This is a genomic window from Cyanobium sp. Aljojuca 7D2 (assembly GCF_024346415.1).
GTDB lineage: Bacteria > Cyanobacteriota > Cyanobacteriia > PCC-6307 > Cyanobiaceae > Cyanobium_A.
The window spans coordinates 109,660-220,183 of record NZ_JAGQCX010000003.1 but is presented as its reverse complement, the minus strand read 5'-3'; the positions used below and the strand labels follow the sequence as shown (position 1 = coordinate 220,183).

At 69.1% G+C, this 110,524-nt stretch carries 115 protein-coding genes and 2 tRNA genes (1 of these 117 cut by a window edge); 70 read left to right on the top strand and 47 right to left on the bottom strand.

Going from position 1 to position 110,524, the window contains the following annotated elements; genetic code table 11:
* Positions 1-167: 167 nt before the first annotated feature.
* Positions 168-1,661: a 4-alpha-glucanotransferase gene (malQ, locus tag KBY57_RS05435; protein WP_254994859.1), complete on the bottom strand. Its 1,494-nt coding sequence runs from the start codon at positions 1,659-1,661 to the stop codon at positions 168-170.
* Positions 1,658-2,899 (bottom strand): Coenzyme F420 hydrogenase/dehydrogenase, beta subunit C-terminal domain, encoded by a 1,242-nt coding sequence (locus KBY57_RS05430; RefSeq protein ID WP_254994858.1) that lies wholly within the window; start codon positions 2,897-2,899, stop codon positions 1,658-1,660. Before KBY57_RS05430 ends, malQ begins: the two co-directional genes overlap by 4 nt.
* Before the next feature lie 75 nt (positions 2,900-2,974).
* On the opposite strand from KBY57_RS05430, the gene KBY57_RS05425 reads away from it, so the two are divergent.
* Positions 2,975-3,937 carry an LCP family protein gene (locus tag KBY57_RS05425; protein ID WP_254994857.1) on the top strand — a complete coding sequence of 321 codons (963 nt, stop codon included), beginning with the start codon at positions 2,975-2,977 and terminating at the stop codon, positions 3,935-3,937.
* Positions 3,938-3,990: 53 nt separating this feature from the next.
* Here KBY57_RS05425 and KBY57_RS05420 read toward each other — a convergent pair whose 3' ends face one another.
* A complete protein-coding gene (locus KBY57_RS05420; protein ID WP_254994856.1) occupies positions 3,991-4,506 on the bottom strand; it encodes a hypothetical protein in 516 nt (171 codons plus the stop codon).
* 68 nt (positions 4,507-4,574) lie between these two features.
* Between KBY57_RS05420 and KBY57_RS05415 the strand changes: the two genes are divergently transcribed.
* Complete coding sequence (locus KBY57_RS05415; protein ID WP_254994854.1) at positions 4,575-5,582, top strand: ribose-phosphate pyrophosphokinase; 1,008 nt, start codon at positions 4,575-4,577, stop codon at positions 5,580-5,582.
* Positions 5,583-5,626: 44 nt separating this feature from the next.
* Positions 5,627-6,814, top strand: coding sequence for a glycoside hydrolase family 10 protein (locus KBY57_RS05410; RefSeq protein ID WP_409996408.1), 1,188 nt, complete (start codon positions 5,627-5,629; stop codon positions 6,812-6,814).
* Here the strand turns inward: KBY57_RS05410 and pepN are convergent.
* The 3 genes from pepN to KBY57_RS05395 are packed head-to-tail and all read right to left on the bottom strand — an operon-like array spanning position 6,798 to position 10,561.
* Positions 6,798-9,500: an aminopeptidase N gene (pepN, locus tag KBY57_RS05405; RefSeq protein WP_254994853.1), complete on the bottom strand. Its 2,703-nt coding sequence runs from the start codon at positions 9,498-9,500 to the stop codon at positions 6,798-6,800. The genes KBY57_RS05410 and pepN overlap by 17 nt on opposite strands.
* Before the next feature lie 6 nt (positions 9,501-9,506).
* Positions 9,507-9,959, bottom strand: coding sequence for a cAMP phosphodiesterase (locus KBY57_RS05400; RefSeq protein WP_254994852.1), 453 nt, complete (start codon positions 9,957-9,959; stop codon positions 9,507-9,509).
* A 44-nt stretch (positions 9,960-10,003) separates the two neighbouring features.
* Positions 10,004-10,561: a hypothetical protein gene (locus tag KBY57_RS05395; RefSeq protein WP_254994851.1), complete on the bottom strand. Its 558-nt coding sequence runs from the start codon at positions 10,559-10,561 to the stop codon at positions 10,004-10,006.
* A gap of 80 nt (positions 10,562-10,641) precedes the next feature.
* Here KBY57_RS05395 and KBY57_RS05390 point away from each other — a divergent pair, with 80 nt between their 5' ends.
* A complete protein-coding gene (locus tag KBY57_RS05390) occupies positions 10,642-11,862 on the top strand; it encodes a histidine kinase (RefSeq protein WP_409996407.1) in 1,221 nt (406 codons plus the stop codon).
* A 37-nt stretch (positions 11,863-11,899) separates the two neighbouring features.
* Positions 11,900-11,972: transfer RNA gene (locus KBY57_RS05385), tRNA-Glu, on the top strand.
* A gap of 202 nt (positions 11,973-12,174) precedes the next feature.
* Here KBY57_RS05385 and KBY57_RS05380 read toward each other — a convergent pair.
* A complete protein-coding gene (locus KBY57_RS05380; protein WP_254994881.1) occupies positions 12,175-12,645 on the bottom strand; it encodes an SRPBCC family protein in 471 nt (156 codons plus the stop codon).
* Positions 12,646-12,858: 213 nt separating this feature from the next.
* On the opposite strand from KBY57_RS05380, the gene KBY57_RS05375 reads away from it, so the two are divergent.
* From KBY57_RS05375 to KBY57_RS05345, 7 genes are all read left to right on the top strand, one after another.
* Positions 12,859-14,037, top strand: a complete 1,179-nt coding sequence (locus KBY57_RS05375) for a phycobilisome linker polypeptide (protein WP_254994850.1) — start codon at positions 12,859-12,861, stop codon at positions 14,035-14,037.
* 162 nt (positions 14,038-14,199) lie between these two features.
* Positions 14,200-15,723 carry a glucose-6-phosphate dehydrogenase gene (gene zwf, locus KBY57_RS05370; RefSeq protein WP_254994880.1) on the top strand — a complete coding sequence of 508 codons (1,524 nt, stop codon included), beginning with the start codon at positions 14,200-14,202 and terminating at the stop codon, positions 15,721-15,723.
* 20 nt (positions 15,724-15,743) lie between these two features.
* Entirely contained in the window at positions 15,744-17,039 is a 1,296-nt protein-coding gene (locus KBY57_RS05365) for a glucose-6-phosphate dehydrogenase assembly protein OpcA (protein ID WP_254994849.1), read from the top strand.
* A gap of 36 nt (positions 17,040-17,075) precedes the next feature.
* Positions 17,076-18,524, top strand: a complete 1,449-nt coding sequence (locus KBY57_RS05360; protein WP_254994848.1) for a cobyrinate a,c-diamide synthase — start codon at positions 17,076-17,078, stop codon at positions 18,522-18,524.
* Positions 18,473-18,775, top strand: coding sequence for an acylphosphatase (locus KBY57_RS05355; protein WP_254994879.1), 303 nt, complete (start codon positions 18,473-18,475; stop codon positions 18,773-18,775). The genes KBY57_RS05360 and KBY57_RS05355 overlap by 52 nt, the downstream gene beginning before the upstream one ends.
* Positions 18,776-18,850: 75 nt before the next feature.
* Entirely contained in the window at positions 18,851-19,495 is a 645-nt protein-coding gene (locus tag KBY57_RS05350; protein ID WP_254994847.1) for a histidine phosphatase family protein, read from the top strand.
* Positions 19,496-19,517: 22 nt separating this feature from the next.
* The gene (locus KBY57_RS05345) at positions 19,518-20,231 is read left to right on the top strand and encodes a GAP family protein (RefSeq protein ID WP_254994846.1); all 714 of its coding nucleotides are present in this window, start codon (positions 19,518-19,520) and stop codon (positions 20,229-20,231) included.
* Positions 20,232-20,247: 16 nt separating this feature from the next.
* On the opposite strand, the gene KBY57_RS05340 is transcribed toward KBY57_RS05345, so the two are convergent.
* The 4 genes from KBY57_RS05340 to folD all read right to left on the bottom strand — a co-directional run bounded on the left by KBY57_RS05340 (position 20,248) and on the right by folD (position 24,222).
* Entirely contained in the window at positions 20,248-21,738 is a 1,491-nt protein-coding gene (locus tag KBY57_RS05340) for an ATP-dependent RecD-like DNA helicase (protein WP_254994845.1), read from the bottom strand.
* A gap of 5 nt (positions 21,739-21,743) precedes the next feature.
* The gene (locus tag KBY57_RS05335; protein WP_254994844.1) at positions 21,744-22,265 is read right to left on the bottom strand and encodes a divergent PAP2 family protein; all 522 of its coding nucleotides are present in this window, start codon (positions 22,263-22,265) and stop codon (positions 21,744-21,746) included.
* Complete coding sequence (gene crtE / locus KBY57_RS05330) at positions 22,262-23,164, bottom strand: geranylgeranyl diphosphate synthase CrtE (RefSeq protein WP_254994843.1); 903 nt, start codon at positions 23,162-23,164, stop codon at positions 22,262-22,264. Before crtE ends, KBY57_RS05335 begins: the two co-directional genes overlap by 4 nt.
* Before the next feature lie 179 nt (positions 23,165-23,343).
* Entirely contained in the window at positions 23,344-24,222 is an 879-nt protein-coding gene (gene folD / locus KBY57_RS05325; RefSeq protein WP_254994842.1) for a bifunctional methylenetetrahydrofolate dehydrogenase/methenyltetrahydrofolate cyclohydrolase FolD, read from the bottom strand.
* 69 nt (positions 24,223-24,291) lie between these two features.
* Between folD and KBY57_RS05320 the strand changes: the two genes are divergently transcribed.
* Entirely contained in the window at positions 24,292-26,349 is a 2,058-nt protein-coding gene (locus tag KBY57_RS05320) for an HDIG domain-containing metalloprotein (protein WP_254994841.1), read from the top strand.
* Here the strand turns inward: KBY57_RS05320 and KBY57_RS05315 are convergent.
* Entirely contained in the window at positions 26,339-26,614 is a 276-nt protein-coding gene (locus tag KBY57_RS05315; RefSeq protein ID WP_254986944.1) for a SemiSWEET family sugar transporter, read from the bottom strand. The genes KBY57_RS05320 and KBY57_RS05315 overlap by 11 nt on opposite strands.
* 60 nt (positions 26,615-26,674) lie before the next feature.
* Here KBY57_RS05315 and KBY57_RS05310 point away from each other — a divergent pair, with 60 nt between their 5' ends.
* The 4 genes from KBY57_RS05310 to KBY57_RS05295 all read left to right on the top strand — a co-directional run bounded on the left by KBY57_RS05310 (position 26,675) and on the right by KBY57_RS05295 (position 29,925).
* Positions 26,675-28,186, top strand: coding sequence for a peptide ligase PGM1-related protein (locus KBY57_RS05310; RefSeq protein ID WP_254994840.1), 1,512 nt, complete (start codon positions 26,675-26,677; stop codon positions 28,184-28,186).
* Positions 28,187-28,259: 73 nt separating this feature from the next.
* A complete protein-coding gene (locus tag KBY57_RS05305) occupies positions 28,260-28,826 on the top strand; it encodes a hypothetical protein (RefSeq protein WP_254994839.1) in 567 nt (188 codons plus the stop codon).
* 65 nt (positions 28,827-28,891) lie between these two features.
* The gene (locus tag KBY57_RS05300) at positions 28,892-29,350 is read left to right on the top strand and encodes a hypothetical protein (RefSeq protein ID WP_254994838.1); all 459 of its coding nucleotides are present in this window, start codon (positions 28,892-28,894) and stop codon (positions 29,348-29,350) included.
* A gap of 146 nt (positions 29,351-29,496) precedes the next feature.
* Positions 29,497-29,925, top strand: coding sequence for a hypothetical protein (locus tag KBY57_RS05295; protein ID WP_254994837.1), 429 nt, complete (start codon positions 29,497-29,499; stop codon positions 29,923-29,925).
* A 24-nt stretch (positions 29,926-29,949) separates the two neighbouring features.
* Here KBY57_RS05295 and KBY57_RS05290 read toward each other — a convergent pair whose 3' ends face one another.
* Both KBY57_RS05290 and KBY57_RS05285 read right to left on the bottom strand, forming a co-directional pair.
* The gene (locus tag KBY57_RS05290) at positions 29,950-30,714 is read right to left on the bottom strand and encodes a carbohydrate ABC transporter permease (protein ID WP_254994878.1); all 765 of its coding nucleotides are present in this window, start codon (positions 30,712-30,714) and stop codon (positions 29,950-29,952) included.
* A gap of 59 nt (positions 30,715-30,773) precedes the next feature.
* Positions 30,774-32,417, bottom strand: a complete 1,644-nt coding sequence (locus KBY57_RS05285) for a 2-isopropylmalate synthase (protein ID WP_254994836.1) — start codon at positions 32,415-32,417, stop codon at positions 30,774-30,776.
* A gap of 107 nt (positions 32,418-32,524) precedes the next feature.
* On the opposite strand from KBY57_RS05285, the gene KBY57_RS05280 reads away from it, so the two are divergent.
* On the top strand, positions 32,525-34,105 hold the full coding sequence (locus KBY57_RS05280) for a glycoside hydrolase family 57 protein (protein WP_254994835.1): 1,581 nt from the start codon (positions 32,525-32,527) through the stop codon (positions 34,103-34,105).
* Here the strand turns inward: KBY57_RS05280 and crtL are convergent.
* Positions 34,059-35,399, bottom strand: a complete 1,341-nt coding sequence (gene crtL, locus KBY57_RS05275; RefSeq protein ID WP_254994833.1) for a lycopene beta cyclase — start codon at positions 35,397-35,399, stop codon at positions 34,059-34,061. The two genes, KBY57_RS05280 and crtL, sit on opposite strands and share 47 nt — an antisense overlap.
* Before the next feature lie 7 nt (positions 35,400-35,406).
* On the bottom strand, positions 35,407-38,073 hold the full coding sequence (gene gyrA, locus KBY57_RS05270) for a DNA gyrase subunit A (protein WP_254994832.1): 2,667 nt from the start codon (positions 38,071-38,073) through the stop codon (positions 35,407-35,409).
* A gap of 73 nt (positions 38,074-38,146) precedes the next feature.
* Between gyrA and KBY57_RS05265 the strand changes: the two genes are divergently transcribed.
* The 7 genes from KBY57_RS05265 (at position 38,147) to rsmD (ending at position 44,152) form a co-directional block, all read left to right on the top strand.
* Positions 38,147-39,304, top strand: a complete 1,158-nt coding sequence (locus KBY57_RS05265; protein ID WP_254994831.1) for a homocysteine biosynthesis protein — start codon at positions 38,147-38,149, stop codon at positions 39,302-39,304.
* Between the two features lie 83 nt (positions 39,305-39,387).
* Positions 39,388-40,074, top strand: coding sequence for a CAAD domain-containing protein (locus KBY57_RS05260; RefSeq protein ID WP_254994829.1), 687 nt, complete (start codon positions 39,388-39,390; stop codon positions 40,072-40,074).
* A 90-nt stretch (positions 40,075-40,164) separates the two neighbouring features.
* The gene (locus KBY57_RS05255; protein WP_254994827.1) at positions 40,165-41,328 is read left to right on the top strand and encodes a GuaB3 family IMP dehydrogenase-related protein; all 1,164 of its coding nucleotides are present in this window, start codon (positions 40,165-40,167) and stop codon (positions 41,326-41,328) included.
* A 198-nt stretch (positions 41,329-41,526) separates the two neighbouring features.
* Positions 41,527-41,850 (top strand): thioredoxin, encoded by a 324-nt coding sequence (gene trxA / locus KBY57_RS05250; RefSeq protein WP_094559760.1) that lies wholly within the window; start codon positions 41,527-41,529, stop codon positions 41,848-41,850.
* 123 nt (positions 41,851-41,973) lie between these two features.
* The gene (locus tag KBY57_RS05245) at positions 41,974-42,963 is read left to right on the top strand and encodes a TIGR00730 family Rossman fold protein (RefSeq protein ID WP_254994826.1); all 990 of its coding nucleotides are present in this window, start codon (positions 41,974-41,976) and stop codon (positions 42,961-42,963) included.
* Positions 42,960-43,583 carry an imidazole glycerol phosphate synthase subunit HisH gene (gene hisH, locus KBY57_RS05240; protein ID WP_254994824.1) on the top strand — a complete coding sequence of 208 codons (624 nt, stop codon included), beginning with the start codon at positions 42,960-42,962 and terminating at the stop codon, positions 43,581-43,583. Before KBY57_RS05245 ends, hisH begins: the two co-directional genes overlap by 4 nt.
* Positions 43,580-44,152 (top strand): 16S rRNA (guanine(966)-N(2))-methyltransferase RsmD, encoded by a 573-nt coding sequence (gene rsmD, locus KBY57_RS05235; protein WP_254994823.1) that lies wholly within the window; start codon positions 43,580-43,582, stop codon positions 44,150-44,152. The genes hisH and rsmD overlap by 4 nt, the downstream gene beginning before the upstream one ends.
* Before the next feature lie 24 nt (positions 44,153-44,176).
* Here the strand turns inward: rsmD and petG are convergent, their stop codons facing one another.
* Entirely contained in the window at positions 44,177-44,287 is a 111-nt protein-coding gene (petG, locus tag KBY57_RS05230; protein WP_094559756.1) for a cytochrome b6-f complex subunit V, read from the bottom strand.
* 177 nt (positions 44,288-44,464) lie between these two features.
* Here petG and KBY57_RS05225 point away from each other — a divergent pair, with 177 nt between their 5' ends.
* The 18 genes from KBY57_RS05225 to KBY57_RS05140 all read left to right on the top strand — a co-directional run bounded on the left by KBY57_RS05225 (position 44,465) and on the right by KBY57_RS05140 (position 57,542).
* Positions 44,465-44,782, top strand: a complete 318-nt coding sequence (locus KBY57_RS05225) for a c-type cytochrome (RefSeq protein ID WP_094559844.1) — start codon at positions 44,465-44,467, stop codon at positions 44,780-44,782.
* A complete protein-coding gene (locus KBY57_RS05220) occupies positions 44,779-45,537 on the top strand; it encodes an RNA methyltransferase (RefSeq protein ID WP_254994822.1) in 759 nt (252 codons plus the stop codon). Before KBY57_RS05225 ends, KBY57_RS05220 begins: the two co-directional genes overlap by 4 nt.
* Positions 45,538-45,565: 28 nt before the next feature.
* The gene (locus tag KBY57_RS05215) at positions 45,566-46,624 is read left to right on the top strand and encodes a serine hydrolase (protein ID WP_254994820.1); all 1,059 of its coding nucleotides are present in this window, start codon (positions 45,566-45,568) and stop codon (positions 46,622-46,624) included.
* Positions 46,621-48,099 carry a DUF3370 domain-containing protein gene (locus KBY57_RS05210; RefSeq protein ID WP_254994819.1) on the top strand — a complete coding sequence of 493 codons (1,479 nt, stop codon included), beginning with the start codon at positions 46,621-46,623 and terminating at the stop codon, positions 48,097-48,099. Before KBY57_RS05215 ends, KBY57_RS05210 begins: the two co-directional genes overlap by 4 nt.
* Positions 48,096-49,187: a magnesium chelatase ATPase subunit I gene (gene bchI, locus KBY57_RS05205; RefSeq protein ID WP_254987486.1), complete on the top strand. Its 1,092-nt coding sequence runs from the start codon at positions 48,096-48,098 to the stop codon at positions 49,185-49,187. Before KBY57_RS05210 ends, bchI begins: the two co-directional genes overlap by 4 nt.
* Before the next feature lie 97 nt (positions 49,188-49,284).
* Positions 49,285-49,503, top strand: a complete 219-nt coding sequence (locus tag KBY57_RS05200) for a CopG family transcriptional regulator (protein WP_254994818.1) — start codon at positions 49,285-49,287, stop codon at positions 49,501-49,503.
* A 1-nt stretch (position 49,504) separates the two neighbouring features.
* Positions 49,505-49,903, top strand: a complete 399-nt coding sequence (locus KBY57_RS05195) for a type II toxin-antitoxin system VapC family toxin (protein ID WP_254994816.1) — start codon at positions 49,505-49,507, stop codon at positions 49,901-49,903.
* Positions 49,904-49,906: 3 nt separating this feature from the next.
* Positions 49,907-50,386: a crossover junction endodeoxyribonuclease RuvC gene (gene ruvC / locus KBY57_RS05190; RefSeq protein ID WP_094559752.1), complete on the top strand. Its 480-nt coding sequence runs from the start codon at positions 49,907-49,909 to the stop codon at positions 50,384-50,386.
* The gene (locus KBY57_RS05185; RefSeq protein ID WP_254994815.1) at positions 50,383-51,012 is read left to right on the top strand and encodes a 5-formyltetrahydrofolate cyclo-ligase; all 630 of its coding nucleotides are present in this window, start codon (positions 50,383-50,385) and stop codon (positions 51,010-51,012) included. Before ruvC ends, KBY57_RS05185 begins: the two co-directional genes overlap by 4 nt.
* A 104-nt stretch (positions 51,013-51,116) precedes the next feature.
* Positions 51,117-51,293: a hypothetical protein gene (locus KBY57_RS05180; protein ID WP_254994814.1), complete on the top strand. Its 177-nt coding sequence runs from the start codon at positions 51,117-51,119 to the stop codon at positions 51,291-51,293.
* A gap of 7 nt (positions 51,294-51,300) precedes the next feature.
* A complete protein-coding gene (locus KBY57_RS05175) occupies positions 51,301-51,801 on the top strand; it encodes a hypothetical protein (RefSeq protein ID WP_254994813.1) in 501 nt (166 codons plus the stop codon).
* The gene (locus KBY57_RS05170) at positions 51,801-52,226 is read left to right on the top strand and encodes a SufE family protein (RefSeq protein ID WP_254994812.1); all 426 of its coding nucleotides are present in this window, start codon (positions 51,801-51,803) and stop codon (positions 52,224-52,226) included. Before KBY57_RS05175 ends, KBY57_RS05170 begins: the two co-directional genes overlap by 1 nt.
* A gap of 54 nt (positions 52,227-52,280) precedes the next feature.
* Positions 52,281-53,609, top strand: a complete 1,329-nt coding sequence (locus tag KBY57_RS05165; protein ID WP_254994811.1) for a homoserine dehydrogenase — start codon at positions 52,281-52,283, stop codon at positions 53,607-53,609.
* A 56-nt stretch (positions 53,610-53,665) separates the two neighbouring features.
* Positions 53,666-53,911 (top strand): FitA-like ribbon-helix-helix domain-containing protein, encoded by a 246-nt coding sequence (locus KBY57_RS05160; protein ID WP_254994877.1) that lies wholly within the window; start codon positions 53,666-53,668, stop codon positions 53,909-53,911.
* Between the two features lie 15 nt (positions 53,912-53,926).
* Positions 53,927-54,346, top strand: coding sequence for a type II toxin-antitoxin system VapC family toxin (locus tag KBY57_RS05155; protein ID WP_254994810.1), 420 nt, complete (start codon positions 53,927-53,929; stop codon positions 54,344-54,346).
* A gap of 289 nt (positions 54,347-54,635) precedes the next feature.
* Positions 54,636-54,848 (top strand): hypothetical protein, encoded by a 213-nt coding sequence (locus KBY57_RS05150; protein WP_094559746.1) that lies wholly within the window; start codon positions 54,636-54,638, stop codon positions 54,846-54,848.
* Positions 54,849-54,873: 25 nt separating this feature from the next.
* On the top strand, positions 54,874-56,514 hold the full coding sequence (locus KBY57_RS05145) for an ABC transporter substrate-binding protein (RefSeq protein ID WP_254994808.1): 1,641 nt from the start codon (positions 54,874-54,876) through the stop codon (positions 56,512-56,514).
* Entirely contained in the window at positions 56,511-57,542 is a 1,032-nt protein-coding gene (locus tag KBY57_RS05140; RefSeq protein WP_254994806.1) for an ABC transporter permease, read from the top strand. Before KBY57_RS05145 ends, KBY57_RS05140 begins: the two co-directional genes overlap by 4 nt.
* 4 nt (positions 57,543-57,546) lie before the next feature.
* Here KBY57_RS05140 and KBY57_RS05135 read toward each other — a convergent pair whose 3' ends face one another.
* The gene (locus tag KBY57_RS05135; RefSeq protein ID WP_254994805.1) at positions 57,547-59,202 is read right to left on the bottom strand and encodes an alpha/beta hydrolase; all 1,656 of its coding nucleotides are present in this window, start codon (positions 59,200-59,202) and stop codon (positions 57,547-57,549) included.
* A 66-nt stretch (positions 59,203-59,268) separates the two neighbouring features.
* On the opposite strand from KBY57_RS05135, the gene KBY57_RS05130 reads away from it, so the two are divergent.
* Positions 59,269-60,531: an MFS transporter gene (locus KBY57_RS05130; protein WP_261356664.1), complete on the top strand. Its 1,263-nt coding sequence runs from the start codon at positions 59,269-59,271 to the stop codon at positions 60,529-60,531.
* On the opposite strand, the gene KBY57_RS05125 is transcribed toward KBY57_RS05130, so the two are convergent.
* Complete coding sequence (locus KBY57_RS05125) at positions 60,485-60,694, bottom strand: hypothetical protein (RefSeq protein ID WP_254994803.1); 210 nt, start codon at positions 60,692-60,694, stop codon at positions 60,485-60,487. The two genes, KBY57_RS05130 and KBY57_RS05125, sit on opposite strands and share 47 nt — an antisense overlap.
* A gap of 168 nt (positions 60,695-60,862) precedes the next feature.
* Positions 60,863-61,954, bottom strand: coding sequence for a redox-regulated ATPase YchF (ychF, locus tag KBY57_RS05120; protein WP_254994802.1), 1,092 nt, complete (start codon positions 61,952-61,954; stop codon positions 60,863-60,865).
* 96 nt (positions 61,955-62,050) lie between these two features.
* Here ychF and KBY57_RS05115 point away from each other — a divergent pair, with 96 nt between their 5' ends.
* The gene (locus KBY57_RS05115) at positions 62,051-63,211 is read left to right on the top strand and encodes an efflux RND transporter periplasmic adaptor subunit (protein ID WP_254994801.1); all 1,161 of its coding nucleotides are present in this window, start codon (positions 62,051-62,053) and stop codon (positions 63,209-63,211) included.
* On the opposite strand, the gene wecB is transcribed toward KBY57_RS05115, so the two are convergent.
* The gene (wecB, locus tag KBY57_RS05110; protein ID WP_254994799.1) at positions 63,208-64,317 is read right to left on the bottom strand and encodes a non-hydrolyzing UDP-N-acetylglucosamine 2-epimerase; all 1,110 of its coding nucleotides are present in this window, start codon (positions 64,315-64,317) and stop codon (positions 63,208-63,210) included. The two genes, KBY57_RS05115 and wecB, sit on opposite strands and share 4 nt — an antisense overlap.
* Before the next feature lie 101 nt (positions 64,318-64,418).
* Here wecB and KBY57_RS05105 point away from each other — a divergent pair, with 101 nt between their 5' ends.
* Positions 64,419-65,588, top strand: a complete 1,170-nt coding sequence (locus KBY57_RS05105; protein WP_254994798.1) for a type IV pilus twitching motility protein PilT — start codon at positions 64,419-64,421, stop codon at positions 65,586-65,588.
* 12 nt (positions 65,589-65,600) lie between these two features.
* Here KBY57_RS05105 and KBY57_RS14250 read toward each other — a convergent pair whose 3' ends face one another.
* Together KBY57_RS14250 and tsaD are read right to left on the bottom strand one after the other, a co-directional pair.
* Complete coding sequence (locus tag KBY57_RS14250) at positions 65,601-65,840, bottom strand: high light inducible protein (RefSeq protein WP_254994885.1); 240 nt, start codon at positions 65,838-65,840, stop codon at positions 65,601-65,603.
* A 40-nt stretch (positions 65,841-65,880) separates the two neighbouring features.
* Positions 65,881-66,960: a tRNA (adenosine(37)-N6)-threonylcarbamoyltransferase complex transferase subunit TsaD gene (gene tsaD, locus KBY57_RS05095; RefSeq protein ID WP_254994797.1), complete on the bottom strand. Its 1,080-nt coding sequence runs from the start codon at positions 66,958-66,960 to the stop codon at positions 65,881-65,883.
* 61 nt (positions 66,961-67,021) lie between these two features.
* Between tsaD and KBY57_RS05090 the strand changes: the two genes are divergently transcribed.
* Both KBY57_RS05090 and psaJ read left to right on the top strand, forming a co-directional pair.
* Positions 67,022-67,516: a Photosystem I reaction center subunit III gene (locus KBY57_RS05090; protein ID WP_254994796.1), complete on the top strand. Its 495-nt coding sequence runs from the start codon at positions 67,022-67,024 to the stop codon at positions 67,514-67,516.
* Positions 67,517-67,586: 70 nt separating this feature from the next.
* Positions 67,587-67,703 carry a photosystem I reaction center subunit IX gene (gene psaJ, locus KBY57_RS05085; RefSeq protein ID WP_094559737.1) on the top strand — a complete coding sequence of 39 codons (117 nt, stop codon included), beginning with the start codon at positions 67,587-67,589 and terminating at the stop codon, positions 67,701-67,703.
* Positions 67,704-67,772: 69 nt separating this feature from the next.
* Here the strand turns inward: psaJ and gmk are convergent, their stop codons facing one another.
* The gene (gene gmk / locus KBY57_RS05080; protein WP_254994795.1) at positions 67,773-68,336 is read right to left on the bottom strand and encodes a guanylate kinase; all 564 of its coding nucleotides are present in this window, start codon (positions 68,334-68,336) and stop codon (positions 67,773-67,775) included.
* 96 nt (positions 68,337-68,432) lie between these two features.
* On the opposite strand from gmk, the gene KBY57_RS05075 reads away from it, so the two are divergent.
* Positions 68,433-70,100: an NFACT family protein gene (locus tag KBY57_RS05075; RefSeq protein WP_315859771.1), complete on the top strand. Its 1,668-nt coding sequence runs from the start codon at positions 68,433-68,435 to the stop codon at positions 70,098-70,100.
* Positions 70,097-70,933, top strand: a complete 837-nt coding sequence (gene tatC, locus KBY57_RS05070; protein ID WP_254994793.1) for a twin-arginine translocase subunit TatC — start codon at positions 70,097-70,099, stop codon at positions 70,931-70,933. Before KBY57_RS05075 ends, tatC begins: the two co-directional genes overlap by 4 nt.
* 10 nt (positions 70,934-70,943) lie before the next feature.
* Here tatC and KBY57_RS05065 read toward each other — a convergent pair whose 3' ends face one another.
* Positions 70,944-71,300: a DUF3067 family protein gene (locus KBY57_RS05065; protein ID WP_233128511.1), complete on the bottom strand. Its 357-nt coding sequence runs from the start codon at positions 71,298-71,300 to the stop codon at positions 70,944-70,946.
* Between the two features lie 130 nt (positions 71,301-71,430).
* On the opposite strand from KBY57_RS05065, the gene petC reads away from it, so the two are divergent.
* From petC to cobM, 4 genes are read left to right on the top strand one after another with little or no spacing between them, the layout of a single operon-like run.
* A complete protein-coding gene (gene petC / locus KBY57_RS05060; RefSeq protein ID WP_094559732.1) occupies positions 71,431-71,979 on the top strand; it encodes a cytochrome b6-f complex iron-sulfur subunit in 549 nt (182 codons plus the stop codon).
* Between the two features lie 52 nt (positions 71,980-72,031).
* Positions 72,032-72,979: a cytochrome f gene (gene petA, locus KBY57_RS05055; protein WP_254994792.1), complete on the top strand. Its 948-nt coding sequence runs from the start codon at positions 72,032-72,034 to the stop codon at positions 72,977-72,979.
* Complete coding sequence (gene lgt, locus KBY57_RS05050; protein ID WP_254994875.1) at positions 72,976-73,836, top strand: prolipoprotein diacylglyceryl transferase; 861 nt, start codon at positions 72,976-72,978, stop codon at positions 73,834-73,836. The genes petA and lgt overlap by 4 nt, the downstream gene beginning before the upstream one ends.
* A complete protein-coding gene (gene cobM / locus KBY57_RS05045; protein ID WP_254987506.1) occupies positions 73,833-74,621 on the top strand; it encodes a precorrin-4 C(11)-methyltransferase in 789 nt (262 codons plus the stop codon). Before lgt ends, cobM begins: the two co-directional genes overlap by 4 nt.
* Here cobM and KBY57_RS05040 read toward each other — a convergent pair.
* Positions 74,583-76,082: an FAD-dependent oxidoreductase gene (locus tag KBY57_RS05040; RefSeq protein WP_254994791.1), complete on the bottom strand. Its 1,500-nt coding sequence runs from the start codon at positions 76,080-76,082 to the stop codon at positions 74,583-74,585. The genes cobM and KBY57_RS05040 overlap by 39 nt on opposite strands.
* Positions 76,083-76,151: 69 nt before the next feature.
* Here KBY57_RS05040 and KBY57_RS05035 point away from each other — a divergent pair.
* Both KBY57_RS05035 and KBY57_RS05030 read left to right on the top strand, forming a co-directional pair.
* Positions 76,152-76,223 (top strand) — tRNA-Val (locus KBY57_RS05035).
* Between the two features lie 136 nt (positions 76,224-76,359).
* Positions 76,360-77,112, top strand: coding sequence for a helix-turn-helix domain-containing protein (locus KBY57_RS05030; RefSeq protein ID WP_254994790.1), 753 nt, complete (start codon positions 76,360-76,362; stop codon positions 77,110-77,112).
* Here KBY57_RS05030 and KBY57_RS05025 read toward each other — a convergent pair.
* Positions 77,093-78,703: a Ppx/GppA phosphatase family protein gene (locus KBY57_RS05025; RefSeq protein WP_254994874.1), complete on the bottom strand. Its 1,611-nt coding sequence runs from the start codon at positions 78,701-78,703 to the stop codon at positions 77,093-77,095. The genes KBY57_RS05030 and KBY57_RS05025 overlap by 20 nt on opposite strands.
* Positions 78,704-78,793: 90 nt before the next feature.
* On the opposite strand from KBY57_RS05025, the gene KBY57_RS05020 reads away from it, so the two are divergent.
* Entirely contained in the window at positions 78,794-79,729 is a 936-nt protein-coding gene (locus KBY57_RS05020; RefSeq protein ID WP_254994787.1) for a 4-hydroxybenzoate polyprenyltransferase, read from the top strand.
* Positions 79,726-80,790, top strand: a complete 1,065-nt coding sequence (locus KBY57_RS05015) for an LD-carboxypeptidase (RefSeq protein ID WP_254994785.1) — start codon at positions 79,726-79,728, stop codon at positions 80,788-80,790. The genes KBY57_RS05020 and KBY57_RS05015 overlap by 4 nt, the downstream gene beginning before the upstream one ends.
* 20 nt (positions 80,791-80,810) lie before the next feature.
* Here the strand turns inward: KBY57_RS05015 and ispD are convergent, their stop codons facing one another.
* Entirely contained in the window at positions 80,811-81,491 is a 681-nt protein-coding gene (gene ispD, locus KBY57_RS05010; protein ID WP_254994784.1) for a 2-C-methyl-D-erythritol 4-phosphate cytidylyltransferase, read from the bottom strand.
* 71 nt (positions 81,492-81,562) lie between these two features.
* Between ispD and KBY57_RS05005 the strand changes: the two genes are divergently transcribed.
* Both KBY57_RS05005 and fabG read left to right on the top strand, forming a co-directional pair.
* Positions 81,563-82,408: a glycosyltransferase family 9 protein gene (locus KBY57_RS05005; RefSeq protein ID WP_254994782.1), complete on the top strand. Its 846-nt coding sequence runs from the start codon at positions 81,563-81,565 to the stop codon at positions 82,406-82,408.
* Between the two features lie 55 nt (positions 82,409-82,463).
* Entirely contained in the window at positions 82,464-83,216 is a 753-nt protein-coding gene (gene fabG / locus KBY57_RS05000; protein WP_254994781.1) for a 3-oxoacyl-[acyl-carrier-protein] reductase, read from the top strand.
* 19 nt (positions 83,217-83,235) lie between these two features.
* Here the strand turns inward: fabG and KBY57_RS04995 are convergent, their stop codons facing one another.
* Complete coding sequence (locus tag KBY57_RS04995; RefSeq protein ID WP_254994884.1) at positions 83,236-83,475, bottom strand: hypothetical protein; 240 nt, start codon at positions 83,473-83,475, stop codon at positions 83,236-83,238.
* A 134-nt stretch (positions 83,476-83,609) separates the two neighbouring features.
* On the opposite strand from KBY57_RS04995, the gene groL reads away from it, so the two are divergent.
* Positions 83,610-85,271, top strand: a complete 1,662-nt coding sequence (gene groL, locus KBY57_RS04990) for a chaperonin GroEL (RefSeq protein WP_254994780.1) — start codon at positions 83,610-83,612, stop codon at positions 85,269-85,271.
* A 22-nt stretch (positions 85,272-85,293) separates the two neighbouring features.
* Here groL and KBY57_RS04985 read toward each other — a convergent pair whose 3' ends face one another.
* The 6 genes from KBY57_RS04985 to KBY57_RS04960 are packed head-to-tail and all read right to left on the bottom strand — an operon-like array spanning position 85,294 to position 90,400.
* Positions 85,294-85,959 carry an N-acetylmannosamine-6-phosphate 2-epimerase gene (locus tag KBY57_RS04985; RefSeq protein WP_254994778.1) on the bottom strand — a complete coding sequence of 222 codons (666 nt, stop codon included), beginning with the start codon at positions 85,957-85,959 and terminating at the stop codon, positions 85,294-85,296.
* Positions 85,960-86,505 carry a hypothetical protein gene (locus KBY57_RS04980; protein ID WP_254994777.1) on the bottom strand — a complete coding sequence of 182 codons (546 nt, stop codon included), beginning with the start codon at positions 86,503-86,505 and terminating at the stop codon, positions 85,960-85,962.
* Between the two features lie 11 nt (positions 86,506-86,516).
* Positions 86,517-87,392: an ABC transporter permease gene (locus tag KBY57_RS04975; RefSeq protein ID WP_254994775.1), complete on the bottom strand. Its 876-nt coding sequence runs from the start codon at positions 87,390-87,392 to the stop codon at positions 86,517-86,519.
* A complete protein-coding gene (locus tag KBY57_RS04970) occupies positions 87,392-88,429 on the bottom strand; it encodes an ATP-binding cassette domain-containing protein (protein ID WP_409996406.1) in 1,038 nt (345 codons plus the stop codon). The genes KBY57_RS04975 and KBY57_RS04970 overlap by 1 nt, the downstream gene beginning before the upstream one ends.
* 17 nt (positions 88,430-88,446) lie before the next feature.
* Positions 88,447-89,454 (bottom strand): heme o synthase, encoded by a 1,008-nt coding sequence (locus tag KBY57_RS04965; protein WP_261356662.1) that lies wholly within the window; start codon positions 89,452-89,454, stop codon positions 88,447-88,449.
* Complete coding sequence (locus KBY57_RS04960) at positions 89,447-90,400, bottom strand: COX15/CtaA family protein (protein WP_254994773.1); 954 nt, start codon at positions 90,398-90,400, stop codon at positions 89,447-89,449. Before KBY57_RS04960 ends, KBY57_RS04965 begins: the two co-directional genes overlap by 8 nt.
* 194 nt (positions 90,401-90,594) lie before the next feature.
* Here KBY57_RS04960 and KBY57_RS04955 point away from each other — a divergent pair, with 194 nt between their 5' ends.
* The 4 genes from KBY57_RS04955 to KBY57_RS04940 all read left to right on the top strand — a co-directional run bounded on the left by KBY57_RS04955 (position 90,595) and on the right by KBY57_RS04940 (position 94,211).
* Entirely contained in the window at positions 90,595-91,443 is an 849-nt protein-coding gene (locus tag KBY57_RS04955) for a cytochrome c oxidase subunit II (protein WP_409996405.1), read from the top strand.
* A gap of 6 nt (positions 91,444-91,449) precedes the next feature.
* Entirely contained in the window at positions 91,450-93,084 is a 1,635-nt protein-coding gene (ctaD, locus tag KBY57_RS04950; RefSeq protein ID WP_094559717.1) for a cytochrome c oxidase subunit I, read from the top strand.
* Positions 93,081-93,707, top strand: a complete 627-nt coding sequence (locus tag KBY57_RS04945) for a heme-copper oxidase subunit III (protein ID WP_254994772.1) — start codon at positions 93,081-93,083, stop codon at positions 93,705-93,707. Before ctaD ends, KBY57_RS04945 begins: the two co-directional genes overlap by 4 nt.
* 138 nt (positions 93,708-93,845) lie before the next feature.
* A complete protein-coding gene (locus KBY57_RS04940) occupies positions 93,846-94,211 on the top strand; it encodes an AbrB family transcriptional regulator (RefSeq protein WP_254994871.1) in 366 nt (121 codons plus the stop codon).
* A 33-nt stretch (positions 94,212-94,244) separates the two neighbouring features.
* Here KBY57_RS04940 and KBY57_RS04935 read toward each other — a convergent pair whose 3' ends face one another.
* On the bottom strand, positions 94,245-94,820 hold the full coding sequence (locus tag KBY57_RS04935; RefSeq protein ID WP_254987525.1) for an HdeD family acid-resistance protein: 576 nt from the start codon (positions 94,818-94,820) through the stop codon (positions 94,245-94,247).
* Positions 94,821-94,881: 61 nt separating this feature from the next.
* On the bottom strand, positions 94,882-95,628 hold the full coding sequence (locus tag KBY57_RS04930; protein ID WP_254994771.1) for a riboflavin synthase: 747 nt from the start codon (positions 95,626-95,628) through the stop codon (positions 94,882-94,884).
* 64 nt (positions 95,629-95,692) lie between these two features.
* Between KBY57_RS04930 and KBY57_RS04925 the strand changes: the two genes are divergently transcribed.
* Both KBY57_RS04925 and KBY57_RS04920 read left to right on the top strand, forming a co-directional pair.
* The gene (locus tag KBY57_RS04925) at positions 95,693-96,304 is read left to right on the top strand and encodes a bifunctional nuclease family protein (protein ID WP_254994770.1); all 612 of its coding nucleotides are present in this window, start codon (positions 95,693-95,695) and stop codon (positions 96,302-96,304) included.
* Positions 96,305-96,366: 62 nt separating this feature from the next.
* Positions 96,367-97,440 (top strand): aldo/keto reductase, encoded by a 1,074-nt coding sequence (locus tag KBY57_RS04920; RefSeq protein ID WP_409996412.1) that lies wholly within the window; start codon positions 96,367-96,369, stop codon positions 97,438-97,440.
* A 3-nt stretch (positions 97,441-97,443) separates the two neighbouring features.
* On the opposite strand, the gene KBY57_RS04915 is transcribed toward KBY57_RS04920, so the two are convergent.
* Genes KBY57_RS04915 through topA form a run of 5 tightly spaced genes read right to left on the bottom strand, consistent with a single transcriptional unit; the run spans position 97,444 to position 103,528 of the window.
* The gene (locus KBY57_RS04915) at positions 97,444-98,520 is read right to left on the bottom strand and encodes a twin-arginine translocation pathway signal (protein ID WP_254994768.1); all 1,077 of its coding nucleotides are present in this window, start codon (positions 98,518-98,520) and stop codon (positions 97,444-97,446) included.
* Positions 98,521-98,530: 10 nt separating this feature from the next.
* Positions 98,531-99,649: a nicotinate mononucleotide-dependent phosphoribosyltransferase CobT gene (cobT, locus tag KBY57_RS04910; RefSeq protein ID WP_254994767.1), complete on the bottom strand. Its 1,119-nt coding sequence runs from the start codon at positions 99,647-99,649 to the stop codon at positions 98,531-98,533.
* A gap of 8 nt (positions 99,650-99,657) precedes the next feature.
* Positions 99,658-100,320 (bottom strand): DUF2232 domain-containing protein, encoded by a 663-nt coding sequence (locus KBY57_RS04905; RefSeq protein WP_254994766.1) that lies wholly within the window; start codon positions 100,318-100,320, stop codon positions 99,658-99,660.
* Complete coding sequence (locus KBY57_RS04900) at positions 100,320-100,781, bottom strand: hypothetical protein (protein ID WP_254994765.1); 462 nt, start codon at positions 100,779-100,781, stop codon at positions 100,320-100,322. The genes KBY57_RS04905 and KBY57_RS04900 overlap by 1 nt, the downstream gene beginning before the upstream one ends.
* Positions 100,782-100,789: 8 nt before the next feature.
* Positions 100,790-103,528 carry a type I DNA topoisomerase gene (gene topA, locus KBY57_RS04895; protein ID WP_254994870.1) on the bottom strand — a complete coding sequence of 913 codons (2,739 nt, stop codon included), beginning with the start codon at positions 103,526-103,528 and terminating at the stop codon, positions 100,790-100,792.
* 110 nt (positions 103,529-103,638) lie between these two features.
* On the opposite strand from topA, the gene KBY57_RS04890 reads away from it, so the two are divergent.
* Positions 103,639-105,198: an NAD(P)H-quinone oxidoreductase subunit N gene (locus KBY57_RS04890; protein WP_254994763.1), complete on the top strand. Its 1,560-nt coding sequence runs from the start codon at positions 103,639-103,641 to the stop codon at positions 105,196-105,198.
* Between the two features lie 21 nt (positions 105,199-105,219).
* On the top strand, positions 105,220-105,894 hold the full coding sequence (locus KBY57_RS04885; RefSeq protein ID WP_254994762.1) for an ABC transporter ATP-binding protein: 675 nt from the start codon (positions 105,220-105,222) through the stop codon (positions 105,892-105,894).
* A 126-nt stretch (positions 105,895-106,020) separates the two neighbouring features.
* On the opposite strand, the gene KBY57_RS04880 is transcribed toward KBY57_RS04885, so the two are convergent.
* The 5 genes from KBY57_RS04880 to KBY57_RS04860 form a co-directional block, all read right to left on the bottom strand.
* On the bottom strand, positions 106,021-107,118 hold the full coding sequence (locus tag KBY57_RS04880; RefSeq protein ID WP_254994760.1) for a M23 family metallopeptidase: 1,098 nt from the start codon (positions 107,116-107,118) through the stop codon (positions 106,021-106,023).
* A gap of 83 nt (positions 107,119-107,201) precedes the next feature.
* Positions 107,202-107,912 carry a biotin--[acetyl-CoA-carboxylase] ligase gene (locus tag KBY57_RS04875; RefSeq protein ID WP_254994869.1) on the bottom strand — a complete coding sequence of 237 codons (711 nt, stop codon included), beginning with the start codon at positions 107,910-107,912 and terminating at the stop codon, positions 107,202-107,204.
* A 2-nt stretch (positions 107,913-107,914) separates the two neighbouring features.
* Complete coding sequence (locus KBY57_RS04870; protein WP_254994759.1) at positions 107,915-109,108, bottom strand: aminotransferase class I/II-fold pyridoxal phosphate-dependent enzyme; 1,194 nt, start codon at positions 109,106-109,108, stop codon at positions 107,915-107,917.
* Positions 109,095-109,415, bottom strand: coding sequence for a thioredoxin family protein (locus KBY57_RS04865; RefSeq protein ID WP_254994758.1), 321 nt, complete (start codon positions 109,413-109,415; stop codon positions 109,095-109,097). The genes KBY57_RS04870 and KBY57_RS04865 overlap by 14 nt, the downstream gene beginning before the upstream one ends.
* 96 nt (positions 109,416-109,511) lie before the next feature.
* The gene (locus KBY57_RS04860; RefSeq protein WP_254994757.1) at positions 109,512-110,258 is read right to left on the bottom strand and encodes a PspA/IM30 family protein; all 747 of its coding nucleotides are present in this window, start codon (positions 110,256-110,258) and stop codon (positions 109,512-109,514) included.
* A gap of 86 nt (positions 110,259-110,344) precedes the next feature.
* On the opposite strand from KBY57_RS04860, the gene KBY57_RS04855 reads away from it, so the two are divergent.
* On the top strand, positions 110,345-110,524 hold the beginning of the coding sequence (locus KBY57_RS04855; RefSeq protein WP_254994756.1) for a DUF721 domain-containing protein. Its footprint extends 351 nt past the window's final position; the window shows 180 of its 531 coding nt (coding positions 1-180); the start codon lies at positions 110,345-110,347; the stop codon falls past the right edge of the window.

Here is a 110,524-nt window from a genome sequence, read left to right as displayed (position 1 = left end):
CAGGTCGGCGGAATTGCCCCCTCCTTGTGCTGGAAAGCGCCTCCGCTTCAACCGGCGCTTTTCGATGGATGCGATGACTGAACGCATCGCCAATGCGGTCTGCTGCTGCATGCCTTGCACCGAGAGGGATCTCAGGGTTGCGGAGGCTCATGGGTAATCAAGAATGATTATGTCCGCCCGTAGCGGCCAGCCATGGCCCCATAGCCCTGCAGGGCGCCGCCCAGGGCGGCAACGGGCTGGTCGAGGCGCCAGGTCCAGTTGCCGGAGCTGGTGCCGGGGGTGTTGAAGCGGGCCCGATCGTCCAGCTCCAGCAGATCCTGAAGGGGCACCACCGCCAGATCGGCGGAGCTGGCCAGGGCCAGCTCCAGAAGCTGCCAGGCCGGCGCCGTGATCGGCACCCCCACCGCCTCGGCCACGCGCCGCCGGCCGCCCTCGTCGAGGCTCTGCCACCACCCGACGCTGGTGGCGTTGTCGTGGGTGCCGGTGTACACCACCCAGCGGCGGCCGCGGATGTTGGCGGGCAGGTAGGGGTTGCCAGGGTCGCCATCAAAGGCGAACTGCAGGATCTTCATGCCCGGCAGCCCGAAGCCATCGCGCAGGGCTTCCACCGCCGGGGTGATCACGCCCAAGTCTTCAGCGATCAGGGGTAGGTGCAGGCCGCGCCGCAGCCACAGCAGCGCCAACAACGGCCAGCCCGGAAACCAGCGCCAGCGGCCATGTTCAGCGGTCGCGGCATCGCCGGGCACGCTCCAGAAGGCCTGCAGGGCTCGGAAGTGGTCGAGCCGCAGCCGATCAAACAGCTCCAATTGACGCTGCAGGCGAGCCAGCCACCAGCGGAAGCCGCTGAGCAGGTGCACGGGCCAGCGGTAGACCGGCGTGCCCCAGAGCTGACCGGTGGCGGAGAAGTAGTCGGGCGGCACGCCGCTCTGGGCGGTGAGGCTGCCATCGGCGCGCAGTGAAAACAGGGCGCGGTGGGCCCACACGTCGGCGCTGTCGTGGGCCACGTAGAAGGGCAGATCCCCCAGCAGCTGCACACCGTTCCGCTCGGCCTGCTGGCGCAGCAGCTGCCACTGGCGCTGCAGCTGCCACTGCAGCAGCTCCTCCTCCAGGAGCCAGCGGGCCTGCTCCCGGGCGATGCGGCGCAGGGCGGAGCGGCTGCGGCGGGCCAGCGGAGCCGGCCACTGCCACCAGGGCTGACCGCCCTGGAGCCGGCGGATCACCATGAACAGGGCGTGGTCTGGCAGCCAGCCGCGCTCGCGGCGGCGCCAGCGACGAAAGGCGCGCTGCTGCTGCACCGGCTGAACCGGCCAGCGATGAGCCAGGGCCTCACCCAGCGCCCGGCTGCGGGCCGGCATCATCGCCAGATCCAGCGGGCCGGAGCGGGCGGCGGCGCCGGGGAGCGTCTCGAGATCCGAGCGCTGCAAAAAGCCTGCCTGCACCAGGTCTTCGGCGTCGAGCAGCCAGGGGTTGAGGGCCGAACCGCTGGGGGAGCTGTAGGGCGAACCCGTGGTGTCGGTGGGGGCCAGGGGCAGCAGCTGCCACACACCAATGCCATGGCGGCCAAGCAGCGCCAGCCAGTCGTGGGCAGGCTGGCCAAAGCCGCCGCAGCCCCCAGGCCCCGGCAGGGACGTGGGATGGAGCAAAACGCCGGAGAGCCTCACGCTTCAGGCAGCCGGTAGCGGCTGATGATTGCCTGGGCAAAGGCGGGGATGTGAGCCGCCACCTTCTCGGGGTGATTGCGGCGCAGCCACAGGGCGTTGCGAGTGAAGTGGGAATCGATCGAGAAGCGGCCGTATTCCAGGCCCTTCGGCCCCAGGCGCCCCACCACACAGCCAATCAGGTTGGCCAACCAGAGGGGCAGCTTCACGGCCTTGTCGTAGGCCTCGATGCCCTGCTGCACCGCCGCCTGGCGGCTGCCGCTGCTGGTCACCGGTGCCACATCGAGCTCGCTCTCGACCAGATCCAGCAGCACCTGGCCCTTCGGGTTGCGCACCGTGAGCCATTGGCGCCCAAACGTCGCCCCCATGTAGCCCACCACCAGATCGGCGCCGGCGTTGGTGTAGTCGAAGCAGCTCAGACAGCTCGGCGCGAAGACGTCCTTGAGCTTGGGCGTGTCAAGCCCGAAGAAGGGCACCGTTTCCTCGCGGCCGTCGCTGTGGCGGAAGTGGATGCGGAAGTCCTGCATGAACTCGTAGTGCACCACCGTGTCGGGGGAGCTGACGGTGCTCTCCAGAAAGGTTTGCAACCCGGCGCGCGAGACGTTGTCGACGCAGGGGAGCCCGAGCACGTAGAGCTCATCGAGGGGCAGGGTGGACTGCACGGCGCGCAGGGCCTGGATCTGGCAGCCCACGCCGATCGCCAACAGCCGGCGGATGCCGCTGCCCGGCAGCTGCTCGAGCACCTCCAGATTGGAGGAGAGGGTGGGCTTGTTCACCCGGGCGCTGAGCACCTCCTCCGGTGTGCGGGCCAGCCGCGGCACGGGCGTGAAGCGATCCTCGTCGCTCTGGCCCACGCACAACACCGCATCCACCAGGCCCGTCTCCAGGGCGCGCACGCCGATGCGACTGACAATCCCGGTCCACTGGGCGCCGTCGATCGGCTGGGCCAGGCGGGCGGTGAGCATGCGCTGCTGCACACCGAAATACAGCTCGTCGTCGTTATCGAGGTCGCGGCTGCGGCCATGGGCCTGCTCCTCCATCGCCTCAAAGCGCTGCTCCAGGAAGGCGCAGCTGTCCTTCACGTAGGCCACCCAGCGGCTATCGCAGAGGCCGCACTGGCTGCAGAGATCCTTGGCGGGGTAGACGCTGCCCTTGGCCAGGGGGCGGGCCCGCTCGTGGGGGGGCGGCGCGGTGGACGAGCCGCTTTGCGAAGAGCCGCTTACCGAAAACAGTGCTGCCATCAGCGGGTTCCCTCGCCCCATCAGCCAGGGCACAACCTATCGGGTTAGGCCAAAGTGGGTTGCCGCCGAGCCCAGATGCCCCGTCATCCCGCCCAGCCCAAGCCTCGCCTGGGGCCCACCCTGCTGCGGCTGGGGGCGGCTGCCGCCGGAATGGCCGCTGGCTTGGGGCTGCTCGGCCTGGTCTGGCCCGAGCCCGATCGCTCCACCGAACCGGTGCGGCAGCTCAGTCCGGCCGACCTGGGCAAGGCGCCGAGCCGCAACATCACCCTGCTGGTGATCGGCCTCGACAGCGAGCAGCCAGGCGATCCGCTCAACCAAGCCGCCCCCCGCGGACCGGCCAATGCCGATGCCCTGCTGCTGGTGCGGGTGAATCCCCAGGGGCCGCTCCAGGTGCTCACCCTGCCGCCCAACCTGGCGGTGCAGCTCCCCGGCCAGAAACGGCCCCAGAGCCTCGGAAGCCTCTACCGCCTTGGCGGCGCCGCCCTCACGGCCGATGCCGTGCGCAGCCTGGTGGGGCTCGACTCCGGCGAGCCGGATCGCTACCTGGTGCTCGGCCGCGCCAGCCTGCGCAGCCTGGTGGATGGTCTCGGCAGCATCGCCGCCAACCCCACCCGGGCCCTGCGATACAACGACAAGAGTCAGCGCTTCACAGTGGATCTGCAGGGTGGGCTGCAGCGGCTGAAGGGAAACGAGGTGGAACAACTGGTGCGCTACCGCGATCCCGCCCGTCCGGAGGACAGCCGCCAGGACAACCACCAGCTGGTGGTGCGCAGCCTGCTACGGGAAATGGCACTGCCGGAGCAACTGGGCCGGCTCTCCTCACTGCTCCAATCTCTCCAGAACAAGGGCGTCGTCACCAACCTCAGCCAAGCGGAAACCCTGAGCCTGCTGGCTGCCGGCCTGAGCCACGGAGAAACGGTGCAGTTCACCAGCGTGCCGCTGGCTCCCAGCAAAGCTGGCCAGCCCCTGCGCCAGATCGCCAGCAGCGCGCCGAATCCCCTCTGGCAGGCCCCAGACCTTTCAGCGGCAGCCCCGTAGCAAGGCAGGCTCCAGGAGGCTGAGTCGGGGCGCAGTCCGGACTCAGTCGGGACTCAATCAGAGGCGATCTGACGCCAGCGCAGCGCCAGGGCAGCCGCCAGGGTTCCGGCCTCACCGGTTGCAGGATCCAGCCCACCCAGCCAGGGCAGACCATCGCCGCGGCGGGCCTCCGGATCCCAGGCCCCATCGCCCTGCACCAGTCCCACCAGCGGCACCTGCCACTGGTGCAGCAGGGCCACCATCGCCGCCGGCAGCCCGGTCTCCAGTTGCTCGCCCGCCAGCAGCAGCAGCACCGGCTGGCGCCAGGCCCCCAGGGCCTCGGCCCAATGGCCGGTGCCATTGAGGGGCAACCCGGGATCCACCGGCAGGGGCACCAGGCCCGGCCCCTGCTCGGCCAGGCCAGCCAGGGCGCGCTGGGGCTCCTGAGGATCCAAGGGGGCACTCCAGGCCATGCCAAGGGCCATGGCCAGCTGGGGCCCCAGCTGGTGCTGCAGCGCGACAACGGCTGCCGCGGGCCCAGCGGCCAGCAGCACCAGCGACTGCGGCAAACCAGGCTTGGAAAGCGTCATGGATGTTTGCACTAGGGGGGCGGCCACGCTTCTACGATCGGGTTTCAGCCGACGCGTCCGCGCCCGCCGTGACCAGTTTCTTGACCGCTGATCGCGTGGCGCCCCAAGGCAACGCGTCCCAGTCGACTCACGACACCCGCCGGCTACGCCTGTTCAGCGGCACCGCCAACCAGGCCCTCGCCCGTGAAATCGGCGCCTACCTGGGCGTTCCCGACGGCCCGCGGGTGATCAAGCGCTTCGCCGATGGCGAGCTCTACATCCAGATCCAGGAATCGATTCGCGGCTGCGACGTGTTCCTGATCCAGCCCACCTGCGCTCCGGTGAACGATCACCTGATGGAGCTGCTGATCATGGTGGATGCCTGCAAACGGGCGTCCGCCCGTCAGATCACCGCCGTGATCCCCTACTACGGCTACGCCCGCGCCGACCGCAAGACGGCGGGTCGCGAGTCGATCACCGCAAAGCTGGTGGCCAACCTGTTGGCCAAGAGCGGGGTGGACCGGGTGCTGGCCATGGACCTGCACTCGGCCCAGATCCAGGGCTACTTCGACATCCCCTGCGACCACATCTACGGATCGCCGGTGCTGGTGGATTACCTGCGCGCCCGCGACCTCGGCGAGGTGGTGGTGGTGTCTCCCGATGTGGGCGGCGTGGCGAGGGCCCGGGCCTTCGCCAAGCAGATGAACGATGCGCCCCTGGCGATCATCGACAAGCGCCGCTCGGGCCACAACGTGGCCGAAAGCCTCACGGTGATCGGCGATGTGGCCGGCAAGACGGCGATCCTGATCGACGACATGATCGATACCGGCGGCACCATCTGCGCCGGCGCGAGGCTGCTGCGCGATCGGGGCGCCATCCGGGTGCTGGCTGGCGCCACCCATGCCGTGTTTTCACCCCCGGCGATCGAGCGGATGTCGGAGCCGGGCCTGTTTGAAGAGGTGCTCGTGACCAACAGCATCCCCCAGAACCACGATGGCCGCTTCCCCCAGCTGCAGGTGCTGTCGGTGGCCAACATGCTGGGCGAAGCCATCTGGCGCATCCACGATGAGAGCTCGGTGAGCTCGATGTTCCGCTGAAACCCATTCCGCTGAAACCCGGCCCGCTGAAACCACAACCCCGGTTGCGCCGCTTCGCCCGGCTCAAGGCCCTGCTGCCTGCAGCGGTGAGCGTGCTGCTCACCATTCCCTGGGCCGCAGCCCAGCCGCTGCAGGCCCAACCGCTGCAGACCCCTCAGCGCCGGATCGGCGTGTGGCTCACCAACAGCCCCAGCCCCCTCTATTACGACCCTGCCCGCATCGACCGAGCGGTGAGCGAGCTGGCCAACGCCGGCTTCAACACCCTCTACCCGAATGTGTGGAGCCGGGGGGCGACCTTCCACCGCTCCCGCCATGCGCCGCTGGAGCCGGCCCTGGAGAAGGCCAACCCCAACCTCGATCCGATCTGCCGCTTCACCCGGGCCGCCCACCGTCGCGGGCTGCAGGTGATCCCCTGGTTTGAGTACGGCCTGATGGAGCCGGCCGATGCCGCGGTGGTGCGCCAGAACCCCGAGTGGGTGCTGCAACGCCGCGATGGCAGCAGCGAAATGGCCATGCACGGCAAGCCGATGGTGTGGCTCAACCCCGCCCACCCCGGCGTGCGCGAGCGCTTCCTCGGCCTGATCACCGAGATCGTGCAGCGCTGCAGCGTCGACGGCATCCAGCTCGACGACCACTTCGCCTGGCCCGTGGAGCTTGGCTACGACCCCTTCAGCCGCGCTCTGTTTCGCAAAGACACCGGCCGCGAGCCCCCCGACAACCACACCGACCGGGCCTGGATGCGCTGGCGGCGCCAGCAGCTCACCGGGCTGCTGCGGGAGCTGCGGGGGCGACTGAAAACCCTGGATGCCCCGGCGGGCTCCGTGCCCAAGCGCACGATCATCAGCCTGTCGCCCGGCCCCTTCCGCTTCGCCTACAACCACTGGCTCCAGGACTGGGAACTCTGGGCCCTCGGCGAGCTGATCGACGACCTGGTGGTGCAGAACTACGCCTACTCGGTGAAGGGCTTCGAGAAGGACCTCAACCAGCCCGCCCTGGTGAAGGCGCGCAGCTGGGGCATGCCCGTGGAGATCGGCATCCTGGCCGGCTTCGGCGGCCGCACCCCCGACATGACCACCCTGGCCCAGAAGACCCAGCTGGCCACCAGCCGCGGCCACGGCGTGATCTATTTCTATTGGGAAGGCCTGTGGGGGCTGCACGCCGGAGCGGAAGGGGCGACCTACCGCCAGGCCTCCTTCCGCAAGCTGCACCAGAGCCTCAACGGCCGGCCTTAGCCCCCAGGCACTGCTGCACCACTTCGCCGGTGTTGGGCGAGAGGGGGGCGGCGGCGAGCTTCTCGAGGGCGGCATGCATGGCGGCCGCGCGAGCCGGGCCGTAGCTCTGCCAGCGGCTGAACACCTTGGCCAGGCGCGAAGCCGTGATCGGGTTGCGCTGGTCGAGCTCGGCGATGCGCGCCGCCATGAAGCGGTAGCCGGCGCCATCAGCGGCATGGAACACCGGTGCGTTGCCGGCCAAGCCGCCCAGCACGGCCCGCACCGAATTGGGCGCGGCCGGATCGAAGCGCGGGTGCTCCAGCAGCCGCGCCACCCGCTCCAGGCCATCGGCAAAGGGGGCCGAAGCCTCCAGGGCAAACCAGGCATCGAGGATCACGGGCTTGTCCTGCCAGCGCTGGTAGAAGGCTTCCACCGCCTGCTGCCGCTCTGGGATGGGGTGGCACTGCAAGGCCCGCAGACCGGCGCGGGCCAGGGTCATCGAGGGGCCCCGCACCGCCGCCGCCGCTGCCGCGCAGACGGCCGAGTCGCCAGCCGCCACCCGCCAGCTCCACACCGTGCCGGTGAGCAGCCGGTCGCCGTTGCCCTCGGGCCAGGCCAGGCCCCATTGGGGGGTGCAGCGCTGCAGGGCCATCGCCAAGGGCTCAGCCAGGGCGGCACCAAAGCGCTGCTGCAGGGCCATCAGGGCCGCAAACAGGGCCGGCGGATCGGGCTCGCCACCTGCTGCAGCAGCGGCATCCTCGAGCTCGGGCAGACCTGGCAGCGCCATCAGCACGCTGCGGCTGGCCTCCGACAACGACGGGTCGGCCAGGATCCGGCCGAAAGCGTCGATCAGTTCCTCCTCCAGCAGGGCGTCGGCCGCGCCGGCGGCGCGGGCCAGCACCGCCTGACGCAGCAGCACCTGGCCCGCATCCCAGCGGGCGAAGGGGTCGGTATCGGCGGCGAGCAGATGCACCAGCTCGGCGGTGGGGCGCCCCATCTCCAGGATCACCGGCGCCGAAAACCGGCGCAGCAGCGACAGGGCCGGCGGATGGTGCTGCCGCGGCAACCCCACCAACCGCAGGGTCTGCTGGGGCCGATCGATCACCACCAGGCGGGTGCCATCGCCGGCGTGCACGGCGGGCTTCGCCTCCCCCTCCAGTTGCACAGGCAGGGGCTCCCCGGCCTGGTCGAGCAGGCCGAGGGCCAGGGGAATCACCAAGGGCTGCTTATCGCTTTGGCCGGGGGTGGGCGGGGTGTGCTGCTCCACCTGCAGCTCCAGCACGCCGGCCTCCCCATCCCAGTGGCGCTGGATGTGCAAGCGGGGGGTGCCGGCCTGGTGATACCAGCGGCGGAACTGGGCGAAGTCGAAGGAGGCAGCTCCGCCAGCGGCGTCCTGCATCGCCTGCACGAAGTCTTCGCAGGTGGCGGCGGTGCCGTCATGACGGCTCACATACAGCGCCATTCCCCGCATGAACGTCTCTTCCCCCAGCAGGGTGTGCAACATACGAATAAGTTCCGATCCCTTTTCGTAGATCGTGGTGGTGTAAAAGTTGTCGATCGCCTGGTAGGCGTCGGGCTGCACCGGATGGGCCGTTGGGCCCGCATCTTCGCGGAACTGGGTGTTGCGCAGCATCGCCACGTTCTCGATGCGGTTGAGGGCCGCGCCGTGCAGATCCTCCGTGAAGCTCTGGTCACGGAACACCGTCAGCCCTTCCTTGAGCGACAGCTGGAACCAGTCGCGGCAGGTAATGCGGTTGCCGGTCCAGTTGTGGAAATACTCGTGGGCGATCACGCTCTCGATACGCTCGAGCTCGCCATCGGTGGCGGTTTCGGCGTCGGCGAGCACGAGCTTGGAGTTGAAGATGTTGAGGCTTTTGTTCTCCATTGCGCCCATGTTGAAATGGCGCACCGCCACGATGTTGAACTCATCGAGGTCGTATTCGAGACCATAACGCTGCTCATCCCAGGCCATCGAGCGCTGCAGCGAGGCCATGGCGTGGGCGGTGTAGGGCGCATCGCCGGGCTCCACATGGATGCGCAGGGCCACCGCACGGCCGCTGGCGGTGGTGAAGCTGCCGCGCACCTCCTCCAGCTGGCCTGCCACCAGGGCGAACAGGTACGAGGGCTTGGGGAAGGGATCGTCCCAGATCGCATAGTGGCGCGCCGCCCCCGTGGCCGGATCGGGGGGCAGCGCTCCTGTGTCGATGCAATTGCCGTTGGAGAGCAGCACCGGGCAGCTGGCGCGATCCGCCTCGATCCGCACCCGGAAGCGGCTGAGCAGATCGGGGCGGTCGGGATGGAAAGTGATGCGGCGGAAGCCCTCGGCTTCGCACTGGGTGGTGAACAGGCCGCCGCTCACGTAGAGGCCTTCCAGGGTGCTGTTGGTTTCCGGATGGATGCGCACCCGGCTCTCCAGCACAAATGGGCCCTGGGGCGGTTGGACGATCCGCAGCTGTTCGGCCGTGAGCTCGTACGCCTCCGCGGCCAGGGGCACGCCATCGAGGCGCAACTCCAGCAACTCCAGATCCACACCCTGCAGCACCAGGGGCTCGGGAGACGGGGCCTCTGGGGAGGGGGCACCGGGGTTGGGCACAAAGGCCAGCCGGGCCACCACCTCGGTGTGGTCAGCGTGCAGCTGCACCGTCAGGTCGGTGCGCTCCAGCAGGAATGGCGCCGGGCGGTAATCGGCGAGGCGCACCAGGGCCATGGGGAGTTACTTGTTGGGGGAGGGCTTGCCAGGGGCGGGCTTCGAAGGGGAGGGGTTGGCGGCGGGGGCGGGCTTAAGGGCCTCCTGCACCTTCGCCATCACATCGGCCGGCACCTCCTTTGGGCAGATCTCAGCAGCCCCGAGCACGGCGGAATTGATCGAGCCCTTGCGCAGGTCGTCGAGGCTGAGCGGCTTGGCTCCCACCTGGGTGATCACGCCGTCGTGCTGACCCTGAATCACCTGGGCGATGGTTTCGCCGGCGATGCCCACCGCCTTGTCAAAGGGCACGCCGGCCCCACGGGCAATGCAGACATTCACCGCCGCAATGCGGGTGTAGAGGTTCATGTCCGCCTCCGTGGCGGGGGCCGCCTGGGCCGCCGCCGGCGCCAGCAGCAGGGGCAGCACCAACAGCGGAGCCACCAGCCAGGAGGCAGCCAAGGGAGCGGAACGGCGGGGCATCACAGCAGGAAACGGGTGTCTTGAGATGCAGCCATGCTGCTGCATCAGGCCAGGGAGTCGTGCGGGAGCGCAGCCCCGGCCTCCTCCACCCGGATTTCGTGGTGGGTTTCGGCCAGCTCCAGCGCGCCGTCCTTCCAGGAGTAGATCGAGCGGGCGCGGTAGCGGTCCTGGTCGACCAGGCGAACGTGTTCAAGGATGTCCCACTCCTGGTAGTGCGACTCAAAAATCAGCTCGTGCTCGTCCACCTGACGGATCTGGGTTTTGGTGGGCGTGCCACAGATGTAACCGCGGCTGCGCCACAGCTGATGCCCGCACAGGTAGGCCTCCATCGTTCCCGTCGGCACGAAACGGGGTTTCTTGTCGAAAAACTCGAACTCCTGCTCCGGCCACCAGGTGAAGCGATAGGCCGCATCGCCCTCCACCGGCTCGCTGAAGGTTTCCACCCGCAGCATCATGTCGACGCGCAGCGACTCGCCGTCGTCAAAGAAATACAACCGTCTCGAGCGCCACAAACCGAGGTTGCGGGCAAACCAACGACGCAGGTTGCTGTCGAGCTGAATCCGCGGCCGCGCTGGGGTGGGGAGATCCGAAAGCATGCTCATGACATCCCGGCCCTTGGGCGCACGGCATTGGTTGCCCATGTCATAGCGAGGTTGGGCGGGTCTGGCCAAATCCCCATAGGGTGAACCACGTGAAGGCCGAGCAACCCACCACCGAAGCCGTGGCTAACGCTGCCGTCGCAGGCAGCGCCGCAGCAGGCAGTGCCGCAGCAGACAGCGCGTCGGAGCGTCAGGCCTTGAAGTTGCTGCTGGTTGCTGCCCAGCACCACCTGGCCAGCCCGGATCTGCGCAACCTGATTCAGTTCCTCAAAAGCGAGGAGTGCCGCTTCACGGTGAGCTTGGAGCTGGCCGACCCAGCCCGCCAACCGGAACTGCTGGAGCTGCATCGGCTGGTGGCCACGCCGGCCCTGGTGAAGCTCGGCCCTCTGCCAAAACAGGTGATCGCCGGCAATGCGATCACCCAGAAGCTGCGCAGCTGGCTGCCGCGCTGGCAGCAGATGGAGGTGGTCACCAGCCTGGGCATGAGCCTGCGGCCCGCCGAGATCGATGGCAGCCGTACCCGACGGGAGCTGCAGCTGGAAGACCAGCTCCTGGTGCTACGCCAGGAGAACGAAACCCTGATCGAGCGGCTGGGGGTGCAGGAACGGCTGCTGCGGATGGTGGCCCACGAACTGCGCACCCCGCTGACCGCCGCCAAGCTCGCCCTGCAAAGCCACACCCTTGGCCAAATCGATGAGCCACGCTTCCGCGACGTGCTCACCCGCCGCCTCGACGACATCCAGGAACTCTCCAAGGATCTGCTGGAGGTGGGCACGACCCGCTGGGAGGCCTTGTTCAACCCCCAGCGTCTGTCGCTCGGCAAGGTGGCCGCAGAGGCGATCCTCGAGCTCGAAAAGCTGTGGGTGGGCCGCGACCTGGAGCTGATCACCGATATCCCCGCCGACCTGCCCGATGTGTTCGCCGACCAACGGCGCATGCGCCAGGTGCTGCTCAACCTGCTGGAGAACGCCCTGAAGTTCACCCCCAATCGGGGCCGGGTGCACCTGACCCTGCTGCACCGCACCGACCAATGGGTGCAGGTGAGCGTCTGCGACAGCGGACCGGGGATCCCCAAGACCGAGCAGCAGCGGATCTTCCTGGATCGGGTGCGTCTACCGCAAACCTCAGGCACCACCTCCGGCTACGGCGTGGGGCTGTCGGTGTGCCGCCGCATCGCGGAGGTGCACGGCGGCCGCATCTGGGTGGTGTCCGAGCCCGGTGAGGGGGCCTGTTTCCACGTCAGCGTCCCGGTCTGGAGCGGTCAGGCCCAACCCGCCTTGACGAAGGGTGCCCCTGACCCGTAGCTTCCAACACAGCAACGCCGAACAGCGTTGTGGCCTCGCCCCCATCGTCTAGAGGCCTAGGACACCTCCCTTTCACGGAGGCGACAGGGGTTCGAATCCCCTTGGGGGTATTAACAACCAAACAACGGCCCAAAGAGTTGCTTTTCGCAACGCTCAAGCCGGATCTCTTGACGAGCGATCGTGCTTCTCAAAGAGACATTTTTTTGCCGGTGTCGCGCTTGCCGACATCCACCCCAATCAAGCTGTTGAACAGGTTGTTCAACAAACAGAAATCCGCACAACCAACAGCACCTCCTGCCCAGCAGGGATGCTTCAGGACAAGGCGGCGCGGCGTTCGGCTTCGCTCTGCACACCACGCAGGTTGTTGGCCAGGTCTTCCCGCAGGCGCTGCTCGATCAGACCGATCGGCATGCCGGGACGGCCCTGCACCGTGAGCTCGTAGAAGAGATGGGTCACCCCGCCGGAGCGGCCGATCTGCCAAATGCCCTCGAACCGACGGAAGTCGCCGCGGCACATGCAAAACCGCAACTCGCCAGCCTCGGGATCTTCTTCGAGCTCGAGCTCCACCCGGGCACTGAAACGCAGCCCGCAGAACTGCTGGGTCCCCACCTGTTCGAGGCCAACCTTGTTGCCCCGACGCCAGAGCTCGCGGGAGGAGGCCAGGTTGGGGATGTAGAGGTTGAGATTGGCGTAGTCGGTGAGCACGGCCCAAAGCCACTCTGGGTCGAGGGGCAGCCGCAGCTGCACCGCCAACCGCCGGGCTCCCTGGGGCAGCCGCTCCATCACCTGCTGGATGGTGTCGAGGCTGCAGGCGTCGCTCACGACGGCCGAAGACGGGTCGCTGGGGGGCGGGTCGGAAGGGCGGGCCTGGGCGAGGAGCTGGGCCAAAGGAGCACTGTCGAAGTGTGCTGGCGCACAAACCTAGCGGCGTCTCCTGGAAAACCGCAGCGGAAAGGTTCCGTATGATCAGCGCGCTTTTGAGGGGGCTGAGTCTGCATGCGTGTTTCCACCGGTCGCGCCATCCAGTCGGACAGCCGCATGTTCACCGTCGTGGTGGAGGGCTTCGGCATCGGTCGCCAGCGCCAGGCTGAACGTCGCTTCACCGTGCCGTACAACCAGCTCCAGGGCTTGATGCAGTCCATCGCCCAGCAGGGCGGTCGGATCCGTGCCGTGCTGGGTGCCGACGGCGCCGGTGGCGACACGCCTGCCGCTGCACCAGCCCCGGCCGCACCCGCCCCCAAAGCCAAAGCCAAAGCCGCTCCTACGAAACCCGCTGCCGTGTCCCACGCCGACGTCCCCGTCAACCTCTACAAGCCGAAGGACCCGTTCATCGGCACCGTCACTGAGAACTACAGCCTGCTGGCGGATGGGGCGATTGGTCGGGTCAACCACATCACCTTCGATCTCAAGGGCGGCGATCCCCAGCTGCACTACGTCGAGGGCCAGAGCATCGGCATCATTCCCGACGGCACCGATGCCAACGGCAAGCCCAACAAACTGCGCCTCTACTCGATCGCCAGCACCCGCCACGGCGACAACTTGGCCGGTGACACCGTCTCCCTGTGCGTGCGCCAGCTCCAGTACGAGAAGGACGGCGAAACGATCAACGGCGTCTGCTCCACCTTCCTCTGCGACATCGAACCCGGCGCCAAGGTGAAGATCACCGGTCCGGTGGGCAAAGAGATGCTCCTGCCTGCCGACGAAGACGCCAACGTGATCATGCTGGCCACGGGCACCGGCATCGCCCCGATGCGCACTTACCTGCGGCGCATGTTCGAGCCGTCCGAACGCGAAAAGAACGGCTGGACCTTCAAGGGCAAGGCCTGGCTGTTCATGGGCTCACCCACCACGGCCAACCTGCTCTACGACGACGACTTCAACCGTTATCAAGCGGAGTTCCCCGACAACTTCCGCTACACCAAAGCCATCAGCCGCGAGCAACAGAACGCCAGCGGTGGCCGGATGTACATCCAAGACCGCGTCAGCGAGAACGCCGAAGAGATCTTCTCCTGGATCGAAAACCCCAAGACCCACGTCTACATGTGCGGTCTGCGGGGCATGGAACCCGGCATCGATGAAGCCATGGCCACCGCCGCGGCCGCCAAGGGTCTGAACTGGGCCGAGCTGCGTCCCCAGCTCAAGAAAGCCGAGCGCTGGCACGTCGAAACCTATTGACATCGGGCTGGACATCCGGCAAAGGACATCACCACCAGCCTTCAGCCCGCCTCTCCGGCGGGCTTTTTTTTGGCCAATCCCACACAGAAACCATCACAAAGTGGGCTAGGCGGTGGGCAGCGCCGCCAGGCCGGTTAAACCATGGGCACCGCGAAGGCATCCATGGGCAGCGTGCTCACCAATCCACTGCGGGTCGGCCTCCGCCAGGAGCGGGTAATTCCGCCCCAATGCCTGGTGATCTTCGGGGCCAGTGGCGACCTCACCCACCGCAAGCTTGTGCCGGCGCTGTTTGAGCTGTTCCGCCAGCGGCGCCTGCCCAGTGAATTCGCTGTGCTGGGCTGCGCCCGCCGGCCCTGGAGCGACGAGGAATTTCGCCAGAAGATGGCCGAAGCGATGGCCAGCGAGGTGGCCGAGCACCGCATGGCCTGGGAGCAGTTTGCGGCGGGCCTCTTCTACGAGCCGGTGGATCTGCAGGATCCGCCCACGGTCGTGCGGCTCGGCCAGCGGCTGGACATGCTCGACCGGCAGCGGGCCACCCGCGGCAACCGCACCTTCTACCTGTCGGTGTCGCCGAATTTCTACGGCAGTGGCTGCCGGGCCCTGGCGGCCGCCGGCCTGCTCAGCGATCCGGCCCGCAGCCGGGTGGTGATCGAGAAGCCCTTCGGCCGCGACTACGGCAGCGCCCAGGAGCTCAACCGGGTGGTGCAGGCCAGCGCCCAGGAAAACCAGATCTTCCGGATCGACCACTACCTGGGCAAGGAGACGGTCCAGAACATCCTGGTGCTGCGCTTTGCCAACACCATTTTCGAGCCGATCTGGAACCGCAACTACATCTCCAGCGTGCAGATCACGGCCGCCGAAACGGTGGGAGTTGAGGAGCGGGCCGGCTACTACGAGAGCTCGGGAGCCCTAAGGGACATGGTGCAGAACCACCTCACCCAGATGCTCGCCCTCACCACGATGGAGGCGCCGGGACGCTTCGATCCGGAGTCGATGCGCAACGAGAAGGCCAAGGTGCTGCAGGCCGCCCGGCTGGCCAACGAGGACGAGCCCTGGAAGTGCTGCGTGCGGGGCCAGTACGGAGCGGGGGGATCGAGCACCCGGCCGATCGCCGGCTACCGCCAGGAGCCGGGGGTGAACCCCGAGAGCACCACGGAGACCTACGTGGCGATGAAGCTGTTCATCAACAACTGGCGCTGGCAGGGGGTGCCCTTCTACCTGCGCACCGGCAAACGGCTGCCCAAACGGCTCTCTGAAGTGGTGCTCACCTTCCGGGAGGCGCCGGTGCACCTGTTCGATGCCGCCGGTGGCGCCCCCACCCCCAACCAGCTGATCCTGCGGATCCAGCCGGACGAGGGCGCCGAGTTCAAGTTTGAGGTGAAGGCCCCGGGCTCCGGCATGCGCAGCCGGCCGGTGGACATGGCCTTCTCCTACGACGAGAGCTTCGGCGAACCCAGCGATGAGGGCTACGTGCGCCTGCTGGCCGACGCCATGCTGGGCGACCCCACCCTCTACACCCGCAGCGACGAAGTGGAAGCCGCCTGGCGGTTGTACACCCCGCTACTGGAGCTGATCGAAGACGCCCCGAACCAGCTGCCGGTGCACCCCTACGAGGCCCGCACCTGGGGCCCCGGCGCCGCCGACAGTCTGCTGGCCGAGGACGGCCTGGCCTGGCGTCGCCCCTAAGTTTTTCACCCCCTGCCCCCATGTCGACCCAGCTCACCCTCCAGGCCCCACTTGCCCTGCCCCCCGCCGAGGTGCCCAGCTACCTGGAGCGCCTGTGGAGCCAGGAACTGGGCAGTTCCCACGGAGCCGCCACCTTCACCCTGGTGGTGTGGGAGGGCTCCTGGCTGGAGCAGCAGCTGGTGCGCTGCGGCCGGCTCAAAGGCCCGATCACCGGCCTGCTCAACGAGACGGTGCTGGAGGCTGCCCGGGCCGCCGCGATCAGCTGTGGGCTGCCGCTGAGCACCGCGCCGATGGATCCCCAGCTGGCCTGGGCGATCGGCAAGCTGGGCGGCGACCACCACGCCGAAGACCTGCGGGGGCAGTTTGTGGAGGGGGCGATCAGCGCCCACATGCCGCGGCGGCTGATCACCCTGGCCCCCACCCTCGATGGCGGCCATCCCCTGGAAACCCTGGTGGCTGCCTATTGCCCCCTGCCGGAGGAAGGCAGCGGCGGCGACGCCTGCGGCGATGTGGTGGTGCTGCGTGGCGGCACCGGCGCCCTGAGCCAGAGCCTGGAGTTGGTGCAGCCGCTGATCAGCCCCGACCTGCCCTGCTGGGTGTGGTGGAACAGCAGCCTCGATGAGGCCCCGGAGGTGATGGCAACCCTGGCCAGCGGCCATCGGCGCCTGGTGGTGGATTCGTCGTTGGGGGATCCACGCCGCTGCCTCGACCTGCTGGTGGATCGCATCGATGCCGGCCAACCCATCAACGACCTCAACTGGCTGCGGCTGCGCAGCTGGCGGGAGTCGCTGGCGATGGTGTTTGACCCCCCGTCGCGGCGGGATGCCCTCAACCACGTGGTGCAGCTCGACCTCGACGTGGAGGGCAGCAACCCGGTGAAGGGCCTGCTGCTGGCGGCTTGGCTGGCCGACCGGCTGGGCTGGCACCTGATCTCCACCTACCCCGTGGACGGCAACGGCATGGGCCAGGGCATCGGCGCCGAATTCGAGCGCACCGACGGCGAAACCGTGCGCTTCCGCCAGATGCCGGTGCCGGTGGGCGTGCCCAAGACCCACCCCGGGGCGATGGTGGGCTTGCGGCTGATCTGCCAGAGCAGCCAGGGCTCGCCCCTGTGCGTGATCCTCTGCTCCGAGTCGGGCGGCTGCATGCGGCTCGAATCGGGCGGCATGGCGAGCATGGAACTGGCCGAGGAGGTGGTGCCGCTGCCGATGGAAAGCGAGGAGATGGAGATGGCCCGCCTGCTCTCCGGCGGCCACGACTCCACCAACCCGCTGCTGGCCGCCGCCGCGCCGATCGCCGCCAAACTGCTGCCCTGAGACTGCTCCCCAAGCCTGCTCCCTGAGCACCCCTGAATGGCCTGTCTGATCGCCGCGCCCAGCAGTGGCAGCGGCAAGACCCTGCTGTCGCTGTGCCTGGCTGCCTGGGCCCGGCGATCGGGCCGGCGCCTGCAGCCCTTCAAGGTTGGGCCCGACTACCTCGACCCCCAGTTGCTCAGCCGGGTGAGCGGCCACACCTGCCGCAACCTCGATCCGCTGCTGTGCGGCCGGGAGTGGGTGGAGCGCTGCTTCCACTGGCACGGCAGCCGGGCCGACCTGGCCCTGGTGGAGGGGGTGATGGGCCTGTTCGATGGCCGCGGCCCCAGCAGTGAGGGCAGTTCGGCGGCGGTGGCGGCCCAGCTGGAGCTGCCGGTGGTGCTGGTGGTGGAAGCCTCAAGGCAGGCGGGCTCCCTGGCGGCGCTGGTGCGGGGCTTCCGCGACCATGGCCCACCGCCGGTGAACCTGGCCGGCGTGGTGCTCAACCGGGTGGGCAGCGAACGCCACCACGCCCTGCTGAGCGAAGCGCTGGAGAGCATCGCCGTGCCGCTGCTGGGGGTGCTGCCCCACCACCCGAGCCTGGAGCTGCCGTCGCGCCACCTGGGGCTGCTGCCGCCAGGGGAGCTTCACGATCTGGAGCAGCGCCAGGAGCAATGGGCGGAGCTGGCCGCCCGCCACCTCGATCTCGCGCGCCTGGAGCCCCTGCTGGCGCCCCCCGCCCCCCAGGCCGGCGCCGAGGATCCGATCCACTGGTGCCTGGGCCAGCACCGCCCCAGCCCACCCGAGCAGGCGCCGCTGCCGGTGGCGATCGCCAGCGACGCGGCCTTCCACTTCCGCTACCCCGAAGCCGGCGAGCTGCTGGCGGCGGTGGGGCTGGAGCCGGTGGCCTGGAGCCCCCTGGCCGATGAAGCCCTGCCGGTGGGCTGCCGGGCGGTGCTGCTGCCCGGGGGCTATCCGGAGTTGCATGCCGCCCAGCTGGCGGCCAGCCGCCGCAGCCTGGGCGAGCTGACCCGGGCGGCGGCGGCGGGATTGCCGCTGGTGGCCGAATGCGGCGGCCTGCTGCTGCTGGGCGAGCAGCTGGCCGATGGCGACGGGACGCTGCAGCCGATGGCAGGGGTGCTGCCCTTCCGCGCCCAGAAAGGCGCGCTGAGCCTGGGCTACCGCGAGGCCACGGCCACGACGCGCGGGCTGCTGGTGCGGCCGGGCGAACGCTTCTGCGGCCATGAATTCCACCGCTGGCAGCTCGAATCTGTGGCCGGTGGCGGCGGGCTGTGGCAGCTTGATGGCTGGGGGACTCCAACCCGCAGCGAAGGATGGACAGCGCCGAACGTGCACGCCAGCTGGCTGCATCTCCACTGGGCTGGATGCCCGGTGATTCCCTCTCGCCTGGCCGCCGCAGCCGGGCGCGCCGCGCCGCTGCCGACGAGCGCCGCTTCATCCAACCCCACGAGCCCCAGCCCCAGATTCAGCAGGAGCGCTGGCGTCTGATCGTGCGCGGCCAGGTGCAGGGGGTGGGCTACCGCGCCGCCTGCTGCACCAGGGCCACGGATCTGGGTTTGAGCGGCTGGGTGCGCAACCGCCCCGATGGCTCGGTGGAGATCGAGGCGGAGGGCCCGCCCCAGGAGCTCACCGAACTGCGCATCTGGTGCGAGAAGGGTCCGGCGCTGGCAGCGGTCAACAGCGTGGCCAGCACCCAGGTGGCAGCCACCGGCGCCGACTGGTTTGAGGTGCGGCGCTGAAGCGTGGGGGCGAGGGGTGCCAAACGCGTGAATGACTGTGTTGAACAACCTGTTGCACAACCTGAGATCACCGGCATGAGCACCCCTCCCCAGCTCGAGCTGTGGCTGCTGCGCCACGGGGCCACCGAATGGGCCCTCAGTGGGCGCCACACCGGCCGCACCGACCTGCCCCTGCTGCCGGAAGGGGAGACGGAAGCCCGGGCCCTGGCACCGGTGCTGGCCCGGCAGCGCTTTGCCGCCGTGCTGGTGAGCCCGCTGCAGCGGGCGCGGCGCACCGCCGAGCTGGCCGGCCTGGGGGCGCAAGCGCAGGTCTGCCCCGACCTGCAGGAGTGGGACTACGGCCGCTACGAGGGCATCACCACCGCCACGATCCGCGAGCAGGTGCCCGGCTGGACCGTGTGGAGCCACGGCTGCCCCGACGGCGAAAGCTGCCCCCAGGTGGAGGAGCGCTGCCAACGGGTGATCGCCTTAGCTGAATCCCTGACTGAATCCCTGACTGAATCACTGACTGAATCCCTCGCCGCCCCCCAGGCCCCGGCGGTGGCCCTGGTGGCTCATGGCCATATTCTGCGCAGCCTGGCGGGCACCTGGCTGGGGCTCGGGGCAGCCGGCGGGGCGCTGCTGAATCTGAACACCGCCACCCTCTCGGTGCTCGGCCATGAACGGGAGCGGCGCACGGTGGTGCGCTGGAATGCCCCGGTCGAGCCCGCCGCGTCATGACTGATCGAAATGACTGATCCACATGGCTGATCCCCAGACCGCTGCCAACGGCCTGAGCGCCCTGCTGGGAGAACTCGCGGCCTTTGGGCTGGCGATCGGCTTCTCGCCACTGCACATCGGCCTGCTGCTGCTGCTGCTGCTCGGCCCCAAACCCCTGCAGCGCGGCGGCTGGTTTGTTACGGGCTGGCTGGTCACGGCGGCCCTGGCGGTGACGCTGCTACTCACCGTGGGCCACGGTCTGCTGCTGACGATGGACAAGGGCACCAGCCACCGCACCGGCCTCGACCTGCTGGCGGCCGGCGCCCTGCTGGGGCTCGGCCTCAAGGAGCTGCTGACCAAGGAGGAGGAGGGTTCGGCGCCGCCCGGCTGGACCCGCAAGTTGGATCAGTTCTGCGCCATGCCCCTGCCGCTGCTGCTGGCAATCAGCGCGGCCCTTGAGGTGGCCAGCCCGGATGATCTGTTTCTGTTTGCCAAAACCGCCGGCAGCCTGCTGGCGGCAAACCTGGGCCGGGGCACGGAGGTGCTGGCCACCGGCGTGTTCAGCCTGGTGAGCGCCAGCCTGCTGCTGGCGCCGCTGCTGGCCCTGCTGCTGGCCGGCCCGGAGCGGATCCTGCCGCTGCTGGAGCGGGGCAAGCAGTGGCTGTTTGCCAAGGGCGACCTGCTGGTGGGCCTGGTGAGCGTGGCCCTGGCCGTGTACCTGGGCTGGCAGGGCATCGAGGGCCTGATGCTGGCGTAGCCCGAAGCTGGCCTGATCAGGGATCGGCCTGGAGCCACTGGCTCCAGAGCTGCTGGTCGGCAAGGACGCCGGGGCCTGCGGCCTGAGGCCCTGCCTGGAGCGTCACGGCCTGGCTGGCGCGGCTCACCGCCACATACACCAGCTGGCGGCGCAGCACCGGGTCGCTGGGCCAGAACACATCGGCATCGACGAACACCTCAGCAAAAGTGCTGCCCTGGCTGCGGTGCACGGTGAGAACGGCGGCCGGACCGAGGGAGGCGAAGGCGTCCCGCACCAGGAAAAAGCGGCGCCACAGGCCCTTGCCCTCCTGCTTGCCGGCGTCCCTGGCGCGTTGACGCAGGCGGGCCAACACCGCCTCGAGGGCGCTCCGGGCCGCCGAGCCCAGGGGCGGCAGCAGCCTCAGGCTCAGCTGGCTCTCGCCGGACTCCACCCGGGCCGTGAGGGTGTCGATCACCGGCGGACACAAATCACCGCCCAGATCCGCCGTGGCGACGCCGAAATCGGCCAGGTCGCAGCGCTCGGGGATGACATCGCGCACCACCAGCTCCCGGTTGGAGCCCAGCAGCATGTCGGGCTCCTCGGCGGCGTCCTCGCCCTCGCGGCAGGCGGGGGCCATCACGGCGGCACGGGTGATCAGCACCTCGCCGGGCAGCACCGGCAGCTGGTCGGCCATCTCGCCGTGCAGGGCGCGGCGGGCGATCGGCACCAGCTGCTCGAGGGAGCGGTTGGTGTAGCAGAGGATGCGGGCCAGGTCGGGGTTGTCGGTGTCGGCGCTGCGGCGCAGGGCGGCCTGGGCGGCCTCGAGCCACTCACGCCGCTCCAGCAGGGCCACCTGACCGGCGGCGGTGCGGATCGGCGGCAGCGGCGGCGGCCGGCGGCAGGGCAGATCCCCCTGGCGCAGACCCGAGGCCAGGCGCAGCACCGGCCCCTGGTGGCGCACCACCTGGTGCAGTTCGGCCCGGCAGGCCCGGCCCAGGCTGAACACCGGGCTCTCGGGCTCTCCCACGGGCGGCAGCTGGGCCGGATCGCCCACAAACACCAGCCGGGTGCGGAAGGGGTGGGCGCAGCGCAGGCTGATCTCCAGCAGGGTGGAATCCACCATCGAGGCCTCATCGATCAGCACCAGACCCAGGTGCTCGAGGGCCATGGCGGTCTGCTCGGTCTCCTCACAGCGCTCGATGTCGCGCTGGCGCTTGAGCTTGAGGCGCAGCAGCCGGTGGATGGTGGAGGGAAACCAGGTGGGCGCGAGGCTCGCCAGGGCCAGGTGGGAGCGCAACACGCCCACGGCCTTGTGGGTGGGGGCGACGACGGTCCAGCAGAGGCCGGTGGCCTCCACCTGGGCCAGAAAGCGCATCGACAGGAAGGTTTTGCCGGTGCCGGCGTAGCCGCTCAACACAAACGGCGTGCCGTCAACCGGGGCGGCCAGCCAGTCGGCAAAGGCAGCGGCCGCGGCCTGCTGATCGGCGGTGAGTGCCGCGGAGGGGCCGGAAGCTGCGGCGTCAGCCAACCGCGTCAACCAACCGCAGTGAACCAGCCCAGCCCCTGGGCCAGATGCAGCGGAGAACCCAGCAGCACCAGCCCGGGCAGGGCCACCAGCGGCCCCATGAGCGCACCGATCAGCACCTCCAGGCGGGTGTGGCCGAGGTTTTCCTTGAGGGGCTTGGGGGCTGAATCGCCTGGGGCCATCACGGTGTCACCCATTGCGGTGTCGCCCATCGCATTCACCCGGGCGGCGGTGAGGCCGGCGGCTCGGCGCACGCCGGAGGCGTCGTAGAGCACCACGAAACAGAGCACGGCCGCCAGGGCAAACAGCGGTCCGTCAAACCCCTGCACCCAGCCAAGGGCGGCGGTGGTGCCGGTGAGCAGGGCCGAGTGGCTCGACGGCATGCCGCCGGTTTCCACCAGCACCTTTGGGTTCCAGCGGCGGTGCACCACCAGCTCGATCACCAGCTTGGAGAGCTGGGCCACGCCGCAGGCCGCCAGCCCCCACCACATCACGCCGTTGTCGAAGATCCCAGCAACGGCCGTGCTCATCGGTCGCGGCTCGTGATGTAGTCGGCCAGGGCGAGCAGGGGCGCGGCACTGGCGTGCCAGGGGGCCAGGGCCGCCTTGGCTTCGGTCACCAGGGCATCGGCCCGCTGGCGCGATTCCTCCAGGCCGAGGAGCTTGGGGTAGGTGGTCTTGTCGGCGGTGAGGTCCTTGCCGGCGGTTTTGCCCAACACCTCGCTGCTAGCGGTGACATCCAGGATGTCGTCGATGATCTGGAAGGCCAGGCCGATGCCGCGGGCGTAGGTGCGCAGGGCCGCCAGCAGGTCGTCGGAAGCGCCGGCGATCAGGGCACCGGTGAGCACGCAGGCGCGCAACAGGGCACCGGTTTTGTGCAGGTGGATGTACTCGAGGGTGTCGAGGTCGACGCTCTTGCCCTCGCACTCCAGATCCACCACCTGGCCGCCCACCAGACCGGGGGCACCGGAGGCCAGGCTCAGCTCACCCACCACCGCCAGCAACCGCTCAGCCGGCACGCCGGGGCTGCGCAACGCCACCATCTCGAAGGCGCGAGTGAGCAGGGCGTCGCCAGCCAGGATCGCGTTGGCCTCGCCGTACACCTTGTGGTTGGTGGGGCTGCCGCGGCGCAGATCGTCGTTGTCCATGGCGGGCAGGTCGTCGTGGATCAACGACATGGTGTGCACCATCTCCAGCGCCACCGCCGTGGGCATCGCCAGATCGCTCTCTCCGCCCGCCAGCTCACAGGCCGCCAGGCAGAGGATCGGCCGCAGCCGCTTGCCGCCGGCCAGCAGCGAGTAGCGCATCGCCTCCCGCAGCGATTCGGGGCGCTCCGGCCCGAGGGAGCCGTCCAGGGCCGCCTCCACCCGCAGGCGGCTCGCCTCCAGATAGGCGGCGAAATCAAAGGAGGTGGATACCGCCGCGGTCATGGGGGCTGGGCCTCTGGCCATTCCTGGCGGCGATTCTCTCAGGCGAACCGCCGGCCCAGCGCTGGCGGGTGTTGGTTGCAGAGCGATTTGGATGTGTGAAACAGAACGTTCAACAACGCGCGAGGCACCATCGCGCAACGACCCGGCGGCCCGTCAGGACATCAGCTCAGGGCACCAGATCAGGGCACCAGATCACCGAGGCCGTGGTCGACGCCGGCGCGGCGGCACCAGGCCACCACGGTGTTCACCAACAGCATGGTGACGGTCATTGGGCCAACACCGCCGGGCACCGGGCTGATGGCGCTGGCGATCGGCTCCACCTCCTCGAAGCGCACATCGCCGCAGAGGCCGCTCTCGGTGCGGTGGATGCCCACATCCACCACCACGGTCCCGGGCTTCACGTGCTCAGCGCCGATCATGCGCGGCCGGCCGGCGGCCACCACCAACACATCAGCCTGGCGAGTGAGGGCAGCCAGATCGGCGGTGCGGGAGTGGGCCACCGAAACGGTGGCATCGGCGGCCTGGAGCATCAGCGCCATCGGCTGGCCCACCAGGATGCTGCGGCCCACCACCACCGCGCGCTGGCCGGCGAGCACCACCCCCTGGCGGGCCAACAGGGCCATCACGCCGGCGGGGGTGCAGCTGCGCGGGCCGGGTTCGCCCTTGAGCAAGCGGCCCAGGTTGAGGGTGTGCAGCCCATCGGCGTCCTTCTCCGGATCGATCGCCAGGAGCAGCGGCGCCTCATCGAGGCCGTCCGGCAAGGGCAGCTGCAGCAGGATGCCGTCGCAGGCGGGGTCGGCGTTGAGCCGCTGCACGGCCGCCAACACCTCTGCTGCCGGCGTGCCGGCCGGCAGATGGGCGCCGAGGCTGGTGATGCCCACCCGGGCGCAGGCCTTCTCTTTGTTGGCCACGTAGACGCCGCTGGCGGGGTCGTCGCCCACCCGCAGCACCGCCAGGCCTGGCGGGCGCCCCACCACGGGGAGATGCTCGGCGATCACCGCCTGGAGCCGGGCTTCAATCTCGCCGGCCAGCTGGCGGCCATCCAGACGGAAGGCCATGGAGCAAATCAAGGTTGCGCCCCACCAGCTTGCAATCCCGCCCGCAGGCAGGCCCGCTAGCGTTTTGGAATGGTGTTAAGGCAGCTGCGATCCCTGTGGCGGAAGCTGCTGCGGCTGGAACGCCCGCGGCAGCCCCCCGGCATCTGGCGCAGCCGCGACACGGCCTCGGTGCTGCTGGTGTGCGCCCTGGTGGCGCTGTTGGCGAGTTGGCCCTGGCTGGTGGAGCCCAACCTGCGCCCCGGCATGAGCGCTCCCTTCACCGCGCGAGCACCCAAGGCAGCCCGGGTGGTGGACAGCACGGCCCTCGAGGAGCGGCGTCAGGAGATGGTGCCGCGCACCACCGTGCAGGTGGTGGACCAGCAGACCAACCAGCTGCTCCAGCAACAACTGGAGAAGGGCCTGCAGGCGGTGGAACAGCATGCCAACGCGGAGCAGCCGCGGGTGGAGCCAGTGGCGATCACCGCCGAGGAGCGGGCCTGGCTGAAAACCGTCGGACCGGCTGAGCTCACCGCCTGGGGGCGGGAGGTGCGTCAGGCCCAGCTACGCATGCTCAGCCAGGGGGTGGCCCCCGGCGTAGCCGAAGGGCAACTGCTGCAAGCCGCCACCCTGCAGCTGGAGCCGCTGGCGTCGGTGCCGCGGGGCCTGGGGGCCCGGTTGCTGACCAATGCGCTGCAGGGGCACTCCAACCTGCGCAGTGATCCGGGGCTGAGCCAACGGCGCATTGAGGCGCTGATCACTCAGCAGGGCATCCCCACGATCGTTGTGGAGCAGGGCGATCTGATCACCCGCCAAGGGGAGACGATCAGCCCCCAGTCCTTAGACGTGCTCGATTACTTCGGCCTGGTGAACCGCAGGCCAAGGCCACTCACCTGGCTGGGCCATTTCCTCGAGGCTCTGGCGGTGGCGGGGGTGCTGGTGCTGGTGCTGCGGCGCTGGCGGGCCTGCCTGGAGCCGCGGCAGGCACTGCTGGCCCTCGGTGCCCTGCTGGTGATGCAGGGCTTCACCTTGTGGCTGGGGCCACTGGCCAGCCCCCTGGTGCTGCTGGTGCCGCCGGCCCTGCTGCTTGCCCAGGGACTGGGCACCCCCTGCGGCCTGGCCTGGCTGGCGGCGGGCACCTTGCTGTGGCCCCTGCCGGTGACGGCCCTAACGGCCGTGCGGCTGCTGGTGGCGGCGGCGGTGGGCAGCGTGGCGGCAGTGGCGGCCGGACGGCAGCGCAGCCGGGCCGAACTGCTGCAGCTGGCGGTGCTGCTGCCGGGAGCGGGCCTGGCCGTGCAGTGGCTGCTGCTGCAATCCGTCCTGCGACCCAGTCAGGTGGATCTGCTCAGCGAAGCGCTGCTGCTGGGCGGGCTGCTGATGGCCGGACTGCTGTTGGCGCCGCTGGTGGAAACCTTCTTCGGTCTGGTGACCCGGGCGCGACTGATGGAACTGGCCGATCTGCAGCGGCCGCTGCTGCGGCGGCTGTCGGTGGAGGCGCCGGGCACCTTCGAGCACACCCTGATGATCGCCGGCCTGGCCGAGGAGGGCGCCCGGGCGATCCAGGCCGACATCGACCTGGTGCGCACCGGGGCGCTGTATCACGACGTGGGCAAGCTGCACGGCCCCCAGTGGTTCATCGAGAACCAGGGCGAGGGCAGCAACCCCCACAATGCCCTCGACGACCCCTTCGCCAGTGCCGCCATCCTCCAGGCCCACGTGGATGAGGGGCTGAAACTGGCCCGCCGCTACCGGCTGCCGCGGCCCCTGGCCGACTTCATCCCCGAGCACCAGGGCACCTTGAAGATGGGCTACTTCCTGCACCAGGCGCGGGAACGCAATCCCGCCATCGCCGAAGAGCAGTTTCGCTACCGGGGGCCGACGCCCCGCAGCCGCGAGACGGCGATCCTGATGCTGGCCGACGGCTGTGAAGCGGCCCTGCGCTCCCTGCCGCCGGGCACCAGCGAAACGGAGGCCCAGCAGATGGTGCGCCGCATCGTGGAGGCTCGCCAGAACGATGGACAACTGGCCGAAAGCGGCATCGGCCGGGCCGAGCTGGAGCTGCTGGTCCGGGCCTTTGTGCGGGTGTGGAAGCGGATGCGTCACCGCCGCATCCCCTACCCGATCCCAGCCCGCAAAGCTTTTAGCGCCTAGCGCGCAGCTTGCGCTCCAGCACGATGCCGGCGGGCACCAAGGTGATCAGGTTGGCAGCGATCAGGGGGCCATCGCCGGTGCAGACGCCGTAGACGGCCCACAGGGCGATGCCGGCGGTGAACAGGCCATACATGCGCAGGGAGATGCCGCTGGTGTCGCCGCTGCGCAGGGTTTTGAGGGCCTGGGGAAAGAAGCTCACGGTGGTGAGCAGGGCCGCGACATAGCCCAGGGCGCGCACGGCAGGAGGCACCAGGGGGGCGGCCATGGGCTGCAGCGCAGAGTGTGGCCAGCATGGTGGACAGGCCCCGATCCTGCACCTGCCGCCATGACGCCGCTCAGCTTCCGCGAGCTCCAGGCCCAGCTGCAGCCGGAGTGGAGCCGGGTCAACCAGGCCCAGGGGCCCGATGTGGACGTGCTGATGGTGCCGTCCCTGTCGATGGACCAGAGCCAGATCGACCTGGTGACGGGCGCCCACCACTACGAGGAGCGGCAGCTGTTTTCGCTGATCCGGCTGCGGGATCCAGGGGTGCGGATGGTGTACGCCACCAGCAAGCCCCTGGCGGAGCTGGTGGTAGATGCGGTGCTGGAGCTGCTGCCGGGGGTGCCCACCTCCCATGCGCGGCGGCGGCTGCACCTGGTCGACACCGACGACGCCTCCAACCGGCCGCTCACCGCCAAGCTGCTGGAGCGGCCGGCGCTGCTGGAGCGGATCGCCGAGTTGCTGCGGCCGGGGCGCAGCTTCATCAATTGCTTCGTGGTGAGCGACCTGGAAAAGCAGCTCTCCGAGCGGCTGCAGGTGCCGCTGCTGGGCACCGATCCGGCCCTGGGCTACTGGGGCAGCAAGGCCGGCAGCCGCGAGCTGTTTGCCCGCTGCAGCGTGCCCCACCCGCCCGGCTCGCCCCTTACCCACAGCCTCGATGACCTCACCGAAGCCACCGCCGCACTCTGGGAAGCCCATCCCGAGCTGCGCCAATGCGTGGTGAAGCTCAATGAGGGTTTCAGCGGCGAAGGCAACGCGCCGCTGGCGCTGGAGCCCCTGCAGCTGGCCGAACTCAGCGCGGCGGAGCGCCGGCGGCGGTTGCGCCAGGCGCTGGAGGTGCTGCCGATGCCATCACCCGGATGGAAAGAGCAGCTGGGGCCCCAGGGAGCGCTGGTGGAAGCCTGGCTGGAGGGGGGAGAGGCCCTGCGCTCCCCGAGCGTGCAGGGCACGATTCACCCCGGCACGGCCGGCCAGCCGGGGCAAGTGGAGGTGCTCTCCAGCCATGAGCAGGTGCTGGGCGGCGCCAGCGGCCAGACCTACCTGGGCTGCAGCTTCCCGGCGGCAGAGCCCTACCGGCTGGCGCTGATGCGCCACGGCCAAGCAGTGGGGGAGGCCCTGGCGAAGGAGGGGGCGCTGGAGCGCTACGCGGTGGATTTCATCGCCCGTCGCTTCGGCGACCGCTGGGACCTGCAGGCGATCGAGGTGAACCTGCGCCAAGGGGGCACCACCCACCCCTACATGGCCCTCAGCGCCATCACGAGCGGCACCCTGGATCCGGCCAGCGGGCTCTACCGCGCCCCCAGCGGCCAAGCCCTGCATTACAAGGCCACCGACAATCTCACCGCCCCCCACCTGCGCGGGCTGCTGCCGGTGGACCTGATTGACATCGTGGCCGAGGCGGGGCTGCACTTCGACCCGGCCCAGCTGCGCGGCAGCGTGTTTCACCTGCTGGGCTGCCTGTCGGAATACGGCAAGCTCGGCATGACCTGCATCGGCCGCAGCGCCGAGGAAGCCGAAGCGGTGTATGCCGCCACCGAAGCCGAACTGCTGCAGGCGGCCCGGCAGCTGGGCCAGTGATCCGGCTGGGCCAGTGATTTTGCTTGACAGGCGTCGCGCCATCCAGTTGGTTGGAAGCGGTTGTCGATCCCCCATGCAGCGGACGGAGGCCAGCTCCATCCTTCGCCAGAGCAGCCAGGCCAGCAGCCTGTTGGTGTGCGCTGCGGCGGCCCTGCTGCTGCTGGGCTGCAACGGGTTCGGGCGGGGAGAGGCTGAGCGCCAGCGGGCTGCGGAAGCCGAGCGGCAGCGGCAACTGGATGCCCTGGTGAGCCGCTGCCGCCGCCAGCAACCGGCGGTGAAACAGCAGCTGCAGAGCCTGAATGGCAGCAACGCCGCGCTCAACCAGCTCAACCAGCAGGGCTACGCGCCGTTGCCCCAGCCCCCAGCCCCCGATCCGGCCTTGCTGGCGCGTTTCACCCGCGACGACCAGGAGCTGGAGCTCGAGCGCCACGTCAAGGCACTGGCCCGCTGGCGCCAACAGGATGGGGCGGAGCGTCGCCGCTGGGACCTGGAACAGGAGCGGCGGCGCCAGCAGCTCGCGGCGCAGCAGCTGCTGGCCCGCACCGCCCTCAACAAGCTCGGTGTGGCGTCCACGCCAGAGGCCCAGACAGCCTGGAGCAGCTGCGATCGGGCGCAATTGGGGGCACTGGCACAGCGCTGAAGGCACCCGTGCGGCAACCTGCAGCAGCGGCGCCACGTTTTGATCAACAACCCCTGCCCCCTGGAATGACCGAAAGCCCCGTCAACCCTGCGAGCGATGCGCCACGGCGCTCGCGGCGGCTGCAACGGCGCCAGCTGTTCTGCCCGGCCCACCCGGAACAGCGGATCGAGGGCAACGGCAGGAAGTATTTCCTGCACCTGCTCACTCCCGAGCAGCTCAAAGCCCGCGGCATGGCTGACAAAAAGGCGAAGCTGGTGATCCAGGCCTATCCAGTGCTGGTGCTGAGCAACGAATGGCTCGAAGAGCTGTTCTGTCCGGCCTGCGGCAGCAGCCGCTGGTGCCACGTGACCAAGCACGACCGGGTGGCGCACACGGTGCGCTGGGCGCCGCGGGATCTGTGGGAGCAGGTGGCCCACGTGGATCCGGTGGTGGCCAACCCGACGGTGAGCGAATTCAGCCGGAGGGAAGCGCGGCGCCATCGCCAGAAACGCGCCGACGGCAAGCGGCTGTTTGACCCTGGCTGATCCTTCCCGGACCCTGTTCTGTGCGGAGCGCTGGAGCGCGCTTGGGGTTGCAGCCCAGCCCTCCCCACCTCACAAATCCACCGCCTCCCCCCTGACAAACGCGGGCCCGCCCGCCAGGATCGGAGTAGTTCAGGCCCCGTGCCTTGATGACTCCAACCCCCGAGCAGCCGCAAGCCAGCACCTCGCCCGCGCCCCTGGCCTGGGTGCCCTGGCTGCAGGCCGGCGTGACCGCCATGCTCGTGGTGCTGTTTCTGGTGATCGTTGGCAAAGCCCGCCAGCAGAGCGCCACGATCCGCCAGCTGCAGGAGCGGGTGGAAGGCCTGGAAAACAGCCGCACCCTCGAGCGCAGCACCGGCCTCGAACAGCAGGTGCGCTCGGCCGTGGAACGGCTCCAGGCGGTGGAACGCAACAGCGCTCGCATCGACATCCTGAGCCGTGAAACCGCAAGCCTGCGGGCTGAGCTGGCCCGGTTGCGGAGCCCCTCTGGCACACCCAACGGCGTCCCGCCCCGCGGCGATCAGCCACCCCTGCTGCCGCCGTTACCGCCGCTGAAAACCCCGCCTCCTGGAAACTGAGCCAGGCCCGCCAAAACCGATCCCTCAGCCCTTCACCGCATCGCCACTGGCGCTGGGCAGGATGTAGCGCTGCAGACCGATGAACAGCACCAGCACCGGCAGGATCGAAATCACCGAACCCGCCGCCACAAGGCGCCAGTCGAGTGAGAAGCTGCTGGCCAGCTGCTGCAGGCCCAGGGGCAGGGTGTAGAGCTGGGGCTCATCGAGGATCACCAGCGGCCAGAGGAAGTCGCTCCAGGTGCCGATGAACACGAACATCGCCAGGGTGATCAGGTCGGCCCGAGCCGCCGGGATCATCACGTTCCACCACTCCCCCAGCGGCGTGCAGCCGTCGCAGCGGGCCGCTTCCTCCAGTTCCACCGGCACCCCCAGAAAGCTCTGGCGCAGCAGGAAGATGCCGAAGGCTGTGGCCGCCTGGGGAATGATCAGGGCCCAGAGGGTGTTGCGCAGACCGATCTGCACCATCAGCAGATACAGCGGGATCATCACCACCTGGAAGGGGATCAGGATCGTGGCCACCACCAGGGCCAGCACCAGGCCCCGCCCCTTGAAGCGCATCCGCGCCAGCGGGTAGGCCGCCAGCGAGCAGAACAGCAGATTGGCCAGCACCGCTAGGCCACTGACGATCGTGCTGTTGAACAGGTAGGTGGCAATCGGGTTGTCAGTGAACAGCCGCGTGTAGGCCTCTAGGCTCGGCTGGCTGGGCCACAGCGACGGCGGGCTGGTGAAGATGTCTTCCGCCGGGCCCTTGAGCGAGGTGCTCACCAGCCACAGCAGCGGCACCAGCATTGCCAGCGCCACCAGCAGCAGCAAGATCAGCTGGGCAGCAGCGACCAGGGAAGCGCGCTTCACACCCGCGGCCGCTCGGCCAGGGGCAGGTCGCCCACCACCGGCAACGGCGCCTTCTGGGGGTGCAGGGGCACGCTGCGGTTACCGGCCAGCAGCCGGTTGAGGGCATTCACAAACGCCTGGGCCGCAGCCACCACGATGTCGGTGTCAGCGGAGTGGCCCGAATAGAGCACGCCGTTCTGGCGCAGCCGGATCGTCACATCGCCCATGGCGTCAATGCCCTCGGTGACGCTCTTCACCGAAAACTCCACCAGCTCATTGGGCACGTTGGCCAGGCGGTTGAGCGCCTGACACACTGCGTCCACCGGACCGGTGCCGATCGCCGCCTCGGTGAGCTCGGCGCCGTCGGCATCCACCAGGGTGACGGTGGCGGTGGGCTGCAGACCCGTGCCACAGCTGACCTGCACGCTCTTGAGCGTGAAGCTGCCGTCGTCCTGCTGCTGCACCTGCTCGCTCACGATCGCTTCGAGATCCCGATCGCTGATCTCCCGCTTGCGGTCGGCCAGCTCCTTGAAACGGGCGAAGGCGTCGTCGAGATCCTCGCGCTCGAGGGTGTAGCCGAGCTCCTCGAGCCGGGCCCGGAAGGCGCTGCGGCCGCTCAACTTGCCCAGGGAGATGCGGTTGTCGGCCAGGCCGACGGTGCGGGCGTCGATGATTTCATAGGTGAGGCGGTTTTTGAGCACGCCGTCCTGGTGGATGCCGCTCTCGTGAGCAAAGGCGTTGGCGCCCACGATCGCCTTGTTGGGCTGCACCGCCATGCCGGTGAGGTTGCTCACCAGCCGTGAGGTTTTGGTGATCTCCTCGGTGCGCACGCCGGTGAGCGGCTCGGTGCTCTCGGCCGGCCGGCCTAGGAACGGATTGAAGTAGCTGCGCCGCACGTGCAGCGCCATCACCAGCTCCTCGAGGGAGGCGTTGCCGGCCCGCTCACCGATGCCGTTGATCGTGCACTCCAGCTGGCGAGCGCCGTTCTTGACGGCCTCGAGGAAGTTGGCCACCGCCAGGCCCAGGTCGTTGTGGCCGTGCACCGAGATCACCGCCTGGTTGATGTTGGGCACGCTGGTGTTGATTCCGGCGATCAGGGCGCCGAATTCCGCCGGGGTGGCGTAGCCCACCGTGTCGGGAATGTTGATCGTGGTGGCACCGGCGTTGATCGCCGCCTCGATCACCTGATGCATGAACTCCGGATCGCTACGCCCAGCGTCTTCGCAGGAAAACTCGACGTCGTCGACGAGCGAGCGGGCGTAGGCCACCATCTCGGCGGTGATCTCCAGCACCTCGGCGCGGCTCTTGCGCAGCTTGTGCTCAAGGTGGATGTCGCTGGTGGCGATGAAGGTGTGGATGCGCTTGTGGGCGGCCGGCGCTACCGCATCGGCGCAGGCCTTGATGTCGCCGGCTGCAGCCCGTGCCAGGCCGCAGATGGTGGGGCCATCCGGCGTGCCGACGGTTTCGGCGATGCGCTGCACGGCGTTGAAATCGCCGGGGCTGGCGAAGGGAAAGCCGGCCTCGATGATGTCGACGCCCAGGCGCGCCAGCTGCTGGGCGATCGCCAGCTTCTCTTCCAAGTTGAGGCTGGCGCCGGGCGACTGCTCGCCGTCGCGCAACGTGGTGTCGAAGATCAGAACGCGGCCGGGATCGCGGGCCATCAGGACTCCTGGGGCGAACCAGTCCTTAAGCGGACTGGCTATGAGTTAGCCCCATTGTAGGGGGCGCCCGAACGTTGCGCCTACAGTGCACATACAGCGGGAAGGTCATGGCCGCAGGCGATCTGGCCCTCGTCCTCCACGCGCACCTGCCCTACGTGCGCTCGAGCGAACACGGATCGCTGGAGGAAGACTGGTATTTCCAGGCGCTGCAGGAGTGCTACCTGCCCCTACTGGCTGTGCTGGAGGCCGCCGCAGCCGACCGGCGCCAGCACGCCCGGCTCACCCTCGGCCTCTCGCCCACCCTGCTGTCGCTGCTGGCCGACCGCCCCCTCAACGCCCGCTTCCTGCCCTGGATCGCCAAGCGCCAGGAGCTGCTGCAGCAGGCGCCGCAGGAGCTCGGCGAGGCTGCCACCCACCTGGCCAGCCAGCTCGAGGCGGTGGTGGAGCAGTGGATCCAGATCGAGGGGGCCCTGATCCCCCGCTTCCGGCGCCTGCAGCAGCAGGGTGTGCTCGACCTGATCACCTGCGGCGCCACCCACGGCTACCTGCCCCTGCTGCGCCAGGTGCCCGAGGCGGTGCGTGGCCAGCTGGTCACCGCGGTGCGGGAGCACGAGCGGCTGCTGGGCGAGAGGCCCCTCGGCATCTGGCTGCCGGAGTGCGCCTACTACGAGGGGCTCGACCAGCAGCTGGTGGCCGCCGGCCTGCGCTACTCGCTGCTCGACGCCCACGGTCTGCTGCACGCCCTGCCCCGGCCCCGCTACGGGGTGTTTGCGCCGATCTGCTCTCCGGCGGGGGCCGCCTTCTTCGGCCGCGACAGCAGCGCCACCCTGCCGGTGTGGAGTGCCCGCGAGGGCTACCCCGGCGATGGCGCCTACCGGGAATTCCACCGCGACATGGGCTGGGACCTGCCCGAAAGCGAACTCACCGCCCGCGGCATCCACAGCCGCCGGCCCCTGGGCCTGAAACTGCACCGGGTCACGGCCCAGGGCTGCCCGCTCGACCAGAAACAGCCCTATGCGCCCGCCGTCGCCGCTGAGCGCATCGAGCAGCACGCCGTGGCCTACCTGGACGGCCGGGCTGAAGAGCTGGCCGGCCTGGCCGGCTCGATGGAGCGGCGGCCGCTGCTGGTGGCGCCCTTCGATGCCGAGCTGTTCGGCCACTGGTGGTTTGAGGGCCCCCAGTTCCTGGCGGCCCTGTTCCGCCAGGCCAGCGAGGCCGGCGTGCGCCTGGTGACCCTGCGCGAGAGCCTGGCGGGCGGCGATCCCCTGCAGGTGTGCCGCCCCTCCCCCAGCAGCTGGGGCCAGGGGGGCTACCACGACTACTGGCTCAACGAGACCAATGCCTGGGTGGTGGCCGAGTGGCAGCGGGCCTCCCAGGCGATGGTGGGGCGGGTGCAGCGCGGCGTGGCCAGCGAGGCCCAGCGCAGCCTGCTCACCCAGGCGGGCCGGGAGCTGCTGCTGGCCCAAAGCTCCGACTGGAGCTTCATCCTGCGGGCCGGCACCACCACCGAACTGGCCAAGGAGCGGATTGAGCGCCACCTCGATCGCTTCTGGCGCCTGCTGGATGCCATCGACCACGGCACCGAGCTGCCGGCCGAATGGCTCAAGGCCGTGGCCATTGAAGACGGCCTGTTCCCGTTGCTCAACGCGGCGGACTGGGTGCCCCTGCCGGGTCAGCCGCCGGGCTAGGGCCAGCAGGCCAGATCAGCCCGAGACCCAGCTGAAGTTCGCGCCCCTGCATGCCCATCAGGCCAGCTTTGACGCTCCAGGGGGCGGTGGCAAACAGCTGCACCATCGCCGCCAGCAGCTCCGGCACGCTGGCGGTGTTGGCCAGGAACCCATACCACTGGGCGCTGGGCAGGGAGAAGAAGGTGGAGAAGTGAGCGCGCAGCTGGGGCTCGGAGAAGCGCATCAGCTTCTCGAGCCCAAACTGGTAGAGCGCGTGTTTGCGGCGCAGCTCCTGTGGCCACAGCGCCTGCCAACCGGCCCGGGCTAGCGCCGCCGAGGGAGCCTCCGGATCGGCGTCCAGCGCCGCCGCCACCGCTGAGGCCACCGCCGGGGCCCGCCGCAGCAGCGCCCCCACCATGTAGCCCGAGGCCGGATGCACCATCGCCGCGGCCCCACCGAAGCCCAGCACCGGCTGATCGAGATCCGGCAGGGGCAGGTTCATCGGAAACAGACAGAACTCCTCGTGCTCCACCTGCTCGATCGCCACACCGCGATGGGCCAGGCGCCGCTCCAGCCGCTGCTGCAGCTCCGCATAGGGCACCGGCGGCGCCAGGGCGAGGGAGGTTTCCTCCACGAAAAAGCGGCCGCCGCCCAGATCCATCGCATACAGAAACGTGGGGGGCTCCTGCCGCTCCGCGGCGCTGAGATGGTCGGCGCGGTAATCCATCAGCACGAACTGCCCGGGCTCCACCGGCGGCGCCGAAAACCGCCCCACCACGCCGTAGGCCGCCTGCCCCGCCACCGGCCCCCGGTCGGGCCGCTGCACAAACACCGCGTTGTGGCCGCTGGCATCCACCACCAGCCGCGCCTCGATCACCGCTGGATCGGCGCCACGGGGCTCAGCAGCATCGGCGTAGCGCACCTGGCTGCGGCCATCGGCGAGGGCCAGCTCCTGCGCCACCCCCCGGAGCCACTGCACGCCAGCCACCTCGCAGCGCTCCAGCCAGAACTGCTGCAGCAGGGTTTTGTCGAACAGGCCGTAGTCGCGGCCGTGGCGGGTGGGGCTATTGGCCGAATCGGCAGGATCGCTGCTGCCGGAGCCGAAGTAGCTGCAGGTGTGGCTCCAGCGGTGCTCCAACAGATGGCCCAGGCCGAGGGCATCCACCTCGTCGCCCCAGATGCCGTAGGTGTTGGGCCAGGGATCGCGAGGATCAGCCGCCGCCAGCACGGCCACGGCCAGCTGGCGCTCCGCCAGCTCAGCGGCGATAGCCAGGGCCGCTGGGCCTGCGCCCACAACCAGCACATCTGTGGGCATCAGGCGCTCAGGCCTCTGGCGAATCAGCGTTGCTCGCGTCTGCCTGGGGATCGGCAACCACCTCCAGGGCGGGCACCTCCAGAGCAGGAGCCTCCTCCTCTTCCGGCGCGGGCGGCACCAGCACCACTTCGGTGAGGCGGTCGCCGCTGTCCAGGCGCTGCAGGCGCACGCCGGTGGCAGCGCGGGACTGCTGGGGAATGGCGTCGGCCTGGGTGCGCACGATCACCCCCTTCTCACTCACCAGCAGCAGCTCCTCGCCGGCACCGAGCACCTTGAGGCCCACCAGCACGTCGCCGTCGCGGCGGAACTTCATGCAACGCAGGCCCATGCCGGCCCGCTTCTGCAGCCGGAACTGATTCACCGGCACCCGCTTGCCCAGGCCGCTGGCACTGGCCACCAGCACCCAGGGGCCCTCGCTCGGCGCCACCTCATCGCCCTCCTCAGCATCTTCAGCGTCGTCACCGGCGCTGCTGGCCACCTGGTCGGCGAGCTCGGCCGGGATCACATCCATGCTCACCAGCTGATCGCCGGCGCGCAGGTTCATGGCGCGCACACCCCGGGCGGTGCGACCCAGGGGGCGCAACTCCTCATCGCTGAGCCGGAAGTGGATGGTCATGGCGTTGCGCGAGCCGATCAGCACGCTGTCGCCGGGCTGGGCCAGCCGCACCCAGGTGAGGGCGTCGCCGTCCTCCAGGGAGATGGCGATCAGGCCGTTGGAGCGGATGTTGGCGAAGGCCGAGAGCCGGGTGCGCTTCACATAGCCACCACTGGTGAGCATCACCAGCACGGCATCTTCGGCGAATTCACTCACCGCCAGCAACGAGGTGATCTGCTCCTCGCGGGGAATCGGCAGCATCTGCACGATCGGCGTGCCCTTGGCGGCCCGGCTGCAGATCGGCACCCGGTAGGCCGGCACGGTGTACACCACGCCCCGATCCGAGAAGAGCAGCAGGTTGTCGTGGTCGTTGCAGCTGATGAACAGCTTCACGGCCTCCTCACCCTGGCTCTTGGTGCCGGCCTTGCCACGGGTACCGCGGCTGGTGGCCTCGAATTCGCTCACCGGCATCCGCTTGAGGTAGCCGTTCTCGGTGAGCAGCACCACCGAGCGCTCGTTGGCGATCAGGTCGATGTCTTCGAGGCCGCCTTCGAGATCGAGGATCTCGGTGCGGCGGGGCGAGAGGTAGCGGCTGCGGATCACACCGAGCTCCTCGGTGATGATCGTGAGCACCCGCTCGCGGTTGGCCAGGATGTCCTTGTAGTCGGCGATCTTGGCCACGAGGTCTTCGTGCTCGAGCCGGATCTTGTCGGCCTCCAGGGCAGTGAGGCGCCGCAGCTGCATCTGCAGGATGGCGTCGGCCTGGATCTCGCTGAGGCCGTGGCGCTCCTGCAGCTGCTGGCGGGCCGTGGCCGCATCCGAGGCGGCCCGGATCAGGGCGATGATCGGATCGAGCTGGTCGAGGGCCAGCAGCAGACCGAGCAGGATGTGGTCGCGCTCCTCCGCCTTGCGCAGGAAGTAGCGGGTGCGGCGCTCGATCGTCTCGACGCGGAAGTCGAGGAACACCTGCAGCATCTTGCGCAGGGTGAGCAGCACCGGCTCGCTCTTCACCAACGCCAGCATGTAGGCGCTGAAGTTGTTCTGCAGCGGGGTGAGCTTGAACAAGTTGTTCAGCACCACCTGGGGGTAGGCGTCGCGGCGCAGCTCGATCACGATCCGCATGCCGTCGCGGTCGGATTCGTCGCGGATGTCGGCGATGCCCTCGAGCTTCTTGTCGTTCACCAACTCGGCGATCCGCTCGATCAGCGAGGCCTTATTGGTTTGGAACGGCAGCTCGGTGATGATCACCGCATCGCGATCGGGGCGGCCCTTCACCTCCACCGTTTCGATCGAGGCCACACCGCGCATCGTCACCGAACCGCGACCGGTGGTGTAGGTCTCGCGGATGCCGCGGCGGCCCAGGATCTGGCCCCCCGTGGGAAAGTCGGGCCCCGGGATGATCGCCATCAATTGGAGATCGTCGATCTCGGGGTTGGCGATCAGCGCCAACATCCCGTCGATCAGCTCGGTGAGGTTGTGGGGCGGGATGTTGGTCGCCATCCCCACGGCGATGCCGGTGGAGCCGTTGAGCAGCAGCTGCGGAATCCGCGCTGGCATCACGGTGGGCTCCTGCTGGGAGCCGTCAAAGTTGTCGGCGAAGTCGACCGTCTCGGCTTCGATGTCCTCGAGCAGGCTGTCGGTGGTGAGCGCCTGCAGCCGCGACTCGGTGTAGCGCATGGCGGCCGGGGGGTCGCCGTCCACCGAGCCGAAGTTGCCATGCCCATTCACCAGGGGCATGCGCATGTTGAAGTCCTGGGCCATCCGCACCAGGGCGTCGTACACCGCCGTGTCGCCATGGGGGTGGTACTTACCGAGCACCTCACCCACCACACGGGCGCATTTGCGGTAAGGCCGGTCGCTGGTCAGGCCCAGCTCGTACATCGCATACAGGATGCGCCGGTGCACCGGCTTGAGGCCGTCGCGGGCATCGGGCAGGGCCCGACCCACGATCACGCTCATCGCATACTCCAGATAGGAGCGCGACATCTCGTTGCGCAGATCGGTCTGGATGATCCGCGAATCGCCGTTGCCGCCGGACTCCCCCGGTGAGCCAGCACCGGGTCCGCTGGGGTCCGCCATGGATGACCGTCTTGAGCAAGGGTCAGTTTATCGAAGCCCCCCGGGAAATGCCCAAATCAGCGCCAAGCTCGCGATGAGTAGCCGTGAACTGCCGCCACGCCAGGAGGCGGAGCTGCGCCGCAAACAGGAGCGGAGCCAGCTGCAGGTGCGCGCCGCCGCCGAGTTTCGGAGCCTGGTGCAGCAAGCCGGGCTGGCCGAGGCCTACGCCGCCACCGATGTGGTGGTGGCCGCCGATGCGGGCTTCACCGACCAGGCCAGCCTGCTCCTGAGCCTCGGGCCCACGGATCCACCCATTCGCCTGCGCGCTGGACAGCTGGCCGGCGTGCAGGGGCTGGCGGGCTGCGGCAGCGGCGAGCTGGTGCTGCCGATTGGCGGCGGGCTTGGCGATGCCCCTGGCGGCGCTGAGCTGCTGGCCGCCCTGCTGCAGGGGCAGGCGCTGCCATTCGACGCCAGTGGCGAGGCCACCGCCCTGCACCCCCGCCGCGAGCTGCACACCGAGCTGGGCCTGGAGCAGATCGGCACCGGCCGCCTGCTGCTGCACCGGGCCATCAGTGAAAACGGGGTGGTGGCCCTCAGCCAGGCCGAAGGCCCCTGCCCCAGCCCCTACGGCACCCTGCTGGGGCCGGCCGCCAACGCCCTCTATTCCTGCGGCGGCGCCGGCAGCATCGGCCTCACCATGCCGGGGCTGTCGCTGCTGGGCCCGGGCTCACCGGTGCTGGTGGGGGGCGCCCTCGGCTGGGTGGTGGGGGCTGGCAGCGGCCACCAGCCCGGCTGCCGCCGCCAGGCCAGCGGCCATGCCCGCACCCCGGGGGCGGCGGCCGCGGTGTGCGTGGATCTGCACGACCTGCGGCCCGAGTGGGTGCGCCCCTGCTTCTTCGAGGGCCACGGCAGCGCCCTGCTGGTGGCGATCGCGGCGCCGGTGCCGCTGATCAATGGCTCGGTAGCGCGCCAGGCCGCCGCCGGTCCGGAGGCGTTGGAGGCCCCCGTGCTCGACCTCTCGGTGCCGCGGCGGGTCAAGCCCAGCCTGGGGGCGGTGACCTATGCGGAGCTGCTCAGCGGCACGATCACGGTGCGGGGCCGCCCGGTGGCCTGCGCCCCCTCCAATAGCCCGCGGCTGGCCACCGCCGCCGCCGAAGCGCTGGCGGAAGCCCTGCGCAGCGGCGCCTTCCCGCTGCGGCTGCCCCTGGTGCCGCTGAGCCCTCGCCCCAGCCTGCTGCCGATCGAAGCCTGAGCTGTGGGTAGGCCGGGTTTTGGTGTAGCTGCCAACCACACCTAAGCTCCCGCCACACCTGTGCACCCGCGGCGCCGCCTGCCATGGCCGACGACACCACCAGCAGCCCCGACCCGAGCAGCCCCGAATCGGTCCCGCCCAACCAGAGCACTCCCGAGCCGGCTGAGCAAGCAGTCGAATCGGTGGAGTTGGTGGAATCGGTGGAGCTGGCTGAGCCGATTGAGCCGATTGAGCAGATTGAATGTGTTGAACAGGTTGTTGAACAAACCGCTGAAGCCCCGGTTGAACAACCTCTCGACACGGTTGCTGCCAAGACGGTTGCTGCCAAGCCCGCAGCCGAACCGGTAACCGCACCCCCCGATCCCAGCGTCGCCACCACCCTGGTGGTGGAGCCCACACCAGCCCCCCTCGCAACCCAGCCAGGCCCATTTGCAGACGGTGAGAGCGATGGAGAGGGCGGCGAGTGGGAGCTGCTACTGCAGAAGCTGGGCCAGTGGCTCAACCAGGGCGAACTGCAGAACCTCTGGAGCAAGGCCCGCAGACCCGTCACGCTCCTGGCGGCCCTGGTAGGCCTGCTGCTGGTGCTGCGCGTCTACAACGCCGTGCTGAGCACCCTCGACAGCCTGCCGCTCGTGCCCGGGCTGCTGGAGCTGGCTGGCGTGGTGTGGACGGTGCGCTATGGCGTGCCCAAGCTGCTGCGCAGCAGCGAGCGGGAACGGCTGTTGAGCAGCGTGAGCAACCGCTGGAAGGCCTTCCGCGGCAAAGGTTGAACTGCATCACAGACCGCCGAAACGACCTCCTCAACGAAGCCGATCGCCAGCGGGCCGCTTGATACGGTGGCCCGAATACGCAGGTTTTCGGTGAACATCCAGCTCGGTCGCAATCGCGTCGTCCGCCGCGCCTACGGCATCGACGAGATCGCCCTTGTTCCGGGCGGCCGCACCGTCGATCCCGCCGTCACCGACAGCAGCTGGACCCTGGGCGGCATCACCCGTGAGATCCCGATCATCGCCAGCGCCATGGACGGCGTGGTGGATGTGGGCATGTGTGTGGAACTCGCCAAGCAGGGCGCCTTGGGTGTGCTCAACCTGGAGGGCGTCCAGTGCCGCTACGACGACCCGAACCCTGCCCTCGATCGCATCGCCGCCGTCGACCGCGACAGCTTCGTGCCGCTGATGCAGGAGCTCTACAGCCAGCCGGTGCGGGAAGACCTGATCCGCCAGCGCATCGCTGAAATCAAGCAGCAGGGCGGCATCGCTGCGGTGAGTGCCACACCCGTGGCAGCCCTCAAGTTTGGCAAGGCCATTGCGGAAGCCGGCGCCGATCTGTTCTTCGTGCAGGCCACGGTGGTGAGCACCGAGCACATCGGCCCTGAGGGCCAGGAAACCCTCGATCTCGAGGCCCTCTGCCGCGACTTCGGCGTGCCCGTGGTGATCGGCAACTGCGTCACCTACGACGTGGCCCTCAAGCTGATGCGGGCTGGCGCCGCCGGCGTGATGGTGGGCATCGGCCCCGGTGCCGCCTGCACCAGCCGCGGCGTGCTCGGCATCGGCATCCCCCAGGCCACTTCGGTGGCCGACTGCGCCGCCGCCCGCGACGACTACTTCAACGAAAGCGGCCGCTACGTGCCGATCGTGGCCGACGGCGGCATCGTCACCGGTGGTGACATCTGCAAGTGCCTGGCCTGCGGCGCCGACGCCGTGATGATCGGCTCGCCGATCGCTCGCGCCGCCGAGGCCCCCGGTCGCGGCTTCCACTGGGGCATGGCCACCCCCAGCCCGGTGCTGCCCCGCGGCACCCGCATCAAAGTGGGCACCACTGGCAGCCTTGAAAAAATCCTGCGCGGACCCGCCTCCCTCGACGACGGCACCCAGAACCTGCTCGGCTGCATCCGCACCTCCATGGGCACCCTGGGCGCCCGCACCATCAAGGAGATGCAGCAGGTGGAGGTGGTGGTGGCCCCCTCCCTGCTCACCGAGGGCAAGGTGTATCAAAAGGCCCAGCAGCTGGGCATGGGCAAATAGATCGCGGCGTTAGCTTGAAGGCGTGGGGGCTTCGGCTCACACACTCCTCACACCCTCCAGCCCGGCGCGTCCGGGCCTTTTGTCTTCCCCCGGCAGCCAGTCAGCAGCCACCCAGCCAGGTCGGATCACGACCTGCAACGGACCATGGTTGCCCCGAAATAACCTTGCTAGATTCCCTGAAACCCTGATCCAGCAAGGATGTCCAGCGCTGCCGCTGTCACTGACGCTTCCTTTGAGCAAGACGTGCTCAAGAGCGATCTACCCGTGCTGATCGACTTCTGGGCCCCCTGGTGCGGCCCCTGCCGCATGGTTGCGCCGATCGTGGACGAGATCGCCGCCGAATTCGAGGGCAAGATCAAGGTGTTCAAGCTCAACACTGACGAAAACCCCAACGTCGCCAGCCAGTACGGGATCCGCAGCATCCCCACCCTGATGATCTTCAAGGGCGGCCAGAAGGTCGACACCGTGGTGGGTGCCGTACCCAAAACCACCCTCTCAGGCACGATTTCCAAGTACCTCTGAGCATCCCTGCTGGTTGAGGGCAGACATCTGAGCGACCCATCCCGTTTCGGCCAGAGTCCGCTGCAGGTTCTGGCCCAGGAGCTCGAACACCACCCCCAGCGGCACCTGATCGAACGATCGCTGGTGTCGCTGTTGCAGGTGAGTCGCCATGAACGCGGCCAAGATGAGTGGCGGCTGATCAGCGGCGCCCTGGCGGATATCAGCGAAGCGCTGGAGGTGTTTCACCCCCATCGCGACACCCGCAAGATCACCGTCTTTGGCTCGGCCCGCACCGTCGCCAGCGACCCCTGCTACGGCCTGGCCGAGCAGCTGGCCCGCTGTGCCGTTGAAGCCGGCTTCGAGGTGATGACCGGAGCCGGCGGCGGCATCATGGAGGCCGCCAACAGCGGTGCCGGCTGCGAAGCCAGCATCGGCCTCAACGTCGATCTGCCGTTCGAGCAGCACGCCAATCGCTTTGTGAGCAGCTGCGATGGCCGGCTGCTGCACTTTCGCTATTTCTTCACCCGCAAGCTGTTCTTCCTGCGGGAGAGCGACGCCCTGGTGGTGTTGCCGGGGGGCTTCGGCACCCTCGATGAGCTGTTCGAATCGCTCACCCTGATTCAGACCGGCCGCACCCAACCGATCCCCCTAGTGCTGCTCGCCCCCGAAGACGACAGCTTCTGGAGCGGCTGGCAGCGGGATCTCAACGAAGGGCTGGCCGCCCGCGGCGTGATCTCGCCGGAAGACGGCGACCTGCTGAGCGAAGCCCACACGGCTGAGGAGGCGGTGGCCCGCATCAGCCACTTCTACCGGTTGTTCCACTCGGCGCGGCTCGGCGACGATCGCATCGAGCTGCTGCTCAATGCCGCCCTCCAGAGCGAGCAGCTCAAGGCCCTGAATCTTCAGTTCGACGATCTGGTGGATGAGGGCGTGATCCAGGCCCGCGACACCGTCGACGACCACGGCCTGCTGCGCCCCTGCCTGCACTTCCACTTCGACCGCCGCCGCATCGGCCGCCTCTACCAGCTGCTCGATGTCCTCAACAGCCTGCCCGTTCCGCCCGACCAGGTGCTGGAGCAGCCTGGGCGGCGCCAACCCAGCACGGCCTCATCCAGCCTCTCCCCGCACCCATGACGCGCCTTGGCCTGATCGACTACGGCATGGGCAATTTGCACTCGGTGCAGCGGGCCTTTGAGCGGCTCGGCGCCGTGGTGCAGCCGGTGTCCAGCGCCGCAGAGATGGATCACTGCACGGCCCTGGTGCTGCCGGGGGTGGGCGCTTTTGATCCAGCGATGCAACGACTGCACCAGGGCGGCCTGGCCGAAGCGATCACCCGCTGGTGTGCCGCAGGCAAGCCCCTGCTGGGCATCTGTCTGGGCCTGCAGCTGTTGTTTGAGGCCAGCGACGAGGGCACGGCGGCCGGCCTCGGCCTGCTCAAAGGCCGGGTGCGGGCCCTACCGCGCTGCCCGGGCCAGCCGATTCCCCACATGGGCTGGGAGCCGCTGATCGCCGCCAACCCCAGCCCGCTGCTACCCGCCGGCGGCCCAGACACCTGGGTGTATTTCGTGCACTCCTACGCCGCCGAACCCAGTGATCCGGCCTGCAACACCGCCCTGGTGCGCTTCGGCGACACCGCCGTCACGGCCGCGGTGTGGCAGGGCGCCATCGGGGCCTGCCAGTTTCACCCGGAGAAATCCGGCCCCCACGGGGAGGCGATCCTGCGTGGCTGGCTCGCCTGGCTCGCCGCCCCATGAGCCTGCGGCTGAGCGGTGGCCGGCGCCTGCAGAGCCCCCCCGGCAACACGGCCCGCCCCACCAGCTCCCGGGTGCGGCTGGCGGTGATGAACCTGTTGGCGCCGGAGCTGGCGCACTGCGCCTGGCTGGATCTGTGCAGCGGCAGCGGCGTGATGGCCTGTGAGGCGCTGCAACGGGGCGCCCGACGCGTGGTGGCGGTGGAGCAGGACCGGCGGATCGCCGTCGTGGCCAGGGCCAACCTGGAAGCGGTGAGCCAGGGGCTTGATCAGGGGCTGGAGCCGATCGCCGGGGCAGCTCCCCGTTGGGAGGTGCATTGCCGCGAGGTGGGCAGCTGGCTGGCCCAGCCTGAACGCGAAGGCTTTGATCTGATCTACGCCGATCCGCCCTATGCCGCCGGGCTCTATGCAGCGATTGCCGCTGGCGTGGCCGCAGGCCCATGGCTCAAGCCCGGCGGCACCTTGGTGTGGGAATGCGCCAGCTCAGCAGTGCCGCCGACGCCTGACGGTTGGCAGCTGCGGAATGAACGGCGCTATGGCAGCACCAGCCTGATGCTGCTGCAGCGGGCCTGACGGCCGAAAACAGGCAGACCAGCCTCAGTCGAGCAGGGTGCCGCGGCGATACTGGTTCCAGGCCGCCACAAACAAGCCCGCCAGGGTCACGGGGATCAGACCGAGCACGATGCCGCAGAGCAGGGGTTCGATCATGGGGCGGTTACGGCGACAATCTGGGCACAATTGTTCCACGACCAAGGCTCTAACCGCGAGCTCGCTGCATCAACTGTGACCGGCCCACCCCTGACCCCCACCATCTCCCCAGCACCCGTCTCCCCGGCAGCCGATGCCTCCAACGGCCGCCGCGGCCTGATCGCCGCCCTGGTGGGGATGGCGGCAGCCGCCTGCATCGTGGCGGTGCTGCTGGTGCTGCCGGCAGCCCAGGCCGACCCCTACACGCGCCAGACCCTCGAGCTCAGCGGCTCCAGTGAAAACGGCGGCCGGCTGTTCCGGCTCAACTGCGCCGGTTGCCACGGCATTGCCGGCCAGGGCCTGGTGGGCCCCAACCTGCACGGGGTGGCGGAACGCAAGGCCCCACGGCAGCTGATCCAGCAGGTGGTGAGCGGCCGCACCCCGCCGATGCCGCGCTTCCAACCCGAGCCCCAGGCCATGGCCGACCTGCTGGCCTATCTCAACGGGCTGGTGTGAGCGCCACACCCCAGCTGGCCGTGGTGCTGGTGGAGCCCGCCGGGCCCCTGAACGTCGGCAGCGTCGCCAGGCTCTGCGCCAATTTCGGGGTGGCGGAGCTGCGCCTGGTGGCCCCCCGCTGCGACCACCTGGGCGAGGAGGCCCGCCGCATGGCCGTGCATGGGGCCTGGGTGCTGGAGCAGGCCCGCCTGTTCCCCAGCCTCAGCGATGCCCTGGCCGACTGCCACCGGGTGGTGGCCACCAGCGGCCGGCGCGCCGGTGAACCCCTGCCCCTGCTAGCCCCGGAGCCGGCCCTGCACTGGCTGGCCGAGGGGCCACCCAGCCCCCGGGCCCTGGTGTTTGGAAGGGAAGACCGGGGCCTCAGCAACGACGAGCTGCTCCAGGCAGGGCGGCTGCTCACCCTGGGCAGCGGTGAGGCCTACAGCTCCCTCAACCTCTCCCACGCTGCAGCCCTGGTGCTGCACACCTGGCACGGCCTCGGAGCTGCTGGCGCCTCTGCGGCGGCCCCAGCCCCGAGCCTGGCCCCCGACCCCGGCGACCGCCGGGCCCTCGAGGCCATGCTCGGCGACGCCGAAGCCCTGCTGCTCGACGTGGGCTTCCTCTATCCCCACACCGCCCACGCCCGCATGGCCAAACTGCGAGCCCTGCTGCAACGGGCCCAGATCTCGGCCGAGGAGGTGGCCCTGGTGCGCGGCATGGTGCGCCAGCTGCGCTGGGCCACTGAGCGGGGGGCTAGCCCTGGCCAGACCCCTTAGCGTCGGTCCACTTCGACTGCATGGCCCTGTGACTGCCGGCCGTTCGCCCCGCAGCCCCAAAAGCCGCTTGGGCCAGCCCCTGCGCCTGGTGTTGCGCTTGATGGTGATGGGCATCGGTCTGGGGGTGATCACCGGCACCAGCCTCAAACTGCTGGCCCCCCGCCTGGCCGAGGGCGCCATCGAGGCCCCCAGCCTCGACGCCGCGGCCGCCAACACTGGCAAGGGGCTCGACCCCGGCCAGTTCGAACCCCGCACCGAGCTGACAGCCCTGAGCCAGCGCTGGGCCCAGCTCGCCGCCGCCCAGAAAGGCCTTCAGAGCTCGGCCTTCCTGCTGGTGCTCGACGACGGTCGCTTCGCCCAACTGCAGCCCGATCTGCCCCTGCCGGCCGCCAGCTCGATCAAAACGCCGATCCTGCTGGCGGGGCTGGAGGAGCTCGACAGCGGCAAGTTGCGCTGGAACGAGCCGCTGCCCCTCACCAAGGAGGTGGTGGGTGGCGGTGCCGGCTGGATGGCGAGCCGGCCGGTGGGCACCCGCTTCCCGTTCTTTGAAGCGGCCACCGAGATGATCCGGGTGAGCGACAACAGCGCCACCAACCTGCTGATCAAGCGCCTGGGCGGCAAAACCGCCCTCAACGCGCGCTTCACCGCCATCGGCCTGCCTTCCACAGCGGTGAACAACTGGCTGCCCGACCTCGAGGGCACCAACACCACCAGCAGCCGCGATCTGGCCCGCTCGATCGCTCTGGTGGACACCGGCGAGAAACTCAGCCCCAGGGCCCGCGATCTGTTTCGGGAAATCATGGGCACCTCCCGCACCAACACCCTGATTCCCCTGGGGCTGCTGCTGGGGCTCGGCAAGGATTCTGCCGACCCCGATAGCGAGCTGCTGAGCTTCGGGGTCACCGCTTACAACAAAACCGGCGACATCGGCATCGCTTACTCCGATGCGGCCCTGATCCAACTGCCCAATGGCCAGCGGGCCGTGGCGGCGTTCATGGTCAAGGGCCCGTTCAACGACCCCCGTTCTGCAGATCTGATCCGTGCCATGGCCGGCGAAGTGTCCAAAACCCTGATAGGCCGCAAATGAACCCCACCTCAGGGCGGCGACGCGCCCGCCTACCCCTGCTGCTGCTGGCCGTCCTGGCCGCCCCCACCAGTGCGCTGGGCCAGATAGCCCCCACAAAGCCCACCGCTCCAGCTCCCGTGCTGCGCCCCCAAACCGTGGCGCCCCTCAGCGGCAGCCTCGACCGGGTGCTGCTGGTGAACGACAACAACCCCGAACTGATCCGCGAGCCGGGGATCCTGCTCTCCACCTTCCCCGGCAGCGGCCGCGGCGTGCCCTCGGCCCACTTGGATGTGGCCCTCAGCGGCCGCTTCGACCTGTTCAGCCACCACGTGTATGCCGGCAAGCCGGAGAGCCTGGATTCCACCCTGTGGCTGGCGGTGCTGGCGGCTCCCCGCGGGCCGGAGCCGGTGATGTTGAAACTGCTGAGCGGCTCCACGGCGCTGTCCCAGGCGGTGGAGCCCGGCCAGGCCAGTGCGCCCTTCCTGCCGCTGCCAGCCCTGATGGCCCAGGGCAGCACGCCGGTGTGGGCCGGACCCGGCAGCCGGGTGGCCACCGAGCTGCTGGCCCGCCAGCGCAGCCCCCAACTGCCCGCCAGCTGGACCCTGCCGCCCGGCGCCCCCAGCACCCTGGTGGTGCTGCCCCTGCCGGTGCGGGGCCTCGACCCCCTGCTCAACGGCCTCAACCTGCAGATGCGCCTGGAGAGCTCCGGCCCCGTGAGCCTGGCCACCCTGGCCGCCTTCGGCAGCGGCAACCAGCCGCCTGCCGCGAGCACCTGGGCCGCGCTGCTGGAGGGGGGCCTGAGCCCCCGGGAGCACGCCCCCACCCCCCGGGGCAGCAAGGGCGGAATGGTGTACTCGCGGGTGAGTGGGGTGCAGGTGGGCAGCGTCTGGCGCACCCGCCTCACCGATCCCGGCCAGAGGTGGCTGAGCGTGCGCCGGGCGCCGATCTCCTGGCCGATCAGCAGCCTGGAGCGCGGCACCCTGGGCACCGGCCAGGTGCAGACCGCCGAGCTGCAGGCCTTCTACCCCGGCACGGCCTGGGCCGCCCACGGCAACTATGGCGTCGAATACGACCTGAGCATCCCCCTGCGCAACGACACGGCCAAGCCGGTGGCACTGCAGCTGGCGCTGGAATCGCCGATCAAGGGCGACAGCGCAGCAGGCGGGCTGCGCTTCCACAGCATTGGCGGCATCACTAGTGGCAGCCGACCGGTGATGTTCCGCGGCACGGTGGAGGTGACGGGACTCGATGGCGAGCCTTCCGCCTCGGGGGCCCCCGTGCGCCCCGCCGGTCGGCGCAGCTTTCACCTGGTGCAGCGGGCCGGCGAGCCGGGGCCCGCCCTGGGCACGGTGAGCCTGGCGCCGGGGGCCAGCCGCCAGCTGCAGGTGCGGCTGATCTATCCGGCCGATGCCACCCCGCCCCAGGTGCTCAGCCTGCTGCCCGTGCCAGAGCCAGCTGTGAAACAATCCAAAACCACTTCAGCCAGCCATCCGTGACGCCAGCCCCCCGCAAGCGCAGGGTTTTCCCCTTCACCGCGATCGTCGGGCAGGAGGAGATGAAGCTGGCCCTGCTGCTCAACGTGATCGATCCGCGCATCGGCGGCGTGATGATCATGGGCGACCGCGGCACGGGCAAATCGACCACGATCCGGGCCCTGGCCGACCTGCTGCCCGAGATCGACGTGGTGGCGGGCGACCCTTACAACAGCTCCCCAGACGACCCCGACCTGCAAAGCGCTGAGGTGCGCGCCCGCGCCGAGCAGGGCGAGGAGCTGCCGGTGGAGCCCCGCCAGGTGCCGATGGTCGACCTGCCCCTGGGCGCCACCGAAGACCGCCTCTGCGGCACGATCGACATCGAAAAGGCCCTGAGCGAAGGCGTGCGCGCCTTTGAGCCGGGCCTGCTGGCCAAGGCCAACCGCGGCCTGCTCTACGTGGACGAGGTGAACTTGCTGGACGACCACCTGGTGGACGTGCTGCTGGATTCGGCAGCCTCCGGCTGGAACACCGTGGAGCGCGAGGGCGTCAGCGTGCGCCACCCGGCCCGCTTCGTGCTGATCGGCTCCGGCAACCCGGAGGAGGGCGAACTGCGGCCCCAGCTGCTCGATCGCTTCGGCATGAGCGTGGAGGTGCGCACCGTGCGCGATCCCGAGCTGCGGGTGCAGGTGGTGGACCAGCGCACCAACTTCGACAGCGATCCCGACAGCTTCAACAACGCCGTGCAAACCACCCAGGACGCCCTGCAGGCGCGGGTGGTGGACGCCCAGCAGCGGCTGCCGCACGTGGCCATCGACGACGACCTGCGCATTCGCATTTCGGCGGTGTGTGGCGAGCTGGACGTGGATGGCCTGCGCGGCGACATCGTCACCAACCGCGCCGCCCGCGCCCTGGCAGCCTTTGAGGGCCGCACCGAGGTGAGCGAAGACGACATCGCCCGGGTGGTGGCCTGCTGCCTGCGCCACCGGCTGCGCAAGGACCCCCTCGAGCAGATCGACTCGGGCGACCGGGTGGTCAAGGTGTTCTGCAAGGTGTTCGAGCGCCCCGACAGCAGCGACCGCAGCGCCTTCGAGCTGGCCTTGGCGGCTTAAGCGGCCGCCCATCACAGCGCTGGAAGGACATCCGAAACCGGCATTGATAACGGCATATGATGTCGATATCAATCTTGACCGCGGAGGCGCGGGCCCGATGCGCACGATCATCGATCTGCCCGATGCCGATCGGGAACGGCTCGACAGCCTCTGCCGCCAGCGCGGTCTGTCCCGCGCCGAAGGCCTGCGCCAGGCCCTGCGCAGCTGGCTGGACCACCAGGGCGTTCAGCACCAGAGCGTCTTTGGCCTGTGGCGCAACCGCCCGGAAGATTCCCTGAGCCTGGAGCGGGCGCTACGCAGCCAATGGGAGCGCTGACGTGGCCGCTGGGATTGCAGCTGCAGGGCTGCTGCTCGACTCCAACATCCTGATCGATCTCTTACGCGGGGAAGCCCAGGCCCTCGCCTGGATCGAAACCCACGCCGGGGCTGCCTCGATCAGCGTGATCAGCTGGATGGAAATCCTGGTGGGCTGCCGCGATGACGAATTGGGCGCCGTGGAACCCTGGCTGAGCAGCTTTCCGCGCCTGGAGCTGACCCAGGCCATCGCCCGGGAGGCGGTGGCCTGCGGCCGCAGCCTGGGCCTGAAAATCCCTGACGCCATCATCCTCGCTACGGCGCGCTGCCATCGCCTGCAGCTGGTGACCCGCAACGCCCGCGATTTCCCGGAGTCCCTCGGCGGTGTGCGAGTTCCGTACCGACTCAGCCCCGAGGACTGAGCCATGCGCATCCTCGGCATCGATCCCGGCCTGGCCCGCGTGGGCTACGGGGTGATCGAGGTGGAGAGCGAGCGGGGCCGCAGCGGCCGCCAGGCGCTGCTCGATTGCGGCATCCTGCGCACCGAGCCCGGCCGCAGCGAGGGGGAGCGGATGGTGGAGATCGCCCGCGACCTGCGGGTGCTGATCCGCACCTGGCGGCCCGAGCTGGCGGTGGTGGAGAAGTTTTTCTTCTACCGCTCCAGCACCACCATCGCCGTGGTGCAGGCCCGCGGCGTGCTGATGATGACCCTGGCGCGCTTCAAGGTGCCGGTGGTGGAGTTTCCGCCGATGCAGATCAAGCAGGCCCTCACCGGCCACGGCCATGCCCAGAAAGACGAGGTGCTTGAGGCGGTGATGCGCGAGCTCAACCTCGACACCCCACCCCGGCCCGATGACGCCGCCGACGCCCTCGCCGCCGCCCTGACGGGCTGGTTCCAGCGATGAGCGCCGCGGATGACGCCACCGCCAGCACCAAAGCCACGCTGCGGCGGCAGTTCCGCGCCCAGCGCCAGGCCCTGCTGCCGGCGGCACAGCCCGCTATCGAGGCCCAAGCGCTGCGGCACGTGCCCGGGCTGCTGGCCCCGGATCAGCTCCTGGGGCTCTACTGGCCCCTGCCCGGCGAGGTGGATCTGCGGGTCCTGCGGAGCCTGCTGCCCGGCCGGGTCGCCCTGCCGGCCATCACCCACGCCGCAGGGGATGGTGATTCCCAACTGGTGTACCGGCCCTGGCACGACGCAGAGGCCTTGGCGCCCGATGGCTGCGGTATCCCCGCCCCAGCAGGAGAGCTGAGCGCTGGCGGGCTGGGAGGGGGCGGGCTGGACCCGGAGATGCTGGGCCTGCTGCTGATTCCGGCCCTGGCCTGCGACGCTGCCGGGATTCGGCTCGGTTATGGCGGCGGCTGGTACGACCGGCTGCGAGCCAATCCGGCCTGGGCGCGGGTGCCGGCGCTGGCTGTGCTGCCCCGGGGCTGCCGGGTGGAGCAACTGCCCCGCGACCCCTGGGACGTGCCGCTGCAGGGCTGGCTGGATGAAAACGGGCCCGACTGGCTCGATCCCGCGCCTCGGTGTTAAACCGGTGGAACATGTTGTTGAACAACTTGTTCAACAAAGGCTTCACGAGCGGCGCAGTAGCTGCCCCCGTTTGCCAGGATCAAAACCATTCTTCCAGCACCGCTTTGGACCTGTCTGCGTCGCGCATCCCCAGCAGCCACGCCTCAGCCCCTGAGCAGGTGCTGGCCGCTGAACTGCAGGAGCGGGGCCAGAGCAACGACGCCCTCTCGATGATGGTGAGCTCGATGGTGCGGATGGTGCAAGCCGGCAAAAGCAGCGATAGTCGCTGGAAAGCGTCCTGATCCAGCCATGACCCTGCTCCATCCAGTGGTCGGCTTCACCGCCGCCAGCAGCCTCGCGGCGGTTGCAGCCCTGCTGATTGGGCCAGCCCCGGCCCACAGCCATGCCCTGGAAAGCAGCCTCGAGCGATTGAGCAGCCTCACCGACCAATTGGTGCTCGACAGCCGCTTCGGCAACGGCGAACCGGCCGATGATGCGGTGGTGCGGCTGGTGCCACCGGGCGGCACCCCGATCGACGTAGGCCGCACCGACGCCAACGGCCAGCTGCGCTTCCGCCTGCCCCCAGGGGCCAACGCCGCCTGGGAAGTGCAGGTGGACAAGGGTCCTGGGCACCGCGACTACCTGGAAGTGCCCGGCGCCAGCCCCACCACCACCAGCTCACGCGCCGCTGGCTGGCAGCCGCTGGCCTTCAGCGGCAGCGGTGGTGTCTTGGGCGTTGGTGTCCTGGGCGTTGGAGCCATGGGTGGGACGCTGGCCTGGCGCCGCGGCCGGCGCACCGGACGCCGCTGATGGCAGCAGCCCCCACCGGCAGCCCTGCCCTCGACCAGATCGTGGCGCGTTTGGCCGGCACGGCCGATCCCCGGCGGCGCTACGAATACGTGCTGTGGCTGGCCAAGAAGCTCGAGCCCCTTCCGGAAGAATTTCGCCACGACGCCTTCAAGGTGAAGGGCTGTGTCTCCCAGGTGTTTGTGGTGGGGGAACTGGTGGACGGCAAGCTCCACTGGCGCGGCGATTCCGATGCGGCGATCACCAAGGGGCTGCTGGCCCTGCTGATCCAAGGACTGCAGGGGCTGACGCCCGAGCAGGCCACCGCCATCGATCCAGCCTTCATCGCCGCCACCGGTCTGCAGGCCAGCCTCACGCCGTCGCGGGCCAACGGCTTCCTCAACATCCTGCGGCTGATGCAGGCCCAGGCCCAGGCGCTGGCGGCCTGATTTCGTCACAGGCGGGCTGATTTCTAGGATCGCCGCACTGCAATCCCCCAGCGCATGACCATCGGCATCGGCTTGCTCGGCCTCGGCACGGTGGGGGCAGGCGTGGCCGGAATCCTGGCGACCCCCTCGGGGCGCCATCCGCTGGTGGCAGAACTGGACCTGCGTCGAGTGGCGGTGCGCGACCTGGCCCGGCCGCGGCCCGTGGAGCTGGCAGCTGAGCTACTCACCACCAACCCGGAGGCGGTGATCGATGACCCCGCCGTGGACATCGTGGTGGAGGTGATGGGTGGGCTGGAGCCGGCCCGCTCCCTGATCCTGCGGGCGATCGCCGCCGGCAAGCCGGTGGTGACCGCCAACAAGGCCGTGATCGCCCGCTACGGCGAGGAGATCGCCGCGGCCGCCGCCAAGCAGGGCGTGTATGTGCTGATCGAAGCGGCCGTGGGTGGCGGCATACCGATCATCGAGCCGCTCAAGCAGTCCTTGGGTGCCAACCGCATCCAGCGGGTAAGCGGGATCATCAACGGCACCACCAACTACATCCTCAGCCGCATGGCGGCCGAGGGCGCCGCCTACTCCGATGTGCTGGCCGAGGCCCAGAGCCTGGGCTACGCCGAAGCCGATCCCGCCGCTGATGTGCAAGGCGGCGACGCCGCCGACAAGATCGCCATCCTGGCGGGCCTGGCCTACGGCGGCAGCGTGCCCCGGGCCGCCATCCCCACCGAAGGCATCGATCGGCTGGAGGCCCGCGACGTGGCCTATGCCGCCCAGCTGGGCTACGTGGTGAAGCTGCTGGCGGTGGCCCAGGCCATGCCCAGCGCCGAAGCCCCAACCAGCGCCCAGACCGAACAGCTGCTGGATGTGCGCGTGCATCCCACCCTGCTGCCCAAAGCCCATCCGCTGGCCGGGGTGAACGGGGTGAACAACGCGATCCTGGTGGAGGGGGATCCGGTGGGCCAGGTGATGTTTTACGGCCCGGGAGCTGGCGCTGGCCCCACCGCCTCCGCCGTGGTGGCCGACATCCTCAACATCGCCGGCATCCGCCAGGCCACCGCAGGCTCAGCCAAGCCCCCCCTCGATCCCCTGCTGGCCGCGGGCAGCTGGCGGGCCTGCCGCCTGGTGGACAGCGCCGAGACGACCCACCGCAACTACGTGCGGCTGCGCACCAGTGACGAGGCCGGCGTGATCGGCAAGATCGGCACCTGCTTCGGCGAAGCGGGCGTGTCGATCCAGTCGATTGTGCAGTTCGAAACCCAGAGCGCGGGCGACGCCGAGATCGTGGTGATCACCCACGACGTGTGCGAAGCCAACTTCCGACAGGCCCTCGCCGCCATCGAAGCCCTGGCAGGCGTGCACACCATCGCCGCCTGCCTGCGCACCCTGTAGAAGCAGCCTCGCTATCGTGATAGCAGTGGAGCGTGGCTGCGGTGGCTCAGCTTTTGGTGCGCAACCTGGATGAAGCGGTCAAGGAGGCCCTGCGCCTCCGCGCGCGACGCCATGGCCGCAGCATGGAGGAGGAGGCGCGGCTGATCCTCAGCCAGGCAACCCAAGATCAGGACCCAGCCACGACGCCTGCGGGGCTGGGCCTCGGAAGCCGCATGGCCGCACTGTTTGCGGGCCTTGGGCTGGACGACGCGATTCCGCAATGGGAAGGCCAAGAGGCTGAACCAGCCGATTTCCGTGGATGAGCCTGCGGGAAGCCGATGATCTTGCTGGATACCAATGTGGTGTCTGCGCTGATGCAGAACCGCCCCAACCTGGATGTTGTGCGCTGGCTCGATGGGCAGTCAGCTGACGAGGTGTGGCTTCCCAGTGTTGTGGTGTTTGAGCTGCGCTACGGCCTGGTCACGCTGCCTCTGGGTGCTCGCCGCACCCAGCTTGAGCAGGGGCTGGAGCAGCTCCTGAGCCAACTGGTGCAGGGCAGAATTGCCCCACTGGATGGATTGGCAGCCCAGAGGGCGGCGCAGCTGGCTGCGCACCGCAAATCCAAGGGCACACCTGTTGATCTGCGCGACACCCTGATCGCCGGCATTGCCTTGGCCCGTTGCGCCTCGTTGGCGACACGCAACGTGCGCCATTTTCAGGATCTTGACCTGGCGGTGGTCAATCCATTTCGCGACTGATCAACGCCATCAGGTCTGCAAATCGCCACCCGCTGGGCGAAGGGCCCCATGACAGGCCACAGTGGGTGCATCAATCTGAAGCAATCATTAAGACGTTTCCCGCCCGGTGACTGTGACGATCCCCTCACCAGGCCGGCCTTGGTAGCGACACGAACAGTTTCAGCTCCCGTAGGACCCTCAGGATTGCGTTGTGTAAAGGGCCCCCTCTACAACCCTTCACTGCTCTGTCCCGATTCCCACCCTCCAGCCCCGTCATCCATCCATTCGGCATCCATCGCCGCCTTCCCCTATGACCGGTCCCACCTGCTCCACTGCCGCACCCGCCCTTCACCAGGGCGCTTGCGTGCACCTCGGCAGCGATGAGCAGCTCTACCAGGTGATCGGCATCGACGACCATCACGACCGCTGCTGGCTGCGCCGCTGGCCCCTGGACCGCCAGGGCTCGGAGGTGTTTGAAATTTCCCTGCAACAGGTGCGTCCGGCCCGGCCCCATCGGTCTTGAATGACATCGCTTTGACGGCCGCCCCTTGCCCCGCGCTCTGCGGCTGAACCGCATCCAGGCTGCAGCCCTGCTGGTGGCCGGCCTGGGGATAGGTTTTTCCCTCGGGGGCTGCCAACCCGGCCAAGGCACCAACGCCTCCCACCAGGCCAGCAACCGCCTGGTGGTGGCCAGCAAGAACCGCATCGACACGGTCGATCCCGCGGGCGCTTACACCTTCGGCGCCATGCAGCTGCTGAGCGCTATCGGCGATCCGCTGTATGCGATCAACCCCCGCGGCCAGCTGGAGCCGCGGCTGGCGGTGGCCCTGCCCCAGCTCAGCGCCGACGGCCTCACCGCTCGGGTGGAGCTGCGCCAGGGGGTGCGCTTCCACGACGGCACGCCGTTTGACGCGGCGGCGATGGTGTTCACGCTTGAGCGGTTCCTGGCGATCGGCAAGCTCAGCTACCTGCTCGGCGATCGGGTGAGCGGCGTGCAGGCCGTGGGGCCCCACACCATCGAGCTGACCCTTAAGCGCCCCTACAGCGCCCTGGCCGAGCTGCTCAGCGCCGTGAATCTCACGCCACTCTCCCCCAGCGCCTACCGCAAGCACCGCCGCAGCTTCCTCAACGACCGCTTCGTGGGCACGGGGCCCTACCGGCTCAGCTTCTTCACCGACCAGCAGCAGCGGCTGGAGCCCTTCGCCGGCTACTGGGGGCCCAAGCCCGCCAACGGCGGCATCGATCTGGTGGCCCTGAGCAACTCCACCGCCCTGTTCGGCGCCCTGCAGAGCGGCGAGGTGGATGTGCTGCTCTCCACCAGCCTGGAGATCGACCAGCAGGCGGCCCTGCGGCGGCGGGCGGCAGCAGGGGCGTTGCGGGAGGGCAGCGGACCAGCCCTGGAGATCGGCTACCTCACCCTGCTCACCGACCAGCCGCCGCTCAACGATCCGCGCCTGCGCCAGGCCGTGGCCTACAGCCTTGATCGCAGCACGATCAGCCGCCGGGTGACCCTTGGGCTGCGGCCGCCGCTGCACGACCTGGTGCCCCCCAGCCTCAAAGGCGCCGATCCCACCGCCTGGCCGGGCTACAACCCGGCCAAGGCGCGCCAGCTCTACCGCCAGGCCGGCTACTGCCAGGGCAAACAGCTCAGCCTGCCGCTCACCTTCCGCTCCAACGTGCCCGCCGACAAGTTGTTTGCCCTCACCTGGCAGGCCCAGCTGAGGCAGGATCTGGGCGATTGCGTCGCCCTGGAGGTGACTGGCATGGAGGCCACCACCGCCTACCGCCAGCTGGGCGATGGTGCCTTCCCGCTGATCCTGCTGGAGTGGATGGGCGACTTCCCCGACGCCGACAACTACCTGGTGCCGCTGCTGGGCTGCGACCAGGCCGAAGGCGAGCGCTGCCGCAAGGGCGCCGCGGCCGCAAGCGGCAGCTTCTGGAGCCGGCCCGGGCTGCAGCAGGAGCTGGAGCGCAGCGCCGCCCTGGCGGGTCCGGCGCGCACGGCCCTGCTGCGCCGCATCCAGCGCCAAACCGCTGCCGCCAACCCCTACCTGCCGGTGTGGCTGGTGGCACCGCGGGCCTGGGCCCAGCGCCAGGTGAGCCAACCCCGCTTCGATGGCTCCGGCCGGCTGCTACTGCAAGAGCTGCGCCGCACCAACGCATCAACGGCTGGAGGTGGCGTGCGATGAGCCGGCGTCGCGCTCTGCTGCGTTATCTGGCGGCCCGATTGGCCCTGGCGCCCGTGATGCTGTGGCTGATCGCCAGCCTGGTGTTCCTGCTGCTGCGGGTGGCGCCGGGCGATCCGATCGATGCCCTGCTCGGCACCCGCGCCCCCGAGAGCGCCCGCGCCGCCCTGCGGGCCCAGCTGGGCCTCGACCAACCGCTGCTGCAGCAATACGGATCCTTCCTGAGCAAGCTGCTGCACGGCGATCTGGGCGCCTCGCTCACCAACCAGCAACCGGTGACCGACGTGATCCGCCAGAGCCTGCCGGCCTCCCTGGAGCTGGGGGTGGTGGCCCTGCTGCTGGCGGCCGTGGTGGGCCTGGCGGTGGGCTTCTCCGGCATCGCCCGCCCCGAAGGGAAGCTCGATCTGGCTGGCCGCCTCTACGGCATCGGCACCTATGCCCTGCCGCCCTTCTGGGCGGCGATGGTGGTGCAGCTGGTGTTTGCGGTGTGGCTGGGCTGGCTGCCGGTGGGGGGCCGCTTCCCGCCCACGCTGCTGCCGCCGGAGGGCAGCGGCTTCTACCTGTTCGACAGCCTGCGCAGCGGCCTGGCCACGGGCCAGTGGCAGCAGCTGGTGGGCAGCGTGCGGCATCTGGTGCTGCCGGCGGCCACCCTGGGTGTGCTGCTGAGCGGCATCTTCGCCAATGCGCTGCGGCTCAACCTGCGCCGCGCCCTTAGCTCCGACTACGTGGAAGCGGCCCGCAGCCGCGGCCTGGGCGAAGCCCGGGTGGTGCTGCGCCACGCCCTGCCCAACGCCCTGCTGCCGGTGCTGACGATCACGGGCATCACTGTGGCGTCGCTGATCGGCGGGGCGCTGCTGATCGAGGTCACCTACTCCTGGCCCGGCATCGCCTTCCGGCTGCAGGAGGCGATCGCCCAGCGCGACTACCCCCTGGTGCAGGGGATCGTGGTGGTGGTGGCGGGCCTGGTGGTGCTGGTGACGGTGGTGGTGGATGCGCTGGTGGCCCTGCTCGACCCGCGCATCAGCTTCTGAAAGATCAAGGCAATGGAATCTGCTGGCGCCAGCGGCGGGCCTGATTGCGGTCGAGCACGTAGGCGCGCACGCCGTCCTGGTCGCGGCGCTGGGGCGAGAGCAGCAGCGGGTGCTCCAGGCCCTGGAGGAATTCGGTGGTGAGGTTGAGCAGCAGGGCCTGCACCTTGAGGGGCTCGATGCCCACCAGCTCATTGCCAAGGCGGAACAACACTTCACCACGGTTATCGATGCGAACCGGCGAAAAGTGGCTGGCGCCCTCCACCAGCACCAGGCGGCTGCGGGGGTGGCGGGCCCCGGCGAACACCGCCAGCTGCTCCTGCTCCGGCGGCGTGACCAGATCTAGCCCGCCACCCACCAGCAGCACCGGCACATTGAGATCCTCCAGGCCCCGGTAGGGCCAGAGCAGGCTGCCGAAGCCGTTGAAGGCCACCACCCCCAGCAGGGGCGACGACGCGGACGCCGTTGCAGGCAAAAGGCCAGGGCTCGCAGCCCCATCGCCGGTGACCTGGGGCAGCTGGCACTGCAGCAGCCGCGACAGGTTGGTGAGCGGCAGCGACGCCAGGGCGCGTTCGCAGCGGCGGCCCAGACCCAACTCCGGCACCAAACCTGCACCCATCAGTGCCGCCAGCCCACCGAGGGAATGGCCGATCAGCACCACTCCCTGCTCCCCGGCCGGCGCGGGACCAAACGGCGGCAGCTGGCCGTCGCGCTGGGCATCGAACACAGCCTGCAGATCGGCCAGGCGCTGGGGCAGGGTTTCGGCGCCGGGGGGCGGTGCATCACCGAGCAAGGAGGCCTGAAGGGCTTGCTGATCGCTGCCGGGATGCTCCACCACCAGCACGGGCCAGCCGCGATCAGCCAGGGCGGCCGCCAGCCAACTGAGCTGGTCGGGGCTGCCGCCCAGGCCTGGCATCAGCAGCACCCAAGGGCCCTGGCGGGCCTGCTGCGCAGGCCAGAGTTCCAGCGGCACGGGCGTCACCCGGTGGGGCACGGCCAACTGCAGCCGCTGGGGGTGGCGCCGCACCACGTTGGTGAAAGCCAGGGCCCGGGAGCTGCGCCGGGGCAGGGGCAGCTGGCGCAATTGGGCCAGGGCGCTGTTCTGGCGCTGGAGCTGGCTGCGCCACTGGCTGGCCAGCTCCAGCAACCCGTCGATGCGCAGGGTGACGCTGGGAACCGGCAGGGCTCGCAACAGCTCCAGACTGGACACGCTGCTTTGACGCTCCAGCAGCTGGCGCAGGCTGCTGAGCAGCAGTGGCGCCGTGCTGCGGCTATTTGGGGTGGTCAGCAGGGTGCCGGCCTCCTTGAGCATCTGCTCGCCGGTCCAGCTGTTGATCAGCTCCAGGCCGAAACTGCGATCGCGCAGCAAGGGCGCCTGCAGCAGGCGGATCAGGTCGCGGCGACTGGTGGGCTCGAGCAGGTTGAGCCACACGGCCAGATCGCCGCCCACGGCTCCGGGCGGGCTGGCCTGGTCGGGCTGGCGGGCCCAGGCCTCGAGCGCCACCAGATCGATCGGCACCTCCAGCCCATCGAGTTGCAGCCTCAGCTCCTCGGCAGCCCGCACCGGTGCCGGGGCCCACATGGCCCACGCCGCCAGCAGGGCTGGCAACCCGGCCAGGGCGGCCCGGCGGCAAGGCGAGGGGAGGCGCAAATCCAGCGGCATGGGTGCTCCAGTCTCCCCCCTCCGGGCCGCGGCAGCAGACTGAAACCCAACTGACTGCGCTGTTGCTTGAGCCCACCCCACCGCCTGAGCCCAAGCCTCCTGTCCTGGCTGGCCCAGTTTCCAAAGGCCCTGCGGGAGGTGGCCCTGGTGCGGCTGGTGGCCTCGCTGGGGGCCGGTGGCGTGCTGTATCTGACGCCGATCGTGTTTCACCAGGAGGCCTTCAGCGCCCAGGCGGTAACCCAGGGGCTGGCGCTGGCGGCCCTGGCGGGCACGGTGGGACGGTTTCTGAGCGGCGCGCTGCTGGACCGGGGGCTGCCCTGCTCGATCCCGGTGCTGCTGGGGGCCGTGGCGGCTCTGCTGGGCGATGTTCGGCTGCTGGGCACGAGCGCCTTCGGCGGTTATATCCAGGGCCAACTGATGCTGGGCATCGCCGCTGGGCTCTACTGGCCGGCGATCGAGCTGGCGGTGCCCCTGGGCTGCCGAATGGGGCCGGCACCGATCCCGTCGGCCCGGGGCTATGCGTTGGCGCGTAGCGCCGATGCGGCGGGCATCGCCGGTGGGGCGCTGCTGGGAGCCCTGCTGGCGGCGGGCGGGCGGCTGCGGGGCATCTATTTGGTGGACATCGCCTGCCTGGTAGCAGTAGTGGTGCTGCTGCTGCGCCAGCCCCTGCCGCGGCCCGAACCCCCCAGCAGCAATCCGGCCGACCAAACCCCCTGGCGCCAGTGGCTGCCGCCGCTGCTGCCGGTGCTGGCGATCAGCCTGCTGGCCACGTCGCTGCCGGCGCTGATGCAGAGCGCTCTGCCGCTGGATCTGGTGCGCGGCGGACTGGAGCGGGCGGCGATGCCCGAGAGCCTGGGGGCGCTGCTGGTCGGCCTGCAGCTGGGGCTGCTGGTGCTGATCCAGTGGCCGGTGGGGCAGGCCCTGGCGAAGCGGCCGGTGGCCCATGGGCTGGGGCTCAGCCTGGCCTGCTTCGCGGCGGGCACGGTGCTGCTGGCCTTCTCGGCGCTGAGCAGCCTCGGCCTGTGGCTGGTGCTGCTGGCCCAGCTGCCGCTAGCCCTGGGTGCGGCAGCCTTCCTGCCGATTGCCACCGAAGCGGTGATCGAGCTCAGCCCCCGCGAGCACCAGGGGCTGGCCATGGCCCTGTTTTCCCAGTGCTTTGCCCTCAGCGCCCTGGCAGCGCCGCTGCTGGCCGGCCTGGCCCTCGATGCTCAGCGCCACGCCGGCGGCCTCTGGATCGTGATGACCCTGCTCTGCCTGGCGGCGCTCAACCTGGTGAAGCGGCTCAGGCCGCGGCCGGCGGCTCAGGAGACGCCTGGGGGGCGTGCTTAGCCACCCAGGCCTCGTGGGGCAGGGGCTCGGTGCCGTACTCCCAGTCGTCGTAGTCGGGATCGTTGCGGATCTTCTGGTGCAGCTCCTTCTGCACCTCAAAATCGTGCTGCACGTCGAGGGGGGTGTCGTGGTGGGGGGCGGGTTGCTGGGCCGGATCCGTCATGGCACCACAGGACTTCTTTCTCCCATTCTGAAGCACCCCGGTAGCAGCGACTGACGTTAAGGGCTCGAACGGGATGGGCTGGTCAGTGATGGGAGCGAAAAACTGTGGGGGATTCTGTACAGCTGCACAAAATCCTCAACGTGAGAAAACCCGCCAGCTCCAGGCTCCTCACACGTTGAACAAAAACTCCATCACGTCGCCCTCGGCCACCACATACTCCTTGCCTTCGGCCCGCAGCCAGCCCTTGTTGCGCGCTTCGGCCAGCGAACCGGCCTCCAGCAGCTGCTGGGTGCCGATGGTCTGGGCACGGATGAAGCCGCGCTCAAAGTCGGTGTGGATCACACCGGCGGCCTGGGGGGCGGTCATGCCGGCCTGGATGGTCCAGGCGCGGGTTTCCTTCTCACCGGTGGTGAAATACGTGCGCAGGCCCAGCAGGGCGTAGGTGGCGCGGATCAGGCTCTGCAGGCCCCCCTCCTCCACCCCCAGGCCGGCGAGGAATTCGGCGCGATCCTCCTCCGGCAGCTCGATCAGCTCGGCCTCCACCTGGGCCGAGATCCGCACCGTGCCGGCGCCCTCCTTCACCGCCAGGGCCGCCACTTCCTCGCAGTAGGCGTTGCCGCTGGCCAGATCGTCTTCGCTCACGTTGGTGGCGTAGATGATCGGCTTGGCGGTGAGCAGGCCCAGGGGCTTCACCATCACGGCTTCCTCCTCGCTCAGGCTCACGCTGCGGGCGGCACCACCGGCCTCCAGCACCGCCTGAATGCGCTCGAGGGCGGCATCCTCAGCCTGGGCCTCCTTGCTGGTGCGCACCTGTTTCTTCAGGCGCTCGCGCCGCTTCTCCACCTGGGCCAGATCGGCCAGGCCCAGCTCCAGGTTGATCACCTCGGCATCGCGGGCCGGGCCTACCGAGCCGCTCACATGAATCACGTCGTCGTTGTCGAAGCAACGCACCACGTGCACGATCGCGTCCACCTCGCGGATGTTGGCCAGAAATTTGTTGCCCAGGCCTTCGCCCTGGCTGGCCCCTTTCACCAGGCCGGCGATATCCACAAACTCCACCTTGGTGGGGATGATCTCCTTGCTGCGGCTCAGATCCGAGAGCTGCTGCAGGCGCGGATCCGGCACCGACACAATGCCCGAGTTGGGCTCGATCGTGCAGAAGGGATAGTTGGCGGCTTCGGCCTGGGCATTGGCCACCAGGGCGTTGAACAGGGTCGACTTGCCCACGTTGGGCAGGCCGACGATTCCGGCTTTGAGCATGGCTGAAATCTACGGGCCGCAGGTCAAGCCATCCAGCAGCGAAACTGGAGGCCACTGCCCCACAGGCCGATTCCCACCCTCATCCCATCGCCGGCCGTGTCCAGACAGTCCGTGGTTCCAGGAGCAGCCACCAGCCCCAGCGCCAATCCGCCGCCCCGGCCGCGCTGGCAGCGACGGCGCGTGTGGGCGGCTGCGGCCGCTGGGCTGGTGCTGTTGGGAGGCCTCGCCGTGGTGCAGCGCCAACGCAGCGCCGGCAACACCAATCTCGCCCCCTACACCGTGCTGGCCGAATCGGGCGACCTGCCCGGCGTGGTGAGTGCCAGTGGTGAGCTGGAGGCTGAAAAGCGGGTGAATGTGAGCCCCAAACGCCAGGGGGTGATCGAGAAGCTGTTTGTGGAGGAGGGCGATCCGGTGCGTCGAGGCCAGGCCCTGGCCCGCATGGATCGCGGCGACCTCGACGACCGGCTGGCCGAGCTCCAAGCCCAGCTGCGCTCCGCCCAGGCCCAGCTGGTGCGCAGCCGCAGCGAGCTGGAGCGCAACGAGCGCCTCTACCGCCAGAACGCCATCAGCCTCAGCGACTACAACAGCGTGCGCAGCACCTTCCTGGTGGACCAGGCCGCCATGCAGGCCAGCCGCCAGCGGCTTGAAGCACGCCAGGTGGAGCAAGCCGACCTGATCGTGCGCGCCCCCTTCGATGGGGTGGTGACGCAGCGCTTCGCCGATCCCGGCGCGTTTGTGACCCCCACCACCACCGCCTCGGCCACCGCCGGTGCCACCAGCTCCTCGATCGTGGAGCTGGCCCAGGGCCTCGAGGTGGTGGCCAAGGTGCCCGAAAGCGACATCGGCCGGGTGCGGCTGGGCCAAAGCGCCACGGTGCGGGTGGATGCCTTTCCCGACCAGCGTTTTGAAGCGCGGGTCAAGCGCATCACGCCCCGGGCGGTGAAGCTCAACAACGTCACCTCCTTCGATGTGGTGCTGCGCCTGGTGGGCGACACCGCCCAGCTGCGCATCGGCATGACCGCCGACGTGGGCTTCCAGACCGGCCAGGTGCAGGCCGACACCCTCGTGCCCACCGTGGCGATCGTGACCGAGTCGGGCCGGCCGGGGGTGCTGCTGGTGGGCAAGAACAACCAGCCCAACTTCCAACCGGTGGAGCTCGGCATCAGCAGCGGCAAAAACACCCAGATCCTCTCGGGCCTCAAGAGCGGCACCCGGGTGTTCATCGACCTACCGCCCTGGGCCAAGAAGCGCCCCTAAGCCAGGAAGGTGCGGGCGGCCTCAACGATCCGACCTGAGGCCTGGCCGTCGCCGAAGGGGTTGTGGGCCCGGGCCATGGCCTCGTAGGCGGCGGGATCATCAAGCAGCCGGCTGGCTTCCGCCACGATGTCGGCGCTGTCGGTGCCAATCAACCGGGCCGTGCCGGCCTCCACCGCCTCCGGCCGCTCGGTGGTGCGGCGCAGCACCAGCACCGGCTTGCCCAGCGATGGAGCCTCCTCCTGCAACCCGCCGGAATCGCTCAGCACCAGGGTGGCGCCGCGCATCGCCGCCACCAGCTGGTCGTAGTCGAGCGGCTCCACCAGGAAGGCGCGGGGATGGTCGCCGAGCAGGGCCTGCAGGGGCTCGCGCACGGTGGGGTTGCGGTGCAGCGGCAGTAGCAGGGCCGTGTCGGGGTAGCGGTCGAGCAGCTCGCGGAAGCCACGGCCGATGTGCTGCAGCCGCTCACCCCAGTTTTCGCGGCGATGCACCGTGGCCAGGATCACCCGCTGGGTGGCGAAATCGAGGCCGGGAAGCAGGTAGGGCGGCGCCTGCTCCGCCATCAGCAGCAGGGCATCGATCACCGTGTTGCCCGTGGTGAGCACCGTGCCCACCACGCCCGAGGCGCGGCAATTGGCTGCCGACAGGGGCGTGGGGGCGAAATGCAGCTGGGCCAGCTGGGAGATCAACCGCCGGTTGGCCTCCTCGGGGAAGGGGTCGAGCAGGTTGTCGGTGCGCAGCCCGGCCTCCACATGGCCCACCGGGATCTGCTCGTAGAAGGCCGCCAGGGCCGAGGCAAAGGCCGTGGTGGTATCGCCCTGCACCAGCACCAGATCGGGCCGATGGGCGGTGAACTCCTCCTTCAAACCCTGCAAGGCGCCGCAGGTGATGTGGGTGAGGGTCTGCTTGGGGGCCATCAAGGCCAGGTCGTGGTCGGCCGTCAGGCCGAACAGCCCCATCACCTGGCTGACCATCTCGCGGTGCTGGCCGGTGAGCACCACCCGGGTGCGGAAATCCTCGGCCTGCTGAAACGCCCGGATCACCGGCGCCAGCTTGATGGCCTCCGGACGGGTGCCCAGCACGATCGTGACAAGGGGCTTGGACACCAAAGCGCTGCAGACAGGAGGATCCTACGAACGCTGCTGGGAGGGATCCGGGACTGACAGAAACCGCTGCAGCGGCGAAGCTGGGGCGATCCCGGTGGCCGCCGATGACGACCTCGCCCTTTCCCCCCTCCCCCTTCCCGCCGTCACCGTTTCCGCCGGCAGCTCCCCAGGTTCCCGCTGCCACCCGCCCAGCTGCTGCCAACACCGGCAGCCAACCCGGCGCCCTCGCAGAGATCGTGCGCATCGCCAACGAGAAGGGCCACTCCGACGTGCACCTGGGCGTGGGCGAGGAGCCCCGCTACCGGGCCCGGGGCGAGATGGCGGGCACCGGCTGGCCGATCACCGATGCGGCCACCTTCAACGGCTGGATGCGGGAGATGCTCAGCCCCGCCGAGATCGACGTCTTCCAACGCGACAAGGAATTCGACGGCTCCCATGCCTTTCCCTTCGTGCGGGTGCGCATCAACCTGCTGGATTCGCTGCGGGGCCCGGCGATGGTGCTGCGGCTGATCCCTCAGACCATCGCCAGCCTCGAAGACCTCAACCTGCCGCCGGTGCTCAAAGAGCTGGCAGCGCGGCCCAAGGGAATGGTGCTGGTGACGGGCCCCACCGGCTCCGGCAAGAGCACCACCCTCGCGGCGATGATCGATTGGATCAACCGCAACATGAGCCGCCACATCCTCACGATTGAGGATCCGGTGGAGTTTGTGCACGAGAGCCGCCGGTCGTTGATCCGCCAGCGGGAAGTGGGCCAGCACACCAAGGTGTTCCAGAACGCTCTACGCGCCGCCCTGCGCGAGGACCCCGACGTGATCCTGATCGGAGAAATCCGCGACCAGGAAACCCTGGCCACCGCCATCGAGGCCTCCCAGACGGGTCACCTGGTGTTCGGCACGCTGCACACCAACTCCGCTGTCAAGACGGTGGAACGGGTGCTCGGCATGGTTCCCCCCAATGAGCAAGACAGCGTGCGGCGGGCCGTTTCGGAATCGCTGCTGGGGGTGATTGCCCAGGGGCTGCTGAAAACCACCGATGGCAAGCGGGCCGCCTTCCACGACATCCTGATCAACACCGAAGCCTGCAAGGACTACATCCAGCGGGGCGAACTCGACGAAATCGAGGAGATCATGAAGCGCAGCGGCTTCGATGGCATGCAGACGGCCAACCAGTCGCTGCAACAACTGGTCGAAGACGGCCGAGTCACCGCCGAAGACGCCATCGCCCAAAGCCTCAAGCCCAATGAACTGGCCCAGTCCCTGCGCGGTCGCACGTAAGTGGGGGCGCGCTCAGTGGCTCGCCAGCCGGGCCACCAGCAACACCGATAGGCCCACCGACAACCCCAGCATGGCCAGTCGGCCATTCCAGATCTCCGCCTGGGGAGTGAAACCGCGCCTCCAGGCGTTGAGCTCGGTCGGCGTCACCTGTTCAACGTCGTGTTCAACAACGCCGTGTTCAGCAACGCCGTGTTCAGCAACGCCGTGTTCAGCAACGGCGTGGGGATCGCGCTCACTGTCGAGGGGGGTCATGGCGCCACACCGATCCCGCAGGGCTCCCAGCCTACGGGCATTAAAAGCAAGGTTGCCGTTCGTACAGCCGATCCGCCTGCTCCAGCGGCAACCGCGCCGCCACCCCCAGGTCGAGACAGCTGCTCTGGCCGCCTTGCAGGCGCTGGGCCGCTGCCACGCCGATCATGGCGGCGTTGTCGGTGCAGTAGGCCAGCGGCGCCACCCGCCAGGCCAGGCCATCCCGCTGGCAGCGCGCCTCCAGCAGGGCCCGCAACCGCTGGTTGGCGGCCACCCCGCCCACCAGCACCAGGGTGGCCAGCCCCTGCTCGCGGGCGCAGCGGCAACTGCGCTCCACCAGCACCTCCGCCACCACCTGCTCGAAGCTGGCCGCCAGATCGGCCAGCGGCAAGGGCTCGGCGGCCGTGTCTGGGGCGGAATCCCGAGTTGCTTCCAAAGCCCGCACCTGGCGCAGCATCGCCGTCTTGAGGCCGCTGAAGCTGAAGTCGTAGGGGTAGTAGCCCCCCTCCGGCCGCGACACCCGGCCCTTGGGCAGGGCGAAGCGGCGGGGATCGCCATCCCGGCCAGCGGCCTCAATCGCCGGACCGCCCGGATAGCCCAGCCCCAGCAGCCGGGCCACCTTGTCGAAGGCCTCCCCGGCCGCGTCGTCGTGGCTGCGGCCCAGGCGCTGGTAGCGGCCCGGCCCATCCACCCGCAGCAGCTCGGTGTGACCACCGCTCACCAGCAGCACCAGGTAGGGCCCTGGCGGCAGCGGCTCACCCAGCTGCACTGAGCAGAGGTGGCCCTCCAGGTGATGCACCGCCACAAAGGGCTTGGCGTGGAGGCGGGCCAGGGTGCGGCCGGTCACCGAGGCCACCAACAGGGCCCCCACCAACCCGGGCGCAGCGGTGGCGGCGATGCCATCGAGCTCCGCGAGGGCCACACCGCTCTCACGGCACACCTGCTCGATCAACTGGGGCAGGGCCTCCACATGGCGCCGCGAGGCGATTTCCGGCACCACGCCACCCCAGCGGGCGTGCTCCTCCACCTGGGAGGCCACGGCGCTGGCCAGCACCGTCTGATCGCGCACAATCGCTGCCGCTGACTCGTCACAACTTGTTTCGAGGGCAAGAACCGTGGGCATTGGACCTAAGCAGCTCCCGTACTGTCCGGTGGTGTCATCCTGCCCCGCGGCCTTGCGTCTGATGCGCCGTCTTTTTTCCCGCCGACTGTTCGCAGTTCTGCTCTCAGCCTTCCTGCTCCTCGGCTTCGCTCCCGTGGCCAAGGCCGATGTGGCAGGCCTGACCCCCTGCTCCGAAAACGCCCGCTTCCAGCAGCGTGCCGCTGGAGCCAAAACCGATCAGGCCAAGGCCCGCTTTGCGATGTACAGCCAGGCCGTTTGCGGCACCGATGGTCTGCCCCACCTGATCGTGGACGGTCGCTGGGACCACGCCGGTGACTTCATGATCCCGGGCATCGCCTTCCTCTACATCGCCGGTTGCATCGGCTGGGCGGGCCGCAACTACCTGCGCGCCATCCGCGGCGACAAGGACGCCACCATGAAGGAGATCCAGATCGATCTGCCCCTGGCCTTCAAGAGCACCCTGGCCGCCGCCACCTGGCCCCTGGCCGCCTTCGGTGAGCTCACCAGCGGCAAGCTGCTCGAATCCGACGACAAGGTCACGGTTTCGCCTCGCTGAACGGGGTCACCCGCTGCACGCAGCAAGCCCCAGCGCCTCCTCTGGTTTCCTTCCTCCCCAACGTCCAGCCATGAAAAAGTTCCTCACCACCGCTCCGGTGTTCGCAGCCATCTGGTTCACCGTCACCGCTGGGATCGTGATCGAGTTCAACCGCTTCTTCCCCGACCTGCTGTTCCACCCCCTCTGAGCGGCTCTGGGACAACGCAATCTGCAGCGGCCCTGAGGGGCCGCTTTTTTGTGGCGCTTGTTGTGGGCGCTAGCTCGCCAGACCCATCAACCGCTCCAGCTCCGCCAGGGCCGCATCCAGATCGCCGTTGACCAGCACGGCATCAAATTCCGGCGCCGCCGCCAGCTCCACCCGGGCCCGCTCGAGCCGCCGGCCAATGGCCTCCTCGCTGTCGGTGCCGCGGCCGCGGATGCGCCGCTCCAGCTCCGCAAAGCTGGGGGGCTCCACAAAGATCTGAAAGCCCGCCGCAAAGCTGCGCCGCACCTGGCGGGCGCCCTCCAGCTCGATCTCCAGCAGCACGGGCCGGCCAGCAGCGAGTTGGGCCTCTACCGGCTGGCGTGGGGTGCCGTAGAGGTTGCCCGCGAATTCAGCCCACTCCAAAAAGCCGCCCTCAGCCACCTGCGCCTCAAATGCCTCGCGGCTGAGGAAGAAATAGTGCTCGCCTTCCACTTCCCCGGCCCGAGGAGCCCTGGTGGTGGCCGAAATTGACAGCCAGATCTGAGGGTGATGCGCCAGCAGCCGCTGCACCAGGGTGCCCTTGCCCACGCCACTGGGGCCGGTAATCAGGGTGAGGCGACCGGGCGGGGCGCTCATGGCGGGCGTCAGCTCTGGCCTGCAGAGTAGAAGCCAGCCTCGAAGCCCATGGCCCCCTCCCGCCTTCAGGCACCCTCTCGCCTTCAGGCATTTGACGTGACGACCCTACGGGCGGTGCTGGCTGAATGGCGGCCCTTGCTGGTGCCCACCCGCTTCGAGAAGGCCCAGCAGGCCAGCCCCCACGCCCTGCAGATCGGCCTGCGCAGCCTCAGTGGCATCCACTGGCTCGAGCTCAGCTGGCAGGCGGACGCAGCGCGGCTGCACACCATCCCACCGCCGCCGCGCCAGGGCGATGGCAGCACCCTGGCCCAACAGCTCCAGCACGGCCTGCGGGGCCTGGCCCTGGTGGAGATCCGCCAGCAGGGCTGGGAGCGGGTGGTGGAGCTGGGCTTCGCCCGGCGTCCTGACGACCCGGTGCAGCGCTGGCTGGTGGCCGAACTGATGGGGCGCTACAGCAACCTGCTGCTGCTTGATGGCGACCGTCAGGTGGTGGCCCTGGCGCGCCAGGTGAAGCCGCAGCAGTCGCGGCTGCGGCCGATCGGCACCGGCGACCCCTACCAACCGCCGCCGCCCCTGGAGGGCGAGCCGCCTCGGCTGGAGGAGGGTTTCGAGAGCTGGCAGCGGCGGCTCAAGCTGCTGCCTGTGCCCCTGGCCCAGGCCCTGCGCGGCGCCTACCAGGGCATCAGCCCGGCCCTGCTGCGCCAACTGCTGCCGGCCGGCTGGGGGGAGCGGCCCGTGGACACGCTCAGCCCGCCCGAGTGGCAGCAGCTCTGGCAGGCCTGGCGCGGCTGGTTGGAGGCCGTTGAGAGCGAGCGCTTCGGCTGGCAGCTCGAGCCCGAGGGCTTTCGCTGCTGGTTGGCACCGGGCGCTGACGCGATAGAGCCCACGGTGACGGTCAACCAGGGCCTCGCGGCCTATATCGACGAGCACCTCACCGCCCAGGTGCTGCTGCAACGGCGCCAGCAGCTGGGCCACCGGCTCGAGGCCGCCGCCGAGCGGGAGCTCCGCCAGGCCGCCGAGCAGCAAGCCCTGCTGGCGGCCGTGCCCGAAAGCGAGGCGCTGCAGCGGCGTGCCGATGCCCTGCTCAGCCAACGGCAGCCGAGCCGTGCGTGCATCGAAGAAGCCCAGAAGCTGTACAAAACCGCCCGCAAACGCCGCCGCTCCGTGGCGGCGATCACCCCGCGTCTCGAGCTGCACCAGCAGCGGCTGACCTGGCTGGACGCGAGCCTCACCTACCTCGAGCAGGCCGACAGCCTCGAGCAGGTGGAGCAGCTGGCCGGCGAACTCGAAGCCCTGCTGGCGGAGCGCAGCCGGGGGAGCCAGGGGGGCGGGGTCCAGTCAGGCAACCGCCAGGCGCGGCGCGGCCCCGCAACCGAAGGGGTCCCCCAACCCCTGGAGCTCCACACCGCCTCGGGCCTGCCGCTGCACGTGGGGCGCAACCACCGCCAGAACGAGTGGATCGCCTTTCGCCAGGCCCGCCGCGGCGATCTCTGGTTCCACGCCCAGGAACTGCCGGGCAGCCACGTGGTGCTGAAAAGCTCGCAGCAGGAGGCGAGTGAGGGCGATCTGCAGGCGGCTGCCGATCTGGCGGCCCACTTCAGCCGCGGCCGGGGCAACCGGCGCGTGCCGGTGGTGATGGTGCCCACCGAGGAGCTGCAACGCATTCCAGGCGCCGCTCCCGGTACGGTGCGACATCGCGGCGGCACCGTGCTCTGGGGCGAGCCGCAACGCGCTCTTAGCCTTTTGCCAGAGCAGCGACCATGAGCGCCGAACCCGACTCCACCACCACCGAGCCACCCCTGGCGCCACCACCCCTCGCGCCGCCACCGCCGATCCGGGTGCCTGCCCCCTCCGGTGCTGGAGACAAACCAGACAACGACTTTCCTGACGAAGTCGAGATGAGCCTGGTGGATCACCTCGAGGAGCTGCGCAGGCGGGTGCTGCGCAGCCTGCTGGCGGTGGTGGTGGCGGCGGCGATCTGCCTGGCGGCGGTGAAGCCGCTGGTGCGCCTGCTGGAGATGCCGGCCGAGGGCATTCGCTTCCTGCAGCTGGCCCCTGGTGAGTTTTTGTTTGTGTCGCTGAAGGTGGCCGGCTACGCCGGCCTCACCCTGGCCCTGCCCTATGTGCTCTACGAGGGGCTCTGCTTTGTGCTGCCGGGCCTCACCCGCCGCGAACGGCGCCTGGTGGCTCCCGCGGTGGCGGGCTCGGCGGTGCTGTTCGCCGCCGGGCTGGCCTTCGCCTGGTGGGCCCTGGTGCCAGCGGCCCTGCGCTTTCTGGTCAGCTACGGCGCCGATGTGGTGGAGCCGAGCTGGTCGATCGAGCGCTACCTCGACTTCGTGCTGCTGCTAATGGTGGCCACCGCCCTGGCCTTCCAGCTGCCGGTGCTGCAGCTGCTGCTCGGCGCCCTGGGGCTGGTGAAGGCCAAGCCGATGCTGGCCGGCTGGCGCTGGGTGGTGCTGGCCAGCGCCCTGGCCGGCGCCGTGCTCACCCCATCCACCGACCCGGTGACGATGCTGCTGCTCTCCGGAGCCATCACGGCCCTGTACCTAGTGGGCGTGGCGCTGGTGGCCTTCACCGAGCGGCTGCGTCCAGCCTGAAGCGGCCCGCCTAGAGCAGGAATTCACTGGCCCGGCCGGCGGGAATCTCCAACGCCAGCCCCATGGCCTTGCCCAGCCGCGGCTTGTCGCTGGTGGTGCGGAGCCAGCTGCGCACCTGGGCCGCCACCCCCAGGCCGTTGAGCAGCCCCACCAGCTCCTCCAGCTTGTTTCGATAGCCCTCTTCACTGAGGGGAAAGGATTGCTGCTCCAGGTAGGCCCACATCACCTGCAGATACATCCGGCCGCGGCGCTGCACCAGTTGCAGGTCGTAAGAGGCCTGCCAGCGCTCCTGCAGCAGGTCCCAGAGCTCCTGGGCCAACAGGGGTGCGCCGTCATCGGCGGAGGGTGGCAGGGCGCTGGAGGGCAGGGACACGCCGGGGCGCACACGACGGATTGCACAACAGCATGTTGCAGGCCCGTGCGCGCCCTGGCGAGCGGGCCCCGGGGCTGCGCAGGCAAGGTTCATAATGGGCGCCACATTGTCCCGGCGCGTCTTCATGACCCAGATGCCAGCGAGCGCTTCAACTGGTGATGTGCCCGGAATGGGTCGTCGGCAATTCATGAACCTGCTGACCTTCGGGTCGGTGACCGGCGTCGCCCTGGGCGCCCTCTATCCGGTGGCCCGCTACTTCATCCCTCCCAAGGCTGCAGGCGGCGGCGGCGGCACCACCGCCAAGGATGAACTGGGCAACACCGTCACCGCCAGCGGCTGGCTCAGCACCCACAAGGAAGGCGATCGCAGCCTGGTGCAGGGCCTCAAGGGCGACCCCACCTATCTGATCGTCGAAGGCAGCGACGCCATCGGCAGCTACGGCATCAACGCCATCTGCACCCACCTGGGCTGCGTGGTGCCCTGGAACAGCGGCGCCAACAAGTTCATGTGCCCCTGCCACGGCTCCCAGTACGACGCCACCGGCAAGGTGGTGCGCGGCCCTGCCCCGCTCTCCCTGGCCCTGGCCCACGTGTCGGTTGAGAACGACACCGTGTTCCTCAGCCAGTGGACCGAAACGGACTTCCGCAACGGCGACAAGCCCTGGTGGGCCTGATCCCCCGCCCGATCCCCGCGTTTTCCCTCCCCGTCTGTCGCCTGATCCCGTGATGCGTCGCTCCCTTTCCCTCCTGCTCGGCACCCTGCTCGGCACCTCCCTGAGCCTGGCCGTGCTGCTCAGCGGCGCCAGCCCCAGCTGGGCCTATCCCTTCTGGGCCCAGCAGAACTACGCCAGCCCCCGGGAAGCCACCGGCAAGATCGTCTGCGCCAACTGCCACCTGGCCAAGAAGGCCACCCGGGTGGAAGTGCCCCAGGCCGTCTTCCCCGACACGGTGTTCAAGGCGGTGGTCGAAATCCCCTACGACACCAGCGTCCAGCAGGTGTCGGGCGACGGCAGCCCAACCGGCCTCAACGTGGGTGCGGTGGTGATGCTGCCCGACGGCTTCACCCTGGCTCCCCAGGATCGTCTCAGCGACGAACTCAAGGAAGAGACCGCAGGCGTCTACTACACCCAGTACTCCGACGACCAGCCCAACATCCTGCTGGTGGGTCCCCTCCCCGGTGACCAGCACCAGGAGATCGTCTTCCCGATCCTCTCGCCCGACCCCGCCACCGACAGCAGCATCCACTTCGGCAAGACCCAGATCCACGTGGGCGGCAACCGCGGACGTGGCCAGGTGTATCCCACCGGTGAGAAGAGCAACAACGGCGTCTTCAACGCACCGGTCGCAGGCACCATCTCCGCGATCACCCCTGGCGACAATGGCGCCACCGTGGTGGAAATCACCGCTGAAGACGGCAGCAAGACCACGGAAACCGTGCCCGCCGGCCCCACCCTCACCGCTGCCGTGGGTGATGCCGTGGTAGCTGGTGCGGCTCTCACCAACGATCCCAACGTCGGCGGCTTTGGCCAGATCGACGCCGAGATCGTGCTGCAGAACCCCGTTCGGATCTACGGCCTGCTGGCCTTCTTCGCCGCCATCGCCCTGGCCCAGATCATGCTGGTGCTCAAGAAGCGTCAGGTGGAGAAAGTTCAGGCGGCAGAAGGCCTCGTCTGAGCAGCGTGCTGGCCACTTTCACCTCACCGGGGCCCCTGGTTTTCCAGCTGGGCCCCTTTGCCTTGCGCTGGTACGGCCTGCTGATCGCCGTGGCCGTGCTGCTGGGTCTCAGCCTGGCGACCCGCCTGGGCCGGGCTCGGGGCATCGAACCCGCCCTGATCGCCGACCTGCTGCCCGTACTGGTGCTGGGTGCGGTGATCGGCGCCCGTCTTTACTACGTCGCCCTGGAGTGGCGCCAATACTCGGGCAACTGGCTGGATGCCTTCGCCATCTGGCGCGGCGGCATCGCCATCCACGGCGCCCTGCTGGGTGGCAGCCTGGCCACGGTGCTCTACTGCCGCTGGCGCAAGCAGCCCTTCTGGTCGCTGCTCGATGTGCTGGTGCCTGCGGTGGCCCTGGGCCAGGCGATGGGCCGCTGGGGCAACTTCTTCAATTCCGAGGCCTTTGGGCTACCCACCGATCTGCCCTGGAAACTGAAGATTCCGGCCGACAGCCGCCCGGCCGAATTTCTCGAGCAGCTCTACTTTCACCCCACCTTCCTCTACGAATCCATCTGGAATCTGGGGGTTTGCATCCTGTTGCTGTGGCTATTCCGCGCCGCCAGCCGAGGCCGCATCCAGCTGCTGCCCGGAGCCCTGAGCTGCGTTTATCTGATGGCCTACAGCAGCGGCCGGGTGTGGATTGAGGGTCTGCGGCTCGATCCGCTCTGCCTGCTCTCCAATCCCCCCTTCTGTGAGGGTGGTCTGCGCATGGCCCAACTGGTGAGCCTGCTGCTGATCGCCCTGGGTGGCGTGGGCCTCTGGTGGCTCTACCGCCGCCGCCGTCCCCTTCCCGACCCCAGTGGAGTGTCCGTTTGACCCCAACCGATGCAGCTGAGCTGAGCTCCAAACCCGTGTGGATCGTCGGGGCTGGCCCCGGCGCCCCCGACCTGCTCACCCGGCGCGCCGCCAAGGTGCTGGAGCAGGCGGAGGTGCTGGTGTGGACCGACTCCCTCGTTAATCCCCAGGTTGCAGCCCTGGCACCCGAGGGCTGTGAGCAGGTGCGCACCAGCACCCTCACCCTGGAGCAGGTGATGGAGGTGGTGCTGGATCGGGCCCGCGCCGGCAAAACCGTGGTGCGACTCCACGACGGCGATCCCTGCCTCTACGGCGCCATCGCCGAGCAGATCTGCCGTTTGGCCGATGCCGGCATCGGCGTGGAGGTGGTACCCGGCCTCAGTGCCTACCAGGCCGCCGCCTCAGCGCTGCAGAGCGAACTGACCATTCCCGGCCTGGTGCAGACGATCGTGCTCGGCCGCGCCGGCGGCCGCACCGGTGTACCAGAGCGCGAGAGCCTGGAGCGGCTGGCTGCCCTGCGGGCCTCCCTGTGCCTTTACCTGAGCGCCCGCCACGTGGAGGAGGTGCAGAGCGAGCTGCTGCGCCACTACCCCGCCGACACACCCGTGGCGATTGCCTACCGGGTGAGCTGGCCCGACGAGTGGATCCAGGTGGTGCCGCTGGCTGAAATGGCCCGGGTGAGCCAGGAGCGGCAGCTGATCCGCACCACCCTCTATGTGGTGAGTCCGGCCCTGGCGGCGCCGGCAGAAGCCCGCTCCAAGCTCTACTCAGCCAGCCACAACCACCTGTTCCGCGGCGGCATCTGAGGCCCTCTCGCCGTAGAGCTCCTGGGCCAGGCGGTGGCGATCAAACCTGCAGCCCAGCCGCTCGGCGATCGCCTCCACATCGCGGGCGGCATTGCCGAGGCAGCACGTGCCCCCCGGTGACGGGGTGACGTTGAACACCAGACCCAGCCGGGCCGGGATGCTGGCCTCACCCAGCATCAGCTTGCGGTTCACCTTGTCGATCAACTGGGGACGCACGCCGCCATAGCCCTCGGCAAAGGTGAGATCGCTGAGCTGCATGCCGGGCACGATCTTGCGGGCATCGGCCAGGAACAGGCGCCGCCGCAGCCAGGGCACCTCAAACAGCAGATTTTTGAAGATGTAGTTGCGGATGTCGGCGATGCGGAACAGCTGCCAGAACACCGCCAGCACGGCCCAATCCAGCCGCAGCACCTGCAGAAACTCCCAGAACGACGCCGGCTTGTAGCGCTCCAGCAGCGGCAGCAGCAGGGCCGTGGGTCCGAAGCGGGTCTTGCCGGGGGCGCGCACGTCGGGGTCGCCGTGGATGGCGGCGAAGGGCAGCTTGTCGTTCTGCACCGTGTACACCTTGCCCTGGAGCAGGTCGGGCGTGAAGTAGAAGCTGCCCGCCACCGGCAGGCAGGAATACTCCAGGCCGTAGCCCATCCGCTGGGCCATCAGCAGGCTGTGGGCGCCGGCATTCACCACCACATGCCGGGCCCACACGCTGCGTGGTGCCGCCGCCGTGCCATCAGCAGACAAGCCGGCGCTGCAGCCGGGGGTGGGGGCCAGCTCCACCCGATAGCCGTCGCCCTCAGCGGTGATGGTGCCCACGCTGGTGCCGAGCTGCACCGTGAGCTGGCGCGCGCTGCCTGCCACATCCTGCTTGGCCTGGGCCACAAACGAGGCCGAGAGCTCCTCGTAATCCACCGCCGTGTAGGTGCGGCGGATGCCGATCGCCACCAGCTCCTCCGGCCGCAGCGCACCGTCCACCAAACCCACCTGGGGCTCCCACTCCGCAATCTGCTCCTTGTCGAGCAATTCCATCGCCGGGAAGTGGGGCGAAAAGTGCGAAAAGCGCTCCCGCAGGAAGGCGCATTCCTTCTCGCCCACGCCCAGCACCATCTTCGGGGTGCGAAACACGCAGCGCTCGCGGGTGGCCGGATCGAGCAGCTCGGCGTAGTGCACGATCATCTCAGCGGTGCGCTTGACCTTCACCGCCTTCTCGAGGGTGTAGTTGGTCTCGATGTCGCCGCAGTGGATCGTCTGGCTGTTGTTGGTGGCCTTGGAATTCACCCGGGCCAGCTGGTCGTAGCGCTCCACCAGCAGGATCCGCTCCACATCGGTGTAGCGAGCCAACTCAAACAGCAGGGCCGTGCCACACACCCCACCGCCCACGATCAACACATCGACGTCTGCCTCCCCCTGTGCCGCAGGGGCTGGCTGTTCAGCAGGAGCCTGGGCAGAGATGGGGGTGGCGCTCACGCGAGACGGCTGGTTCTGAACCCATGCTCGCCGATGGGGTGCCGGTGGTGTTTTAAGCTCTCGGAGTGCGGGCGATTAGCACAGCGGTAGCGCACTTCCTTCACACGGAAGGGGTCACTGGTTCGAATCCAGTATCGCCCATTTGATCTGGTGATTCGGGCCCAAGACCCTCCGAAAGGCCACTACGACAAGGCTCTGGCGCACCGGAGTCAGCCGCTTGCGCGCCCAGCTCGACTCGTCAGAATGGTTGAGATCTGTATCTGGCTTGACCCATACGGTGCCTGACTCCCCTCGCAACGAGCCCATCGCTGCCCTACAGGCCCTAGGCCAAGCGCTGCGCCAAGGCCGTGAGGGGCAGGGCCTCGCGATCGCCGAACTGGCCCAACGGCTCAACATGGGCCATGAACAGCTGCAAGCCCTGGAAGATGGCGATGCCGACCGGCTCCCCGAGCCTGTGTTCGTGATCGCCCAGGCCCGCCGGGTGGCCAACACTCTGGACATCAACGTTGATGCACCCCTGAAGACCCTGCGGGAGAGCGGCGGGTTCCAACCCAGGCCGGTGAAGGTGGCCGAACTCGCCCCTCGGGGAGAGGCCCCTGGAGCCGGTCGGTCGTCGCCCGTCCAGGCCGTCGGTCGACTGGCCCTGGCCGCTGGGCTTGTGGCGGCCCTGGGCGCCGGTGGCACAGCGGGCTGGCAGCAGTGGCAGCGCCTTCAGGCGTCCCGTCCAACCGAGCCGGCCAACGCACCGCAAATCACCACAGCCCAAACCTCAACTCCACAAGCCCCAAGCGGATCCGAGCTGCTGCTGAGCAGCAGCCAGCCCAGCTGGCTGGAGGTGAAGCAGCAGGGTGGCGAGAGCCTGTTCCGAGGCACCTTCGAAGGCGAGCGGCGCTTCCCCCTCGGCGGCGGGCTGAGCGTGCTGGCCGGACGGCCCGACCTGGTGAAGGCCCAGCTGGGCAGCGGGCCGGCCAAACCCCTAGGCCGGATCGATCAGGTGCGCTGGCAGCAGTTCAAGGCTCCGGCAACCTGAGGTCGAACCCGCAGGCCTCCTGCACCACATCGGCACAGGAGCGCAAGCTCCAGCGCTCCAAGCTCAGATCCACAGGCTGCTCGCCCGGGGCTGCCACCAGTGGCTCGAGGCCGATGCTCACAGCGCCAGCGAGGGGCAGCACCTGCAGCGCTCCGATCACCGCGGCAGGGCGACGATCCAGAGCGGCAGCCAGGCGCAGCAGCAACGCCATCGACGTCACCGTGCGGCGCTGATCACGGTCTTCGATCAGCTGCCACGACTCATGGCGCTTCTTCGGCAGGCTGCGGCGGTGGTAACGACCAATGGCCGCCACCATCAGGTGCTCCGCCTCGGAATAGCCCAGCAGCTCGCCATGGCGGATCAAATACCAGCTGTGCTTGTGATAGGCGGAAATGTTGATGCTTTTGCCGCACGTGTGCAGCTGGGCGGCAGCCCACAGCAACTCCCGACCCGGGCCGTCGTCGTGGTGCAGCAGGCCGCGGGACTGGTCGTAAAGGCTGAGGGCATGGGCCGCCACCCGATCGGCCCTGGCCCGGTCCACACCAAAGCGCTGGGCCAGATGCAGCACCGTGCGCTCGCGGATCGTGCTCTGGAAGGCAAAGCGATCCCCCAGCAGCCCATTGCGCAGCATCCAGTCGACGATCAGCCCCTCCCGCAGGGCCCGATCACACACCACCAGCTCCCGCACCTGGAGCATGGCCATGGCCGTCTGCAGGATCATGGCTCCAGGCACGACGATCTCGGCCCGCCGGTCGTTGATGGCGGGCAGGGCGCGGCGTTGCTCCGGCGTCATCGCCAGCAACCGAGCGGTGAGCTGGTCGATGCGCTCACGGCTGAGCCGGTAGCCCTGCAGCTTCAGCGGCGGCTTGGGATCCTCCGATGCCGCCAGAGCCGCCAGGGCCATGGCCGTGCCACTGGTGCCCACCATCAACGGTTGCTCACCGCGCTGCAGGGCCGCCTTCACCTCCGCCACGGCCGGATCGAGGGCGCCCTGGATGTAGGCCTGCAGAAAGGAGCGACGGTCGGCTGGTAGGGGGTCTTGTTGGCAAAACTCCCGCTGCAGCAGCACCGCGCCAATCCTGGTGCTGCTGAGGCTGCGGGCATCCCGGCCGTCGGCCAGCACCAGTTCGGTGGAGCCGCCGCCGATGTCGATGATCAGGTGGGGCTGGTTGCCGAAGGCCATGCCCGAGAGCACCCCCAGGTAGATCAGCCGGGCCTCCTCCGGGCCGCTGACCAGATCCACCTCCAGCCCCAGCTGCTCCTGCAGGGCCACCAGGAAGTCGCGGCCGTTGGGGGCCTCACGCACGGCGCTGGTGGCCGCCGTGACGATCTGCTCAACGCCATGGCTCAGGGCGAGGTCGCGATCGTGGCGCAAGGTGCGGAAGGCCCGCTCGATCGCCTCGGAGCTGAGGTCGCCGGTGTGGGGATCGCGCTCGCCCAGCCGGATGGTGGCCTTCTCCGCCACCACAACGCTGAAGCTGCACAGCTCCGGATCCACCTCCGCCACCAGCAGATGGATCGAATTGGTGCCGATATCGATGGCGGCAACCCGGCGCCGCCCGGCTTGCTGGAGGTTGGGGGCCTGAACCATGGGGTTCGGCAGCAGCCGCTGGGGCGCCACTTTGCCACCCATGGCCCCCTCTGCCGGCACAACTAGGGTGCCTCGCAACGGAAATGGGGCATGGCCAACTCCGCAAGCGGCACCAGGCTGGGGGCTTGGCTGGAGCTGGTGCGCTGGCACAAGCCGAGTGGTCGCCTGATTTTGTTGATCCCCGCAGGCTGGAGCCTCTGGCTCACCCCCAACGCCCCACCGGCGCCGCTGCTGGTGGGGCTGATCGTGCTGGGGGGGCTGGCGGTGAGCGCCGCCGGCTGCATCGCCAACGACCTTTGGGATCGCCGCATCGACCCCCTGGTGGAGCGCACCCGCCACCGCCCCCTGGCCGATGGCCGGGTGGGGGTGCGAGAGGCCATTGCGCTGCTGCTGCTCGCCCTAGTTGTGGCCCTGACGGTGCTGCTGGTGCTGATGCTGGACCTCCCGGCCAGCGGCCGCAGCCTCTGCCTGCTGCTGGCACTGGCGGCGCTGCCGCCGGTGCTGCTCTACCCCTCGGCCAAACGCTGGTTTGGCTACCCGCAGCTGGTGCTGGCGGTGTGCTGGGGCTTTGCGGTGCTGATCCCCTGGGCTGCCGCCACCGGCTCCCTGGCAGGCGGTTGGCCCCTGGCCCTGGTGTGGCTGGCCACCCTGCTATGGACCTTCGGCTTCGACACCGTGTACGCCATGGCCGACCGCGACGACGACCGGGCCATCGGCGTGCGCAGCAGCGCCCTCAGCCTCGGGCATCAGGCTCCCCTGGCGGTGGCGGTGAGCTATGGCCTGGCCGCCGCCGCCCTGGCGCTGGCCGCTGGGCTGCAGGGTGTCGGGCTGCAGGGTGTCGGGCTGCAGGGCAGTGGCTGGATCACCTGGCCCCTCTGGCTGCTGGCGGCCTTCGGCATGCAGCGCGAAGCCGCCCTGCTGCGTCGCCCCGCGTTGCCCCGCTCGGCCTACGGCCGTCACTTCAGCCGCCAGGTGCAGCTCGGTGGGCTGCTGTTGCTGGCCCTGGTGCTGGGGCAGCTGCCATGAGCGTGGCCATGAACCAGCCGGCGCCGCTCCAGCCTGGCGATCGGGTGCAGCTGGTGGCCGCCAGCTCAGCCCTGCTGGGTGCCGACGCCCTGGCGCGGCTGCAGGCCGGCATCGCCGTGCTCGAGAGCTGGGGGCTGCAGGTGGAGGACGACACCCTGCACGGGCGCCAGTGGGGCTACCTGGCCGGCCGAGACCCGGAACGGCGCGGCGACCTGGAAGCGGCGGCGCGGCGAGGAGCGGAGCTGCTGGCCTGCGTGCGCGGCGGCTGGGGGGCGGCCCGGCTGCTGGAGCAGCCGCTGGCCCTGCAGCCCCGCTGGCTGTTGGGCTTCTCCGACGTCACCTCCCTGCTCTGGGCCCAGCTGGCCCAGGGCCAGGGCGGCGCCATCCACGGGCCCCTGGTAACCACCCTGGCGGCCGAGCCGGCCTGGAGCCAGGAGCGGTTGCGGGCCCTGCTGTTCGGCGAGTCCCTGGCCGATCTCCACGGCGAGGGCTGGTGTGGCGGCCAGGCCGAAGGCCCGCTGCTGGCTGGCAATCTCACCGTGGCCACCCACCTGCTCGGCACCCCCCACCTGCCCGATCTACGCGGCGCGATCCTGATCCTCGAAGACGTGGGCGAAGCCCCCTACCGCATCGAGCGGATGCTCACCCACTGGCGCCTCAGCGGCGCCCTGCAGCAGCTGGCCGGCATCGGCCTGGGCCAATTCACCGACTGCGACGACGGGGTGGCTGATGGGGGGGGCGCAGATGACGGGGGTGACGGCGGGAAGCCCGCCGATACGAGGAGTCCCCAACCTCTGAATTCGGTTTGTGAAACAGCCTGTGAAACACAGGCTGAAACCCAGCGCGAGACACCCCGTGCCCCAGGCATGGATCCAGCACCCTCAAGCCACCCAGATCGCTTCAGCCTCGAGCAGGTGCTGCGGGAGCGCACCGCCGATCTCGGCATCCCCGTGGTGAGCAACCTGCCCGTCGGCCACGTGGCCGGCAATGCGGCCCTGCCCCTGGGGGCCTGGGCGCGGCTGGATGCCAGCAGCGGCAGGCTGCACGTGAGCCCGACCTAACCCCTTCGGCAGCGGGCCGTTCAGTTTCGAGCCGCCAGCACGGCCGCCGCCACGGTGAGATCGAAGGGGGTGGTGAGCTTGATGTTGGAGGGGGGCGCCTCCAGCACCTGCACCGGCAGGCCCAGCCGTTCAAACAGGGCCGCATCGTCGGTGACGCTCCAGCCTTCGGCGATGGCGGTGGCGTGGGCATCCCGCAGCTGGGCCACGGGAAACCCCTGGGGGGTCTGGGCGGCCCAGAGCGCACGGCGATCCGGGGTGGCGGTGATGGTGCCCGCGCCATCCACCTGCTTGATCGTGTCGGTCACGGGGGTGGCGGCAATTACAGCCGCGCCTTGGAGCACGGCGGCCGCACAGCGCGCCAGCAGGTCGGGCTCCACCAGGCAGCGGGCGCCGTCGTGAATCAGCACCCCTTCGGCATCGGTCGGCAGGGCAGCCAGTCCGCAGCGCACCGAGTCCTGACGGGTGTCACCACCGAGGATCCACTCCACCGGCCGGTCGGGGCGCACGCCCGCCACGATCGCGGCGATCGCCTGCGCATCCACCGGCTGGCCGACGATGCCGATCCAGTGGATCGCCGGACAGGCCAGGGCGGCCTCCAGGGTCCAGGCGAGCACAGGGCGGCCGGCCACCGGCAGCAACAACTTGTTGCCCTCGGCCCCCATACGGCGGCCACTGCCGGCGGCGGCGATCAGCAAATGCACAAGCGACTCCCTCGAATCAGGCCAATCCGAATCCGATCCATACAATCAGGCCGCCGAACCGTGCCTTTGCGATGCGCGCCCTATTTCTGATTCCGGGCGGCAGCAGCCAACAGCTGCAGAGCTTTGCCGCCGTGGCGGCAGTGGCCGAGCAACTCAAGGCCGAGGTGCAGGTGGTTTGCCCGGTCACCGCTGTGCCCCTCTGGAGCCTGCACCCCGCCGTCAGCCGCGCCCTTCCCTTCGCCTACGACCAGGCCACCCTGGCCGACTGGGCCAACCTGCTTGGCACCGTGCGGGAGCCCGATTTCCAGGTGTGCCTCAACCTGGCGCCCAGCCGCCAGATGGACCTGATGCTGTCGATGAGCCACATCCCCACCCGGGTGGCTACCGGCGGGTTCTCCACCACCGAACGGGTCAGCCCTGGGGCGGGCGGCTGGCCCAACCAGGCCCTGGAGGCCTTCCTGCGGCCGATCGGCGTGCAGCTCGATGCCGATGCCTTCCGATTGCCGGTGGCCCCCAGCGATCTGGAGGCTGCAGCTGCCGCCCTGCCCGCCGGGGACGGCCCCGCCCTGCTGTTGGCCCCCTCCGGCAGCGCCGGCGACTGGCCAGCCTCCCAATGGCAAGCCCTCCCTGCCGCCATCCAGGCCAAGTTGCCCAACCTGCGGGCCGTCGCTGCCCTGCGGGGCGAGGGGGCCAAGCCCCTGCGCCAGCGGGCGGCCCAGATCGCCAGCGCCGATGTGGTGCTGGCCAGTGATCCGGTCGCCATCGAACTGGCCCTGTTGCTCGGCCTGCCCCTGGTGGCCCTGGGCCGGGAGGCCTCCAGCCTGCCCAACCGTGGCGGCGTGCAGGGGCTGGGCGCCAGCGGCTCCCTGGAGCAACTGAGCGCAGCCGACGTGCTGGCGGCCCTGGGGCTGGCGTAGCCGGGCCGGAATAGCAGGGCCATACGATCGGCGCCACTGGATGCCTTGCGCCGTGATGACGAGCTCTGCCCCCCTGGCCGCGCAAGTGGCCCTCGTGACCGGCGCCAGCCGGGGCATCGGCCGCGCCATCGCCCTCGAACTGGCTGCCGCCGGCGCCCAGGTGGTGGTCAACTACGCCAGCTCGCCGGAGGCCGCCGAAGCCGTGGTGGCCGAGATCACGGCGGCCGGGGGCCAGGCCTGGAGCCACCGGGCCAACGTCGCCGACGAGGAGCAGGTGGACGCCATGGTCAAGGCCGTGCTGGAGAAGGCCGGCCGGCTCGATGTGCTGATCAACAACGCCGGCATCACCCGCGATGGCCTGCTGATGCGGATGAAAACAGCCGACTGGCAGAGCGTCATCGACCTCAACCTCACCGGCGTGTTCCTCTGCACCCGCGCCGTCAGCCGCGCGATGCTCAAGGCCCGCACCGGCCGCATCATCAACATCACCTCGGTGGTGGCCCTGATGGGCAACCCCGGCCAGGCCAACTACAGCGCCGCCAAGGCCGGCGTGATCGGCCTCACCCGCAGCAACGCAGCCGAATTCGCCGCCCGTGGCGTCACCGTCAATGCGGTCGCCCCCGGCTTCATCGAAAGCGACATGACCGCCGAGCTCGACAAGGAGCCGATCCTCGCCGCCATTCCCATGGGCCGGATGGGCAGCGCCGCCGAGGTGGCCGGCGCCGTGCGCTTCCTGGCCGCCGATCCCGCCGCCGCCTACATCACCGGACAGGTGCTGCAGGTGGATGGCGGCATGGTGATGCGGTAAGTGTTCAAGCGCGAGCGCCTCAGGGGTTGGTGATCGGCTGGCCGAGCTCCTCGCGCAGGCGGCGAATCCGCTGCAACAACCGCAGGCGGCGGCTGCGGGCCGTGATCGTGAGAAACAACCGCACCGGCACGTACACCAGCGCCATCACGACACCAAACGCCGCCACCAGCACGAAGACCATGGCGTTGGCGCTGGTGGCCGGATCCAGCGAAATCGCTTCGTCGGCGCTCTCCAGGGCCGTTTGGAGCAGATCTTCCATCGCCCGACCCTATCGAGCCTGGAGCCGTTCAGCAGCCCGGGGCTGCGGGCGATTCGGCTTTCCCCACCCTGATCCACTACCACGTCGGCCAGCCGCTGTGGGACCCTGATCACGATTGAAACCGTTCCGTTGTCATGGCCAAGCTGATCAGCTTCTCGGATGCCTCCCGCGGCGCCCTGGAGCGGGGTGTCAACGCCTTGGCCGACGCGGTGAAGGTGACCATCGGCCCCCGTGGCCGCAACGTGGTGCTGGAGAAGAAATTCGGCGCTCCCGAGATCGTCAATGACGGCGTCACCATCGCCAAGGACATCGAACTCGAGGATCCCTTCGAAAACGTCGGCGCCAAGCTGATGCAGCAGGTGGCCAGCAAAACCAAGGACACCGCCGGCGATGGCACCACCACCGCCACCCTGCTGGCCCAAGCCCTGGTGCGCGAAGGTCTGAAAAACGTGGCGGCCGGAGCCAACCCCGTCGGCCTGCGCCGCGGCATGGAACAGGCGACGGCCCACATCGTCACTGGGATCGCTGAGCGCTCCCAGGCGGTGAGTGGCGATGCCATCCGTCAGGTGGCGGCCGTGAGCTCCGGCAACGACGACGAGATCGGACGGATGATCGCCGAGGCCATGGCGAAGGTGAGCGCCGACGGGGTGATCACGGTGGAGGAGTCGACCTCCCTGGCCACCGAGCTGGAAATCACCGAGGGGATGGCCTTTGACCGGGGCTACAGCTCCCCCTATTTCGTCACCGATCAGGAGCGCCGGGAGTGCGTGTTTGAAAACGCCCTGATCCTGATCACCGACCGCAAGATCAGCACCATCACCGATCTGGTGCCCGTGCTGGAGGCGGTGTCGAAGAGCGGCCGACCGCTGCTGATCCTGGCCGAGGAGGTGGAGGGCGAAGCTCTGGCCACCTTGGTGGTGAACAAGAACCGCGGCGTGCTGCAGGTGGCGGCCGTACGGGCGCCTGGCTTTGGCGATCGCCGCAAGGCCATGCTGGCCGATATCGCGATCCTCACCGGCGCAACCGTGGTGAGCGAAGACCAGTCCATGAGCCTGGAGAAAACCGGACTCGCTGAGCTGGGGCAGGCCCGCCGCATCACGATCACCAAGGACAGCACCACGATCGTGGCCAACGGCGAGCACCAAGCCGCCGTTGCCGATCGGGTGGCCTCGATCAAGCGCGAGCTCGACAACACCGACTCCGACTACGACCGCGAAAAGCTGCAGGAGCGAATCGCCAAGCTGGCCGGCGGGGTGGCCGTGATCAAGGTGGGAGCCCCCACCGAAACCGAGCTCAAAAACCGCAAGCTGCGCATTGAGGATGCCCTCAACGCCACCCGCGCCGCCGTGGAGGAGGGAATCATCGCCGGCGGCGGCTGCACCCTGCTGGAGCTGGCCGAAGGTCTCACCGCCCTGGCGGCGTCCTGTCAGGGGGATGAGCGCACCGGTGTGCAGATCGTGCAACGCGCCCTGGCGGAGCCGGTGCGGCAGATCGCCTACAACTCCGGCGCCGATGGTGCTGTGGTGGCGGCCGAGATCCTGCGGCTGGGCAAGGGCTACAACGCCCTCACCGGCGTCTACGAAGACCTGCTCGCCGCAGGGATCCTCGATGCCGCCAAGGTGGTGCGCCTGGCCCTTCAGGATGCGGTGTCGATCGCCTCGCTGCTGATCACCACCGAGGTGGTTATCGCCGACAAGCCCGAACCCGAAGCGGCCCCCGGCGGCGACATGGGTGGCATGGGCGGAATGGGTGGCATGGGAGGGATGGGCGGCATGGGCATGCCCGGCATGATGTGAGGCCCAGCCGCTCGGCAGCCCCTCAGCAGGCCTTCACGTAGGCCGCCACCTGCAGGTCCACGCCGGTGATGGCCGTGCCCACCACCACCGCATCCGCCCCGGCATCCAGGGCCTGACGGGCCTGCTGGGGGCTGGCAATGCCGCCTTCACAGATCAAGCTCACCGCTGCGGGCAACTGTTGTTTCAGCTGGGGCAAGAGCTCCCAGGCCGGCGGCTGGCATGCAGCCGTGGGCTCGGTGTAGCCATACAAGGTTGTGCCCACCCAGTCGCAGCCGAGGGTGGCGGCCCGCAAGCCGTTGGCCAGAGAGTCGATATCGGCCATCAGCAGGGCACCCAACTCCCGGCGCGCCCGGCTGATCAACTGCTCAAGATCCTCACCACCGGGCCGGTGGCGTTCGGTGGCATCGATTGCCACCACGTCGGCACCCGCCCCCCTCACGGCGCGGATCTCCTCCCAGCCCGGGGTGATGTACACGGAGCTATCTGGGTAGGTGCGCTTCCACAGCCCCACGATCAAGGCGGTGGGGCAACGACGCCGCACGGCTCCGATGTGCTCCGGACTCTCCAGCCGCACGCCACTGGCGCCATTGCGAAGGCTGGCCTCCGCCATCGCCGCGATCACATCGGGATCGCGCAGGGGTGAGCCCTCGGGGGCCTGCACCGACACGATCAGTCCAGAAGCTTTCACTCAGCTGGCTAAGGGAAGGGAGTCGGCATCGGGAAGCCAGGCCCGCAGGGGCGCCAGGGCACGGGGTGCGGGCGCCGGCTCCCCGTCAGGCACCAAGGCCAGTTGGGGCCAGGAACCGGAGAAGGCCGCCGCGGGGATGGATTCAACAACGGGTTCTACCTGTTGTTCAACAGGTTGTTCAACAACAAGTTCAACTCCAGGTTCAACGCGCTGAGCGACAACGGGTTCAAAACCCAGTTCAACTGGCTGTTCAACAACCTTTTCGACAGACTCTGAAAGCCATTCCGGCTCGGGCTGCACCGCGGGCACCACAACCCCAAGGGGAGCTCCGCCGGCCCGCTCCTGCAACCACTGGGCGGCCTCAGCCCCCTGACTGGCCAGCAGCGGCCCCACCATCAAGGTCTCCAGGGCCGCGAGGCCACGGCGGTGCACCCACTGCTGCACCAGACGCTCGGCCATGGGCTGGTCCCGTTCGGCCACCGCCGCCAGCAGACGATCCGCCAGGTCGGGGCGGGCTGGCGGGGGAAAGCTGGGGGGCAGGGTCACGGGAGGGGTGGCTAGGTGAGCTTGCGATCCAGCAGGGGCCGAATCAGCAGGAACAACCCGGCGGCCAACACGGCGAGCACCCCGAGGCAGGTGGCGCTGCTGAGCTGGCCGTAGGGGGCCTCCAGCACCACGGCGGTGAGGGAGACCTGTCCGGCGTAGGCGGCACGGATCGGTTCAATCGCGAAGGTAAGGGGATTTAGGGCCGCTAGCCAGCCCAACCAGGCCGGCATAAACGACAGCGGCGCCAACGCGGTGCTGGCAAACAGCAGCGGCAGGTTGGCCACGAAGATCACCGCGATCAACTCGATATGCCCCGGCAGGGCGAAGGCCAGGCCCAAACTCAGGGCCGTGACAGCAAATACCAGCAACAACAGCGTGACCAGCACCAGCAACAATCCGGCGCCCCCCGGCCAGCCGTAGCCGAGCAGGGCAGCGGTGCCCATGATCGCCAGGCTCTGCACCAAGCTCAGGGAGGTGATGTAGAGCACCGAAGCCAACACAATCGAGCTGCGCGAGCGCAGGGGTGCCACGAGCAGGCGGTTGAGGAAGCCGAATTCCCGATCAAACATCACCGGCAGACCGGCATTGAGGGCCGCACTGAAGGCGGTGAACACGATCACGCCGGCGCCCAGAAAGCGTCCGTAGCTGATGCCGCCGGGCAGCAGGCCCTCCGGGGCCTTGGCGAACAGAGCGCCGAACAGCACCAGCCAGATCAGCGGTTGCAGAACCCCCGCCACCAGGGTGGAGGGCCGCCGCTGCAGCTGCACAAACAGACGCCGGGTGAGGGCCAGGGTTTCCTGGCTGATCTCAGCCAGGGCGGAAGCCTCGGGCTGGGAACCCGGGGCGGGATCGCGGGCCGGGCCGGGAACGGGAAGGGTGGTGGTCATCACATGCTCGCTTTGCGTTCGGCCTTGGGATCGCGACTGCCGGCCACGGCCAGCTCCGCATCCATCAAGGTGCGGCCCGTGGCCTGGAGGTAGACATCATCGAGGCTGGGGCGGCTCTGGGCCAGAGCAAACACCGGCAGATCGGCCTCGGCCAGCTGACGGCGCAGCTGCTCGATCACACCGTCGTGCTCGATCACCAGGTTGAGGGAGAAGCCCTGGGCCTGGTTCACCACCACCTGGCGCACACCGGCACAGGCGTGCAGCAGGCTGCGCACCCGCTCAGCCTCGTCGGCGTCGCTGAATTCCCGCACCCGCAGAGTCACCCGATCGCCGCCGAGGGCCGCCTTGAGCGCTGAGGGAGCCCCTTCGGCGATCACCTTGCCGGCTTCGATGATGGCCAGGTGGTCGGCCAGGGCATCCACCTCCTCCAGGTAGTGGCTGCTGAGCAGCACGGTGGTGCCGCCATCGCGCAGCTGGCGCAGCACGCCCCAGATCGCCGCCCGGCTCTCGATGTCGAGGCCGACGGTGGGCTCATCGAGCACCAGCACCTGGGGGCGATGCAGCAAACCCGCCGCCAGATCCAGCCGGCGCCGCATGCCGCCCGAGTAGCTGCCGCAGCGGCGATCGATCCAGTCGGCCATGCCCAGCAGTTCGATCAACTCGCGGATCCGCTGGTTCCGCGCGGAGGTCTGCAGGTGATACAGATCGCCCTGCAGCTGCAGCAGTTCGCGGCCGGTGAGAATCTTGTCGATCGCCACCTCCTGGGCCACGTAGCCCAGCAGGCGCCGCACCGCTCGCGGCTCGGCCAGGGCATCAACCCCGCCCACCCGCACGCTGCCGCTGTCGGGGGCCAGCAGGGTGCAGAGGATGCGCAGGGCGGTGGTCTTGCCGGCGCCATTGGGGCCCAGCAAGCCGTAAAGGCTGCCGGCCGGCACCTGCAGCGTCAGCCCATCGAGGGCCAGCACGCCACCGGCCAAGTTGCCACCTCTGGCCTTGCCACCGCCGTAGCACTTTCGGAGCTGCTGCAGTTCGATCACCGACTCAGACCGCCCAATCAGCCGACCAATGTAGGCAGCGCACTCAGCGAGACGCCGAACAGATCAGGGCCCATCAGCGCGGCCTGGGGCAGGCGGGCCAGCAGCAGCAGCAGGCAGATGCCGAAGAGATAAAAGATTGACCAGCGGAACAGGGCCCGAGCCCGCTGGGGATCATCGGGTTGGGCGCGCAAGCGGCCGCTCAGCTGGAGCAGACGGGCGTTGAAGGGCAGCACCATCAGGCCGTAAAGCAGCCCCCCGCTGGGCAAGGCCAGCACACCGAGGAGGCTGAAGGCCACCGTGGCCCAGGCGTAATGGCTGATCGCCCGGGTGGTCACCACCACGCCCTTCACCACCGGCAGCATCGGAATCCCCACCGATCGGTAGTCGTCCTTAAGCAGCAGGGCCAGGGCCCAGAAGTGGGCGGGCGTCCACAGCATCACCAGCGAGAACAGCCACCACGACGACCAACCCAGGCCACCTGTGGCGGCCGCCGCCCCCACCAGGGGCGGGATCGCACCGGCCACCCCACCGATGACGATGTTCTGGGTGGTGCGGGGCTTGAGCAGGGCCGTGTAGAGCAGCACGTAGCTGCACAGGCCCAGCAGCGACAAGCTGGCGGCCAGCGGGTTCACACCGATCACCAACACCGCCACCGAGAGGGCCGTGAGGCCGATGGCCAGGGCGAAGGCCTGGCGCTGGGCGAGGCGCCCCGAGGGCAGCGCCCGGCGACTGGTGCGTTGCATGCGCCCATCCAGCTCCTGCTCCCACAGGCAATTCAGCACCCCAGCGGCTGCCGAGGCCAGGCTGCCCCCCACCAGGGTGCAGGCGATGGTGGCGCCGCTGGGGGAGCCTCCAGCACTGAGGGCCATGCCTCCCAGGGTGGTGGCCAGCAGCAGGGGGATCAGGCGGGGCTTGGCCACCTCCAACCAGGCGGGCAGCTTCACCGAAGGACGGATCACTGAGGCCGCAGTTGGGGCATTCGCCACCGAAGCAGCGGCCGTTGCAGGTACTGCTGCACTAACCATGAACCACCTCGGAGGGGACCTCAGACGTCATCAACGGCCCGGCCAGGCGACGCCCAAAACAGCGGGCGACCACGGCGGCCAGCAAGCCCACGAGCAGGGCGGCCGTGAGCTGGTGGGCAATCGTCACCAGGGGCGCCTCGAGCTGGAGCCGCAGGGTCCAGATCCCGAGGGCAACCTGGGCTACCACCAGCGCTGCGGAGCCAAGAGCCAGCGCTGGCAACTGCCCAAGCCCCGCCGGCAGCAGGGGGATTGACGCCGCCAGGGCCAGCACGGCCAGAGCCGCGGGCATCGCCACCTGGCGGTGAGCCAGCAACCAACGGCAACCCTCCCCTGAACTGAAGCATTGGTCGGCGGCCCATTGGCTGGCCATGGAACCGCCCAGCAGGCATTGGGCCAGCACCAGCACCAGGGCCGTCGACGCCAGCAGCGCCCACCAGAGCGGCGGCACCCCAAGGCCACGGCCAGCCATGGCGAGGCGCTGGTACAGGGCACTGGTGAGGGCCACCAACACCAGGGCGGTGGTGAGATGGGCCGTCACCAGGGGAGCCGCCAGCAGCTGGGTGACGGTGAGGGCCCCCAGCCCTCCCTGCACAGCCACCAGCAGCAAGGCTGCGCCGGACATCCAGGGGAGCCACGCCGGCAGCCGGCGGCGCCAGAGAACGCTGGTGCCGGTGAGCACCAGCAGGGCTACGCCCACGACGAAGGCATCGAGCCGATGAAACCACTCCAGAAACACCTGGAGGTTCATCTGGCGCCCCGGCAGCAGGCGCCCGTAACAGAGCGGCCAATCCGGGCAGGCCAGACCGGCCTCCATCACCCGAGTGGCGCCGCCAATGCCCACCAAGGCAACCAGGGCCACCACCAGGTGGGACGCCAGCAGGCCGAGGCGGTGACGCAGCACCAGATCGGGAGCTGGGCCTGGATGGGACTGGAGATCCGCCGCCATGGCCAAGCTATTCCCGGAAGTGGGTCAAGTTAGCCAGCCTGACCAGAAGCAGGGATCAGGGTTCCCGCACATCTCAAGACTGAAACGTTGGCCCCGAAACCCACTGCCATCGCGTTGTTTTGCCAACCAATTCAACGTTGTCCCCGCAGCCGAAGGCAGCGACCCATAGGCTGGCTCCAGGGGCAAAGTGCACCGTGCCGATTCGTACCGTCCTCACTGTTATCACGGCCACCACAGCGCTTGTGCTGACAGGTCTTTGGGTGGGCAACAACGTCAACATGCTGCCGCTGGACGCCAGCAGCAACGCTCCCACCTACGACGCCCTTTTTAAGGTTTTGTTCAGCATTGGCACGGTGCTGTTTCTCGGCATCGTGATCCTGCTGGTTTACAGCTTGTTCCGATTCCGACGTCGCAGCGGTGACCTCAGCGATGGCCTCGCCATTGAGGGGAATTTGCCGTTGGAAATCGTCTGGACGGCCATCCCCGCGATCGTGGTTTTGTTCGTGGGGATCTACAGCTATGACATCTACGAGCGCATGGGCGGCATGGTGGCCCTCAACGACCACTCGGCGATGGACCACTCCGCCATGGCTACAGATTCCGCCATGGCCTCAGGTGGGGTGAGCCAGGCCCGGGTGTGGGGGGGGATCGGTGGGGCCGGCATGGATGCCGCACCCACCGGCGCCGTGCTGCCGGTAGAGGTGACGGCGATGCAATTTGCTTTCATCTTCCATTACCCCGACGCCAACATCACCAGTGGCGAGCTGCATGTGCCGACCGGCCAACCCGTGGAGCTCCACATGGAGGCCCGCGACGTGATCCACGCGTTCTGGGTGCCCCAGTTCCGGCTCAAGCAGGACGTGATCCCCGGCCAGCCCACCGTGCTCTCCTTCACCGCCACCAAGGCCGGCAGCTACCCGATTGTGTGCGCCGAACTGTGCGGCCCGTACCACGGCGGCATGCGCTCCACCGTTGTGGTGCATGAACCCGAGGCCTACGCCACCTGGCTGCAGCAGAACAGCCCCGCCAGCACCACCACCTGAGACGCCATGACCCTCGCCAATCCGAGCGACTTCAACGGCAGCCTGCAACCCCAGGGCTGGTTGCGTTACTTCAGCTTCAGCCTTGATCACAAGGTGATCGGGCTGCAATACCTGGTGTGCGGCTTTGTCTTCTATCTGATCGGCGGGGCCCTGGCCGGCGCCATCCGCACCGAGCTGGCCACGCCGCTCTCCGATTTCATGCCGCGCGACACCTACAACGAGGTGCTCACCCTGCACGGCACGGTGATGATTTTTCTCTGGATCGTGCCGGTGGTAAACGGCGCCTTCGGCAACTACCTGATCCCCTTTTATGTGGGTGCCCGCGACATGGCTTTCCCGCGGCTCAATGCCGTGGCCTTCTGGCTGATTCCCCCCGCCGGCATCCTGCTGATCAGCAGCTACTTCATCGCTGGAGCGGCGGCCCAATCCGGCTGGACCGCCTATCCCCCGCTGAGCCTCACCACCCCGGCAGCGGGTCAGGTGGTGTGGATCCTGAGTGTGCTGCTGCTTGGCGGTAGCTCGATCTTCGGCGGCATCAACTTCATCGCCACCATCCTCAAGTTGCGGCGGCCCGGCCTCAAGTTGATGCAGCTGCCGATGTACTGCTGGGCCATGCTTGGCACCAGCATCCTGGTGGTGCTCTCCACGCCAGTGCTGGCCGGCACCTTGATCCTGCTGAGCTTTGACATCATTGCCCACACGGGCTTCTTCAACCCTGCCCTGGGGGGCAATGTGGTGGTTTATCAGCACCTCTTCTGGTTCTATTCCCACCCGGCGGTGTACATCATGGTGCTGCCGGCCTTCGGCCTGGTGAGTGAGATCCTGCCGGTGCACGCCCGCAAGCCCCTGTTTGGCTACACCACGATGGTGTACTCGATCATGGCGATTGTGTTTCTGGGCTTGATCGTCTGGGCCCACCACATGTTCACCAGTGGCACGCCGCCCTGGATGCGCCTGTTCTTCACGATCGCCACATCATTCATCGCCGTGCCCACCGGCATCAAATTCTTCAACTGGCTGGCCACCCTCTGGGGCGGCAAGATTGCGCTCAACTCGGCGATGCTGTTTTCCTGCGCCTTCATCGTGAATTTCGTGTTCGGCGGCATCACCGGCGTGGCCCTGGCCCAGGTGCCCTTCGACATCCACGTGCATGACACCTACTTCGTGGTGGGCCATTTCCACTACATCGTCTACGGCGGCACGGTGTTTGTGATCTTCGGCTCGCTCTATCACTGGTATCCGAAGTTCACCGGGCGACTGCTCAATGAAGACCTGGGCCGGCTGCACTTCCTGCTCACCTTCATCGGCTTCAACCTCTGCTTCGCCCCCCAGCACTGGCTGGGTCTCAACGGCATGCCCCGCCGGGTGGCGGAATACGACCCCACCTTCACCACCCTCAACCAGGTGAGCAGCGTCGGCGCCCTGCTGATGGCGATCAGCACCCTGCCGCTGCTGATCAACGTGGTGGTGACGGCCATCAACGGCAAGGTTGCCGGTGACAACCCCTGGAACGCCCTCACCCCCGAGTGGCTGACCAGCTCGCCGCCCCCGGTGGAAAACTGGATTGGCGAAGCGCCGCTGGTCACCGAGCCCTACGGCTACGGCCAGCATCAGGAAGTACCCCAGGAGGTCCAGGCATGACCAGCACCGCCCCCCTGCAGGATCCCGGCAGCCTCGCAGCCGACCAAGCCACAGACCACGCAGCCGATCACGCCACTGAGGGCCATGGCGACTTCCGTCTGTTTGGCCTGGCCACCTTCCTGGTGGCCGACGGCATGACCTTTGCGGGCTTCTTCGCCGCCTACCTCACCTTCCGGGCCGTCAATCCCCTCCAGGAGGGCAGCACCTACGAACTCGAACTGCTGCTCCCCACAATCAACACCGTTGTCCTGATCATCAGCAGCTTCACCTTCCACCGGGCCGGCAAGGAATGCCGCGGTGGCAACCTCGCTGCCAGCCGCCTCTGGCTGGCGATCACCGGCGGGCTGGGTGCAATCTTCCTGGCCGGGCAGATGGTCGAATACTTCAGCCTGCCCTTCGGCCTCACCGACAACCTGTTCGCCAGCACCTTCTATGCCCTCACCGGCTTCCATGGCCTGCACGTCACCCTTGGCGTGATCTGCATTGCCATCGTGGCTCTGCAAACCCGCCAGGGCGGCCGCAACACCGCCAGCGATCACTTCGGCCTGGAAGCGGCCGAGCTCTACTGGCACTTCGTAGACGGCATCTGGGTGGTGCTCTACGGGATTCTTTATCTGCTCTGATCGTCTTCAGGCGCTGGGATGGTGTTCAAGCGCTGGCAGCGTTGGCGAATTGGAAGCACACTCGGCACAATCGATCCATCACTCTGCCGAGGGCAGGCAACACCCATGGCTGGCAGGACGGACGACGGTCCCCCCGAAATGCTGGAGGGGAAGGCGCTGCTCGATCGGGCCCGGGCCCTGAGCAACCGCCCCGAAGACGAGATTGCCCGGGCTTGTGGCTACGTGGGACCTAGCGGTCGAGTGCTCAAAAAGAGTTTCTACCGGGCCCTGGTGGCAGCGAAGGGCTATTCCATGCCCAACGGTGCCGGCAGAGCCAGCGCTGGTCGCTCCAGCGGTCAGGGCAAGGGGCGGCAGGCAGAGTTCCGCACGCGGGTGCACGGCAACGGCAACCTGCTGATCGGCCACGCCTACACCCGGCGCCTGGGGCTGGAGCCAGGCCAGGAATTCCGCATCGAAATTCACCAGGAAACAGGCTCCATTTGGCTGCTGCCCCTGGAGGAGTAGGGCAAGCCAGGCCCTCTTCAGTCATCGCGCTCTTCAGTCATCACCATGAAAGCTGGCGCTGAAGGCCAGGAGGTCGATGCCACTGAACAGGAAGCTGATGCCCACCAGCACACCGATCACCCACAGCAGGCCCCAGCCCTGCATCGTCACAATCAGCACGCCCAGGATCAGGGTGACGATGCCATTGAGCAGGCCCCAACCCCAACCCCTCACCTGGGTGTGGCCAAGCGACACCAGCACCGACACCACGCCCTCCAGGATGAAGACGAGGCCGATGGCGAAGGCCAGGCTGGCCACCACAACACCACCCTCGAGCGGCCCGCCCCGGAACTGCTGAATCATCCAGGCCCCCACGACGATGAACAGGGTGGAGATCACCAGGCGCCAGAAGCAATACCAGCGGCCCAACTGACGGGACCGGGCCAGATTGCTCACCCAACCGACGATGCCACCCACCAGAAAGGCAACCGCCACGATCACGGTGATCCAGGCTGAGGCCACCACCGGAAAGATCAGAGCCAGCACCCCCAGCACCAGCATCAACACCCCCTCAAACAGGGTGAAGGCTTTGAGTCCCGCGCCATTGGGGGACAACAGACTTGAACCCATCGGTGGTCCAGCGACATCCCTCGGACCGTAATCACGGTGGGCGGCCCTGGCCACACGCGGCTCAGACCCAGCCGTGATCAGCCAACCAGGCGGCATCGACGCCAGCTCCGGAGCTCCCCTGCTCGTTGTTTCTCTGTTCAGCTCCGTTGAACGTTTTGTTCAACAAACCCAAATCGCCATTCCAGGCGTCCCCGCCCCCCCCTCCTCGGCCCGCCAGCAACCGCTCGGTGTACTTGGCCAGCAGATCGGCCTCCAGATTCACCCCATGGCCGACGGCCAGCTGGGCGAGGGTCGTGCTGGCCCAGGTGTGGGGGATCACAGCGATCCAGAAGCCCCCGCCATCCGCGTCGCAACCCGCCACGGTGAGGCTGATGCCATCAACCGCCACGCTGGCCTTTTCGCAGATGTAGCGGCCGTAGGCGGGGTCGTTCCAGGCCAGCTCGAGGCGCCAGGAGGCCGGCTGACGCGCAATCGCCCGCACCACCCCCAACCCGTCCACATGGCCGCTCACCAGGTGGCCACCGAGGCGATCCGCCAGCCGCAGGGCCGGCTCCAGATTCACCGCCCCGCCCCGTTCCGCCTTGGCCGCCAGGGTGGTGCGTCCAAGCGTCTCTTCGCTCACGTCCGCGCGAAACCCATCGGCCAGGCGCTCGGCCACGGTTAGACACACCCCATCCACCGCCACGCTGTCGCCCAGGGCCAGCTGGGCTGGCCCCCAGGCGGCGCCGGCTGGCGGATGCCACTGCACCTGCACCCCCTTGGGACTGCGCCGGATTGCACCGATTGCCTGCACCAGCCCGGTAAACATGCGCTGTCCAGCCCAGGGCGAACCAATCTGGCCATAATCGGGCAAAGGGTGGACCAGGCAAGCCATGGTCGAGATGCGCGTTGCCGGAATTGCCCTGGATGCGGCCAGCCGCAGTCCGATCGTGTTGCTGCGCGATCCCTCGGGCCGGCGCCAGGTGCCGATCTGGATCGACCAGGCCCAGGCCCAAAACATCCTGGCTGGCCTCAGCGACGAGGCGCCGCTGCGGCCCCTGAGCCACGACCTGATGGCCTCCCTGATCGACGCAGGGGGGCTGCAGCTCGACCGGGTGGTGATCCACACGATCGAAGACAGCACCTTCCGCGCCGTGCTGAAACTAAGCCCCGCCGAGCCTGAGCACGCCAATCTCGAAGCTCAAGCAGACGAAACCCAAACAGCCGAAGCCCAAACAGCGGAGGCGGCCGTGCAGGCGCCGGCCGGACTGGAAATCGATGCCAGGCCCAGCGACGCGATCGCCCTGGCCCTGCGCACCGGCAGCCCGATCTGGATGCTGGAGGAGGTGGTGGCTGATGCCTCGATCCCGGTGGACGCGGAGGCCGATGCAGAAGACCAGGACAATTTCCGCCGCTTCCTGGACAGCACCAGCCCCGCCGACCTGGTGCGCCACCTCAAGCAAGCCCACCCAGAGGCCGAGCCACCCGACACACCCGCTCCATGACAGCCCCGGCCCTGCGCCCCTTCGGCGATGGCCCTCCGGTGTCCCCCTTCAGCCTTGGCACGATGCGGGCCCTGGGCAGCCCGGCGCAGATGGAGGCCGTGCTGCGCGCCGCCCTGACCGCTGGCATCAACCACCTGGAAACGGCTCCCGCCTACGGCCCCGCCGAAAGCTTCCTGGGCCAGGCCCTCGCCGCCCTCGCCGCAGAGGGTTTGGAGCCTCCGGGCGGCTGGCGGATCACCAGCAAGCTCCTGCCTGGCTCGGATCTCGCCACCGCCCAGGTGCAGCTGCGGGCGATCCTGGCGCGCCTCGGCGTGGCGCAGCTCACCACCGTGGCCGTCCACGGCCTCAACACGCCGGAGCACCTGGAGTGGGCCCTGCGCGGCCCCGGCGCCGATCTGCTGGCCTGGGCCCGCGGCGAAGGGCTGGTGGGACAGGTGGGCTTCAGCAGCCACGGCAGCCCCGAGCTGATCGAAGCCGCCCTGGCCTCCGGGGCCTTCCGGGTGTGCAGCCTGCACCTGCACCTCTTCGACCAAACCCGCCTGCCGCTGGCCCGCGCCGCCCTGGCCAGCGGCATCGGCGTGCTGGCCATCTCCCCGGCCGACAAGGGCGGCCGCCTCTACGACCCGCCGGCGGAGCTGCTGGCCGACTGCGCCCCGTTTCACCCCCTGGAGCTGGCCTACCGCTTTCTGCTCGATCAGGAGATCTCCACCCTGAGCCTGGGGGCCGAGCAGCCGGGCGATCTGGCCTGGGCCACTGCCATTCACGGGCCCTCGCCCTGGCTGAGTGCCGCGCAACTCGCAGCCCTGGAGCGCCTGAGTGCCGCGGGCCGGGAGCGCCTGGGGGCCGAGCGCTGCGGCCAGTGCCGCGCCTGCCTGCCCTGCCCCAACGGCGTGCCGATCCCTGAGCTGCTGCGCCTGCGCAACCTGGCCGTCGGCCACGGCATGGAGGCGTTCGCGGGCGAGCGCTACAACCTGATCGGCCGCGCCGGCCACTGGTGGGAGGAGCGCAATGCCGAGGCCTGCCAAAGCTGTGGCGCCTGCCTGCCCCGCTGCCCCCACCAGTTGCCCATCCCCGCGCTGCTGGCCGACACCCACCGGCGTCTGGCCGCCGCACCGAGACGGCGCCTCTGGGGCTGAATCTCAGGATCTGGGCGCGGCCGCATCCCAGAGGTTCTGCTGGGCGAGCTGCTGGGCCAGGCTGAGCGGCGGCAGGCTCCAGCAGCGCTGCAGCAGGGCATCGCCGGGCAGCAGCAGCGCGGCCATCGCCGCCGGAAAGCGCCGGGCCATCGGCGCCAGCTGCGCCTGGGGCAGGGGCGGCACCCAACCCCGGGCCAGCAGTTGCTCCAGCAGGGGCGGCTCCAGCACGGCCCCCAGCCACTCCAAGGGGGGCTGCTGGGGTGGGCTCGCCGCCGGCCTCAGCAGCAGCTGCCAGCTGAGCGGCGCCCCCGACTCCGGCCAGATCACCGCCAGGCGCTGGTCGCGGCGCAGCAGGGGGATCAGGCGCTGCAGGGGCAGCACCGCCGCGTCGGCTTTGCCGCTGAGCAGCAGATTGAGCCCATCGCGCTCGTCGTAGGCCAGGGCCTGGGCCCGCAATCGCTCGAGCTGGGCGAAATCGCCTTTGACGATCTCCAGGCTGATGCGGGGGCTGGAGGGCAGCACCAGCCGGCCCCGCAGGCTGGGATCGAGCAGCAGCGCCCAGCCCTCCTGCCGCCGGGCCAGCAAGTCGGAGCGGCTGCGCAGGGCGATCACCCAGGGGCTGTAGGCCCAGGGAAAGGCCAGTTCGCCGGCGCCGACCGAGCCAAACAGCCGCGCCACCTCGGCACTGAAGGGCGCCAAGCGGGCCCACAGCCGCGGCGCCCCAAACGGCTGCAGCACCTTGGGGCCCAGACCGCTGGCCAGACCGCTGCCCAGACCGCTGGCCCAGCCGTCGCTGAGGGCGACCAAACCAGGCTGCGCGCCGGGCTGCACTCTGGGCTGCGCGGTGTGTTGCACACCCTGTTGCACAACCACCTGAAGCTGTTGTTGCACCGCAGCGGGGTCCGCCAGTTGCTGGGAGCGCCACGGAGCCGGCAGTTGCTTCAGCCAGGCGGCCGGCAGTTCGCCCTCAGCCAGCAGCAACTGGGGGCCCTCAGCGGGGCGGCAGGCGGCCAGCAGGCCGGCGCCCAGCCCCAGCTGCAGCAGCCGGCGACGGGAGAGCGGGGCAGACAACAGAGCCATGGCTGCGACCCTAGACACCGAGCTCAAGCCGGCAGGCCTGGTCGCAGGCGGCCGCCAGGGCCGCAGGGGGCAGGCCAGCCAGCTCCCAGAGCAGGGCCAGGCCGCCGGCCCCCACCCCCTCCTTGACGTAGCCGCGCTCGTAGTCGCGCAGGGCTGCGCTGCTGCAGCCGTGGAAGCGCAGGGCCGCCACCTCCAGCCGCGGCTGCACCTGCCACTGGGCACCGATGCGCGCCAGCAGCAGGGCCAGATCGCTGCCGGGCTCCTCGGCCACCCAGGCCGTGGTGGCAAGCCCCACCTGGCTCACCAGCGCCTGGCGCCCTTCGGGCTCCGCCAGGGCCAGGGCCAGGGCGAGCACCGCCGCCATCTGGCTGCCGCCGGCAAGCAGCACGGGGGTGCCCCGCGCCGCGGCCGCCGCCACCAAACCAGCCGCCAACGCCTGCATCGGATCGCCCACCGCCGCCAGCACGGCCATGGGACTGGGCTCGGCACCGCCCCCAGGCACAACCCCAGCCACGGCTGCCTCTAGGCCCCGCCGCACCAACGCCGCCTTGAGGCCATGGGCCGGTTGGCGCAGGCTGCCGCTCACCAGCCCGGCCGCCTCCACCCCCAGCCCCTGCAGCACCGCCAGGGCGGTGGTGGTGCCCCCCGGCACACACTCCGCCAGCAGCAGCGGCTCGGCGGGGTTCCAACGCTCTCCCCAGGAGCGGCCACGCTGCAGGAGGGCCTTCACCCGGGCCGGATCGAGGGCCCGGCCGGTGCTGAGGCAGCGGGCCGGGCCCGCGCTCTCGAGCGCGGGCAGGCGCAGGTGCGGCACCGATGGGGCGACGGCACAGCCCAGATCCACCACCCGGGTGCGTTCCAGCAACCCCAAGTCCCGCAGCACCACATGGCTGATCAGGGCTGGGCTCACCCCGGCCGGCAGGGGCGGCAGGGCATGAACACGCCCGGCGCCAGGCCCCTGCAGCAGCAGCTCGGCGTCGGCGGCGGCCGTGCCCAGCCGGGCCTCGGGGGTGGCCCCGGCGGCGGAAATCCCCGGCACCGCCGCGGTGTCGGTGGCGGCCAGCAGCAGCAGGGTGCGGCTGGCCGGCCAACCCTGCTGCAGCGCTGCTCGCCAGCGATCAGGGGCCATCGCCGGGCTCAGAGGGGATCGAGGGCCACCAGGGCGCGCAGGGCTCGAGGGGGCTCGGGGATCGGGGAGCGCAGGCGCGGAAAGATCCAGTAGGCCACCGCATGCAAGGCCAGCACCACGATCCCGTTCTGCACCCACACCAGGGCGACGGCGGCCAGCTGCACCTGGGCCAGGTCGATGCTCTCGGCCAGGCCCACCCAGCCGGCCAGCCTCTCCAGCAAACCAGCGGCCGCGCTGGTAAGTACCACCCAGAGGTTTTCCCCCACCAGCAGCGACAACACCGCCACCCGCACCAGAAAGCCGGCCGCACCGATCAGGCTGCCGACGCCCCAACTCAACCACCAGCTGGCCCGCCAGCCGCCGGTGCCGCGCCAGCACCAGCCCAGCCACAGCGCCAGGAAGCCGTAGGGAAAGAGCACCAGGGGGCCGCGGATCGGCCCCATCAGGGCCACCAGCAGCAGGGCTGTCACCACCAGGCCCTCCACGGCACAGCGCCAGCCGTGGCGCAGCTGCAACAGGGCCAGGGGCAGGGGCAGGGCCAGCCGAAACAGGGGGCTGCCCACCGGCAGGTAATACAGCGCCACCCACAGCAGGGCAGTGGCGGACGCCAGATAGGCCGTGTCCATCAACTGGCGGGCCTGTCCGCGCGTGAGCTGGCGTCGGGACGGCATCAACGCGGTGCCGGGGCCGGCGTGACCGTGGGTGCGGGCGTGACGGTGGGCGCCGGCTTCGGCGTGGACGCGCCGATGCGCTCGATCATCTCCACTTCGAAGCTCACGCCCGCCGCCCGCAGGGCCTCGGTGACGGCCTCGGCAGGGGCCGCCGGATCGGCCGCAGGCAACTGAATCGTGATCCGGTAGGGGGCCGGCTTGGTGGGTGAAGCGGCTGGGGGCAGCGGCGGGGCGAGCGGGGGCTTGGGGCGTGCCCCATTCGGGGCTGCCGGAGTGGGGGCTGCCGGAGTGGGAGTGGCTGGATTGGGAGCGGCTGAAGTGGGGGCCACGGGCTGGGCTGGGGGCGTCGAGAAGCTGCGGGAGAGCTGGTCGCCCAAACGGGTGCCGCTGCAGCCAGCCAGAGCCAGGCCGCAAACCGCCAATGCCAACCGCATCTGCAACCGCAGGGGGGCCCAGGCCACGGTGGCCATCAGCTGTCGGCCGCCCGGATCACGCGCACCGCACTGGCCCGCAGGCGGCCTGTTTTGGTGGTGGTGGGGGCCTTCGCAGCAGCGGTCTTGGCAGCCGGCTTTTTGGCAGCTGGCTTTTTCGCCGCAGGCTTCTTGGCGGCGCCGGCAGCCGGCTTGCGACCCTTGGCCTTACCCGTGGCGGCCTTGGCGGCGAGCAGCTCCACGGCCAGCTCCAGGGTGATCGTGTCGGCGGTGGTGCCCTCCGGCAGAGAGGCATTCACCTTGCCCTGCTTCACGTAGAGGCCATAGGGGCCATCGAACAGCTGCACCGCCTCATCGCCCCCCTCCGGAGTGCCGAGATCCTTCAGGGCGGTGCGGCCGCCGCGGCCCTTCTTGGGCATGGCCAGCAATTCCACGGCGCGGCTCAGCCCCACCATCAGCACATCGTCTTCGGCCTTGAGGGAGCGGTAATCCTTCTCGCCCTTGCCCTTTTGGTGCACCACATAGGGCCCGAAGCGGCCCAGGCCCGCCTCGATCTTGCCGCCATCGGGGTGCTCACCCAGGTGCCGCGGCAGCCGCAGCAGGCCCAGGGCATCCTCGAGGCTGAGCTCCTCGGGCTTGACGCCCTTCGGCAGCGAGGCCCGCTTGGGCTTGGGATTCTCATCGCTCACCTGGCCCCGCTGCACATAGGGGCCGTATTGCCCGAACAGCAGGTAGACCAGGTCGCCCGTTTCCGGATCCTCGCCCAGGGATTCGGGGCCATCGGCCTTCTGCTTAAGAATCAGCTCGGCCTTGTCGGCATCGAGATCGGCCGGGGTGATCTCCTGGGGAAGGGTGGCCTTGAGCAGCTCTTCGGTGCCGTCGTCGGCCACGCGCTTGGTTTCCAGGTAGGCACCGAAGCGGCCGATGCGCACCACGCAAGGCAGGCCCTCGAGCTCCACCGTCCGGGACACCCCAGGATCGATGTCGCCTTCGCGCTGGGCCACCTGGGTTTCCAGGCCCTTGTCGCCCTTATAGAAGCTCTGCAGGTAGGGCAGCCACTGCACCTGCCCGTGGGAGATCTCATCGAGGGTGTTCTCCATCCGGGCCGTGAAACTGGTGTCCACCAGATCCGGGAAGTGCTCCTCCAGCAGGGCCGTCACGGCAAAAGCCGTGAAGCTGGGGGTGAGGGCGTTGTTGGCCAGGGTGGCGTAGCCGCGATCAACGATCGTGCCAATGATCGAGGCGTAGGTGGAGGGGCGGCCGATCCCCTCTTTTTCCAGCATCTTCACCAGGGCCGCTTCGCTGTAGCGGGCGGGGGGCTGGGTTTGGTGGCCGAGGGCCTCCACCGCCTTGCAGGCCGGGCGATCGCCCACCTTGAGGGCCGGCAGCAGCACCTCCTGACCCTCCAGGGCGGCATCGGGATCGTCGGAGCCCTCCACGTAGGCGCGGAAGAAGCCGGCGAAGTCGATGCGCTTGCCGGAGGCGCGGAAGCTCGCAGGGCCCAGGGCGCCGCCATCGACCTGCAGTTCCACCGCCAGCATGGTGAGCCGAGCGTCAGCCATCTGGCTGGCCACCGTGCGCTTCCAGATCAGCTCATAGAGGGCCAGGTCCTTGTCTTTGAGGCCCGTTTCGTTGGGTGTGCGGAAAGATTCACCGGCGGGGCGGATCGCTTCATGGGCCTCCTGGGCGTTGCGGGCTTTGGTGGAGAACTGGCGGGGAGACGGGCTCAGGTAGTCCTTGCCGTATTTGGCGCCCACGCAGCTGCGGGCGGCGTTGATCGCCTGGTCGCTGAGGTGCACCGAATCAGTGCGCATGTAGGTGATGAAGCCGCGCTCGTACAGCCCCTGGGCCGTGCGCATGGTTTCGCGGGCCGAGAGCCGCAGCTTGCGGTTGGCCTCCTGCTGCAGGGTGCTGGTGGTGAAGGGGGGCACGGGCTTGCGCACCGTGGGCTTCTCCTCCACCTCCGCCACGGTCCAGGGGGCGCCCTGCACCTGAGCCTGAAGGGCTTTGGCCTCGGCCTCGCTCAGCAGCTTCACCTTGCTGCCGGCCTTGAGGGCTCCGGTGCTCTCATCGAAATCGGAGCCACCGGCGATCTTCACGCCGCCCAGCTGGCTCAGCTTGGCCTCAAAGCCGCCGCCGGCCTGCTCCAGCCGGGCCTTGAGGTCCCAGTAGCTGCCGCTCCTGAAGGCCCGGCGGGCCCGCTCGCGCTGCACGAGCAGGCGCACCGCCACCGACTGAACGCGGCCGGCGCTCAGCCCCCACGCCACCTTTTTCCACAGCAGCGGCGAGAGGGTGTAGCCCACCAGCCGGTCGAGGATGCGGCGGGTTTCCTGGGCGTGCACCAGCTCCATGTCGAGCTCGCGGGTCTGCTCCAGGGCCCGGCCGATGGCTTCTTGGGTGATCTCGTGGAACACCATGCGCTTCACCGGCACCTTGGGGCTGAGCAGCTGCAGCAGGTGCCAGCTGATCGATTCGCCCTCCCGGTCTTCGTCCGTGGCCAGCAGCAGCTGGTCGGCGCCCTTGAGGGCGTCCTTGAGCTCTTTAACCACCTTTTTCTTGTCCTTCGGCACCACGTAGAGGGGCTCGAAGTTGTTGGCGGTGTTCACGCCGAGGTTGGCCCACTTCTCACCCTTGTGGGCCGCCGGGATCTCACTGGCGTTGTTCGGCAGGTCGCGCACGTGCCCCATCGAGGCTTCCACCTTGAAGTCCTTGGGAAGGAAGCCGCGAATGGTGCGGGCCTTCGTGGGACTCTCGACAATGACCAGGGTGTGACCCACAGACCAGCGCATAACCGCTTCCCTCTTTATCGCATCCAGGGACCGGGTTGGCTGCGAAGCGCGGCTACAGTCCCCGACATCACAGATCCCACCTCGCCGCCGTCACCCTGATGTTTCTGCTCGGCGCCATCTCCACCGTGGCCGATGCCATTGGCAGTGGTGCCGGAACCGGGGGGCTGAATCTGCAGCTCAACGCCGGCGCGATCGCCCCGGAAGCAGCGGTGCTGATCGCCCTGCTCACCTGCCTGGTGGTGGACCTGGCTGGTGAAAAGGCCGCCAGCCGCTGGGTACCACCCATCTGCTATGCCGGCCTGGGCAGTGCCCTGGTGCTGCTGGCGCTGCAGTGGAACACGCCGGATCTGCAGCCCGCCTTCGTGGGGTCCTTCCTGGCCGACAACCTCGCCATCGCCTTCCGGGCGGTGGTGGCGGCCTCCACCTTGATTTCCCTGATGCTGAGCTGGCGCTACGTGGAGCGCTGCGGCACCCCGGTGGGCGAATTCGCAGGCATCCTGCTGGCCGCCACCCTCGGGGCGATGTTCCTGTGCGGCGCCACCGACTTGGTGAGCATCTTCGTGTCGCTCGAAACCCTCTCCGTGTCGAGCTACCTGCTGGCGGGCTACATGAAGCGTGACGCCCGCAGCTCCGAGGCAGCACTAAAATATCTCCTAGTGGGCTCGGCGGCGGCGGCGGTGTTTCTGTACGGCGCCTCCCTGCTCTACGGACTCACCGGTGGCGCCACGGGCCTCGATGCTGTGGCCGTGGCCCTGCGCACCAGCGCCTCGCCCGTGACCGCCCTGGCCCTGGTGTTTGTGCTGGCCACGGTGGCCTTCAAGATCGCGGCGGTGCCCTTCCACCAGTGGACCCCAGACGTCTATGAGGGCTCACCCACCCCGGTGGTGGCATTTCTGTCGGTGGGCTCCAAGGCCGCCGGCTTCGCTCTGGCCCTGCGCATCCTGGTGGGCTGCTTCGACAGCTTCGATGCCCAGTGGAAGCTGCTGTTCACCGTGCTGGCGGTGCTGAGCATGGTGCTGGGCAACGTGGTGGCCCTGGCCCAAACCTCGATGAAGCGGATGCTGGCCTACAGCTCCATCGGCCAGGCCGGTTTCGTGATGATCGGCCTGGTGTGCGGCACCGAAGACGGCTTCGCCGCGATGGTGCTCTACATGGCGGCCTATCTGTTCATGAACCTGGGCGCCTTCGCCTGCATCATCCTGTTTTCGCTGCGCACCGGCAGCGACCGGATTGCCGACTACGCCGGCCTCTACCAGAAGGATCCGCTGATCACCCTGGGCCTGAGCCTCTGCCTGCTCTCGCTGGGTGGCATCCCGCCGATGCTGGGCTTCTTCGGCAAGATCTACCTCTTCTTCGCCGGCTGGGCCGACCACCAATACCTGCTGGTGGTGGTGGGCCTCGTCACCTCGGTGGTGTCGATCTACTACTACATCTCGGTGATCAAGATGATGGTGGTGAAGGAGCCCCAGGAAGCCTCCGAAGTGGTGAAGGCCTATCCGGCGATCACCTGGAACGTGGCCGGCCTGCCCGCCCTGCGCACCGCCCTGGTGGGCTGCGTGATCATCACGGCCGTGGGTGGCATCCTGTCCAACCCCCTGTTCGTCTGGGCCAGTGAAGCCGTCACCGGCACACCGATGCTGGTGCAGGCGATTGGCTGAGATGCGACTCACCGTCCGCCGATGAGCGCCCCTGTGGCCCAGCTCCAGGAGGTGTCCAAGGTGTACGGCAGCGGCGAGATGGCCGTCAGAGCCCTCGACCACGTGGACCTCACCGTGAACCGGGGCGACTACCTGGCCGTGATGGGAACCTCCGGCTCGGGCAAAAGCACCGCCATGAACATCCTCGGCTGCCTCGATCGGCCCAGCGATGGCAGCTACCGACTCAATGACACCCCGGTGGAAGGGCTCAGCGACGACCAGCTGGCCGACCTGCGCAACCGGGATCTGGGCTTTGTGTTTCAGCAGTTCCACCTGCTGCCCCAGCTGAGCGCCCTCGACAACGTGATGCTGCCGATGGTGTATGCCGGGGTGCCCGCCGCCGAACGGCTGCAGCGGGCCCAGGCAGCGCTCGAACGGGTGGGGCTGGCCCAGCGGCTGCACAACAAGCCCAACCAGCTCTCCGGGGGCCAGCAGCAACGGGTGGCCATCGCCCGGGCGATCATCAACCAACCGGCCCTGCTGCTGGCCGACGAGCCCACCGGCGCCCTTGATTCCCAAACCACGGCCGAAGTGCTGGACATCTTCGATGCCCTGCATCGCGGCGGCATGACCGTGGTGATCGTGACCCACGAAGACGACGTGGCAGCCCGGGCCGAAAAGATCGTGCGCTTCCGCGACGGGCGAATCCTCAGCTGACGCATCGGCCAGCGGGGGGGACCCAGCTCCGAAAGCGTTTTTGGATTTGTTGCACAACGTGTTCAACAAACTGATCCGCCAAACAGGGCAGGCCGCAGCTGCCCGCCCGCCAGGCAGCCGTTGTGATCAGCCCTGATTCGCCGCATTCGCAGGTTGCGGCCGCTCCAGGCTCTGGAGCAGCTGGCCCATCAACAGGGCGATGGCATCGCTGCCGGCGGCGCCCTGGCCGGGGTCGAGATCGCCGGGATCGACGGCCATCCAGCCACCATCGCCGGGCAGACGCAACTCGAAGTGCAGATGCGGCCCGGTGCTCAGGCCGGTGCTGCCCACCCGGCCGATCACCTCGCCCTGGCGCACCCGATCGCCCTCCTTCACATAGAGCTCGCTGAGGTGGCCATACAACGTGCGCCGCCGCGGCCGGTCGTGCTCCACCTCAATGGCGAGGCCATAGCCACCGGCCAAGCCACTGCTCACCACCCGGCCGCTCAGGGCCGCCACCACCGGCGTGCCCTCCGGGGCCGCCAAATCCCGGCCGGCATGCATCAGCCAGCTGCCCAGGATGGGGTGCAGCCGGTAGCCGAAATTGCTGCTGGTTACGGCCGAGCCGATCAGGGGGAAGAGCAACTGGCGGTTGCCGTTGCCGCCGATGGGTGCGGGCCTAGGCGTGACGCCGAACACGTCAGCCAGCCGGAAGCTGCCGCCGGCCCCCGCCAGCAGGGCCGACACCGGCACGGTGAGCGGCGGCAACGGCTGGCCATCCAGCCCGAGGCGGCCCGGATCCGCGGCGCCGGCTTCATTGTTGAAGCGCCCGCGCCAGCGCACCACCACACCACTGCGGCACTCCTGCTGCGACAGGGCGCCGCTGCTGCAGGCTTGCTGGTGGGCCGGCACGTTGAAGGGGGTCATCCCGCCACCGGAGCGGATCCGGGCCCGCTCCGCCGGACTCACCACCCCATCGCGCACCAGGGCATCGAGGGAGGCATCAAAGCGGGCAGGGGGACGGCTCGGCAGGGCCGCCGGATCGGGACGCAGCGGCTGGGCAAGGGGCACGGTTTGGCCCAAGGCGCGGGGTGGGGCTGCAAGCTCGGGACTGACGGGCGCCGGGGTGAGCTGGTCCTGACCCCAGGCCAACCCCACCCCCAGCAGCGGTGCCGTCACCACAGGCAGCAGAGCCAACATCGCCTTGGCGCGGGGGGATTGGCGCTGGCTGATCGGATCACTCATGGGGCCCAGTGTAAAAATCTCTGCCGATCAGCCAGATCCAGCGGCAACAGCGCCCTCAGGAATGGCGCCCTAGAAGTGGCGCCTCAGAAGTGGCGCTGCAGGGTCAGCTCCTGGTCGCCGCGGGCCAGGCGCAGGCGTCCATCGGTGGTCAAGCCGCGCACCTGCCAGAGCTGGCCGTCGTGCCACCAGCCCGCTGCCGGCCGCCACAGCCGGGCCTCGGCGGCACGCCGCACGGGCTCGGGTTGGTGGGCGTGGGCGACGGCCCAATCGAGGCCGGCGAGCACCAGGCCCAACAGGCGCTGCGGCCGGGCCCAAGGATGGTGGCGCGGGGCGCCGAGGGCCTGGGCCACCGAGATGGCCCCAGCTGGCACCCGGTTGCAGCCGTTTAGTCCCACCCCCACCTGGGCCCAGCGGATCTGCTGGCCCCGCAACCGCAGCCGCGGCAACAGGCCGGCGAGCTTGCGCTCCTGCACCAGCAGGTCGTTGGGCCACTTGAGCTGCACCGGCAGCCCCAGGGCCTCCAACTGCTGGGCCAGCCCCACCGCCACCGCCAGCCCCAAGGCCGCCGAGCCCTGCAGCGCCTCGGCCCAGGGGAAGGCCGCACTGAGCCAGAGCCCACCAGCCGGAGACACCCAAGGGCGGCCCTGCTGGCCATGGCCAAAGCGCTGCCGCCGGGATTGCACCGCCAGCCGAGCGCCCTGGGCCTGCCGCTGCGCCAACCAACGGTCCAGCTCGATCTCGGTGCTGGCACACACCGGCAGGCGCCGGAGCTGCCAGCCCAGGCCTGGCGGCACGGTCAAAGGGTGGCCAGCCAGGCGCCGATGCGGGCCGCACCGGCTTCCAGCTCCTCCACCGGGTGCACCAGCGCCAAGCGCAGCCAGCCCTCGCCGCCGGGGCCAAAGCCATTGCCGGGCGTGAGGGCCACACCAGTGGCCTCGAGAAGGGCCGCCGCGACGGCCTCGCTGTCCCAGCCGCGGGCCTGGGCCTGAGGCGGCAACGCCAGCCACAGGTAGAGCGCCATCGACGGCCGCCGCACCGGCCAGCCCACCGCCTCCAGGGCCGCAGCCATGCGATCGCGCCGCTCGCGGTACACCGCTTGGAGCTGGTGGGGCCAGTCGGGCGCCTGCTCCAGGGCGGCGATGGCACCGGCCTGCAGGGCCAGCGACTGGTTGAAATCCACCACGCCCTTGAGCTGGCGTAGGGCAGTGATCAACCACTCCGCGCCAATGGCAAAAGCCAGGCGGTAACCGCCGAGGCACCAGCTCTTCGACAGGGAGAAAAATTCGATGCCGCACTCTCGCCAGTGGGGCGAGCGCAGCAGGGCCGGGGCTTCGCCATCAAGGGCCAGATCCACGTAGGGGTTGTCGTGGGCAAACACCAGCCCATGGCGCACCGCCCGCTCGGCAGCTTCATCGACCCAGGCCTGCTCACCGGTGGTGGCCGTGGGGTTGTGGGGAAACCCGAGCACCATCAGCTTGAGGGCATCCCACTGCTCGGTGCTGAGGGCCTCGAAATCGGGCCGCCAACCCGCCGCCTGATCCAGCGGCAGCAGCACAGGCTCGGCCGAGGCCAGGTGCAGCCCACCCATGTGGGAGGGGTAGTAGGGATCGAGCAACAGGGCCCGATCACCGGGATTGAGCACCGCCAGGGGCAGATGGGCCGTGCCCTCCTGGGATCCCACCAGCAGCAGCACCTCGGTGTCTGGATCCACGGCCACCCCAAAGCGCCGCAGGGCCCAGGCCGCTACAGCCTGACGAAACGGCAGGGTGGCTCCGTGCAGGCAATAGGCGGCGCTGGCGGGCTGGCCGAGCTTGGCGGCGATGGCCTGGATCGCCGCCGCAGGAGGTTGGAGGTCGGTGGACCCCAGCGAGAGATCGAGCAGGGGAGGCAGGCCCTGGGTGGCAGCCCGGGCCGAGTAGGCCGATTTGCGCTGGTCGTTGCGGGCGAAAACGCCGCTGCCGAGCCGCGACAGCCGCTCAGAGATGGGCATCCACAAAGGCCTTCAGCTGGGGTTTGGCCATGGCGCCCTCATGGCGAGCCAGCTCTTGACCATCCCGAAACAGGATCAGGGCGGGCAGGCCCTGGATCTGCAGCCCATCGCGGCTGATGGGGTTGCCGTCAGCTTCCAGCTTGCCAACGGTCAAACGGCCGGCGTATTCCGCCGCCATCGCGTCCATCATCGGGGCTATCAGCCGGCAGGGGCCGCACCACTCCGCCCACACATCCACCAACACCGGGGTGGCGGCATCGCGCACCTCGGCTTGGAAGTTGGCATCGGTGAGGTGAACGACAGTCACGGCAGGGCCCTGAAACGACGGAAGCGTGGGGGGATTGTATGGAGGCGATCCGGTGGGCGGAGCGCCCAGCCTGGACGGAACCTCCCAGACGGAACCTCAGAGTTTGTCGATCGAGCGCTTGAGCTCCTCGAGCTCCGGATCCACCTCACTCACCTTGACGGGCTCCAGTTGCGGCGCGGCCACGCCACCAGCCAAGCGGTTCTTCATCGCAGCCAGCTCGTCATCCACCTCGGGCGCCCCTTCCAGAGCCGCAAACTGGCTTTCGAGATCGGCGCCCGCCAGCTCGGCAGCCGCCTGGCTGCGGGCCTCCAGGGTCTGCACCTTTTCCTCCATGCGCTCGAAGGCGGCCATGGAGCTGTTGGTGCCGAGATTGCCCACGGCGCTCTGCAGCTGCTCCTGGGCCTGGGCCGCCTGGGCCCGGGCCTTGAGCATGTCCTTTTTGGTTTTGGCCTCGGCGATCTTGCTTTCCAGAGCCACCAGGCTCTTCTTGAGCTGCTCCACCTGACCCGCCTGGCTCTGCAGCTGGGTGTTCAGGGCCGTGGCGGTGTCCTGGCAGGTTTTGCGCCGCCCGAGGGCCTCGCGGGCCAGGTCTTCCTCGCCCTTCTGGAGAGCCAGCTCGGCCCGTTCATACCAAGTTTTGGCCTGGGCTTCAGCCTGCTCGGCCTGGTTTTGAATGCGCTTCTGGCTGGCGATGGCCGTGGCCACCGCCTGGCGCAGCTTCACCAGGTCCGACTGCATGTCGGCCACCGACTGGTCGAGAATCTTGGCGGGATCTTCCATGGCTCCGACAACCGCATTGGCGTTGGAACGGATCAGGCGGCTGAGGCGATCGAAAAAGCCCATCGGAGTCGGCGGGGGCGAGGCCTGAGGGTAGCCAGGCCCGGCTGCAGTTCACCAGCGGGATTGCCGCACCCCGATAACCTCGGCCCATGGCCAAGGCCTCCCGTCAGCAAACCCGCCAGATCGGCAACCTGAGCCTGCTGGTGCCAGCGCCGCGGCCGCCCGCCAGCGGCCTGGCCAGTTGTTTGCGGGAGCTGGAGCAGCGCTGGCAGCAGGGCGGCCATCTGGCGGCCCTGTGGCAGGCCTGGCCGCGCATCGCCGGTGCCCAG

Bases quoted from the DNA above. Each gene is read 5' to 3' on its own strand.
- KBY57_RS05365 (WP_254994849.1), top strand. From the start codon at position 15,744: ATGTCGACCCAGCTCACCCTCCAGGCCCCACTTGCCCTGCCCCCCGCC.
- crtE (WP_254994843.1), bottom strand. From the start codon at position 23,164: ATGACCGCGGCGGTATCCACCTCCTTTGATTTCGCCGCCTATCTGGAG.
- zwf (WP_254994880.1), top strand. From the start codon at position 14,200: ATGGGCAGCGTGCTCACCAATCCACTGCGGGTCGGCCTCCGCCAGGAG.
- pepN (WP_254994853.1), bottom strand. From the start codon at position 9,500: ATGGCCCTGGTGCGCCTCGCCGATTACCGCCCGGCGCCATTCCTGCTG.
- gyrA (WP_254994832.1), bottom strand. From the start codon at position 38,073: ATGGCGGACCCCAGCGGACCCGGTGCTGGCTCACCGGGGGAGTCCGGC.
- KBY57_RS04930 (WP_254994771.1), bottom strand. From the start codon at position 95,628: ATGTTTACCGGGCTGGTGCAGGCAATCGGTGCAATCCGGCGCAGTCCC.
- KBY57_RS04935 (WP_254987525.1), bottom strand. From the start codon at position 94,820: ATGGGTTCAAGTCTGTTGTCCCCCAATGGCGCGGGACTCAAAGCCTTC.
- KBY57_RS05280 (WP_254994835.1), top strand. From the start codon at position 32,525: ATGGCCGCAGGCGATCTGGCCCTCGTCCTCCACGCGCACCTGCCCTAC.
- KBY57_RS04975 (WP_254994775.1), bottom strand. From the start codon at position 87,392: ATGACCACCACCCTTCCCGTTCCCGGCCCGGCCCGCGATCCCGCCCCG.
- KBY57_RS04905 (WP_254994766.1), bottom strand. From the start codon at position 100,320: ATGCCGTCCCGACGCCAGCTCACGCGCGGACAGGCCCGCCAGTTGATG.
- KBY57_RS05430 (WP_254994858.1), bottom strand. From the start codon at position 2,899: ATGGCAGCACTGTTTTCGGTAAGCGGCTCTTCGCAAAGCGGCTCGTCC.
- KBY57_RS05015 (WP_254994785.1), top strand. From the start codon at position 79,726: ATGAGCGTGGCCATGAACCAGCCGGCGCCGCTCCAGCCTGGCGATCGG.
- KBY57_RS05260 (WP_254994829.1), top strand. From the start codon at position 39,388: ATGGCCGACGACACCACCAGCAGCCCCGACCCGAGCAGCCCCGAATCG.
- rsmD (WP_254994823.1), top strand. From the start codon at position 43,580: ATGAGCCTGCGGCTGAGCGGTGGCCGGCGCCTGCAGAGCCCCCCCGGC.
- KBY57_RS05165 (WP_254994811.1), top strand. From the start codon at position 52,281: ATGACCATCGGCATCGGCTTGCTCGGCCTCGGCACGGTGGGGGCAGGC.
- KBY57_RS05025 (WP_254994874.1), bottom strand. From the start codon at position 78,703: ATGGTTCAGGCCCCCAACCTCCAGCAAGCCGGGCGGCGCCGGGTTGCC.
- KBY57_RS04890 (WP_254994763.1), top strand. From the start codon at position 103,639: ATGTTTCTGCTCGGCGCCATCTCCACCGTGGCCGATGCCATTGGCAGT.
- KBY57_RS05150 (WP_094559746.1), top strand. From the start codon at position 54,636: ATGACCGGTCCCACCTGCTCCACTGCCGCACCCGCCCTTCACCAGGGC.
- KBY57_RS05400 (WP_254994852.1), bottom strand. From the start codon at position 9,959: ATGCCCCGCCGTTCCGCTCCCTTGGCTGCCTCCTGGCTGGTGGCTCCG.
- KBY57_RS04940 (WP_254994871.1), top strand. From the start codon at position 93,846: ATGCTGGAGGGGAAGGCGCTGCTCGATCGGGCCCGGGCCCTGAGCAAC.
- psaJ (WP_094559737.1), top strand. From the start codon at position 67,587: ATGAAAAAGTTCCTCACCACCGCTCCGGTGTTCGCAGCCATCTGGTTC.
- KBY57_RS05135 (WP_254994805.1), bottom strand. From the start codon at position 59,202: ATGCCGCTGGATTTGCGCCTCCCCTCGCCTTGCCGCCGGGCCGCCCTG.
- KBY57_RS14250 (WP_254994885.1), bottom strand. From the start codon at position 65,840: ATGACCCCCCTCGACAGTGAGCGCGATCCCCACGCCGTTGCTGAACAC.
- trxA (WP_094559760.1), top strand. From the start codon at position 41,527: ATGTCCAGCGCTGCCGCTGTCACTGACGCTTCCTTTGAGCAAGACGTG.
- KBY57_RS05305 (WP_254994839.1), top strand. From the start codon at position 28,260: ATGCAGCGGACGGAGGCCAGCTCCATCCTTCGCCAGAGCAGCCAGGCC.
- KBY57_RS05210 (WP_254994819.1), top strand. From the start codon at position 46,621: ATGAACCCCACCTCAGGGCGGCGACGCGCCCGCCTACCCCTGCTGCTG.
- KBY57_RS05105 (WP_254994798.1), top strand. From the start codon at position 64,419: ATGACGACCTCGCCCTTTCCCCCCTCCCCCTTCCCGCCGTCACCGTTT.
- KBY57_RS05310 (WP_254994840.1), top strand. From the start codon at position 26,675: ATGACGCCGCTCAGCTTCCGCGAGCTCCAGGCCCAGCTGCAGCCGGAG.
- KBY57_RS05345 (WP_254994846.1), top strand. From the start codon at position 19,518: ATGGCTGATCCCCAGACCGCTGCCAACGGCCTGAGCGCCCTGCTGGGA.
- KBY57_RS05020 (WP_254994787.1), top strand. From the start codon at position 78,794: ATGGCCAACTCCGCAAGCGGCACCAGGCTGGGGGCTTGGCTGGAGCTG.
- KBY57_RS04965 (WP_261356662.1), bottom strand. From the start codon at position 89,454: ATGGTTAGTGCAGCAGTACCTGCAACGGCCGCTGCTTCGGTGGCGAAT.
- KBY57_RS05420 (WP_254994856.1), bottom strand. From the start codon at position 4,506: ATGACGCTTTCCAAGCCTGGTTTGCCGCAGTCGCTGGTGCTGCTGGCC.
- KBY57_RS05290 (WP_254994878.1), bottom strand. From the start codon at position 30,714: ATGCTGGTGCCGCTGCTGTGGCTGGTGAGCACCTCGCTCAAGGGCCCG.
- ctaD (WP_094559717.1), top strand. From the start codon at position 91,450: ATGACCCTCGCCAATCCGAGCGACTTCAACGGCAGCCTGCAACCCCAG.
- KBY57_RS05225 (WP_094559844.1), top strand. From the start codon at position 44,465: ATGGCGGCAGCCGCCTGCATCGTGGCGGTGCTGCTGGTGCTGCCGGCA.
- KBY57_RS05315 (WP_254986944.1), bottom strand. From the start codon at position 26,614: ATGGCCGCCCCCCTGGTGCCTCCTGCCGTGCGCGCCCTGGGCTATGTC.
- KBY57_RS04960 (WP_254994773.1), bottom strand. From the start codon at position 90,400: ATGGCGGCGGATCTCCAGTCCCATCCAGGCCCAGCTCCCGATCTGGTG.
- tatC (WP_254994793.1), top strand. From the start codon at position 70,097: ATGAGCGCCGAACCCGACTCCACCACCACCGAGCCACCCCTGGCGCCA.
- fabG (WP_254994781.1), top strand. From the start codon at position 82,464: ATGACGAGCTCTGCCCCCCTGGCCGCGCAAGTGGCCCTCGTGACCGGC.
- KBY57_RS05300 (WP_254994838.1), top strand. From the start codon at position 28,892: ATGACCGAAAGCCCCGTCAACCCTGCGAGCGATGCGCCACGGCGCTCG.
- KBY57_RS05265 (WP_254994831.1), top strand. From the start codon at position 38,147: ATGAGTAGCCGTGAACTGCCGCCACGCCAGGAGGCGGAGCTGCGCCGC.
- KBY57_RS04860 (WP_254994757.1), bottom strand. From the start codon at position 110,258: ATGGGCTTTTTCGATCGCCTCAGCCGCCTGATCCGTTCCAACGCCAAT.
- KBY57_RS04915 (WP_254994768.1), bottom strand. From the start codon at position 98,520: ATGGCTCTGTTGTCTGCCCCGCTCTCCCGTCGCCGGCTGCTGCAGCTG.
- KBY57_RS05200 (WP_254994818.1), top strand. From the start codon at position 49,285: ATGCGCACGATCATCGATCTGCCCGATGCCGATCGGGAACGGCTCGAC.
- groL (WP_254994780.1), top strand. From the start codon at position 83,610: ATGGCCAAGCTGATCAGCTTCTCGGATGCCTCCCGCGGCGCCCTGGAG.
- petA (WP_254994792.1), top strand. From the start codon at position 72,032: ATGCGTCGCTCCCTTTCCCTCCTGCTCGGCACCCTGCTCGGCACCTCC.
- KBY57_RS04885 (WP_254994762.1), top strand. From the start codon at position 105,220: ATGAGCGCCCCTGTGGCCCAGCTCCAGGAGGTGTCCAAGGTGTACGGC.
- KBY57_RS05375 (WP_254994850.1), top strand. From the start codon at position 12,859: ATGCGTGTTTCCACCGGTCGCGCCATCCAGTCGGACAGCCGCATGTTC.
- petG (WP_094559756.1), bottom strand. From the start codon at position 44,287: ATGATCGAACCCCTGCTCTGCGGCATCGTGCTCGGTCTGATCCCCGTG.
- KBY57_RS05425 (WP_254994857.1), top strand. From the start codon at position 2,975: ATGCCCCGTCATCCCGCCCAGCCCAAGCCTCGCCTGGGGCCCACCCTG.
- KBY57_RS05170 (WP_254994812.1), top strand. From the start codon at position 51,801: ATGGCAGCAGCCCCCACCGGCAGCCCTGCCCTCGACCAGATCGTGGCG.
- KBY57_RS04995 (WP_254994884.1), bottom strand. From the start codon at position 83,475: ATGGAAGATCTGCTCCAAACGGCCCTGGAGAGCGCCGACGAAGCGATT.
- KBY57_RS05320 (WP_254994841.1), top strand. From the start codon at position 24,292: ATGGTGTTAAGGCAGCTGCGATCCCTGTGGCGGAAGCTGCTGCGGCTG.
- KBY57_RS04880 (WP_254994760.1), bottom strand. From the start codon at position 107,118: ATGAGTGATCCGATCAGCCAGCGCCAATCCCCCCGCGCCAAGGCGATG.
- KBY57_RS05285 (WP_254994836.1), bottom strand. From the start codon at position 32,417: ATGGCCCGCGATCCCGGCCGCGTTCTGATCTTCGACACCACGTTGCGC.
- ruvC (WP_094559752.1), top strand. From the start codon at position 49,907: ATGCGCATCCTCGGCATCGATCCCGGCCTGGCCCGCGTGGGCTACGGG.
- KBY57_RS05175 (WP_254994813.1), top strand. From the start codon at position 51,301: ATGACCCTGCTCCATCCAGTGGTCGGCTTCACCGCCGCCAGCAGCCTC.
- KBY57_RS05350 (WP_254994847.1), top strand. From the start codon at position 18,851: ATGAGCACCCCTCCCCAGCTCGAGCTGTGGCTGCTGCGCCACGGGGCC.
- KBY57_RS04925 (WP_254994770.1), top strand. From the start codon at position 95,693: ATGGTCGAGATGCGCGTTGCCGGAATTGCCCTGGATGCGGCCAGCCGC.
- folD (WP_254994842.1), bottom strand. From the start codon at position 24,222: ATGGCCTTCCGTCTGGATGGCCGCCAGCTGGCCGGCGAGATTGAAGCC.
- crtL (WP_254994833.1), bottom strand. From the start codon at position 35,399: ATGCCCACAGATGTGCTGGTTGTGGGCGCAGGCCCAGCGGCCCTGGCT.
- KBY57_RS05335 (WP_254994844.1), bottom strand. From the start codon at position 22,265: ATGAGCACGGCCGTTGCTGGGATCTTCGACAACGGCGTGATGTGGTGG.
- KBY57_RS05005 (WP_254994782.1), top strand. From the start codon at position 81,563: ATGCGCGCCCTATTTCTGATTCCGGGCGGCAGCAGCCAACAGCTGCAG.
- gmk (WP_254994795.1), bottom strand. From the start codon at position 68,336: ATGAGCGCCCCGCCCGGTCGCCTCACCCTGATTACCGGCCCCAGTGGC.
- KBY57_RS05380 (WP_254994881.1), bottom strand. From the start codon at position 12,645: ATGGAGCGGCTGCCCCAGGGAGCCCGGCGGTTGGCGGTGCAGCTGCGG.
- KBY57_RS05125 (WP_254994803.1), bottom strand. From the start codon at position 60,694: ATGACGGATCCGGCCCAGCAACCCGCCCCCCACCACGACACCCCCCTC.
- KBY57_RS04920 (WP_409996412.1), top strand. From the start codon at position 96,367: ATGCGGGCCCTGGGCAGCCCGGCGCAGATGGAGGCCGTGCTGCGCGCC.
- cobT (WP_254994767.1), bottom strand. From the start codon at position 99,649: ATGGCCCCTGATCGCTGGCGAGCAGCGCTGCAGCAGGGTTGGCCGGCC.
- KBY57_RS05395 (WP_254994851.1), bottom strand. From the start codon at position 10,561: ATGAGCATGCTTTCGGATCTCCCCACCCCAGCGCGGCCGCGGATTCAG.
- KBY57_RS04870 (WP_254994759.1), bottom strand. From the start codon at position 109,108: ATGCCCATCTCTGAGCGGCTGTCGCGGCTCGGCAGCGGCGTTTTCGCC.
- KBY57_RS04945 (WP_254994772.1), top strand. From the start codon at position 93,081: ATGACCAGCACCGCCCCCCTGCAGGATCCCGGCAGCCTCGCAGCCGAC.
- ychF (WP_254994802.1), bottom strand. From the start codon at position 61,954: ATGCTCAAAGCCGGAATCGTCGGCCTGCCCAACGTGGGCAAGTCGACC.
- KBY57_RS05140 (WP_254994806.1), top strand. From the start codon at position 56,511: ATGAGCCGGCGTCGCGCTCTGCTGCGTTATCTGGCGGCCCGATTGGCC.
- KBY57_RS05155 (WP_254994810.1), top strand. From the start codon at position 53,927: ATGATCTTGCTGGATACCAATGTGGTGTCTGCGCTGATGCAGAACCGC.
- tsaD (WP_254994797.1), bottom strand. From the start codon at position 66,960: ATGCCCACGGTTCTTGCCCTCGAAACAAGTTGTGACGAGTCAGCGGCA.
- KBY57_RS05360 (WP_254994848.1), top strand. From the start codon at position 17,076: ATGGCCTGTCTGATCGCCGCGCCCAGCAGTGGCAGCGGCAAGACCCTG.
- KBY57_RS05295 (WP_254994837.1), top strand. From the start codon at position 29,497: ATGACTCCAACCCCCGAGCAGCCGCAAGCCAGCACCTCGCCCGCGCCC.
- KBY57_RS05185 (WP_254994815.1), top strand. From the start codon at position 50,383: ATGAGCGCCGCGGATGACGCCACCGCCAGCACCAAAGCCACGCTGCGG.
- KBY57_RS05090 (WP_254994796.1), top strand. From the start codon at position 67,022: ATGCGCCGTCTTTTTTCCCGCCGACTGTTCGCAGTTCTGCTCTCAGCC.
- hisH (WP_254994824.1), top strand. From the start codon at position 42,960: ATGACGCGCCTTGGCCTGATCGACTACGGCATGGGCAATTTGCACTCG.
- petC (WP_094559732.1), top strand. From the start codon at position 71,431: ATGACCCAGATGCCAGCGAGCGCTTCAACTGGTGATGTGCCCGGAATG.